This is a genomic window from Exiguobacterium sp. s152 (assembly GCF_018618335.1).
Classification (GTDB): Bacteria; Bacillota; Bacilli; order Exiguobacteriales; family Exiguobacteriaceae; genus Exiguobacterium; species Exiguobacterium chiriqhucha.
The window spans coordinates 1-111,717 of the sequence record NZ_JACSLX010000006.1; the positions used below are offsets into that span (position 1 = coordinate 1).

Annotated in this window: 131 protein-coding genes, 2 pseudogenes and 2 riboswitches (1 of these 135 only partly in view); of the genes and pseudogenes, 88 read left to right on the plus strand and 45 right to left on the minus strand. The window is 53.0% G+C overall.

Going from position 1 to position 111,717, the window contains the following annotated elements:
- The 14 genes from KNP72_RS11085 to KNP72_RS11150 form a co-directional block, all read left to right on the plus strand.
- On the plus strand, positions 1–1,023 hold a 1,023-nt coding region (locus tag KNP72_RS11085; RefSeq protein WP_214833285.1), incomplete at its 5' end, for an isomerizing glutamine--fructose-6-phosphate transaminase.
- A gap of 217 nt (positions 1,024–1,240) precedes the next feature.
- On the plus strand, positions 1,241–2,422 hold the full coding sequence (locus KNP72_RS11090; RefSeq protein WP_214833287.1) for an MFS transporter: 1,182 nt from the start codon (positions 1,241–1,243) through the stop codon (positions 2,420–2,422).
- A gap of 142 nt (positions 2,423–2,564) precedes the next feature.
- A complete protein-coding gene (locus KNP72_RS11095) occupies positions 2,565–3,125 on the plus strand; it encodes a YdhK family protein (protein WP_214833289.1) in 561 nt (186 codons plus the stop codon).
- Between the two features lie 113 nt (positions 3,126–3,238).
- Positions 3,239–3,718 carry a DUF2975 domain-containing protein gene (locus tag KNP72_RS11100; RefSeq protein WP_214833291.1) on the plus strand — a complete coding sequence of 160 codons (480 nt, stop codon included), beginning with the start codon at positions 3,239–3,241 and terminating at the stop codon, positions 3,716–3,718.
- Positions 3,719–3,728: 10 nt separating this feature from the next.
- Positions 3,729–3,935, plus strand: coding sequence for a helix-turn-helix domain-containing protein (locus KNP72_RS11105; RefSeq protein ID WP_021065857.1), 207 nt, complete (start codon positions 3,729–3,731; stop codon positions 3,933–3,935).
- Positions 3,936–4,031: 96 nt separating this feature from the next.
- Entirely contained in the window at positions 4,032–4,718 is a 687-nt protein-coding gene (locus KNP72_RS11110; RefSeq protein ID WP_214833293.1) for a DUF975 family protein, read from the plus strand.
- A gap of 68 nt (positions 4,719–4,786) precedes the next feature.
- The gene (locus tag KNP72_RS11115; protein WP_251128982.1) at positions 4,787–5,719 is read left to right on the plus strand and encodes an NAD(P)/FAD-dependent oxidoreductase; all 933 of its coding nucleotides are present in this window, start codon (positions 4,787–4,789) and stop codon (positions 5,717–5,719) included.
- A 72-nt stretch (positions 5,720–5,791) separates the two neighbouring features.
- Positions 5,792–6,265 (plus strand): YfbM family protein, encoded by a 474-nt coding sequence (locus tag KNP72_RS11120; RefSeq protein ID WP_214833297.1) that lies wholly within the window; start codon positions 5,792–5,794, stop codon positions 6,263–6,265.
- Complete coding sequence (locus tag KNP72_RS11125; protein ID WP_214718882.1) at positions 6,253–6,756, plus strand: GNAT family N-acetyltransferase; 504 nt, start codon at positions 6,253–6,255, stop codon at positions 6,754–6,756. Before KNP72_RS11120 ends, KNP72_RS11125 begins: the two co-directional genes overlap by 13 nt.
- An 85-nt stretch (positions 6,757–6,841) precedes the next feature.
- Positions 6,842–7,285 (plus strand): MarR family winged helix-turn-helix transcriptional regulator, encoded by a 444-nt coding sequence (locus KNP72_RS11130; RefSeq protein ID WP_021065862.1) that lies wholly within the window; start codon positions 6,842–6,844, stop codon positions 7,283–7,285.
- Between the two features lie 3 nt (positions 7,286–7,288).
- A complete protein-coding gene (locus KNP72_RS11135) occupies positions 7,289–9,949 on the plus strand; it encodes an MMPL family transporter (RefSeq protein WP_214833299.1) in 2,661 nt (886 codons plus the stop codon).
- Between the two features lie 192 nt (positions 9,950–10,141).
- Positions 10,142–11,554 (plus strand): methyl-accepting chemotaxis protein, encoded by a 1,413-nt coding sequence (locus KNP72_RS11140; RefSeq protein WP_214833301.1) that lies wholly within the window; start codon positions 10,142–10,144, stop codon positions 11,552–11,554.
- 102 nt (positions 11,555–11,656) lie between these two features.
- On the plus strand, positions 11,657–11,941 hold the full coding sequence (locus tag KNP72_RS11145; RefSeq protein ID WP_214796447.1) for a putative quinol monooxygenase: 285 nt from the start codon (positions 11,657–11,659) through the stop codon (positions 11,939–11,941).
- A gap of 14 nt (positions 11,942–11,955) precedes the next feature.
- Positions 11,956–12,840 (plus strand): VOC family protein, encoded by an 885-nt coding sequence (locus tag KNP72_RS11150; protein ID WP_214833303.1) that lies wholly within the window; start codon positions 11,956–11,958, stop codon positions 12,838–12,840.
- A gap of 19 nt (positions 12,841–12,859) precedes the next feature.
- Here the strand turns inward: KNP72_RS11150 and KNP72_RS11155 are convergent, their stop codons facing one another.
- Both KNP72_RS11155 and KNP72_RS11160 read right to left on the minus strand, forming a co-directional pair.
- On the minus strand, positions 12,860–14,689 hold the full coding sequence (locus KNP72_RS11155; protein WP_214833305.1) for an LTA synthase family protein: 1,830 nt from the start codon (positions 14,687–14,689) through the stop codon (positions 12,860–12,862).
- 112 nt (positions 14,690–14,801) lie between these two features.
- Positions 14,802–15,200, minus strand: a complete 399-nt coding sequence (locus tag KNP72_RS11160) for a VOC family protein (RefSeq protein WP_021065867.1) — start codon at positions 15,198–15,200, stop codon at positions 14,802–14,804.
- Positions 15,201–15,293: 93 nt separating this feature from the next.
- Between KNP72_RS11160 and KNP72_RS11165 the strand changes: the two genes are divergently transcribed.
- Positions 15,294–15,794, plus strand: a complete 501-nt coding sequence (locus KNP72_RS11165; RefSeq protein ID WP_214718896.1) for a YcxB family protein — start codon at positions 15,294–15,296, stop codon at positions 15,792–15,794.
- Positions 15,776–16,255, plus strand: coding sequence for a GNAT family N-acetyltransferase (locus KNP72_RS11170; RefSeq protein WP_214833307.1), 480 nt, complete (start codon positions 15,776–15,778; stop codon positions 16,253–16,255). Before KNP72_RS11165 ends, KNP72_RS11170 begins: the two co-directional genes overlap by 19 nt.
- Here the strand turns inward: KNP72_RS11170 and KNP72_RS11175 are convergent.
- From KNP72_RS11175 to KNP72_RS11185, 3 genes are all read right to left on the minus strand, one after another.
- On the minus strand, positions 16,250–16,516 hold the full coding sequence (locus tag KNP72_RS11175; protein ID WP_214718900.1) for a hypothetical protein: 267 nt from the start codon (positions 16,514–16,516) through the stop codon (positions 16,250–16,252). The two genes, KNP72_RS11170 and KNP72_RS11175, sit on opposite strands and share 6 nt — an antisense overlap.
- A gap of 63 nt (positions 16,517–16,579) precedes the next feature.
- Positions 16,580–17,068, minus strand: a complete 489-nt coding sequence (thiW, locus tag KNP72_RS11180) for an energy coupling factor transporter S component ThiW (RefSeq protein ID WP_214833309.1) — start codon at positions 17,066–17,068, stop codon at positions 16,580–16,582.
- A gap of 64 nt (positions 17,069–17,132) precedes the next feature.
- A riboswitch (TPP riboswitch) is annotated at positions 17,133–17,231 on the minus strand.
- A 2-nt stretch (positions 17,232–17,233) separates the two neighbouring features.
- On the minus strand, positions 17,234–17,575 hold the full coding sequence (locus tag KNP72_RS11185) for a hypothetical protein (protein ID WP_214833311.1): 342 nt from the start codon (positions 17,573–17,575) through the stop codon (positions 17,234–17,236).
- Between the two features lie 42 nt (positions 17,576–17,617).
- Here KNP72_RS11185 and KNP72_RS11190 point away from each other — a divergent pair, with 42 nt between their 5' ends.
- Positions 17,618–18,586 carry an aminoglycoside phosphotransferase family protein gene (locus KNP72_RS11190; protein WP_214833313.1) on the plus strand — a complete coding sequence of 323 codons (969 nt, stop codon included), beginning with the start codon at positions 17,618–17,620 and terminating at the stop codon, positions 18,584–18,586.
- A gap of 1 nt (position 18,587) precedes the next feature.
- Here KNP72_RS11190 and KNP72_RS11195 read toward each other — a convergent pair whose 3' ends face one another.
- Positions 18,588–19,334, minus strand: a complete 747-nt coding sequence (locus KNP72_RS11195) for a hypothetical protein (protein ID WP_214833315.1) — start codon at positions 19,332–19,334, stop codon at positions 18,588–18,590.
- 92 nt (positions 19,335–19,426) lie between these two features.
- On the minus strand, positions 19,427–20,122 hold the full coding sequence (locus KNP72_RS11200) for a hypothetical protein (RefSeq protein WP_214833316.1): 696 nt from the start codon (positions 20,120–20,122) through the stop codon (positions 19,427–19,429).
- 98 nt (positions 20,123–20,220) lie between these two features.
- Here KNP72_RS11200 and KNP72_RS11205 point away from each other — a divergent pair, with 98 nt between their 5' ends.
- From KNP72_RS11205 to KNP72_RS11255, 11 genes are all read left to right on the plus strand, one after another.
- Positions 20,221–21,141 carry an AAA family ATPase gene (locus KNP72_RS11205; RefSeq protein ID WP_214833318.1) on the plus strand — a complete coding sequence of 307 codons (921 nt, stop codon included), beginning with the start codon at positions 20,221–20,223 and terminating at the stop codon, positions 21,139–21,141.
- 57 nt (positions 21,142–21,198) lie between these two features.
- Entirely contained in the window at positions 21,199–22,197 is a 999-nt protein-coding gene (locus KNP72_RS11210) for a DUF58 domain-containing protein (RefSeq protein WP_214833320.1), read from the plus strand.
- 64 nt (positions 22,198–22,261) lie between these two features.
- Positions 22,262–22,801, plus strand: a complete 540-nt coding sequence (locus tag KNP72_RS11215) for a ribonuclease FAU-1 family protein (protein ID WP_214833322.1) — start codon at positions 22,262–22,264, stop codon at positions 22,799–22,801.
- 49 nt (positions 22,802–22,850) lie between these two features.
- Complete coding sequence (locus KNP72_RS11220; protein WP_214833324.1) at positions 22,851–23,978, plus strand: tetratricopeptide repeat protein; 1,128 nt, start codon at positions 22,851–22,853, stop codon at positions 23,976–23,978.
- A gap of 10 nt (positions 23,979–23,988) precedes the next feature.
- Complete coding sequence (locus KNP72_RS11225) at positions 23,989–24,423, plus strand: GNAT family N-acetyltransferase (protein WP_214833326.1); 435 nt, start codon at positions 23,989–23,991, stop codon at positions 24,421–24,423.
- A 133-nt stretch (positions 24,424–24,556) separates the two neighbouring features.
- Complete coding sequence (locus tag KNP72_RS11230) at positions 24,557–24,991, plus strand: MarR family winged helix-turn-helix transcriptional regulator (RefSeq protein WP_251128983.1); 435 nt, start codon at positions 24,557–24,559, stop codon at positions 24,989–24,991.
- Positions 24,992–25,027: 36 nt separating this feature from the next.
- Complete coding sequence (locus tag KNP72_RS11235; protein WP_214833330.1) at positions 25,028–26,020, plus strand: ring-cleaving dioxygenase; 993 nt, start codon at positions 25,028–25,030, stop codon at positions 26,018–26,020.
- The gene (locus KNP72_RS11240) at positions 26,017–26,646 is read left to right on the plus strand and encodes an NADPH-dependent FMN reductase (RefSeq protein ID WP_214833332.1); all 630 of its coding nucleotides are present in this window, start codon (positions 26,017–26,019) and stop codon (positions 26,644–26,646) included. Before KNP72_RS11235 ends, KNP72_RS11240 begins: the two co-directional genes overlap by 4 nt.
- 128 nt (positions 26,647–26,774) lie before the next feature.
- Positions 26,775–27,842: a saccharopine dehydrogenase family protein gene (locus KNP72_RS11245; protein ID WP_214833334.1), complete on the plus strand. Its 1,068-nt coding sequence runs from the start codon at positions 26,775–26,777 to the stop codon at positions 27,840–27,842.
- Positions 27,839–28,339 (plus strand): NUDIX hydrolase, encoded by a 501-nt coding sequence (locus KNP72_RS11250; protein WP_214833335.1) that lies wholly within the window; start codon positions 27,839–27,841, stop codon positions 28,337–28,339. Before KNP72_RS11245 ends, KNP72_RS11250 begins: the two co-directional genes overlap by 4 nt.
- Before the next feature lie 67 nt (positions 28,340–28,406).
- The gene (locus tag KNP72_RS11255) at positions 28,407–29,201 is read left to right on the plus strand and encodes a GNAT family N-acetyltransferase (protein ID WP_214718925.1); all 795 of its coding nucleotides are present in this window, start codon (positions 28,407–28,409) and stop codon (positions 29,199–29,201) included.
- Between the two features lie 32 nt (positions 29,202–29,233).
- On the opposite strand, the gene KNP72_RS11260 is transcribed toward KNP72_RS11255, so the two are convergent.
- Both KNP72_RS11260 and KNP72_RS11265 read right to left on the minus strand, forming a co-directional pair.
- Positions 29,234–30,019, minus strand: coding sequence for an SDR family oxidoreductase (locus KNP72_RS11260; protein WP_021065888.1), 786 nt, complete (start codon positions 30,017–30,019; stop codon positions 29,234–29,236).
- Positions 30,020–30,104: 85 nt separating this feature from the next.
- The gene (locus KNP72_RS11265; RefSeq protein ID WP_214718927.1) at positions 30,105–30,419 is read right to left on the minus strand and encodes a hypothetical protein; all 315 of its coding nucleotides are present in this window, start codon (positions 30,417–30,419) and stop codon (positions 30,105–30,107) included.
- 147 nt (positions 30,420–30,566) lie between these two features.
- Between KNP72_RS11265 and KNP72_RS11270 the strand changes: the two genes are divergently transcribed.
- From KNP72_RS11270 to KNP72_RS11285, 4 genes are all read left to right on the plus strand, one after another.
- Positions 30,567–30,872 carry a hypothetical protein gene (locus KNP72_RS11270; protein ID WP_214718928.1) on the plus strand — a complete coding sequence of 102 codons (306 nt, stop codon included), beginning with the start codon at positions 30,567–30,569 and terminating at the stop codon, positions 30,870–30,872.
- Between the two features lie 66 nt (positions 30,873–30,938).
- Positions 30,939–31,952, plus strand: coding sequence for a S66 family peptidase (locus KNP72_RS11275; protein ID WP_353048452.1), 1,014 nt, complete (start codon positions 30,939–30,941; stop codon positions 31,950–31,952).
- Positions 31,949–32,542 (plus strand): NUDIX hydrolase, encoded by a 594-nt coding sequence (locus KNP72_RS11280; RefSeq protein WP_214718933.1) that lies wholly within the window; start codon positions 31,949–31,951, stop codon positions 32,540–32,542. The genes KNP72_RS11275 and KNP72_RS11280 overlap by 4 nt, the downstream gene beginning before the upstream one ends.
- Before the next feature lie 91 nt (positions 32,543–32,633).
- Positions 32,634–33,221 (plus strand): GNAT family N-acetyltransferase, encoded by a 588-nt coding sequence (locus tag KNP72_RS11285; protein WP_214833339.1) that lies wholly within the window; start codon positions 32,634–32,636, stop codon positions 33,219–33,221.
- On the opposite strand, the gene KNP72_RS11290 is transcribed toward KNP72_RS11285, so the two are convergent.
- Entirely contained in the window at positions 33,202–33,666 is a 465-nt protein-coding gene (locus tag KNP72_RS11290; protein ID WP_214718939.1) for a GNAT family N-acetyltransferase, read from the minus strand. The genes KNP72_RS11285 and KNP72_RS11290 overlap by 20 nt on opposite strands.
- 71 nt (positions 33,667–33,737) lie before the next feature.
- Here KNP72_RS11290 and KNP72_RS11295 point away from each other — a divergent pair, with 71 nt between their 5' ends.
- From KNP72_RS11295 to KNP72_RS11305, 3 genes are all read left to right on the plus strand, one after another.
- Positions 33,738–34,535, plus strand: coding sequence for a GNAT family N-acetyltransferase (locus tag KNP72_RS11295; protein WP_214833342.1), 798 nt, complete (start codon positions 33,738–33,740; stop codon positions 34,533–34,535).
- Positions 34,535–34,714, plus strand: a complete 180-nt coding sequence (locus KNP72_RS11300) for a hypothetical protein (RefSeq protein WP_214833344.1) — start codon at positions 34,535–34,537, stop codon at positions 34,712–34,714. The genes KNP72_RS11295 and KNP72_RS11300 overlap by 1 nt, the downstream gene beginning before the upstream one ends.
- 182 nt (positions 34,715–34,896) lie before the next feature.
- Positions 34,897–35,889 (plus strand): M23 family metallopeptidase, encoded by a 993-nt coding sequence (locus KNP72_RS11305; protein ID WP_214718947.1) that lies wholly within the window; start codon positions 34,897–34,899, stop codon positions 35,887–35,889.
- Positions 35,890–35,906: 17 nt separating this feature from the next.
- Here KNP72_RS11305 and KNP72_RS11310 read toward each other — a convergent pair whose 3' ends face one another.
- Entirely contained in the window at positions 35,907–36,386 is a 480-nt protein-coding gene (locus KNP72_RS11310; RefSeq protein WP_214718950.1) for a helix-turn-helix transcriptional regulator, read from the minus strand.
- Between the two features lie 138 nt (positions 36,387–36,524).
- Positions 36,525–37,067 (minus strand): TraR/DksA C4-type zinc finger protein, encoded by a 543-nt coding sequence (locus KNP72_RS11315; RefSeq protein ID WP_214833346.1) that lies wholly within the window; start codon positions 37,065–37,067, stop codon positions 36,525–36,527.
- A 154-nt stretch (positions 37,068–37,221) separates the two neighbouring features.
- On the opposite strand from KNP72_RS11315, the gene KNP72_RS11320 reads away from it, so the two are divergent.
- From KNP72_RS11320 to KNP72_RS11335, 4 genes are read left to right on the plus strand one after another with little or no spacing between them, the layout of a single operon-like run.
- On the plus strand, positions 37,222–37,746 hold the full coding sequence (locus KNP72_RS11320) for a GrpB family protein (protein WP_214718955.1): 525 nt from the start codon (positions 37,222–37,224) through the stop codon (positions 37,744–37,746).
- Between the two features lie 56 nt (positions 37,747–37,802).
- The gene (locus tag KNP72_RS11325; protein ID WP_214718957.1) at positions 37,803–38,120 is read left to right on the plus strand and encodes a hypothetical protein; all 318 of its coding nucleotides are present in this window, start codon (positions 37,803–37,805) and stop codon (positions 38,118–38,120) included.
- The gene (locus KNP72_RS11330) at positions 38,120–38,584 is read left to right on the plus strand and encodes a GNAT family N-acetyltransferase (protein ID WP_214833348.1); all 465 of its coding nucleotides are present in this window, start codon (positions 38,120–38,122) and stop codon (positions 38,582–38,584) included. Before KNP72_RS11325 ends, KNP72_RS11330 begins: the two co-directional genes overlap by 1 nt.
- A 60-nt stretch (positions 38,585–38,644) precedes the next feature.
- Entirely contained in the window at positions 38,645–38,947 is a 303-nt protein-coding gene (locus KNP72_RS11335) for a hypothetical protein (protein WP_214833350.1), read from the plus strand.
- Positions 38,948–38,972: 25 nt separating this feature from the next.
- Here KNP72_RS11335 and KNP72_RS11340 read toward each other — a convergent pair whose 3' ends face one another.
- The 3 genes from KNP72_RS11340 to KNP72_RS11350 all read right to left on the minus strand — a co-directional run bounded on the left by KNP72_RS11340 (position 38,973) and on the right by KNP72_RS11350 (position 42,410).
- Positions 38,973–39,830 (minus strand): pirin family protein, encoded by an 858-nt coding sequence (locus KNP72_RS11340; RefSeq protein WP_214718965.1) that lies wholly within the window; start codon positions 39,828–39,830, stop codon positions 38,973–38,975.
- A gap of 122 nt (positions 39,831–39,952) precedes the next feature.
- Positions 39,953–41,227, minus strand: coding sequence for a hypothetical protein (locus tag KNP72_RS11345; RefSeq protein WP_353048454.1), 1,275 nt, complete (start codon positions 41,225–41,227; stop codon positions 39,953–39,955).
- A 286-nt stretch (positions 41,228–41,513) separates the two neighbouring features.
- Positions 41,514–42,410: an aldo/keto reductase gene (locus tag KNP72_RS11350; protein WP_214833352.1), complete on the minus strand. Its 897-nt coding sequence runs from the start codon at positions 42,408–42,410 to the stop codon at positions 41,514–41,516.
- 153 nt (positions 42,411–42,563) lie between these two features.
- Here KNP72_RS11350 and KNP72_RS11355 point away from each other — a divergent pair, with 153 nt between their 5' ends.
- From KNP72_RS11355 to KNP72_RS11370, 4 genes and pseudogenes are all read left to right on the plus strand, one after another.
- Positions 42,564–43,175 (plus strand): protein kinase family protein, encoded by a 612-nt coding sequence (locus tag KNP72_RS11355; RefSeq protein ID WP_214833354.1) that lies wholly within the window; start codon positions 42,564–42,566, stop codon positions 43,173–43,175.
- Positions 43,176–43,256: 81 nt separating this feature from the next.
- Positions 43,257–43,583, plus strand: a complete 327-nt coding sequence (locus KNP72_RS11360; protein WP_021065908.1) for a four-helix bundle copper-binding protein — start codon at positions 43,257–43,259, stop codon at positions 43,581–43,583.
- Positions 43,584–43,695: 112 nt separating this feature from the next.
- Positions 43,696–44,208: a GNAT family N-acetyltransferase gene (locus KNP72_RS11365; protein ID WP_029594490.1), complete on the plus strand. Its 513-nt coding sequence runs from the start codon at positions 43,696–43,698 to the stop codon at positions 44,206–44,208.
- Between the two features lie 66 nt (positions 44,209–44,274).
- Positions 44,275–44,607 (plus strand): annotated as a pseudogene (locus KNP72_RS11370) (zinc ribbon domain-containing protein YjdM); the annotation flags it as partial.
- A gap of 50 nt (positions 44,608–44,657) precedes the next feature.
- On the opposite strand, the gene KNP72_RS11375 reads toward KNP72_RS11370, so the two are convergent.
- Positions 44,658–46,115: an aldehyde dehydrogenase family protein gene (locus KNP72_RS11375; protein WP_214833357.1), complete on the minus strand. Its 1,458-nt coding sequence runs from the start codon at positions 46,113–46,115 to the stop codon at positions 44,658–44,660.
- 171 nt (positions 46,116–46,286) lie between these two features.
- On the opposite strand from KNP72_RS11375, the gene KNP72_RS11380 reads away from it, so the two are divergent.
- Genes KNP72_RS11380 through KNP72_RS11395 form a run of 4 tightly spaced genes read left to right on the plus strand, consistent with a single transcriptional unit; the run spans position 46,287 to position 48,733 of the window.
- Positions 46,287–46,640, plus strand: coding sequence for a PadR family transcriptional regulator (locus KNP72_RS11380; protein ID WP_029594492.1), 354 nt, complete (start codon positions 46,287–46,289; stop codon positions 46,638–46,640).
- Complete coding sequence (locus KNP72_RS11385) at positions 46,615–47,370, plus strand: HAAS domain-containing protein (protein WP_214833360.1); 756 nt, start codon at positions 46,615–46,617, stop codon at positions 47,368–47,370. Before KNP72_RS11380 ends, KNP72_RS11385 begins: the two co-directional genes overlap by 26 nt.
- Positions 47,370–47,726 (plus strand): hypothetical protein, encoded by a 357-nt coding sequence (locus tag KNP72_RS11390; RefSeq protein WP_214833363.1) that lies wholly within the window; start codon positions 47,370–47,372, stop codon positions 47,724–47,726. Before KNP72_RS11385 ends, KNP72_RS11390 begins: the two co-directional genes overlap by 1 nt.
- Before the next feature lie 59 nt (positions 47,727–47,785).
- Positions 47,786–48,733: an alpha/beta hydrolase gene (locus tag KNP72_RS11395; protein WP_214833366.1), complete on the plus strand. Its 948-nt coding sequence runs from the start codon at positions 47,786–47,788 to the stop codon at positions 48,731–48,733.
- Between the two features lie 10 nt (positions 48,734–48,743).
- On the opposite strand, the gene KNP72_RS11400 is transcribed toward KNP72_RS11395, so the two are convergent.
- A complete protein-coding gene (locus tag KNP72_RS11400) occupies positions 48,744–49,586 on the minus strand; it encodes a GNAT family N-acetyltransferase (protein ID WP_214833369.1) in 843 nt (280 codons plus the stop codon).
- Between the two features lie 72 nt (positions 49,587–49,658).
- On the opposite strand from KNP72_RS11400, the gene KNP72_RS11405 reads away from it, so the two are divergent.
- Positions 49,659–50,369 (plus strand): YjjG family noncanonical pyrimidine nucleotidase, encoded by a 711-nt coding sequence (locus KNP72_RS11405; protein ID WP_214833372.1) that lies wholly within the window; start codon positions 49,659–49,661, stop codon positions 50,367–50,369.
- Here the strand turns inward: KNP72_RS11405 and KNP72_RS11410 are convergent.
- Positions 50,340–50,786 (minus strand): NUDIX hydrolase, encoded by a 447-nt coding sequence (locus KNP72_RS11410; protein ID WP_214833375.1) that lies wholly within the window; start codon positions 50,784–50,786, stop codon positions 50,340–50,342. The genes KNP72_RS11405 and KNP72_RS11410 overlap by 30 nt on opposite strands.
- A gap of 53 nt (positions 50,787–50,839) precedes the next feature.
- Between KNP72_RS11410 and KNP72_RS11415 the strand changes: the two genes are divergently transcribed.
- From KNP72_RS11415 to KNP72_RS11480, 14 genes are all read left to right on the plus strand, one after another.
- Complete coding sequence (locus KNP72_RS11415) at positions 50,840–51,442, plus strand: pentapeptide repeat-containing protein (RefSeq protein WP_214833378.1); 603 nt, start codon at positions 50,840–50,842, stop codon at positions 51,440–51,442.
- Positions 51,439–52,278 (plus strand): aminoglycoside 6-adenylyltransferase, encoded by an 840-nt coding sequence (locus KNP72_RS11420; protein WP_214833381.1) that lies wholly within the window; start codon positions 51,439–51,441, stop codon positions 52,276–52,278. The genes KNP72_RS11415 and KNP72_RS11420 overlap by 4 nt, the downstream gene beginning before the upstream one ends.
- A gap of 48 nt (positions 52,279–52,326) precedes the next feature.
- A complete protein-coding gene (locus KNP72_RS11425) occupies positions 52,327–52,479 on the plus strand; it encodes a hypothetical protein (protein ID WP_021065921.1) in 153 nt (50 codons plus the stop codon).
- Positions 52,480–52,697: 218 nt separating this feature from the next.
- Positions 52,698–53,525: a glycoside hydrolase family 191 protein gene (locus tag KNP72_RS11430; RefSeq protein ID WP_214833384.1), complete on the plus strand. Its 828-nt coding sequence runs from the start codon at positions 52,698–52,700 to the stop codon at positions 53,523–53,525.
- A 172-nt stretch (positions 53,526–53,697) separates the two neighbouring features.
- A complete protein-coding gene (locus tag KNP72_RS11435; protein ID WP_214833386.1) occupies positions 53,698–54,855 on the plus strand; it encodes a GAF domain-containing protein in 1,158 nt (385 codons plus the stop codon).
- A gap of 4 nt (positions 54,856–54,859) precedes the next feature.
- Complete coding sequence (locus KNP72_RS11440) at positions 54,860–55,798, plus strand: tetratricopeptide repeat protein (RefSeq protein WP_214718986.1); 939 nt, start codon at positions 54,860–54,862, stop codon at positions 55,796–55,798.
- Positions 55,780–57,627 (plus strand): DUF2194 domain-containing protein, encoded by a 1,848-nt coding sequence (locus KNP72_RS11445; RefSeq protein WP_214718990.1) that lies wholly within the window; start codon positions 55,780–55,782, stop codon positions 57,625–57,627. Before KNP72_RS11440 ends, KNP72_RS11445 begins: the two co-directional genes overlap by 19 nt.
- A complete protein-coding gene (gene pelF / locus KNP72_RS11450) occupies positions 57,624–59,042 on the plus strand; it encodes a GT4 family glycosyltransferase PelF (protein WP_214833389.1) in 1,419 nt (472 codons plus the stop codon). Before KNP72_RS11445 ends, pelF begins: the two co-directional genes overlap by 4 nt.
- On the plus strand, positions 59,023–60,471 hold the full coding sequence (gene pelG, locus KNP72_RS11455) for an exopolysaccharide Pel transporter PelG (protein ID WP_021065927.1): 1,449 nt from the start codon (positions 59,023–59,025) through the stop codon (positions 60,469–60,471). Before pelF ends, pelG begins: the two co-directional genes overlap by 20 nt.
- A 61-nt stretch (positions 60,472–60,532) precedes the next feature.
- Positions 60,533–60,637, plus strand: a riboswitch (TPP riboswitch).
- 81 nt (positions 60,638–60,718) lie between these two features.
- The gene (gene tenA / locus KNP72_RS11460; RefSeq protein WP_214719004.1) at positions 60,719–61,393 is read left to right on the plus strand and encodes a thiaminase II; all 675 of its coding nucleotides are present in this window, start codon (positions 60,719–60,721) and stop codon (positions 61,391–61,393) included.
- Positions 61,390–62,178, plus strand: a complete 789-nt coding sequence (thiM, locus tag KNP72_RS11465) for a hydroxyethylthiazole kinase (RefSeq protein ID WP_214719006.1) — start codon at positions 61,390–61,392, stop codon at positions 62,176–62,178. The genes tenA and thiM overlap by 4 nt, the downstream gene beginning before the upstream one ends.
- Positions 62,175–63,014: a bifunctional hydroxymethylpyrimidine kinase/phosphomethylpyrimidine kinase gene (gene thiD, locus KNP72_RS11470; protein ID WP_251128984.1), complete on the plus strand. Its 840-nt coding sequence runs from the start codon at positions 62,175–62,177 to the stop codon at positions 63,012–63,014. Before thiM ends, thiD begins: the two co-directional genes overlap by 4 nt.
- Positions 62,986–63,624, plus strand: coding sequence for a thiamine phosphate synthase (thiE, locus tag KNP72_RS11475; RefSeq protein ID WP_214719014.1), 639 nt, complete (start codon positions 62,986–62,988; stop codon positions 63,622–63,624). The genes thiD and thiE overlap by 29 nt, the downstream gene beginning before the upstream one ends.
- Before the next feature lie 23 nt (positions 63,625–63,647).
- Complete coding sequence (locus KNP72_RS11480) at positions 63,648–64,283, plus strand: SDR family oxidoreductase (protein WP_214833392.1); 636 nt, start codon at positions 63,648–63,650, stop codon at positions 64,281–64,283.
- Positions 64,284–64,354: 71 nt separating this feature from the next.
- Here KNP72_RS11480 and KNP72_RS11485 read toward each other — a convergent pair.
- Positions 64,355–64,804: pseudogene (locus tag KNP72_RS11485) on the minus strand (RNA-guided endonuclease TnpB family protein); the annotation flags it as partial.
- A gap of 61 nt (positions 64,805–64,865) precedes the next feature.
- Here KNP72_RS11485 and KNP72_RS11490 point away from each other — a divergent pair.
- The 3 genes from KNP72_RS11490 (at position 64,866) to KNP72_RS11500 (ending at position 67,450) form a co-directional block, all read left to right on the plus strand.
- Positions 64,866–66,431 (plus strand): GGDEF domain-containing protein, encoded by a 1,566-nt coding sequence (locus KNP72_RS11490; RefSeq protein WP_214719024.1) that lies wholly within the window; start codon positions 64,866–64,868, stop codon positions 66,429–66,431.
- A gap of 44 nt (positions 66,432–66,475) precedes the next feature.
- Positions 66,476–66,925, plus strand: coding sequence for an OsmC family protein (locus KNP72_RS11495; protein ID WP_214719026.1), 450 nt, complete (start codon positions 66,476–66,478; stop codon positions 66,923–66,925).
- 87 nt (positions 66,926–67,012) lie between these two features.
- Positions 67,013–67,450 (plus strand): GNAT family N-acetyltransferase, encoded by a 438-nt coding sequence (locus KNP72_RS11500; protein WP_214719027.1) that lies wholly within the window; start codon positions 67,013–67,015, stop codon positions 67,448–67,450.
- Here KNP72_RS11500 and KNP72_RS11505 read toward each other — a convergent pair whose 3' ends face one another.
- Positions 67,451–67,897, minus strand: coding sequence for a DUF4385 domain-containing protein (locus KNP72_RS11505; RefSeq protein ID WP_214833396.1), 447 nt, complete (start codon positions 67,895–67,897; stop codon positions 67,451–67,453).
- Positions 67,898–67,964: 67 nt separating this feature from the next.
- Between KNP72_RS11505 and KNP72_RS11510 the strand changes: the two genes are divergently transcribed.
- The 7 genes from KNP72_RS11510 (at position 67,965) to rbsB (ending at position 74,262) form a co-directional block, all read left to right on the plus strand.
- Complete coding sequence (locus KNP72_RS11510; protein ID WP_214719029.1) at positions 67,965–68,516, plus strand: GNAT family N-acetyltransferase; 552 nt, start codon at positions 67,965–67,967, stop codon at positions 68,514–68,516.
- A gap of 101 nt (positions 68,517–68,617) precedes the next feature.
- Positions 68,618–69,601, plus strand: a complete 984-nt coding sequence (locus KNP72_RS11515; RefSeq protein ID WP_214833399.1) for a LacI family DNA-binding transcriptional regulator — start codon at positions 68,618–68,620, stop codon at positions 69,599–69,601.
- A complete protein-coding gene (rbsK, locus tag KNP72_RS11520) occupies positions 69,598–70,482 on the plus strand; it encodes a ribokinase (RefSeq protein ID WP_214719032.1) in 885 nt (294 codons plus the stop codon). The genes KNP72_RS11515 and rbsK overlap by 4 nt, the downstream gene beginning before the upstream one ends.
- Positions 70,482–70,871: a D-ribose pyranase gene (gene rbsD / locus KNP72_RS11525; protein ID WP_214719034.1), complete on the plus strand. Its 390-nt coding sequence runs from the start codon at positions 70,482–70,484 to the stop codon at positions 70,869–70,871. Before rbsK ends, rbsD begins: the two co-directional genes overlap by 1 nt.
- A gap of 11 nt (positions 70,872–70,882) precedes the next feature.
- Positions 70,883–72,361 carry a sugar ABC transporter ATP-binding protein gene (locus KNP72_RS11530; RefSeq protein WP_214719036.1) on the plus strand — a complete coding sequence of 493 codons (1,479 nt, stop codon included), beginning with the start codon at positions 70,883–70,885 and terminating at the stop codon, positions 72,359–72,361.
- A 1-nt stretch (position 72,362) separates the two neighbouring features.
- Positions 72,363–73,328: an ABC transporter permease subunit gene (locus KNP72_RS11535; protein WP_021065942.1), complete on the plus strand. Its 966-nt coding sequence runs from the start codon at positions 72,363–72,365 to the stop codon at positions 73,326–73,328.
- Between the two features lie 22 nt (positions 73,329–73,350).
- Entirely contained in the window at positions 73,351–74,262 is a 912-nt protein-coding gene (gene rbsB, locus KNP72_RS11540) for a ribose ABC transporter substrate-binding protein RbsB (protein ID WP_214719038.1), read from the plus strand.
- Between the two features lie 38 nt (positions 74,263–74,300).
- Here rbsB and KNP72_RS11545 read toward each other — a convergent pair whose 3' ends face one another.
- Positions 74,301–75,698, minus strand: coding sequence for a 6-phospho-beta-glucosidase (locus KNP72_RS11545; protein WP_214719040.1), 1,398 nt, complete (start codon positions 75,696–75,698; stop codon positions 74,301–74,303).
- Positions 75,699–75,901: 203 nt separating this feature from the next.
- Here KNP72_RS11545 and KNP72_RS11550 point away from each other — a divergent pair, with 203 nt between their 5' ends.
- On the plus strand, positions 75,902–76,786 hold the full coding sequence (locus KNP72_RS11550; protein ID WP_214719042.1) for a MurR/RpiR family transcriptional regulator: 885 nt from the start codon (positions 75,902–75,904) through the stop codon (positions 76,784–76,786).
- On the opposite strand, the gene KNP72_RS11555 is transcribed toward KNP72_RS11550, so the two are convergent.
- The 8 genes from KNP72_RS11555 to KNP72_RS11590 form a co-directional block, all read right to left on the minus strand.
- Positions 76,779–79,310 (minus strand): YfhO family protein, encoded by a 2,532-nt coding sequence (locus KNP72_RS11555; RefSeq protein ID WP_214833402.1) that lies wholly within the window; start codon positions 79,308–79,310, stop codon positions 76,779–76,781. The two genes, KNP72_RS11550 and KNP72_RS11555, sit on opposite strands and share 8 nt — an antisense overlap.
- Entirely contained in the window at positions 79,307–79,696 is a 390-nt protein-coding gene (locus KNP72_RS11560; protein WP_214719046.1) for a GtrA family protein, read from the minus strand. The genes KNP72_RS11555 and KNP72_RS11560 overlap by 4 nt, the downstream gene beginning before the upstream one ends.
- On the minus strand, positions 79,644–80,630 hold the full coding sequence (locus KNP72_RS11565; RefSeq protein ID WP_214719047.1) for a glycosyltransferase family 2 protein: 987 nt from the start codon (positions 80,628–80,630) through the stop codon (positions 79,644–79,646). Before KNP72_RS11565 ends, KNP72_RS11560 begins: the two co-directional genes overlap by 53 nt.
- A 125-nt stretch (positions 80,631–80,755) precedes the next feature.
- The gene (gene kynB / locus KNP72_RS11570; RefSeq protein ID WP_214833404.1) at positions 80,756–81,379 is read right to left on the minus strand and encodes an arylformamidase; all 624 of its coding nucleotides are present in this window, start codon (positions 81,377–81,379) and stop codon (positions 80,756–80,758) included.
- A 14-nt stretch (positions 81,380–81,393) separates the two neighbouring features.
- Entirely contained in the window at positions 81,394–82,233 is an 840-nt protein-coding gene (gene kynA / locus KNP72_RS11575; protein ID WP_214833406.1) for a tryptophan 2,3-dioxygenase, read from the minus strand.
- Between the two features lie 11 nt (positions 82,234–82,244).
- A complete protein-coding gene (gene kynU / locus KNP72_RS11580) occupies positions 82,245–83,522 on the minus strand; it encodes a kynureninase (RefSeq protein WP_214833409.1) in 1,278 nt (425 codons plus the stop codon).
- 63 nt (positions 83,523–83,585) lie between these two features.
- Positions 83,586–84,284, minus strand: a complete 699-nt coding sequence (locus KNP72_RS11585; protein WP_214833412.1) for a DUF3169 family protein — start codon at positions 84,282–84,284, stop codon at positions 83,586–83,588.
- Entirely contained in the window at positions 84,281–84,487 is a 207-nt protein-coding gene (locus KNP72_RS11590) for a helix-turn-helix transcriptional regulator (RefSeq protein ID WP_214711235.1), read from the minus strand. The genes KNP72_RS11585 and KNP72_RS11590 overlap by 4 nt, the downstream gene beginning before the upstream one ends.
- Before the next feature lie 243 nt (positions 84,488–84,730).
- Between KNP72_RS11590 and KNP72_RS11595 the strand changes: the two genes are divergently transcribed.
- On the plus strand, positions 84,731–85,585 hold the full coding sequence (locus KNP72_RS11595) for an HAD family hydrolase (RefSeq protein WP_138858645.1): 855 nt from the start codon (positions 84,731–84,733) through the stop codon (positions 85,583–85,585).
- Between the two features lie 558 nt (positions 85,586–86,143).
- On the opposite strand, the gene KNP72_RS11600 is transcribed toward KNP72_RS11595, so the two are convergent.
- The gene (locus KNP72_RS11600; protein WP_214796541.1) at positions 86,144–86,476 is read right to left on the minus strand and encodes a hypothetical protein; all 333 of its coding nucleotides are present in this window, start codon (positions 86,474–86,476) and stop codon (positions 86,144–86,146) included.
- 97 nt (positions 86,477–86,573) lie between these two features.
- Between KNP72_RS11600 and KNP72_RS11605 the strand changes: the two genes are divergently transcribed.
- Complete coding sequence (locus KNP72_RS11605) at positions 86,574–86,735, plus strand: hypothetical protein (protein WP_214833415.1); 162 nt, start codon at positions 86,574–86,576, stop codon at positions 86,733–86,735.
- Between the two features lie 15 nt (positions 86,736–86,750).
- On the opposite strand, the gene abc-f is transcribed toward KNP72_RS11605, so the two are convergent.
- Positions 86,751–88,589: a ribosomal protection-like ABC-F family protein gene (abc-f, locus tag KNP72_RS11610; RefSeq protein WP_214833418.1), complete on the minus strand. Its 1,839-nt coding sequence runs from the start codon at positions 88,587–88,589 to the stop codon at positions 86,751–86,753.
- 326 nt (positions 88,590–88,915) lie between these two features.
- Between abc-f and KNP72_RS11615 the strand changes: the two genes are divergently transcribed.
- Positions 88,916–89,833 (plus strand): DMT family transporter, encoded by a 918-nt coding sequence (locus KNP72_RS11615; RefSeq protein WP_214833421.1) that lies wholly within the window; start codon positions 88,916–88,918, stop codon positions 89,831–89,833.
- 37 nt (positions 89,834–89,870) lie between these two features.
- Here the strand turns inward: KNP72_RS11615 and KNP72_RS11620 are convergent, their stop codons facing one another.
- From KNP72_RS11620 to KNP72_RS11640, 5 genes are all read right to left on the minus strand, one after another.
- Positions 89,871–90,056 (minus strand): hypothetical protein, encoded by a 186-nt coding sequence (locus tag KNP72_RS11620; RefSeq protein WP_214711241.1) that lies wholly within the window; start codon positions 90,054–90,056, stop codon positions 89,871–89,873.
- Between the two features lie 15 nt (positions 90,057–90,071).
- On the minus strand, positions 90,072–90,983 hold the full coding sequence (locus tag KNP72_RS11625; protein ID WP_214833424.1) for a Gfo/Idh/MocA family protein: 912 nt from the start codon (positions 90,981–90,983) through the stop codon (positions 90,072–90,074).
- An 84-nt stretch (positions 90,984–91,067) separates the two neighbouring features.
- Positions 91,068–91,781 carry an anti-sigma factor gene (locus KNP72_RS11630; protein WP_214833427.1) on the minus strand — a complete coding sequence of 238 codons (714 nt, stop codon included), beginning with the start codon at positions 91,779–91,781 and terminating at the stop codon, positions 91,068–91,070.
- A complete protein-coding gene (locus KNP72_RS11635) occupies positions 91,778–92,338 on the minus strand; it encodes an RNA polymerase sigma factor (protein WP_214754396.1) in 561 nt (186 codons plus the stop codon). Before KNP72_RS11635 ends, KNP72_RS11630 begins: the two co-directional genes overlap by 4 nt.
- A gap of 113 nt (positions 92,339–92,451) precedes the next feature.
- On the minus strand, positions 92,452–92,703 hold the full coding sequence (locus KNP72_RS11640) for a hypothetical protein (protein WP_214833429.1): 252 nt from the start codon (positions 92,701–92,703) through the stop codon (positions 92,452–92,454).
- Positions 92,704–92,765: 62 nt separating this feature from the next.
- On the opposite strand from KNP72_RS11640, the gene KNP72_RS11645 reads away from it, so the two are divergent.
- Positions 92,766–93,554 (plus strand): HAD family hydrolase, encoded by a 789-nt coding sequence (locus KNP72_RS11645; protein ID WP_214833432.1) that lies wholly within the window; start codon positions 92,766–92,768, stop codon positions 93,552–93,554.
- Between the two features lie 6 nt (positions 93,555–93,560).
- Here KNP72_RS11645 and KNP72_RS11650 read toward each other — a convergent pair whose 3' ends face one another.
- Both KNP72_RS11650 and KNP72_RS11655 read right to left on the minus strand, forming a co-directional pair.
- The gene (locus tag KNP72_RS11650) at positions 93,561–93,833 is read right to left on the minus strand and encodes an RNA polymerase sigma factor (RefSeq protein WP_214754402.1); all 273 of its coding nucleotides are present in this window, start codon (positions 93,831–93,833) and stop codon (positions 93,561–93,563) included.
- Positions 93,834–93,999: 166 nt separating this feature from the next.
- A complete protein-coding gene (locus KNP72_RS11655) occupies positions 94,000–94,215 on the minus strand; it encodes a hypothetical protein (protein WP_235420224.1) in 216 nt (71 codons plus the stop codon).
- A 130-nt stretch (positions 94,216–94,345) separates the two neighbouring features.
- Between KNP72_RS11655 and KNP72_RS11660 the strand changes: the two genes are divergently transcribed.
- The 4 genes from KNP72_RS11660 (at position 94,346) to KNP72_RS11675 (ending at position 96,833) form a co-directional block, all read left to right on the plus strand.
- Complete coding sequence (locus KNP72_RS11660; protein ID WP_029594535.1) at positions 94,346–94,579, plus strand: hypothetical protein; 234 nt, start codon at positions 94,346–94,348, stop codon at positions 94,577–94,579.
- Entirely contained in the window at positions 94,576–94,776 is a 201-nt protein-coding gene (locus KNP72_RS11665) for a helix-hairpin-helix domain-containing protein (RefSeq protein WP_214719083.1), read from the plus strand. The genes KNP72_RS11660 and KNP72_RS11665 overlap by 4 nt, the downstream gene beginning before the upstream one ends.
- Before the next feature lie 155 nt (positions 94,777–94,931).
- Positions 94,932–96,392, plus strand: a complete 1,461-nt coding sequence (locus KNP72_RS11670; protein ID WP_214719085.1) for a UDP-N-acetylmuramoyl-L-alanyl-D-glutamate--2,6-diaminopimelate ligase — start codon at positions 94,932–94,934, stop codon at positions 96,390–96,392.
- A gap of 96 nt (positions 96,393–96,488) precedes the next feature.
- Positions 96,489–96,833 carry a YflT domain-containing protein gene (locus KNP72_RS11675; RefSeq protein ID WP_034779525.1) on the plus strand — a complete coding sequence of 115 codons (345 nt, stop codon included), beginning with the start codon at positions 96,489–96,491 and terminating at the stop codon, positions 96,831–96,833.
- A gap of 58 nt (positions 96,834–96,891) precedes the next feature.
- Here KNP72_RS11675 and KNP72_RS11680 read toward each other — a convergent pair whose 3' ends face one another.
- Positions 96,892–97,887: an MDR family oxidoreductase gene (locus KNP72_RS11680; protein WP_214833435.1), complete on the minus strand. Its 996-nt coding sequence runs from the start codon at positions 97,885–97,887 to the stop codon at positions 96,892–96,894.
- Between the two features lie 146 nt (positions 97,888–98,033).
- Here KNP72_RS11680 and KNP72_RS11685 point away from each other — a divergent pair, with 146 nt between their 5' ends.
- Complete coding sequence (locus KNP72_RS11685; protein ID WP_034779522.1) at positions 98,034–98,465, plus strand: hypothetical protein; 432 nt, start codon at positions 98,034–98,036, stop codon at positions 98,463–98,465.
- Positions 98,466–98,484: 19 nt separating this feature from the next.
- Here the strand turns inward: KNP72_RS11685 and KNP72_RS11690 are convergent, their stop codons facing one another.
- The 4 genes from KNP72_RS11690 to KNP72_RS11705 all read right to left on the minus strand — a co-directional run bounded on the left by KNP72_RS11690 (position 98,485) and on the right by KNP72_RS11705 (position 100,895).
- Complete coding sequence (locus KNP72_RS11690; RefSeq protein WP_034779520.1) at positions 98,485–98,691, minus strand: hypothetical protein; 207 nt, start codon at positions 98,689–98,691, stop codon at positions 98,485–98,487.
- An 88-nt stretch (positions 98,692–98,779) separates the two neighbouring features.
- On the minus strand, positions 98,780–99,484 hold the full coding sequence (locus KNP72_RS11695) for an SDR family NAD(P)-dependent oxidoreductase (protein ID WP_214711251.1): 705 nt from the start codon (positions 99,482–99,484) through the stop codon (positions 98,780–98,782).
- Positions 99,485–99,594: 110 nt separating this feature from the next.
- The gene (locus tag KNP72_RS11700) at positions 99,595–99,882 is read right to left on the minus strand and encodes a GNAT family N-acetyltransferase (protein ID WP_353048455.1); all 288 of its coding nucleotides are present in this window, start codon (positions 99,880–99,882) and stop codon (positions 99,595–99,597) included.
- Positions 99,879–100,895, minus strand: a complete 1,017-nt coding sequence (locus KNP72_RS11705; protein ID WP_214833438.1) for a serine hydrolase domain-containing protein — start codon at positions 100,893–100,895, stop codon at positions 99,879–99,881. Before KNP72_RS11705 ends, KNP72_RS11700 begins: the two co-directional genes overlap by 4 nt.
- Positions 100,896–101,046: 151 nt before the next feature.
- On the opposite strand from KNP72_RS11705, the gene KNP72_RS11710 reads away from it, so the two are divergent.
- Entirely contained in the window at positions 101,047–101,949 is a 903-nt protein-coding gene (locus KNP72_RS11710) for a sensor domain-containing diguanylate cyclase (protein WP_214719089.1), read from the plus strand.
- 39 nt (positions 101,950–101,988) lie between these two features.
- Here KNP72_RS11710 and KNP72_RS11715 read toward each other — a convergent pair whose 3' ends face one another.
- A complete protein-coding gene (locus KNP72_RS11715; RefSeq protein WP_214719093.1) occupies positions 101,989–103,770 on the minus strand; it encodes a solute:sodium symporter family transporter in 1,782 nt (593 codons plus the stop codon).
- A 145-nt stretch (positions 103,771–103,915) separates the two neighbouring features.
- Positions 103,916–105,274: a magnesium transporter gene (gene mgtE, locus KNP72_RS11720; protein WP_214833441.1), complete on the minus strand. Its 1,359-nt coding sequence runs from the start codon at positions 105,272–105,274 to the stop codon at positions 103,916–103,918.
- A gap of 342 nt (positions 105,275–105,616) precedes the next feature.
- Between mgtE and arcA the strand changes: the two genes are divergently transcribed.
- The 5 genes from arcA to KNP72_RS11745 all read left to right on the plus strand — a co-directional run.
- Positions 105,617–106,846 carry an arginine deiminase gene (gene arcA, locus KNP72_RS11725; protein ID WP_214833503.1) on the plus strand — a complete coding sequence of 410 codons (1,230 nt, stop codon included), beginning with the start codon at positions 105,617–105,619 and terminating at the stop codon, positions 106,844–106,846.
- A 16-nt stretch (positions 106,847–106,862) separates the two neighbouring features.
- Positions 106,863–107,891, plus strand: coding sequence for an ornithine carbamoyltransferase (gene argF / locus KNP72_RS11730; protein WP_214719097.1), 1,029 nt, complete (start codon positions 106,863–106,865; stop codon positions 107,889–107,891).
- A 53-nt stretch (positions 107,892–107,944) separates the two neighbouring features.
- A complete protein-coding gene (gene arcD / locus KNP72_RS11735; protein ID WP_214715650.1) occupies positions 107,945–109,420 on the plus strand; it encodes an arginine-ornithine antiporter in 1,476 nt (491 codons plus the stop codon).
- A 15-nt stretch (positions 109,421–109,435) separates the two neighbouring features.
- Positions 109,436–110,398, plus strand: a complete 963-nt coding sequence (gene arcC, locus KNP72_RS11740; RefSeq protein WP_214833444.1) for a carbamate kinase — start codon at positions 109,436–109,438, stop codon at positions 110,396–110,398.
- Positions 110,399–110,576: 178 nt separating this feature from the next.
- Positions 110,577–111,717 carry the 5' end (the start) of a glycoside hydrolase family 31 protein gene (locus tag KNP72_RS11745; protein ID WP_214719101.1) on the plus strand. It continues 1,202 nt past the right edge of the window, so 1,141 of the gene's 2,343 nt are visible here — the first part of the coding sequence; its start codon is at positions 110,577–110,579; its stop codon lies beyond the right edge, outside the window.

The following is a 111,717-nucleotide window of genomic DNA, read 5'->3' on the forward strand; positions in this document are numbered from 1 at the left end:
GCCGTCATCCGCAACATCATCCAGCACTACCAGAACGACGCCGGTGACATCGAGCTCACGGAAGGCGTGCGCTCGCTCGTCTCGGAAGCCGATCGCATCTACATCGTCGCCTGTGGTACGAGTTATCACGCAGGTCTTGTCGGCAAGCAATTGATTGAGCGCGTCGCAGGTGTGCCGACAGAAGTGCACGTCGCTTCTGAGTTCGGTTACAACATGCCACTCCTCACAGAGAAGCCGTTGTTCCTCTTTATCTCACAATCAGGTGAGACAGCGGACAGCCGTGCCGTCCTCGTCGAAGTGAAGAAGCGCGGCTACAAGGCGCTTACACTCACGAACGTTGCCGGTTCGACGCTCTCACGTGAAGCGAATGAGACGATGCTCCTCCACGCCGGCCCGGAAATTGCGGTCGCATCGACGAAAGCATACACGGCCCAAATCGCCGTGCTCGCCATCCTCGCCTACGACATCGCTCGTGCGAACGGCAAGAAGCTTCCGTTTGACCTCATGACAGAGCTCGCGCGTATCGCGACAATCATGGACTCGGTCATGGCTCAAAAAGAAATCTTTGAGCAATTGGCGGACAAGTTCTTAAAAGAGTCACGCAACGCGTTCTTCCTCGGTCGTGGTATGGATTCATACGTCGGTCTCGAAGGAGCCCTCAAGCTCAAAGAGATCTCGTATATCCAAGCAGAAGGCTACCCAGGTGGTGAGCTCAAGCACGGACCGATCGCCTTGATTGAAGATGGCACACCGGTCATCACGCTCGTCTCGCAACCGAACACGCACCTCAACATCCGTGGAAACATCAAGGAAGTTGTCGCCCGTGGCGCCGTTGCCTGCACGATCTCGATGGAAGGCATGGAACACGAGAGTGATTCATTCGTCTTGCCGCGTGTCGAGCCACTGCTCACGCCGCTCGTGACGGTATTACCGCTTCAACTCATCTCGTATTACGCGGCTCTTGCGCGTGATTGCGATGTCGACAAGCCACGTAACTTGGCGAAATCAGTCACAGTCGAATAAACGGTAGGCCAAGATCTTTCGGGATCTTGGCTTTTTTTGTTGTGATTTACGTCATGCGAACCGGCTTGTATACTGAAGGTATAACGACTAAGGAGAGAACGCCATGCGAATCCAACTAGTTAACACATTCATCCTGCCGGAGGACGTGCGTTCATAAGTTGGCCACCTCCTCCGATGATTCACTGTATTGGAACAAACTATCGGAGGAACCATACAATTGAAGATTCAACAGCTTTACTATGCGGTCACGAGTTCGCGCTCGCTCATCATACAGATGGTGTTCACGTTGAACGCCATCTATTATGTGACGACCGCCGAGTTGAATGCGTTACAACTCGTCTTGATCGGAACGATTTTAGAAGTATCAATTTTACTATTCGAGCTGCCCACCGGTCTCGTCGCCGATTTATATGGACGGAAGCAGTCGATGGTCATCGGCATCAGTTTGATTGGACTGGCCCATTTGCTAGAAGGGGGCATCCCTGAATTTTGGGCCATCGCGGTCGCGTCAGCGCTATGGGGTATCGGCTGGACGTTCATCAGCGGGGCCGAACAGGCATGGATTGCCGATGAGATGGGGAATGACGGGTTAGAACAAGTGTTTTTGCGAGGCGCTCAATATAGTTCGCTCGGCCGCTTCGTCGGAATTGGGCTTGCCGTGCTCCTCGCTGAAGTCACGTCTGTCCAAATGACAATCGTGCTCGCCGGTGGGATGTTGGTCATGCTCGCGATTATCGCATGGCGCGTCTTGCCAGAGACTCGGTTCGAACCGATCACGCGAGCCGATACGTCGAATCTTGCGCAAGCGAAACGGACGGTTCGGTACGGATACACCCATATCCGTGGCAATTCGATTCTCGTCGGCTTGGCTGCCATCACGCTCGTTTGGGGTCTTGCTAGTGAAGGATTCGACCGGTTATGGGGCGCGCATCTGATTGAGACGTTCCAGTTGTCGGAACAGGCGGCCGTGTATTGGTTCGGCTTGTTTTATGCTGTCGCGTTTCTACTCAACATGCTGGTGTTGAAAGGTGTCGAGCTATACGTCAAAGGACGCTATGCGACGACCTTGTTTTGGTTCAACGTGTTGCTTATCATCGCGATGCTTGCTTTTGCTTCGGTCGGCCAGTTTTGGGTGGCCGTGCTGCTGTATTGGACGATTGCGGCACTACGTAACGTGCACTACCCGCTCATGAGCGTCATGACGAACGAGCGGCTCCCGTCGAAAGGGCGGGCGACGATTTTATCGATGTTCGGTCAGGTCGACGCGTTCGGTCAAGTCGCCGGAGGTCCGCTGATTGGACTGCTCGCCTTGTACACGTCGATTCAAGGAGGGCTTGGGGTAGCGGCGCTCTTGCTCCTCCCGATGTTGGTTTTCTTGAGAAAAATCAAGCACCATTGAGGCACAGACCGTCCTTGATTCGTTCGGGGACGGTCTTTTTATGTGTCAAACTGCTAACAAATCATCGTATCGGTCTCAAAAACGTCTCATCTCCTCGATAGCAGGGTAACGTATACACATAAAGACGTAAGGGAGAGATTCGATGAGACAGAAAAAATGGATGACGGGTTTGAGCGCGATGTTGCTCGCGACGACTTTGGCAGCTTGTGGGGATGCCGAGGAAGAACAGACGAGCGATTCGACAGAAGAACATTCGGACCATTCGATGATGGACCATTCGGGATCAGGGGAGGTGCCGAGCGGGTTAAGTGAAGCGACAGATCCGACGTTCCCGGTCGGGTCGACCGCGATGATGACGGCCGACCACATGCCGGGCATGGATGGCACCGAGGCGACAATCGTCGGTGCATATGACACGACCGTCTATTCGGTTTCTTATACCCCGACGGATGAGGGCAATCCGGTCGAGGATCACAAGTGGGTCATTCACGAAGAACTCGATAATCCAGGCGAGGCACCGTTAGAAGAAGGCGCCGAAGCCACTCTGGCCACGGACCATATGGACGGGATGGACGGCGCCGAGGCGACGATTGATTCGGCCGAACAGACGACGGTGTATATGGTCGACTTCACGACAAACGACGGGGAAGACGTCACGAACCACAAATGGGTCACAGAAGATGAACTCGAAGCCGTAAAATAAAAATCAACCTCAGGATATCCTGAGGTTTTTATTCATTAACGGTGATTATTTATTGATAAACGATAAAAATAAGATTATGATGAAGGTATCAAACGAGGTGAGGTGTCTGAATCATGAAACGAGAGACGGTTTTTTTACGGTTGGCCGTATTCGTTCTGGCTGTCCCGATTGTGGCGGCCTGCTTGTTGTTGCTTCCGTACATTTGGCGCGAGGCGGTCGAGAGTGGGAGTTGGGTTGAGGACTCGATTCGTCCGATTGTGATTGGCATGTACGTATCGGCCATCCCGTTCTTCATTGCGCTGTTCCAAGCGTTCATGTTGCTACGGTTGATTGACCGCGACGAAGGGTTCTCGTATCGGGCTGTCCAATCACTCCGCATGATCAAGTATTGTGCGTTGACGATCACGGCCGTTTATATCGGGACGCTCCCGTTCTTCTACTGGTTCGCCGAGCGAGATGATGCGCCTGGGTTCCTTCTCATCGGGCTCGTCTTTGTGTTTGCCGCGTTCGTCGTCGCCGTATTCGCGGAACTGTTACAGAAACTATTGAAGCGTGCCATCGACATGAAGCAAGAAAATGATTTGACGGTCTGAGGTGAGATAGATGGCGATTATCGTAAATCTTGACGTAATGTTGGCGAAACGAAAGATGAGTGTGACCGAGCTGTCTGAAAAAGTGGGTATCACGATGGCAAACTTGTCGATTTTAAAGACGGGCAAAGCGAAAGCAATTCGTTTCTCGACGCTCGAAGCAATCTGTCAGGCGCTCGACTGTCAGCCGGGCGACATTTTAGAATATCGGGAAGAGTGATGGACAGGGCGAGCGCCCTGTTTTTTTGTGGAGTTTGAAACATTTTCCATCACGTTGCGTATAAGACAGGAAAGAGGAACGAAAAGGGGAAACGAGATGATTCAGACATGGAATGAACGGGCGCACAAAGCGTTAAAAGGAAAGGCAGGGCTATTACTCATCTGGTCGTTCGCCTGCTCTGTGATGTTAGAATTGGGGTTGATGGCAGACCCGACTTATTACGGTTTGACGGTGGAGTCACTGCCGCTGACCGTGCTCAGTTTAGGTGGCATCTTAGTTTATATCGCCCTTTATCCGGTTAACGTCGGATACAACTGGCTCATCTTAAAGACGGTACGAGATCAGCCGATTCGCTGGAGTGATGTGTTCGACCCGTTTCGTCACCGCTATGGAAAACATTTGCTCGCAACAATTCTCGTCATATTGTTCCAAGTACTATGGACATTGTTGCTAGTTGTACCAGGAATCATAAAGTATTTCTCGTATGCGTTCACATACTTCATCTTACGCGACGAACCAGAACTGTCTGCTACAGAGGTAATCACAAAATCGAGAACGATGATGCGCGGACGAAAGTGGGATGCGTTCAAACTCATTTTGCCATTCGTTCCGATGTATCTAGTCGGTTTGACTTTTTATATACAACTTGATTTGGTCATCCTCGGGTCATGGATTTTCCTCGTCGCACTAGCACTCATCCGCCCGTTCATCGTCAGTCGTTTCGCTGTCATGTATGAACACGCACGAATCGAGTATGATGCGCAGTGGAATCGTTCGGCCTGAAGCGCATCGGTTCCGGCGTATAAGTCCTCGGTCATGATACAATCTTCCTGACAGAAGGGGGAATGGACATGAACATCGGCATTATCGGAGCGGGATTGAGCGGGATTGTCGCAGCACGCGAGCTCGCCCGTCACGGTCATACAGTTGAATTGATTGAAAAGAGTCGGAGCGTCGGGGGACGCTTGGCGACGAGACGGATCGGAGACGGCAAAGCCGATCACGGAGCAGTCTATTTCACCGTACGAGGGGAAGAACTCAAACAAGATGTCGCCGACTGGAAGACAAAAGGGTGGGTGAAAGTCTGGTACGCCGACCCGTATCCTCGTTACGTCGCCGTCGACGGGATGAACACCTTGGCCAAACGGTTGGCTGACGGATTGACCGTCCATTTGAACGAATGGGCCGAGACGGTCACGACACGAGATGGTCAGGTCAGCGTCCAGACGGATGTGACGACGCGACAGTATGATCGTCTCCTCATCACGTCGCCGCTTCCGCAGACGCTCGACTTGCTCACAGACTTTTCAGTCGATGCGGCGTTGCGTGAATTGACTTACGCCCCGACGTTTGTCGGCTTGTTCGAGTTCAGTAGTGAGATTGCCATCGGTCCGGACGGGATTCTCGATACGGACTTGGCACCGGGTCTGTTGAAAATCATCAACAACCGCCAAAAAGGCATCTCGGCGACCGAACTCGTCAGCGTCTACATGGACGAGTCGTGGAGCGAGGAGTGGTATGAACGAGCGGACGAAGACACGCTTCGTGAGATTGAGCGTCTGTTGCAAACGGTGACGGGGACGGCCGTGATTCAATCGAGACAGTTGAAACGGTGGCGCTATGCGCAGGCGACCGACGTCTGGAACGGGGCTTACTATCGATTGCGGGACGAGCCGATTTTCTTGGCCGGTGACGTCTTCCTCGAGCCGGATGACGCCTCAGGTCGAACGCGATTTGAGAGTGCATACGTCTCAGGACTCCGCGTTGCGAAAGCGATGCGCTAAACCTTCTTCGGAAGGTTTTTTTCATGACCGTGCCGAATAGTCAGACATACGAATTGGAGAGGGGAATCAGACATGGGGATGGTTGGCGCATACATGCGGGTATCGGTCGAAGAGTTGACAGCACTGCTTCAAGAGCCGGAGCGTTTCGAGCGACTGTTAGAAGATGAGGAACGACAGACCGATATCGATAAGGCGTGGCACGGTCTTTACTTTTTATTGACCGGGGCGACCGATTTGAACGAGATCGACCGTCATTCGCTCGGGAAGGCAGTCTTCGGAGGGGATGTCATCGACGAAGAGACGGGCATCGCCTATTTGATGCCGGGAGAAGTCGAGGACTTGTCGACCCGACTTCAATACATCGAGCTGGAGGCGCTAGAAGCGCGCTATGATGTCACGACGATGAACGAGCAGGAACTGTATCCGTTTGAACGTGAGTGGGGACTCGAGGAAAAACAGTACTTATTGGACCAGTTCGATGAGTTGAAACGTGTCTTCGCCCAGGCGTCGCGAGAACGGGAGGCGCTCGTCACATGGATCGGGTAAGCGTAAAGGCGTTACGTCTTCAAGATGAGACGTTGCTGTATGCGTTCGAGTGCGCGAATCGCACACATTTCGAACGCACGGTCCCGAGCCGTGGCAACGCCTACTACGAGCCGGAATCGTTCCATCAGGCGTTGCAGCACCTGTTGAGCGAGCAGACGAATGGGGACGGATGCTATTATTTGATGTGGTGTGATGGCACAATCGTCGGGCGTCTGAACGTCCATCACACCGATGCCGACACCGGCGAGGTCGGGTACCGGGTCGGAGCGGAGCATGAGGGACGCGGGTACGCGACGGCGGCCCTGCGCCAATTGCTGACGTTCGAGTTGCCTGGATTCAAACGATTGAGAGCCGAGACGACGAGCGACAACGTGGCGTCCCAGCGCGTATTAGTGCGTGCCGGCTTTAGACGTGACGGCGAGGCGCGACAGCTGGAATGGGCAGGACAAACGCTGACGTTTTATGAATATGTATATCAATTTGACCGATGAAGGACCGACTTCGTCGGTCGTTTTAGTTGACGGTTGATAGTTTAGGGCATAAACTATCTTTATCTAGTTTAGGGGGTAAACCAAAATGAAAGAATTGATGCGGGAAGCCGTCCAGTTGTTCGAAGAGGTCATGTTCCAAGGTGCGGAGCATGTCATCGAGGCGATGGACGGTGACGTCTGGCATGACTATTCGCGGGAACAACTGCAGTTGCTCAAGCTGCTCGAACAGTTCGGTCCGATTCAAGCCGGCCAGTTGGCCCAAAAACAAGGAGTTCATAAGAGCGCCGTCTCCAACCGGTTAAAAAAGCTCGTCGACAAAGAGCTCGTCGTCAGTCGACGCGGGCATGACCAGCGCGAGCGGTTGATCGAGTTGACGGAAGCCGGACATCGCATCGTCGAAGAAGCGGATGCGGCCGTCTACCGTTACGTTGAATCGTTGCTCGACGGAAACATCGAAGAGACAGAAATCGAACAGTTCGTCCGGACGTTCCGGAAAATTAAACAGCTGCTTCGAATTGGGGAGGAATAACACGTGCATAAAATCATCCAATGGCGCTGGGGCATCTTGATCGGTCTCATCGTCTTGACGGCCGCCTTGTTTGTGGTGGCGCCGAACTTGACGAAGCAAGCCGAACAAGCCGGCAGCTTCCAATTATCCGAGGACATGGACTCGCAGCGGGCGCAGGACATCTTGAACGCCGCCGGAAAGAGCGATAAGACGATCTCGCTCGTCTATGAGTTCGAAACGCTCGGTGATGCCGAACGGGCCGATATTTCCCGGGTCATCGGCGAGATGAAACAAAACGACACGGTCGTCAAAGACGTACTCGACCCGTTTGAAAATGAAGAGACGGAAGCACAGCTCGTCTCGGAGGACGGCCGCATCGTGCTCGTCCCAATCACGGTCGAAGGGTCGATGGAAGACATCAACGCCTTCGCGGACGACGTGCGGGCAAACATTCTCCCGGAAGACGAGACGGTCTACATCACAGGTGAAGAAATCATCAACAACGATGTGAACTTGAGTGCGCAGGAAGGCTTGAAGAAGACGGAAATCATCACGGTCGTCCTCATTTTCGGACTGCTCCTGCTCGTGTTCCGTTCAATCGTGACGCCGTTCATCCCGCTCATCGCGGTCGGATTCACGTATTTATTGAGCCAATCGTTCGTCGCATTCTTCGTCGATTGGTTTGGCTTCCCGGTCTCGAACTACACGCAGATTTTCCTCGTGGCCATCTTGTTCGGGATTGGAACCGACTATTGCATCTTGCTGCTCAGCCGGTATAAAGAAGAGCTCGGCGCGGGCCACGCGATTGAAGATGCCATCGTCAACACGTACAAGACAGCAGGGCGGACAGTCCTCATCAGCGGTCTCGCCGTGTTCGTCGGCTTTGCGGCTATCGGTTTCGCCGATTTCCCAATCTTCAAATCAGCCGTCGCCGTCGCGGTCGGGATTGCCGTGCTCTTGCTCATTCTCTTCACGGTCGTGCCGTTCTTTATGGCGACGCTAAAGCATCGTTTGTTCTGGCCATCGAAGAAGGCGGGCGAACATCACGACAGCCGCCTCTGGGCCGGATTCAGCCGCATCTCGGTCAATCGACCGTTCGTTTCGATTCTCGTCGTCGCGTTGATTACCGTACCGGTGTTGTTCACGTATGACGATGCCCGGTCATTCAATACGGTCGATGAGATCGGTGACGATTATGATTCCGTACGCGGCCTCAACTTGATTTCGGAAGGATTCGGGCAAGGGGAGTCGCTGCCGGTCCAAGTCATTTTGAAACAAGATGGCGACCTCTCCGAAGCGGAGATTCCGTATATCGAGAAGTTCTCGAGTGAACTTGAAAAAATCGATGGGGTGAGCGGCGTCCGTTCGGTGACGCGTCCGACCGGTGACGTCATCGATGACTTTTACGTAGACACTCAGCTCGAACAAGTGAGTGCAGGATTGACGGAAGCCGAGACTGGCCTCGGTGACGTCCAGGATGGACTCACTCAAGTGGAAGCTGGTCTTGACGCCGTCGTCGGTCAATTGCCGGGCGGTTCAACGAACGCGGGTGCCCCGCTCGCGGAAGCAGCAGCGGGACTCGGTCAATTGAATGCTCAGCTCGGTCTGATTGGTCAAGGACTCACGGCGACACAAAATATTCCTGCGACCGTAACGCAGCTCGGACAAGTGTCGGCCGGTCTCGGTCAAATCGAGGCAGGCATTAACGAGGCAGCTACGGCATTGACGGCACAAGGTGCCCAAGCCGGGGAACTCGGAATGGGTCTCGGACAACTCGCTGCTGGTGTCGGTGAAGCGAACGCAGGGCTCGCTCAAATCGAGACAGGCATCGCAGAGACGGCGGCATTCCTATCAGACCTGAGTAGCTCGGACAGCCTGCGCGATACGGGCGTCTATCTACCGGAAGGGACGCTCACGTCAGAGGAGTTCGCTCCAGCTGTCGAACGCTACGTGTTTGACGACGGGACGGCGACACAGCTCGAGGTCATCCTCGAGATGGACCCATATTCGCCGGAAGCGATTGACACGGTCGAGACCGTGAAAGCGACGATGGACCGGGTCGTCACCGATACGCCGTTCGCGGATGCTACAATCGGATATGCGGGTATCTCGAGCATTAACAGCGACTTGAATGAGACGTCGACGAACGACTTCAATCGGACCGTCGCCATCATGCTCGTGACGCTGTTCATCGTCTTGACGGTGTTGTTCCGGTCGATGGTCATGCCGCTCTATATGATTGGCTCGCTCTTATTGACGTATTACACGTCAGCGGCCATCACGGAGCTCATCTTCGTCGAAGGACTCGGTTATGACGGCATCAGTTGGGCTGTTCCGTTCTTCGGGTTCGTCATGTTGATCGCCCTCGGCATCGACTATTCGATTTTCCTGCTCGACCGGTTCCGCGAGGAGTCGATCAACGGGATGACGGTTCGCGATGCGCTCGTCCATTCGATGACGAAGATGGGGACGGTCATCATGACCGCGGCCGTCATCCTCGCTGGGACGTTCGGGGCGATGATCCCGTCTGGCGTGCTCAGTCTCGTCCAGATTGCGACGATCGTCATCACCGGGCTGTTGTTATACGGATTGATTGTGTTGCCACTGCTCATCCCAGCGATCACCGTATCGTTCGGGGACGGGGTATGGTGGCCATTTAAACAAAAAAGTAAAGATAGAGACTAAATTTTGCGATGGACAGCACAACAATTGTTGTGCTGTTTTTATTTGTTAAGTCAATGTCAGCGAAATGGAGAAAGACGGACTTGAGATTAATAAAAATACGCCGAAATATAATATAGATCTTTATTCTATTGAAAGTAGGCAACAATTATGGTGAATCATTTTGAAAAAATGAGTTCGTTGTTTGTATCGCGCATGGTGATTATTTTATTTTTCCTCTCTTATCCGATCATGGGTGTTTTGTATTGGATGGGGGAGCTCGCGGGGCAAGGCGCAGTCAATTTTATTCTGATAGGCGGTGTCATTCAAGCCGCATCATGGCTGGGCCATCGCTTCTATGTGGAACATACTTGGTTGAAGTATGGGCTCGTCACGTTGATGTACATTGCAGCTTCAGCAATTATCTTGACGCTGCCAGGTACTGCGATTCAAAATATTGTCTTTCTGTATATCGTATTGATGTTGATGTACTTGAATCGGCATCTTGTGCTGTACGGCAGCATTCTCGCGCTTATCGTATCGGTCGGAGCTGTATTGATTGGGCGTTTTTCATTTGAAACGCCGCTCGATCTCGTCATTTGGTTCACTGTGCTCACAATGGCTTTGTCTGGCGCATACTTTGTGTCATTCTTTGGTGCGAAGTTGTTACATGAGACGTTCACGCAACAAGAAAAGTCAGAACAACACGCTAGCGAAATCGAGCTAACGATGGCGAAGACGACAGCGAGTGCGACCACACTTCATGGGGCCGTCTTCACGATGAATGATTCAGTCGACTCTGTCACAAATGCTTCGGAGCAAGTGACAGAACAAATCGGTTTGATGACGAAACGGACGTCGGAACAAGCAGGTCTGATTCAAAACGTCGCTTCGCAAATTCGTTCAACTGTACAGGCGTTTGAGCGGATGCAACAACAGCTCCAGGAGACGACGTCTCAAGTGAGTGGGGTCTTGCAGGACGCTCATGTATCGCATGAAAATATGGACTCGACAGAACGGTCGCTCGCTGAACTGAACTTAAGTATCAGTGAAGTCAATCATGCGTTTAAAGGATTGGCGGAGCGTTTCCAAGAAGTGCGGACCATCACGGGTACGATCCAGCAGATTTCGTCTCAGACAAACCTGCTGTCGCTCAACGCTTCAATTGAAGCAGCGCGAGCGGGGGAACACGGAAAAGGATTTGCAGTCGTCGCGTCCGAAATTCGGAATCTATCGGCTCAAACGGCCCAAGCCTCATCTCAAATCAATGATATTATCCAACTCGTCATGCAGGAGGTGCAAGTGACGGAACGTGCAATCGACGGTAGTACAGAACGTTTATCGACGCAGGAAGAACAAGTCCGTAAGAGCGGGACATCGATTCTCTCCATGATCCAAACGACAGGAACGGTCGCAAGCACCGTGGATGAGACGTCGACACAGCTCCAAGTCGTCGCATCAGAACTGAACAAAGTTCACCAAGTGACTTCCCAAATGTCGGCACTAATGACAGCGCTCGAAGTGAACAGTCAAGACGTTCATGTGCTGACGATGTCACAGCAAGAAGCGTTAGCTTCGTTGAAAGATCAAATTGAAGAACTGAACGAGATTGCGAACGAACTCGTCTAAACGATGGACACGCCTTTACAAATAGGCGTGTCCATTTGCGTATACATCTCTTCCAAAACGGGAACAGTTTTGCGTCAGTCCTAAAATGAGGAGGAATCGCATATGGCAATTACAATCACCGCTATTTTGAAGGCACATCCGGGGAAAGAGGACGAGTTGCGGCAAGCGCTCGATGAGGTCATTCCTCCGTCGCGACAAGAGGAGGGGTGCCTGACGTATGTGCTCCATGAGTCAATCGATGCCCCGGGCACGTTCGTGTTCTATGAAAAGTACGAAGACGAGACAGCGCTTGACCATCACATCAACTCACCGCATTACCAAGCATACCGAAAGACAGCTGAGACGCTACTCGCCGTCCGTGACGTGTATCGTCTGCGTGAAGTCTGAAAGGAGAAAGGATTATGATTACTCAACCGATTATCCCGTGTATTTGGTTCGAAGATGACGTTGAGGCAATTGCGGAGTGGTATGTGTCGAAGTTCCCGGATTCATTCGTCGACTATACGACGAAACTGAGCGATACGCCTTCGGGTGAGACGACGGTTGTGACCGTCTCGCTGGCGGGACAGTTCTTTCAACTGCTCGGGGCAGGTCCGTTAAAGGAACGCAACCCGTCCATCTCGTACATGGTCACGTTCCCGACGTCGGAAGAAGTGGAGACGCTGTGGAACGAACTTATGGATGGGGCAGAGGTACTCATGCCGCTCGACACGTATGATTTCAGCGAGCGCTACGGCTGGTTGACAGACAAGCACGGTGTCTCGTGGCAAATCATGCATAGCGGCGGGATGGACATCCAGACAGTGACCCCGTGCTTTTTGTTCGTCGGAGACGTGTTCGGTCGGGCCGAGGCGGCGATGAACGACTGGATCTCCACCTTTCCGGATTCTTATGTGCTCGAAGACCATCTGATCCGTTACGAGGCGACAGACGGCCCAGAGTTGGAAGGAAAGCTCAATTATGCCCGTTTCGTCTTGTCCGGACGTGAGTTCGTCGCCATGGACAGCGTGGAAAATCATCAATTCGCCTTCAACGAGATGCAGTCGCTGATCGCGTTTTGTGAGTCGCAAGCCGAGATTGACGACTACTGGGCCAAGCTGTCGGCCGTCCCGGAAGCGGAACAGTGCGGCTGGCTCCAAGACCGGTATGGTGTCTCCTGGCAAATCGTGCCGTGGGAGATGGAAGAGATGCTGACGACCGGAACAAAGGAACAATTGGCGCGAGTGACGCAAGCGTTCTTACCGATGAAGAAAATCGATGTCGCCGCGTTACGAAACGTCTACTGACAAAAACAAGCCGTCCCGATTATTTCGGGGCGGCTTGTTTGTCGTTTGGTGTGAAGTCGGACAGTGCGTCTTTCACGACGATTGTATCGGACAAACGGAGTTGTTCGACTGCTTGATCAATATATGGTTCGCATGTTTGAAGCGGCAAGTCATCACCGGTCTCGACCGAATAACACATGCCGCTGCCGACCGGCTCTGTCAAATCCGGGACGAAATAAAGGTCGTCGTAGCGGAACGATCCGTTCCGGAACACGGTCAAATTGGGCTCATCGTCGAGAAGCGAACTTCCAAGCATGTACGTCGGTGTCATCCCGAGCAAATCGAGGATGGTCGGGGCCAAATCGACTTGACCGCCGCTCGCCTGTACCGTCTGACCTCGTTCGAGTCCGGCCGGTTTGATGAACAACGGCACGGAGCGGTCAAGCTGGAACAAATCGACCGTGGAGTCGGCATCTGCTTTTACGGCCATCTCGCCACCGGCAACGGTCAACCCGCTGTCGTGGTCGCCGTAAAAGACGACGAGGGTGTTGTCCCACTTCTCGTCTGCTTTTAATTGTTCGACCATGAGACCGACGGCGGTATCGCTGTAGTGGACAGTATGGTAATAGTCCTCGAGGAGCGGGTCGTCGTACCCCGACAAATCCAATCGTTTTTCCTCGTCCGGAATCTCATATGGCGTATGGCTCGTCAACGCGACCATGAAGGAGTAGAACGGCTCGTCCAACGTGTCTAGAAGGTCGACCGATGTCGTCAGGAACTCCTTGTCGCCGACGGCCATGCCGATGACAGGCTCTGTTGGGTAATCGTCTTGATGGAAGAAGTGGTTGTAGCCGATTTGTTCATAGAAGTTGGCGCGGTTCCAAAACTCCTTATCAAACGCATGCATGGCGGCCGTGTCATAACCAGCGCGCCGTAATTGCTCAGGCAAGGCGTCAAACGTATTCGTCGCATACTGCGTGTATACCGAACCCGATTTGACAGGGTATAGCGAGGCGTTGACGGTAAATTCCGCATCGGACGTCCGGCCCTCGTGTGTCTGATGATAAAAATTTGGAAAGTACAGCATCTCATCGCGAAGCGCATTCAAATTCGGGGTCAGTTCTTGGCCGTTGACGGTCTGGCCGATCACGGACGTTTGGAATGACTCGAGCTGGACGACGATGACGTTCGTGTCGGCTGTAGCCTCGACCGGTTCGGTCACCAACGCTTCGATTTGGTTGTGCTCCCGTTCCGTCAGGTCGTCACCTAGGTTCAGTGCGTCGCGAAGGCCACGGAACGTATCGAGCCCGTGATAGCCCCAAAATCCGAGCTGATAATACTCGCGCATGTTCGAAATGGGACTCTTCCGATTGTCTGCTTCCGCATAATGCATGGTGGTCGGAACGGTAAAGACGATGAGTCCGACAAGAAAACCGGCTCCCGCCAAACGGCGGCCAAGGCGTTTCGATTCTGTGACCGGGTGTCGTTTCATATAGACGAGGACGGCGGAATAGATGAGCAAATCCGTGAACAAGATGAAGTCGGGTGCTTGAATCAATGTCAGAAAGCCGCCGCCGACGTCGTCCATCTGGCCGATGTCGGAGATCAAAGCGACCGACAGCAAGTTGCCGAAATAGCGGTAATACCAGACGTCCGAGATGAGGAGCGTGCTGTGCAGAAATAGCGACGCGAGTAAAATCCAACGGCGTGTCTGCGGTTTGACGAGTAGCGCCCAACTCGTCATCATCAAAATGGTCGCTAGGTTGATGAATAAAAAGCTGACATCGAACGCGCTCGCGGTCAATAAGCTGAAGAGGAACAGCTTGGCGAGGGAAAGCGATAAGTAACTCCAATAATCAAGATATTTCATGAAAGGCCTCCAAACGGTACGGACAAAGTGTGTTCTCTGTCTTGTACCTGTTCGAAGACGGCGAAAAACATGAGGGTGTGCGAATCCAATAAAAAAAGTGAGGCGCGTGGCCTCACTTGATGACAAACGTGTCCCGGAGCTCGATAATCGTGCCTTCCGGGGCTTTCAGTTTACTTAAGTGCCCATCGACGACGAAGTAGATGTTCCCGCCGTGTTTTGGTAAGAACGTCACGCCAAGTGATTCTAGCCGTCTCACTTCCGCTTCGAGGTCATCGACATAAAGCGCGAAGTGGACCGGGCCGGCCACGTGCTTCGAATAAGGTGACAACGTCTCATCGACTTTCGCCGTTTGGAGCTCGATATAAAAATCACCGAGTTTAAGCCAGCTATTGAACGCGCGCGTATGAAAGTCGGGCGACTCCTGAACGAGCTCGAAGCCGAGCGCCTCATAAAATCGTTTGGATGCCTCATAGTCGGGCGTTTGGATGCAGAGATGGTGGATTTGTTTCATGATGTCACTCCTTTCTTTTAGTTTATCCAATCAACGTTCTGAACGGAACTTTTCTTCATGTGAGACGTATAGGACACCGAGGAGGGAATGATGATGAAAATCCAATACGAATTGACAGAAGACGACTATATCCGGTTCAACTTGAGCCATATTAAACGTTCGAAAACAGGAAAGCGGATGATCCTCTTACAGCGAATCATCGGACCACTTATCTTTTTAGGCGCTGCTTTCGTGCTGGCGACGTGGCTCCAAGAGACGGACTGGTGGCTATATGGCATATACGGGATCGCTAGTATTCTATGGTTCCTGTATTATCCAAAATACTTTGAACGGCACGTCCGGAAGCAGACGCGGCGTCTCATCGACGAACGCAGCAACGAAGGCATGATTGGCCCCCACACGATGGATTTGGAGGAGACTGGTCTGCGCGATTTAAATGAGTTCGGCGAGACGCGTGTGTCATGGGCAGGAATCAAGGAAGTCGTCGAGGAGGACGATTATGTGTATCTATACAACTCCTCGGTCAGCGCCTATATTTTGCCGAAGCGCGGACTGGACATGGAAGAGGTGCGCCGATGGCTGCCGATACGCTGACGATTCAACTTGTCGATGACACGAACCGGGAGGCTGTTGTCGCCTTGACCGTCGCTTCTGACCAAGCTCGCTTTATCGAAACAAACGCCGAATCGCTTCGCGAGATGGAAACCGATGTCAAATATGCGTGGCAGTGCTATGCGCTTTGTCGCGATGAGCATCCCGTCGGCTTCATAATGATTGGGGCCGAGAACAAGGTGGAGCGTTACATCTGGCTCGATCGATTTATGATCGATGTGACAGAGCAAGGGAAAGGAATCGGGTCACGCTTTTTACAGTTGGCACTCGTGTGGATTCAAGAGCGATTCGATGTGGATGACCTCATCCTCAGTCTCCATCCGACGAACGAACCGGCGAAACGATTTTATGCGAAGGGTGGATTTGTCGACAGCGGCTTGATTGATGAGGCAAACGGGGAAGAGATTTGGGTGTATCACGTCAAACAGGGACAGCCGTCATAAGTCGGCCGTCCCTGCTTTTGTGGACGATGTATTTTGGACAGCACTGCCCGCTTTGAAAAAGAGAACGATCGCGGCCACTCCGAAAATCGAGATGAACACGTTTTGAAGCAACACATCGACGAACATCGGCTCGCTGGAAAACGTGCCCGTCGCAATCTGAGCATTCCAGCGGGTGAACGTGGCGATGCGTTCGAGCGTGTACAAGAGACCGGACATGAACAGGCAAGCGGTGGCCGCCAATAATAGCGTCAATCGATTCAAGAAATGACCTCCTAATATCTGATATCCTGATTTTACCATTTACTATCGGTGGGAGGGAAGTATTTATCGCTTCGCCGTGAGCGGTCGCAATTGCTTGACCCGAGCCAAGACGATCCAGCCGAGCACGGCCCCAGTCACACTCGAGGCAAGGAAAGCTGGGAAGAAGAACAGCGCCCCGAACTCGCTCCCCATCAATAACTTGGCATACGGGACGGCGACGAGCGAAGCGATGAGGCCAGTCCCGATGACTTCACCACATGCGGCGAAGGCTACGCGGTTCGTCCTCATATAAAAGATACCGGCGAGCAGTGCGCCAATCATACCACCAGGGAACGCGAGGAGCGATCCAGTACCGGTCATGACACGGACGAGTCCGGTCACGAACGCGACGAGCACGGCCCCGATCGGCCCGACGGTGACGGCGGCGATGACGTTCACCATATGTTGAATCGGATAGGCACGGGCGACACCGGTCGGAATCGAGATGAACAGGGAACCGATGACGGCGATGGCGATGAGCATCGCCATCCAAGTGAGTTGTTGAATACGCATAGATAGTCTCCTTTCAAAATGAAAACGCCACTTCTCCAAGTGGAAAAGTGGCGTGGAAAGACAGACGAATCCCACACCACTTCCCTACGCTGGTATGAGCCAGATCAGGTTCGAAGGGTCCGGCGCATGCCGTCTCAGCCCGAAGGCTCCCCTAGTGGTCGTTTATTAACATGAGTATAGCATACCGTCATTTGACGCGGTCGAGCTTTCGTGGCGGAACGCGACATAGATGATTCCGACGAACAGGCCGTACAACAAAAGGGAGAAGACGAGATTGATCAGCCACGGGAGTGTCCCCATGAACACGGCGACGGACGCGTTTTGAAACCAGACGAGCGAGAGCGACAGCCCGACAAAGCTGAGAACGAGCGTTGTCCAAAAGCCGACAGCTCGGCGCTTGAACAGACGCCAAACGAGCAGCCCGATGATGAGACTGACGACGGCCGTCGCCCCTAAGTACATATACAAGATGGCATCGACCGGGTATGAGTAATATACAACGTCCATATCGTTTCCTCCTAGGAGATGATGAAAGAAAGGGTGAACAGGATGAGACAGGCAATCCCATGGCGTGACCGATCGTTTCGTGAACGGTTCGAACGATGGATTGAGGCAAACGTGCCGAATGCGAGGTGGCACGTGATCAAAGATACCGATTTGACGTACTTGCTTGTTGGCGCGCTCAATGAGGAACGTTACTACGCCAAAGCGGTGACCGATATCAGCCGCGGCGAAGCCAATCTGTCGGCGTTTCTGGCCGAGCGGCATCCTCATGTCGTCCCTGACGTCATTGCCATTGATTCAGCCCGGAACTGGTTGCTCATGCGAGACATCGGCGGAGAGGCGTTACGTGAACGACCGGACGTGAGTCGATACGAAGCGGCGTTGCGTCAATACGCACAACTGCAGCGCCAGGAAATCGACCAAATCGAGACCTATTTGTCTTACGGCATCCCGGAACGGCGACCGGCCAAGTTGAAGGATGAAATCCAAACGTATTTGCCTGAGCTCTGTGCTGGGCTTGAGCCATACAAAGCCGAGGCCATACTTGCGCTTGAAGACGAATTGATTGCCATGTGTGACGAGCTCGCGACCGGGATGCCGATGAGCCTCGAGCACGGTGATTTGCACGGCGGTAATATCTTCTGGCGGGAACGGACGAACGATTTGTGTATCCTCGACTGGGGCGACGCGACCGTCACGCATCCGTTTTTCAGCGTGCGTGTATATTGGAACGCGCTGTACGACGTATTGCCGGAAGAGGACGAGGTCGCCTGGTATGAACAGATTCAAACGATGCGCGCGGTTTACTTAGAAGCGTGGAGCGGCGTCGCATCCGACGACGTGCTTTGGCGCCATCTGTTGATTGCCGAGGAGCTCGGTTGCGTCTACCGGGCCTTGTCGTGGTACCTGTACGTGACAAAATATCGGCACAATGCGGCAGCGTCGAGCGATAAGCCGGCGCAATGGCTCAACTTGTTACTCGAGTACCGGGACTTGAAACGACGCTTCCCATAAGTCATTCATGTTTCTCGAGTAGGTTTTCATAATCCGTCTCGCTCCAAAACAGCGGAGCAATCGACTCCGGCCCTTTGAAAATCTCACCGTCTCGGTCGTAGACGATGGCGTAGCCGCCTTCGACTTCAAAGACGATCAAGTCGGCCTTCACTTCCTTGACCCCGTTTCCCGCGATGATGACGTTCTCGAGCGGATCGCGCGCCAGTTGTACGCCCCATTCGTCGAGCTCGACGATGAGCGCGGATGTGTAGGCGTGGCGATTATAGAGCGCCTGAAACTCGTCTTCGGTCAAAACGACGTCCGTCGGTGGGGCACTCGCTCCGTATTTTCGTTTCTCAATCTCTTCGACGAATTGAAGGAACGACGCTTCTTGCCAAAACAGCGGCGCGACCGACTCGGGACCGTTGGCGATGTCTCCATTTTCACTCTCATAGATGGTGGCATAAGTGCCGTCGTCGAGTTTGAACGGATGGATATCGGCGTATGTATGATGGATGCCGTCGCCGGCGATGACGACGTGCTCGAACGTCTCGCGGAACGGGGTGATTCCATCGTTCTCGAGGGCCTTCAAGAGCGGCGGGACTTTTTCGTATTGGTCGAACACGTCCTTGAAGTCTTCGCGCGTCCATGTGGTGATTTCTTCGGGCGATGGCTCGTTTGTATCAGCCGGGACGAGTGGTTTCTCGACTGGATCCGTGCATCCGGTAAGCAAGAACACACTGAATCCGAGCAAGCCTAGGCGTTTCATTAATCAAACCTCCTAAGAAAGTTACATTTTTTCCCTATTATCAATGAGCGTAGCACGTTTGCCAGTCATTGAGAACCTGGGTACTTTCTCGTTCAGGGGTGTCGCTGTAAGTAGCGGTCGAGTGCCTCGTGAAATCGTTGTTGCTGCTCGACCGGGATGTCATGCTCGGATGCGGCCCCATAGCGAATCAGATGATAGAGCGAGGCGTCGATGTCCGTCAGCTCGATGCGCTCGAACCAGTCGATGAGCGTCTCATTCGTCCGAAGCTTTAGCTCAGGGGCGAGCGAGGCGTTGAACGTGATGAGCCAATCTCTCAGTTCGATATTCGTGAGCAGCGGGAACGTCTGTGCCTCGATCGAGGCGTCCGCGTTGAGGGACAGTGGCACCGGAGCATCCGGCCTAGACGAGAACGTGAATCTTTCCCACCGTCGACGACGCAGCCATCGATGCACGCCATAGACGGTCAACCCGATGGCGGCGAGGAAGGCGAACAATGTGCCGAGTCCGCCGGGGGCATCACCATTCCCGCTACCAAATTTGAATTTGAGCATGTCTTGCTTCTCTTGCCGTTCTCCAGCTTTTCCAGGCTCATCGGTCGAACCTAAATCAATACCATCTTTTGGTGGAGGATTCTCATCTTCTTCTCTGCCCATCTCGGTCACGCTAACTGGAGATGAGGTGTTAATCGTTTGAAACCAACTGAACGTCTCTTTGCTAATGAAGACAAACATCACAACGAGACAAGCTGTCACAATCAGGAATCCTATAAATCGAGATGACCACTTCATGTTCTACCTCCTTACCAGAATGTTCAGACTGTTTATTGTCTATATTACCATAAACAGGTAAACTTCAAATAAGACATATACTAACGGAGGGGAATGACATGGGAATCGAAGCAGTCATTAAACAGTTGAATGAAGTGTATTTAGGAAAAGATGAGGTCGTCCGGCTCTGCTGCACGGCCCTTCTCGCCGAGGGGCACATCTTGCTTGAGGACGTTCCGGGCACGGGGAAGACGTTGCTCGCCAAAGCGATTGCCGGCAGTTTTGACGGATCATTCTCGCGCATCCAATTCACAGCCGACTTGCTCCCGTCCGACGTCATCGGGACCGACTACTTCAATATGCAGACGCAAGGCTTTGACCATCGGCAAGGTCCGATTTTCGCGAACATCGTTCTGATTGATGAAATCAACCGGGCCGTCCCGCGCACCCAGTCCGCGCTGCTTGAAGCGATGGAAGAACGACAAGTCTCAATCGGCGGGAAGACGTATCCGATGCCGAAACCGTTCTTCGTCATCGCGACGCAGAACCCGATTGAATCGGCCGGGACGTTCCCGCTCCCAGACGCGCAGCTCGACCGATTCCTCATCTCGATTCCGGTCGGCTATCCGGAAGCCGCCGAAGAGCGAGAACTGTTGTTGCAAGTGTTGACCGAGACCCGCAAACACATCGAGGCCGTGACGTCACTCACCTCGCTGCAAGAAGCGCAGGCCGAGACGAGACAAGTCGCGATTCAAGACGATGTCCTCGACTATATGCTCGGTCTCGTCCATGCGACCCGGGCGCATTCGTCTGTCGAGGTCGGGGTCAGCCCGCGCGGCGCGATCGCATTGCTCCGCGCGTGTCAAAGTTATGCCTATTTGGCCGGCCGACTGTACGTCATCCCAGAAGACGTCAAAGCCGTGGCGCCGTACGTGCTCGCCCATCGGATCAGCTTGACGCTTGAAGGCGGAATTAAGTCGACCAAAGCGAACGTCATTGCACACATTTTAGACACCGTGCCCGTGCCGGTCGAGGGCTGACGCATGATCCTGTCCACGCACGCTTGGTTGCAGCGAAGGCTCCTCCCTATATATATCGTGAGCGGAGCCATGCTCGTGTTCTTCCCATACGTATACGGATTGGGTTACATATGCTTCATTGTAGCGAGTGCGATTTGGATGCTCGAGCGGACGCGGCAACAACTCGAGCGGCACATCGATCTCCGGTTCACGCAATACGAAGAATTGCTGTTTGTCGGAGATGAGAGCCGGATCGTGTTAGTGGTCGATGGGGTGGACGAGTTGGATCGGCTCGGCCTGCCACTTCGCATTCGTTTGAAGTCGAGCTCGGGAATCAGCTTTCCGGCGCATGAGCGCCTTCCGAACGTGCTCGACTATAAGGTCGATGTCAGTCGCGCCCGCCACGAATTGGTCGTGCGCGCTGAGTATCGCGGACCTGCCACGTTCGAAGAATCCGTCATCGCCGTCACGCTCCCGTTCCGACTCGGGACGTATTTATATGAACGACCGGTCGATATAGAGTGGACCGTCCTTCCATCGCTCCTGTTGCATCCACCGGTCGGGACGAAACGGTTAGCGCTCGGGGACCGGCCGCTCTTGGCGTCACCGCTTCGAAATCCGTTGCAACTAATCGGGTCGAAACCGTATGAAGGGGAACCGGTGAAGGAGATCGATTGGTACGCGACCGCCAAACTCGGACGACTGCAGTCAAAAGTATTTCAACAGACGACGCTCGATACGTTCACGTTCGCCTTGGATTTGAATGGTCCGTCCGGTTATACGCTCCATCACGACTTCGAATCGCTCATCAGCCAAACCGCCTTCGTCACATCGCGCCTGTTAAAAGAGGACTGCAAAATCGAGTTGTTCTTGAATCGATTCAATGAGGATGGGACGATGCTCCATGTCCCGCTTCAGGAAGGTGAGCGCGGCATACGATTCATCTTGCTGCAGTTGGCGACCATCCACCCAGGCAACCGGTTCATCTCGACCGATGCTTTTACCCGGATGGTCGAGCGAAAAAGATTGAAGCAAAGCCACCTCGTCTCGTTCAATCAACACAATCTGTACGATTGAACAGGGAAATGTCGGATTTTGGCGAACTCTTTACGTATGAATTGGGTCAAAAGGAGAGAGACATATGCCAAAACGGAAATTTGCCAATCGTCGAGACTGGGAACGGATTTTGCAACATCGCTACGCGCAAATGGAGGTACATGATGACCGTTTCTCCGGGACCGTCGCCTTGTTTCAAATCGATGCGGTCCGCGCACCTCAATATAAGATGCACAAGGGAGAAGAGTTCATCGTCGCCGATGCCGGTTACAGCTGGCTCCAATATTTCCCGGACGACGAGCCGTTCGGTGTGACCGTCATGTTTAATGATGAAGGGCACATCGTTCAATGGTACATCGATATTGTCGAAGCGATCGGATATGAGGACGGAATCCCGTATATGGACGACTTGTTGCTCGACATCCTCATCTTCCCGAACGGGGACGTCGTCCGCAAAGACGAGGACGAGTTCGAGGAAGCGACGGAGGCCGGAGAACTGACGCCGGAGCTCGTCGAGCAGGGCTGGCGTGACTTCCATGCGACGCTCGACCGGATTGAACGTCGGGACTTCGTCTATTTCGACTTGGCGAACGGACATTACACCGAGTTGAAGCAAAAACTTTGAACGACCTGTTCCCTTTGGTACAGTGAAAGAAAAAACAGGGGGACGCATTATGAAAATCATCAATACTGAGACGTGGTCGCGCAAGAAGCACTACGAATTCTTCAAGGCGTTCGACGCTCCGCATTTCAACGTGACGGCGAGCGTCGATGTGACGAAGTTACATACACACGCCAAACGGACCGGCCAGTCGTTCTTCAAACTGTTCTTGTACGGTGCCGTCAAGACGGCGAATGCCGTGGCTGAGCTTCGCTATCGGATCCGCGGCGACGAGGTCATCGAGCACGACGTCGTACATCCATCGTTCACCATCATGATGGACGATGACGTCTTCAACTTTTGCACGGCGACGTATAAAGACGCGTTCCCGGACTTCATGGAAGAAGTGACGGCCCGGATGAGCGGGGCGAAACGGGAAGTCGTCGTCGGCGACGATGAGCCGGACAGCCTGCTTTATATCACGAGCGTGCCTTGGGTCACGTTCACGAGCATCAGTCATCCGACGAACGACCAGCAACACGATACCGTGCCGCGCATCGCCTGGGGGAAATTCACCGCAACCGGCGACCGGATGACGATGCCGCTCTCGGTCCAAGCCCACCATGCCCTCGTCGATGGCGTCCATGTCGGCCGCTATTACGAGTTGTTGCAAGCGTGGCTCGATGACTTGAGTGACTTGGAAGTTCAAACCCCAGAAGAGAAGGGGCTCGACGAAGCGATTCGTCTCCGCGAGAACGGAGAGCTCGAACGGGCGAAGCAGCTGTTCCTTATGTTGCTTCGGCAAGACGAGAAGAATCCGCGCCTCCATGCCCATTGCGCCTCGTGTTATGACTCGCTCGGCGAAGAGCGTCAAGCCGTCCCGCATTATGAACGGGCGATTCGGCTCGGGCTCGCCGGCGAAGAGCTCCGGGAGACGTATATTGGACTCGGCAGCACGTACCGGGCGCTCGGCCGCTACGAGGACGCTGAGGTGTTGTTCGCCAAGGCGATTGAACAGTTCCCGGACATCGGGGCGCTCAAAGTGTTTCAGGCGATGACCCATTATAATCTCGGGCGCCACACTGAAGCTACCGGTACGTTGCTCGAACTGCTCGCAAGCCCGGAGCCGGATGACAGCATTAAACGGTATCGTCGCGCCATCGCGTTTTATGCGCGTAACTTGGACGAGACATACGATTAAGGAGAACCGGATGATCACACTTCAACCGATTACAGAACAAAACTGGTATACGTGCTGTCAGCTCACTCTGAGTGACGAGCAACAAGCGTATATGGAACCGAATGCGATTTCGCTGCTGCAAGCGATGTATGAACCGACGCTGCGGGCGTATGCGATTTACGAGGACGAGACGATGATCGGGTTTCTTATGTACAATACGGTACTCGAAGAGTTGGACGCGCGCTGGGTGTATCGCATCATGGTCGATCACACGCACCAAGGGAAAGGCATTGGCCGTCAGGCGACCGAACTCATGCTCGATGAAATGGGGCAGTTCGGCACCGAACCAATCGTTGTCGGCTATCATCCGGACAATACGGGTGCGCATCGATTATACGAAAGCTTGGGCTTCGTCGATGAAGGCGATCGCTTCGGGCGGGAGATGGCGGTCATTCGCCGCGCGTGAAAAGACGAAGCAACTCGTCTTTTTTTTTTGAAACAAAATGATTGACCCATCAAATTTGCCATGTTATATTTATCTCGAATTAAAGATAATTAAATTTAAAGTATTGTTTTCTCTCAGCAGAGGAGGGGAACACATGGAAGAACGGCAAACGTTAAAAGCGATCACGGTATTGCTTCGGGCCTCGCAATCGATTCAAGACGTGGTCAAGCATGAAGTCGCCGAGTACGGGCTGAATCCGACCGAGTTCTCGGTCCTTGAATTGCTGTACCATAAAGGTGATCAACCGATTCAGACGATCGGCAAAAAAGTATTGCTGACGAGTGGGAGCATGACGTACATCGTCGACCGGCTCGAAACGAAAGGCTACTTGATTCGCAAAGCCTGTCCGAGCGACCGGCGCGTCACGTATGCGGCGTTGACGGAAGACGGTCAGACACTCATGGCGCGCATCTTTCCAGCCCATGAACAACGGATGGACGAGCTGTTCGACGGACTCGATTTAACAGACACGATTACTCAATTGAAGACGGTCGGCAAACGCGCCGAAGCGTCAAAAAAATTTAATTAATTATCTCGAAATCAAGATTTTGAAGGAGCGATTCGAATGAACCATGTAAAAGGAATTCACCACGTGACGGCGATTACGAGCAGCGCCGAGAAGAACTATGACTTCTTTACGAACGTCCTCGGAATGCGTCTCGTCAAAAAGACGGTCAACCAAGACGATATTCAGACGTACCACTTATTTTTCGCCGATGACAAAGGCAGCGCCGGAACGGATATGACGTTCTTCGATTTCCCTGGCATCCCAAAAGGCGTGCATGGGACGAACGAAATCGCCAAGACGTCGTTCCGCGTCCCTAACGACGAGGCGCTCACGTATTGGGAACGTCGCTTCGACCGCCTCGGCGTGAAGCATGAAGGGATTCAAGAGCAGTTCGGCAAGAAGACGCTCGCGTTCGTCGACTTTGACGAACAGGCGTATCAACTCATCTCGGATGAGTTCAATGTCGGTGTCGCGTCAGGCGAGCCGTGGCAAAACGGCCCGGTCCCGCTCGAATACGCTATCACGGGTCTCGGTCCAATCTTTATCCGCATCGCGGACTTTACGTATTTCAAACAAGTGATGGAGCAAGTCATGTTGTTCGAAGAAATCGGACAAGAAGGCGACGCGCATCTCTTTGAAGGAGGTGAGGGTGGAAACGGAGCGCAAGTCGTCGTCATCCATGACGAGACGTCACCAGTCGCGCGCCAAGGGTTCGGAACCGTGCACCACGTCGCTTTCCGTGTCGATGACCGCAGTGTCCTCGATGAATGGACGGCACGATTGCAACAGTTCGGGTTACCGACGTCAGGCTATGTCGACCGCTTCTTCTTTGAATCGTCTTACGCACGCGTCGCGCCGCAAATCCTGTTCGAATGGGCAACGGACGGACCAGGGTTCATGGGCGATGAGCCGTATGAGACGGTCGGTGAGAAATTGTCACTCCCGCCGTTCTTAGAACCGAAGCGGGAACAGATTGAAGCGATGGTTCGACCGATTGATACGGTCAGAAGTACAAAAACGTTTGAGAAAGAATATGAGGGAATGAAATGAGCTTTTTGAATCGTTTGTTCGGTAAACAAGAAGAACCAACCAACTCACAAGGAGGAACTAACATGTTGAAAATTGGAATCGTACTCGGATCTACTCGTGAAGGACGCGTCAGCCCGCAAGTCGGAGAATGGGTGAAAGAAATCGCGAACAAACGCGGTGACGCTAACTATGAAATCATCGATATCGCAGACTACAGCCTCCCGCTTCTCGGCGAGCCAGGCGGCGACGCATCAGGTGCGGCAGCATGGTCTGAGAAAATCGCGGAAATGGACGGCTTCGTCTTCATCGTCCAAGAGTACAACCACTCAATCACTGGCGCGCTCAAAAACGCCCTCGACTACTTACGCAACGAATGGCATAACAAAGCAGCAGGAATCGTCTCGTACGGTTCGGTCGGCGGCGCACGTGCGACAGAACACTTGCGTGGTGTCTTGAGCGAACTCTTGGTCGCTCACGTCCGTGTCCACCCAGCGCTCTCGCTCTTCACAGACTTCGAGAACGGGACACATTTCGCACCGAAAGACGTTCAAGTCCAATCGGTCAACGACATGCTCGATCAGCTCGTCCCATGGACAGAAGCGATGCAGACGGTCCGTACGAAAGCTGCAGAAGCTGCAAACAACTAATCGACAAACGATCGCCTAAACAAGGGCGATCGTTTTTTTGGCGTTTCTTTTCAATGAAGGGGACGTCGTGTATCGTGGGTAAAAGAAGGGAAGAGGAAAAAATACATATGATTGAAGGAGGAATCGTGATGAAATGGATGATTTATGGGGCGAACGGATATACAGGCGAACTGATTGCCCGTCAAGCGGTGAAACAAGGGATGACACCGGTGCTCGCGGGTCGGCGTGCGGACGCGATCGCCAAGCTCGGTGAGGAGCTCGGGTGCGAGACGCGCGTCTTCAACTTGTCGCTTGATAAGGCGACACGCCAATTGGAAGACATCGACCTCGTGTTACACTGTGCCGGACCGTTCGCCGATACGAGTCGGCCGATGGTCGAGGCGTGTCTCGCCACGAAGACACATTACTTGGATATTACCGGGGAAATGGAGGTGTTCGAATACATCCACTCGAAGAAACGGGCCAAGCTCGCGCAAGAAGCGGGCGTGTTGCTCTGTTCGGGTGTCGGCTTCGACGTCATTCCGACCGACTGTGTGGCCCGGAAGCTGAAAGAGCTGATGCCGGACGCGATGAATCTCGCACTCGGTTTCTCGGCCGCCGCCGGTATCTCACGCGGGACGCTGAAAACAGCAATCCGTGGGCTAGGGTCGAGCAGTGCCGAACGAAAAGATGGCGAATTGACACCGTTCCCGCTGGGCGAGAAACGTCGTCACATCGATTTCGGACGCGGCAAGAAAACGGCCATCGCCATTCCATGGGGAGACGTCTCGACCGCCTATTATACGACGGGCATTCCGAACATCACGACGTGGGTCCCGGTCCCTACGGCTTACGCTTACGGGGCGCGTCTTTTGTCTTGGTTCGGTCCGATTCTCGGCAGCGACGCGGTGCAAGGGAAACTGCTCCGTTATGTTGATGAACATGTGAGCGGACCGGAAAAGTCAGAACGGGAACGCTCCTCGACGTATGTCTGGGGCGAGGCGACGAACGCCTCAGGACGTAAAGTGATCGTCCGCATCAAGACGGCGAGCACATATGCCTTTACCGTGTACGGGGCGCTTGAGGTCGTGTCACGACTTGTCAGTTCAGGCCGCGTCATCCCTGGCAGCTTCACACCGGCGATGCTGTTCGGATCACACTTCATCGAAGAGATTGAAGGGTCATCCTCGTTTGTCGTTGACGAGGTCCGGCTTTGAGTGAGCAATGGGATTTAGTCGACGGAGAGCGGCGTCCGCTCGGCAAGACGCACGTGCGCGGCGAACAATTGGCAGTGGACACGTATCATACCGTCATCGAGGTGTTCACGTTTGATGTGAACGGAAACGTGTTGCTCTCGCAACGCCACCCTGATAAGACGTACCCGCTCCTTTGGGAAGGGACGGGAGGCTCCATTCTGGCTGGTGAGACGAGTCGACAAGGCGTTGTTCGGGAGCTGGGGGAAGAAATCGGTCTCTCAGTCGAACCTGACCAGTTGGAGTGGGTGGCGACGTTACGCCGCGAGACATATTTTCTAGACCTGTATCGCTATCAAACCGATACTCCGCTGCAACTTGATGACTTGGTGCTTCAGGAAGACGAAGTCGTAGCGGTTCGTCTCGTCGATTGGTCAGAATTGATGGCCCTGGATGATCTCGTCCCATCTGTCCGGGAACGGTTACTTCGATTTGAGTCAGACTTGCGTCTCGCCTTGTAACGGAATCACAATCTGTTCGTAATCGAAGTATGGTAAACTCAGGGGAGATTAGTGGGGAGGGAACGAGATGAGACGCTTAGAACTAGCCAGGCGGATCGAACGCATCAAAGCGGAAGGAACGTCTGCCTATATTCGGCATCGGAAACAGTCCCCTCCCTATGAAGGTTCGGAATTGATTGTCGAAAACAAAGGCCACGTCTTTCGGATGGGCAATACGAGTTTTGCGGTCGGCTTCGGTTTGAATCGACCGACCAGTTTTTACGATTTGCACCAGATGGAGAAATGGGTACGCGGCAAGAACGTGTCCCGCCTACATATCGAGGTTTGTCCGCTCGCGGACATGTCACTCATTCGGTTGCTCCAAGAGCGAAACTATACGCTCGACCACTTCCTGGACGTGTGGTTGCTCGACGTGAACACGTTCGTATTCCCAGATATGGAGCATACGGTCGAACGCGTGCACGCCGATAACGTGAACGAATGGGCCCGGGCCATCGCGGCCGGCTTCGCCGAAACCGGGACGGTCATGCAAGAGACGATTGATACCGCGAAAGGCTTCTACGCGTTACCCGAAAACCAGGCGTATCTCGTCCGCGAAGGTGAGACGGCCGTCGCCGGCGGGATTCTTGCCATCCAGGACGGGATGGGCGAACTGTTTTTGACGAGCACGATTCCGGCTTATCGAGGCAGAGGCTATCAGACGCAGCTCATCTTGGAACGGATTGCGGCCGCAAAAGCAGCCGGTTGCCAGTACGTGACCGTGACGACGAAAGTCGATACGGCCTCGGGACGGAACATGGAGCGCTTAGGATTCATTCCGTTTTACCAGAAAGCCGTCATGAAAAGCCCAATTCTCAAATAAACAGGTCGCCCCGCGGGGCGACCTTTTGTCTGTTAAAGTAATGATTCGGCGCCGTCGACGTACACCTCAGAGCCGGTGACGTGACTCGACATGTTGCTCGCGAAGAACAATACGACGTCCGCGACTTGTTTGGCCGTGCCGGATTTCCCGGCCAACGGTTGATTTCCTTCCGGATACTCGATCGGGATGACGATTTCTTCGAGCAAGGCGTCATCGCGATTCGTCGAGTCATCGATGTTCGTGTCGATGGCCCCCGGGCAAATCGAGTTGACGCGAATGCCGAATTGGGCGAGCTCGGCCGCTGCCATTTTGGCGAATCCGGTCTGGCCGGCTTTCGTCGTCGCATAGCCGCTGAACCCAAAGTTTTTGAAGTAACGGTTTCCGTTGATGGACGACGTGATGATGACACTGCCGCCTCGTTCTTTTAAATGAGGGATGGCATGTTTCACCGTCAAGAATGTACCCGTCAAGTTCGTCTCGACGACACCGTTCCAATCTTCGAGCGACAAGTGCTCGATTGGTGTGATGGTACCGTTCCGTCCTGCGTTCGCAAAGACGATATCGACACGGCCGAAGCGTTCAACCGTCTGCTCGTACGCTCGTTTCATCTCGTCTTCGTTCCCCACATCGGCACTGATGCCGATGGCACGCTCTTCTCCAATCAGAGTCGCAAGTTGTTCCGCGTCTTCTAAGTTCAAATCGACGATAGCGACTTTCGCCCCGGCTTGGACGAACCGGATGACGGTGGCACGTCCGATTCCAGATGCCGCGCCTGTGATGAATGCGACCTTCCCCGATAACAATGTATTTGAAATCATTCAATTCGCTCCTTTCAGCTTCCTGTTCTCATATTCCACCGTTCTATGAAACCTAAGCCCGTTTTCTGAAAAAAGGTGAAACGACTCAATCGGGTTGAACGTGAATCGATACCGCGATTTTCAACTTGGCGTCGCGATCGAGTTCGACCGTGACGACTTGTCCGACCCGGAGTTGTTGCACATCGTTCGCTTCTCCTGTCACTTTCGTTCGTTCGTTGATTAATATCGTCTGCAACGTTAACTCGTCGTCTGACAAGTCATGTGGTCCAATCATCAGCTGTGGGATGTCAATCTGTTCGATTCGTCCTTCGATTTGATGGTCGTCCCGTGTGCTGATCCAATAAACAGCAACTAAAAAAAGACCGATAAATGCCAGAGCAAAGATGAGTCGGGTTCTCATGGTGTTCCTCCTCTGTGCGATTCCGGTACGATGGTTTCCAATAGTTATTTACCCGGTTTGCAGGAATTCTATAGGGTCTTTTTGACAGGATTTTGAATTGTTCGTGCGGAATAAGACAAGACAATTTGAAGAGTGGAGGCGCTGAGGATGGTTCTAATCGGAATGATTGGATTAATCGTTTTAGGATTGGTGGCATTCGGCTGGTGGACAATCGGGTTTCCACGGCGACGGATGTGGGGTGGCGCGTTATTGCTCGGCATTGCCTTTGTCTTTTCGCCACTGTTGCTCGTCGTGAGCGGGGAACGCTTCGGATTTGATGGCATCGTCGCGGGACTGGTCGGGTTGTCCTGTGTCATCGGAGGCGGTTTCTTCTTTCTCACACTTGGTTGGACTGGACGGCCGCAGAAAATCCGTAAAGTACGGACCCTTTCGGAAGACCCTGATCTGTTTTGAACCGGGTTGTCATCCGACTTCTGAAACCCGTACAGTGAAGGCATCGCACTTGATGGAGGGATGACTGTGTTAACGAGGAAGCACCCCCCGGCGTTACGATCGGGAGACACGATTGGAATCATCACGCCGTCGTTCCCGGCACCGGCACGGTTCCCGGAACGATACACGCGCGGAATCGAACAACTGAAACGGATGGGATTCATCGTTCAGGAAGGCTCATGCACGCATCGTTCGGAAGGGTATCGCTCGGCCTCGATTCAAGAGCGGGCCGAAGAGGTCAACGCGCTATTGCGTGACCCGGACGTCAAAGCGATCATCAGCACGATTGGCGGGACGAATTCGAACTCGCTCTTGCCGTATATCGACTATGAGGCGTTGCGACGTCAGCCGAAAATCATTATGGGCTATAGCGATGTGACAGCACTTCTCCTCGCTTGTTATACGCAGACGGGAGTGACGACGTTTTACGGTCCGGCCATCGTGCCGTCGTTCGGGGAATACGAGACGATGTTTGCCGACGGAGAACGGTATGTGCGAGAGGTGCTCGGTTTAGAACGGACGGCACCGTATACGCTCGATGTGCCCCGAGAGTGGACCGAGGAGATGATCGATTGGTCGACCCAGGACCGGGAGAAGACGTTCCGTCCAAATGACGGATGGCTAACCCTTCGAGACGGACAGGCCCGCGGCAAGCTGATTGGTGGGAACATGAACACGATGACCGGCTTTTTGAAGTCTGATTATTTCCCTGATGTGACCGGTGCGATTCTCTTTTTAGAAGACTCGTTCAAGACGATGGCGGACGAGGAACGTTCGCTCAGCATGCTCAAGCTCGCCGGGGTGTTCGACGTCATCAGCGGTCTCGTCATCGGAAAGCATGAACATTTCGATGCGGCCGGCGCGCCGTTCTCATTTGAGGACTTGTTGCTCGAAGTGCTCGGAGACGTCGACTTCCCGATTTTGACGAACGTCGATATCGGACATACGTTCCCGGCCCATGTGTTTCCGATTGGGATCGAGGTCGAACTTGACGCGACGGCGGGAACCATCACATTTTTAGAGAACGGGGTGACGTCATGATCGAGTTCATTACAATCGTCGACCACCGCCGGAAGAAAATCGGATTGAAATCACGAGCAGACGTCCATCGGGACGGGGATTGGCATGAGACGTTCCACTGCTGGATGATGGATCACGACCGCCTCCTGTTACAGCTTCGCAGCGATACGAAGGCGGACTTTCCCGCGTTGTTCGATATCACGGCCGCCGGGCACTTGACCGCCGGAGAGACCGTTCGTGACGGGGTGCGCGAGATTCAAGAAGAGTTAGGACTCGAATTGACGTTCGATCAACTGACCCCGCTCGGCGTCTTCGAAGACGTCATCGAGACGGATACGTTTTTAGACCGCGAGTTCGCCCATACGTATGTCTATGCGTATGATGGCGAAGCGTTCACGTTGGACGAAGCGGAAGTGGCCGATGTCGTCTCGGTCGAAATTACGGCGCTGCACGAACTGATTGGCGGGACGCAATCCGAGGTGGAGACGACCTCGGCCATCTCAGGAAATACCCGGGTCGTGACGAAACGCGATCTCGTACCACACCCGACCAACTACTGGGAGCAAGTGCTGGCAGGTGTAAAAGCCGCTCAAGAGGAACGCCATGATTGAAGTCCTATGGCAACTGCTTCACGTCGTGCTTGTGGTCGGGCTGGGCGGCTTGCTCATTTGGTGTTTTCGTAAGTAAAGAGGGGGAAGAAAGATGAAAACAGGACCAGACACAATCCCACTCGGCTTGGAGACGGCGCGTCTGTATTTACGGGCACCGCTCGCCGATATAGATGCACGTGTCGTCAACGAATCGATTCGGGGCTCGCATGAAGAGTTGAAGCGATGGCTCCCGTTCGCGCAAGACGTACCGACGTTGTCTGAGACGGAAGTGAATTTACAACGGGCGCAAAACTTGTACGGGACAGGCGAAAGTTTTCGGTATCTCATCTTTTTACGGGAGACGGGGACGTTCGTGGGGACGGTCAGCCTGTTCGGGATTGATTGGGACGTCCCGAAAGCAGAAATCGGGTATTGGCTCGATTCGAGACATACCGGTCGTGGCTATATGACGGAAGCGGTCGAGGCGGTCGTCCGTTTCAGTTTCGCCCAGTTCGATTTCAAACGGATCGAGATTCGCTGCGAGTCGACGAACGAAGGCAGTCGCTTGATTCCCGAACGGCTCGGCTTTCAGCTAGAAGGCATGCTCCGGAACGAAGATTTGTCCGCTGACGGGATGCGGCTGACGGACACGGCCGTGTATGGCCTGTTGCCAGGCGAGCTTAGACCGCTAGCGACATGATGCGCTGCGGACCGATGGGGCCGTCGATTCGGCGCTTCGTGTCGATGAAGCCGACCGTTTGATAAAGGGAAAAGGCGGCCTCGTTCTTCAGATTGACCGATAGCACGACCTCGTGTTTATGAGGAAAATGCGCTCGTACATAGTTCGGCAGTTGGCGGAGTGCCGCTTTGGCATGACCGTTCCCTTGCGCCGAATGGGTGATTGAGAACATCGAGAGCAACAATGCGTCGTCTGCCTCCGTATACGAGGCGACCCGTTCCGTATCGTGGAGCAAAAAGAAACCGACGGGCTCCTCGGCCACGATGACGATAGGGTGAATCCCGTCTAAGAGGGGGGAATCGAGGTCGATTGGGAGTGTCGTATATTTTTCTTGATCGAGCGGTAACGTGAATGTGTTCAAGACGGACCAATGGGCCTCTCGAAGTGGTTCGAGTCTCGTCGTCATGATGAATCCTCCTCCATGATTAGCTGTCTCCATCAGTATACCGAATTATAAGTGAAGGGAACGAACACGTGATGCATCCAGTGATTACTTATGTCCAACATCCACCGCTCCAAGATTTGTATCGAGCCTTCATGGACGGTTTTTCCGATTACATGATTCGCTTTGACATGGATGAGGCCCAGTTCGAGGCCGTCTTCCTCGTCCGCGATCAAAACCAGCCGACGCGTTCCGTCGTCGCCTATGCGGACGGTCGGCCCGTTGCTGTCATGTTGAGCGGCGTGGCACACCTCGATACAGGATGGGTCACTCGTTGTGGCGGCTTGGCCGTCGCCCCTGATTACCGACATCTCGGCATCGCGCACGAATTGATGCGACAGTTCGATGAACAGGCGACGGGAACGCGTCTGCTCGAGGTCATCCAAGGGAACAATCCCGCGCTCGCCCTCTATGACCGACTCGGGTACCGTGTCGTCCGAGAGATTATGTACTTTCAATCCGTATTGACTGAGACGAGTGCGACACGGGAACGGTCGTCGATTCTCGAACTGTTCGATACGTATTATCCGGCAGCGGCGCACAAGCCGACTTGGCAAGTTGATGTCCGCACGACACAACAACAGACTGAACTCGTTCGAGTGGTAGAAGGTGAGAAAACCGGGGCACTGCTCTTCCGGGACAATCTGTTGCTAGATGTGTTCGGTCGCGAAGAGGACGCCGAGTGGTTATTGCGTGCGGCCGCAGCCGAAGGACCGATTCGACTGACGTTGACGTCGGATCGCCCGACGTTGCTCTCGGCAGCCCGACAGCTCGGGTTCGTCCAGGACGAGATTGCTCAATTCGAGATGATCAAGCCCGGGACGGAGACGTAATGCGAGTCCTGTTGCCTGTCCTCATGATTGGTCTGATTGTCGGGAATTTGTTCACGATTCTTGGCCTGACAACGAATCTGCCATCGGACCTGAATCGACTCTTTTTGTTCGGCGGACCGGCGCTGACCATCCTGGCCGCTGTCAGTATAGTCGTGATCGTCCTACAACGAAGACGATGACGACGGATGAACCTTATGAAATTTGAGTGAAGTTTATGTATGGAGAGTTCACGATTTTGATATGTTCGACATACAAATGAAATGCTTCATATATTGAACTTTTCAGACATGGATGCTATATTCGCACTTGTAGCTTTTTAATCAAGCTAGCGAATCATCCAATCTGGAGGTTTTATCGATATATGTGGAAACAACTACTCGTTACCGTCGGTACAGGCGTCCTGATTCTGTCAGGGACTTCAGCCGTATCCGCGGATCAAATTACCCCGCAAGACCTCGTCAAGACGACGAAATCGCTTCAACAGACCGAACAACGGATTCAAACTTCGAAACAATCGGTTGCCAAAGCCAAACGTCACGTCGAAACGATCGATCAGAGCGCGAAAGCAATCAATCAAAAGATTGAACAGACCAAATCAAAACTCGCGTCATATGAGACAGCATTGAATCCTGAGACAGCTGACAAGTCTCTATTCAAACAAGTGTTGTCGACTGTGCTACCGAGCGCTAAGGCAGAGGCGGCGGAGTCTGAAGAGACGAAGCGTGATTTGCAAGCCAAACAAGCCGAGACAACGCAATCGTTAAAGGCGCTTGAGAGCAAACAGGCGGACGTGGAAGCAGAACGACAACAAGCCCGCTCGGCTCATGTGGCTGCCTATAAACAGTTGAAAGGACAAGCGGCCCAATTGAAAGACTTGAAGCAACAAACGGCCGCGCTTGCGCCTGACAAGTTTATGATGCCAGCGACTGGACGTCTGTCACAAGGCTACGGACCGGCGAGTGGCCAGTTCGGATATACGTTCCATAACGGAATCGATATCGCGGCGAACGTGGGCACACCGATTTACGCAGCGGCGGCTGGAACGGTCACGGACGTCAAATCGGGCGGCCCTTATGGGAAGCACGTCTTCATCGAGCATGAAATCGATGGTCAAAAGTGGACGACGGTTTACGCCCATATGCATAAAATCGAAGTGAAGACAGGCCAGACGTTGCTCCAAGGCGAAGGCATTGGCCAAATCGGCAATACGGGCAACTCGTCAGGTCCGCACCTCCATTTCGAAGTGCATCAAGGAGAATACGCTTATTCATCAAGTTCGGCCGGCAACACGGTCAACCCGATGGATGTCGCCGAAGTGCTCGGTGGCGTGTCGCCCATCAAAGCGACGTATTGACGCAACGATTCGTTGCGTCATTTTTTTGTGTCTCCCTGCTCGTCCTGGGTCGAGCGCAGTTCGATCAATTTCCGGAACGCCTCATCGCGGTCGAACGTGCTGAACCAGCGGAAGTCGTCGTGGTCGAGAATCCGGTAATGTTGACTGACCATATTCTGTTGAATCCGGTATTTCCCTTGATGCTCGATCGTCGTCCACCAGACGTGTCCGCCCAACGTTTTCGTTGCCAGGCTCGGGTCAGTATGGGCGACAAGACGAATGAATTCGATGGGTTGATCCCCAATCAACGAATAGAGATACGGGCTTTGATTGAAGAGGGCGCAGATGGCGACCGTCGTCGTCCAGTTCGCGTTCAGACGTCGCTTCTCGATTTGAATCAATGTTTTTTTCGAGATGCCGACGAGCGTACATAGTTCTTCTTGGGATAATCCTTGCTCGGTACGAATCAATTTGAGTTTGCTTGAAATCAGTTCGGAAAACGTCTCTTTTGTATGCATACCTGCTCCTAAAGTGTATTTTTACACAGTGTATCATGCGGTATAGAAAGATGGAAGATATCGGATGAAGAAGCAGGCTCCCGTGGCAAGCAAAAAGCGAAAGGAGAGGGACTCCTTTCGCTCGGTCACTGACTGATGTTATTCACGTGTCGGGTCATGATTGCCCTCGCTATCAGCAATCGTTTCCGAACTCCCGAAATCTTCGACTTGGCTGAACGCATCCGTGCTTTGCCCCGGTTCGTCCGTCCCGTCGAGTTGCTTCCGGGCAGCCGTCTCAGATGGATTGAGCACGTCCTCTTCGACAGGACGTTCGCGGTCGGTCAAGTGCTCGTTCTCTTCTTGCTCGCGCGCGTGCTGGATGCAGAGCGTCGCCTCAGGGATGATTTCAAGACGGTCCAACTCGATGTCTTCGCCGCACACCTCACATTTGCCATACGTCCCATTCTCGATGGCGAGCAACGCCTTATCGACGTCAGTTAAAAATTCTTCATCGAGTTCGGTGAGCGCTTGATCGCGTTCGCGTAAGAAGAGTTCTTCTCCTGAGTCTGCCGGATGGTTATCGTAGTGTGACAGTTCTCCTTCGTCATACACTTCTTCCCGGTTTTCCATATATCCTTCGGTCTTCGCTTTCTCTTTTAATAGACGTTCCTTGAACGTATCAATCTGCTGTTGTGTCAACATGCGGTCCACTCTCCAGTTCTGATTTCATTAATATTAGCATTTCCCATTTTGCGTCGGGACAAACCTTTCGATTGGCGAAGGCGAATTCTAAACGCTTCGGAAAACGGGTATGATGAAAGAGACGGAACGATGATTGTGAAGGAGGGAATGGACCATGAGAAAAGTAGAGGTCGTCCCGTATGATCCGATATGGGAGACGAAATTCAAGGAAGAGGCGGCCAAGCTCGAGCGCTTGTTTGAAGGGGAAGTCGTCGCCATTCATCACATCGGGAGCACGTCGGTGCCGGGACTCGATGCGAAACCGATTATCGACATCATGCCGGTCGTGCAGGACATCGAGCGGATTGACGATTGGATCAGCCATATGGAGGCGCTAGGGTACCGGAGTTTCGGCGAGCATGGGATTCCGAGACGGCGCTTCTTCGCTAAAGGAGAAGACGTGCGGACGATTCATGTCCATATGTTCGAGGAAGGGGATGAAGGCGTGACCCGCCATCTCGCGTTCCGCGATTATTTGATGACGTTCCCGGACGTACGGGACGAGTATGCGTCGCTTAAACAACAATTGGCGAGCCAGCATCCGGAAGATATCGAGAGCTATATCCAAGGAAAACAAGACTGGGTATCCGCGACCGAGCAGGAGGCGACGTTGTGGTATATGTCTCGCCAACAAATTTGAAACGTTTTACCGTTTCATCTCGTACAGAAAACTAATCAGTTGAGGGGGGTCATGAGATGAAACGATTTCTCGGGAAATGTATTGAGTATGCGTTTGTCGCACTCGTGTTTGTCGGCTTGTTTTTAGGATTGCGCTACGGGGTCTCGCAGTACGTGGGGAGCGCTGATGAACTCCGTTACTACGGATTAGTTTTCCTCGGCACCGCCTTTCTCGTCTTCCCGGCGTCGCTGTTTGGAGGCTATTTCTTGGCCCGACCGATTCAGCACCGTTTGAACGGGAAAGATTCCACTTATGCAGGCCATACGCTTCGCGGAAATGAAAAACCGCACGGGGTCACGGAAGATCGAAATCATCCGTTTGGCGGAGGTAGCTGATGGTCCGCCTGCAGCGGACCGAGAATGCGGCGTTAATCGCGGCATTGAATCAGCCTATCCATGAACATCATCTTCAGTTGGCGCCGGCTTTCTTTGCGGCGTACAATCACGCCTCGATGGAAGCGGCGTTTTTGGAGATGATGGCGCGAGACGATTATCACTTTTTCACGGCAGAGGTCGGCGGGGACATCATCGGCTACGTCTGTTTTCAGGAGCGGGTAAGTGAGGCGAACGCATTTCGGCAAGCCGTGCGGACACTCTACGTGCATCAAATCAGCGTGAACCCTGAGGCGAAACGACAAGGGTATGGACGCTGGGTCATGGAAGAGGTAGAACGCTACGCCATTGCGCACGGATTTCCATCGATCGAACTGGATTATTGGTCAGTGAACGAAGCGGCGGCAGCGTTTTATAGCCAAATTGGCTTTCAACCGAAGCGACAGTTCGTCGTCAAGCATCTCTAAAGTAAAAGAATAGTCTTGGCGTAACATAATGGCGCCACATATGTAATAGAGGAGGATTTGATGGAGACAATCATTTTGATTATCGGGATCGTTGGGACGATTTCGCTCATGCTGTTCATGTCGAATCAATGGATGGGGTATGGCAAAGGTAATATCGTCATGACGCTTGATGAGCACTACACAAATTTGAACGAATATGTGCCGGCGATTTTGACAAAGCTGTATGAAGACGGGAAGTCGGCCCATTATCTTGGCGATCGGAAGTTCGAGGTGGACGGGAAACCGTACGTCCTCGTCGAACGCACCGTCCCAATCGGTCGCGTCCCGACCCAGCAGACCGTGCTCATGCCAGACAAAAAATAAGCCACGCCTTCAGGCGCGGCTTATTTTATTTGACGGCCGGGGGACCGAAGCCACCGGCATGATAATCGCGGAACGCTTGCCGAATCTCCTCTTCCGTATTCATCACGAACGGACCGTGGGCGATATAGTCTTCACGAATCGGCTTGCCTGAATAGATGAGCAGTTTCGCACGTGACGTCGCGTTGAGGCGGACTACGCTCTCACCGTCGCTCGTCTCATCGTACGTGAGCGTCGCCGCGTGCGTCTTCGAAAGCGGTGTCGCTGACGTTCCGAGTTCGAGGGAACCCGCGAGTACGTAGACGAAAGCGTTATGATTCGTCGGGATGATGTGCTCATAGGCGGCTCCACTCTGTAAGCTCACTTCGCTCATCGTGATGGGGACGAGACTGTCCATCGGTCCGGTCACTCCGGCGATGTCACCCGAATAGACACGCACGTGTCCTCCGTCAATCGGCACGAGCGGTGCCGCTTCGACATATACGTTTTGGTAAGATGTCGTCGTCGTTTTAAGTGCTTTCGGCAAGTTGAGCCATAGTTGAAGCGTATGAATCAAGTCGTCATCGACAGCCTCCTCCGCATGACGTGCCGCCCAGCCCGCATTCATATATTGAACGTCACCCGCATCTAAAATCGAATGTCCGCCATGGTTGTCGATATGTTCCAGTCGTCCATCAATCACGTAGGTGATGGTCTGGAAGCCGCGGTGAGGATGGTCAGAGAACGTTCCCCGTTTGAACCAGTCCTCGGCCATCAAGATGAACGGGTCGAACTCGTCTTTTCGTTCCGGAGGCAAGACCCAACCCTGCTGCACGTGCGGATATCCGTTTTGTTTATAGGCGACTGGCCAATGGCTGGCGACGTCGCGCTCGAATCGTTTCGTCATCACACTCTCTCCTTTGCACCGTTTGCTGTCATTGTCGCATAGCGAGGCAAGGAGGCTTTCCGATTTTGCCTATACAACGTGCAAAGCCAGACCAGTGAGCCGGTCTGGCTTGAAAAGTGTCGTCAGTTGTTTGCTTGTCCGATGGAAAGGTCGCGCCACCGTTCGGCATCGGCGCGGAGCAATTTGAAATGTGAGCCTGTCTTCGTATTTGTCAAAATCACATCGTCTTCCGTGTAACTGACATCGAATGTTTGGGCACAAATGCCCTCGAACACCGTCAAATAAGGGGTCGGCGCCGGGGTTCCGGCCGTCGCAACGGCTTTTGAGCGATCGATGGCTTGAAACACGAACTGGACGGTCTCGGCGTTGGCATGATGCAAGAACGGTGCATCTTTTGATTCTGTGCCGATTAGAGCCAGTTCATGGGCGACGACGTGACGTCGATGCGCGAATTGTTGCCGCATTTTTGTTTTCAAACGATCGCCGTGCAACAACGTCTCTTCTTTATAGGTGATAGAAACGACTTGTTTATAAGGCTTGCCATCACGGATGAAGGAGAAGCTGAACAATGGATAGCGCTCGTTCGGCACGAGCTTGTTCGGAAGCGTGCTCGCCTGCCGCGTCCCAAGCATTCGATCGTAGGTGGCATCCTGTGGTCGCAGGACGTCCTCATATAACGTCTGATCGGATGACAGATGGAGCCCGTACTGTTGCGTGTCTTGAGACACTTCGGTCCCTAAGCCAAGGGACAGGAACGGTTGACGTGACGATTCGTTGATGGGCAACGTGATGGTCTCACGCGATTCGGGTGATTCGAACGTGAATTCGAACGAACCGTTGAACGGCATCGTCACGTGGACGAGCGTTTGTTCGAAACCGTGACGTTTTGGATAAGGTTCATTGCCGACCGGTTTTTTCATCTCTTCGGTGAAATGGACTTGCTCGTGCGGTTGCGCAACGCGAAGGTTGGACATCGCAGAAGATGAGACGGCTTGTTCGCGGTACGGAGTGAGACTATCCGGCAACGCATCGATTTGTTTCATATAGGTGATGGTGTCAGCTTGGCATTGGACGTAGGTTTGATTTTCCACTTCAAAAAATGTGGCGGTCGGAAAGACTTCGGTCGAGGCCGTCGTCGTAAGCGGTTGGCTCAATTTGACCGTGCTAATCAAGAGACGCTCTCCGTCAGGCACGCGGGTGATGGCGTCCTCCGGATAACAGGCATCAAGGACGTTCGTCCGGTCGGACTCGGTCATCTCGATTTGTTGACCAGAAGGCAGAGAGGCGCGACCTTGATAGTACTCTGGAGCCGTATGTAAACGAAATGCATGTTCTTCTTCGCATCCGAACAGGACGAACAACATGGCGAGCGTACAAAGAATCAGGTACTTTTTCACAGGGTGCACTCCTTTAATGATTAACTTTCATCATTTTAGCACCATTTTTTTGTGACTTTAGTCTTAGGAAAATTAATGCGATTTTTTTTTAAAAAATCAAAAAACCCGCTCAACTTGAACTGAACGGGCTTGTTTTACACTTATGGATATGAAATGGAATTTCTCCATTTGACACGTGTCGATTTTTGACGAATGAACATTGTAATGACGACGTTCTTAAAAATGACGAAAATCGTCAGAAATAATTAAATGGTATTAAAAGGCTTTTATTTGTTTATTTTTAACTTCAATCCACGTCACGGCCACGGGCCGCCTTCAAAATTTCGAACCATTCTGTTCGCGTTAGGTCAATCTGAAGCGCATCGACGGCGGTCCGAACTCGTTCAATTTTCCCAGATCCGACGATCGGCATGATCTTGGCCGGGTGCTTCAAGAGCCACGCGTAGACGACGGCGTCGATGCCGCCAGCTTGATGCCGATCGCTGATTTCCTCCAATTTTTCACGAAGCGGTGCGTAAGCGGCCTCGGTGAACAGTTGTCCGCCGGCGAGAGGGCTCCACGCCATGAGCGGCATCCGTTTCTCGTGGCATAGGTCGACAGTACCATCTTCAAAATGCTTCAGTTGCATCGGTGAGAGCTCAAGCTGGTTCGTCACGAGTTGGAACGGTAAACGTGACTGTAACAACTGTTGGGTTGCCGGCACGTGGTTCGAGACGCCGAACGTACGCACTTTTCCGCTTCGTTGCAACGTGATGAACGCCTCGGCTACTTCGTCGGGGTCCATGAGCGGGTCGGGACGGTGGATCAAAAGCGTATCAATCTGGTCGATGGCGAGCTCCTGTAGCGAGCGCTCGGCTTGACGGATGATATGTTCTTTCGTCGTATCGTAATGGTTGATGGATTGGCCAGGGTTGAAAGAGCCTGTCAGCTTGATGCCAGTCTTCGTCACAATCTCGATTTGATCGCGGAGTGATGGCTTGAGACGAAGCGCTTCGCCGAACAATCCTTCACACGTATAGCCGCCGTATATATCAGCGTGATCGAACGTCGTGATGCCGAGTTCGATACATTGTTCGATGAAAGCGAGGCGTTCCTGCGGGCTCATGTCCCATTCGGCCAAACGCCACATGCCGTGAATGATTCGTGAGAATGATAAGTCTTCTGTCAGTTCGATGCGTTGCACGGTAAGTTCCTCCTCATTGTTTGTCGCTTTCATTATAAGGATAAAACAGGAGGGCGTCACTTTTGTGGCGTATTGGAAGGACATGAACCGAGTCAAACTAAAGCGATTTCAGTTATGATGAGACAGAGATGATTAGAAAAAGAGGAGTGACTTATGAATCATTACGAACAATATGCGAACGTCACGTTTGAGCAACAAGGTCAGGAAACATACGTGACCGCCGCTCATGCCGATCTCGAACTGCACGGGATTGGGCGCAGTGCCGCCGTGTTTCGCATAAAAGACACGCGACTCGTCATCAAAGTGTTCTTTCCGGATTATACGCATATCGCAGCTGAAGAGGCTGTGATTTATCGAACGCTCGAAGGGTTACCTCAATTCCCACGCTTGTATGAAGCAGGTGTGAATTATATCGTCATCGACTACATCGAGGGCAAGACGCTATTCGAATGTTTGACGGAAGGAATTTGGATTGATGCGTCGTACATTCAGCAAATCGATGCAGCGCTCATCGCGGCACGAAACCTCGGGCTGACGCCATCGGACGTTCATCTGCGCAATTTGATTTTGACGCCGGAAGGCCGTATTTATTTAATCGACTTGGCCCGCTTCCGCCAAGGACAGCACGTCGATCACCAATGGGAAGATTTGAAGCGGATGTATCGGTTTTATCGGCTCCGTTTCATGCCGAAGCGCTATTCAGAGCGTTTGTTGAACGGAGTCGCCTATTTATACCGTACGTTTGTGAACGACCCGAGACACTAGTCGACGGTCGTTTTTCTTTTGAAGATTAGGGAACAAAGAGGATGTGACTGTCACTTCGTTTTGGAAAAGGAGGCTGATTGTATGCATCGGATTTATGCAAATGAATTGGAGACGTTACGTGACTGTGTGGAGACGTGTAATTACTGTCTCGAGTCGTGCTTGGAAGAACATGACGTCAAGATGATGGTTGACTGCATCCGGCTCGACCGGGAGTGCGCCGCCATCTGTTCGTTTCTCGCCGAGGCGATGACGCGAGATTCGGCGTTCGTGCCCGAACTCGCCCGGGCTTGTGCGGTCGTCTGTAAGGCGTGTGCCCAAGAGTGCGAGAAACATAAGCATGCCCATTGCCAAGAATGTGCGCGCGTCTGTGTCGAGTGCGCCTCGATGTGCGATCGTTTGGCAGCATAATGTGAAAAAGTCAGTCAAAACGGCTGACTTTTTTTATGTGGGAGCGAATCGCCAGATGTATTTTGAAATCGAGATAAGTATAATGAAGAAAACGTATGAAAGTGGTGTTCTCATGATTCGCAATTGTCGTCGAGATGATCTTCAAGCCGTCTTACATATTTATAATGATGCCATCGTCAACAGTACCGCCGTCTATCACTACGAACCGGTGACGCTTCAAAATCGAATCGCTTGGTACGAGGAGAAAAAAGCGGCCGGACTTCCAATCATCGTATGGGAGGAAGGGGATGTCGTGATGGGCTTTGCCACGTTTGGACCGTTTCGTCCTTGGCCGGCCTATCATTATACGGTCGAACACTCGGTGTACGTCCATCCTGGATACCGCAGCAAAGGCATCGGCAACAAGCTGCTCCGAGAAATCATCCGCATCGGTGAAGAGCGGGATGTGAAGACGATGATCGGCGGCATCGATGCCGCCAATATCGCGAGCGTCAAAGCGCATGAAAAGTTAGGGTTCGTCCATTCCGGTACGATTAAAAAAGCCGGTTACAAGTTCGGGAAGTGGCTCGACTTATCGTTTTATCAACTCGATTTGAAAGGTCCCGAGGCTCCGCAAGAAGGCTGACCGCTAGCTGTCGACGTTCCGAAAATACGGTATACTGGGGACAGTGAATCGAATGGAGGAATCAGCATGACAGAACTACCGAATTGTCCGAAGTGTCAATCGTCTTACGTGTATGAGGATGGGAGCTTGCTCGTCTGTCCAGAATGTGCGTACGAATGGTCACCGAGCGAGGTGGCTGAAGCAGAAGCGGACGCACAAATCAAAGACGCGAACGGAAACGTGCTCCAAGACGGGGACACGGTCACAGTCATCAAAGATTTAAAGGTGAAAGGGACGTCGCTCGTCGTCAAACAAGGCACGAAAGTGAAAGGCATCCGTCTCGTCGACGGGGACCATGACATCGACTGCAAGATTGACGGCTTCGGTGCGATGAAGCTCAAATCGGAGTTCGTAAAAAAATCTAAAAAAAGCGTGTTGATCCGTTCGCGGATCAACACGCTTTTTGCTGTTTATGAAAAGAATGGTTTGTATTCCCGGCGTTCGTGCATGACGGATACCCATTGGAGCGTCGTGAACTCCTCGAGCACCCATTCGCCGTTGAAACGGCCAAGACCAGAATCTTTCTCACCACCGAACGGCAAGTGCGGCTCATCATTCACCGACTGGTCGTTGACGTGAATCATCCCCGTCTCGACTTGGCGGGCGAACTCGGTCGCACGATAGATTGAACCGTGGACGGCACCGCTCAGTCCGTACGGGAGCTCGTTCGAGAGTTTCAGCGCCTCGGCGTCATCTTTGAACGACAGAATGACGGCGACCGGTCCGAAAATCTCATTTTTCGCGAGTGGCATGTCATTTGTGACACCGCTCACGACGGTCGGCTCGAGCACGTTCCCGTCAGCGTTACCGCCGACTTGGAGCGTCGCACCGGCGTCGACCGTCTGCTTGATTTGATCGAGGATACGGTCGACTTGATCGTGATCGATGAGCGGCCCGACTTGTGTATCCGATTCGTTCGGATTGCCGAACTTCAAGGCGCGAACCCGCTCCACAAATTTTTCAAGGAACGCATCGTGAATCGACTCGGCGACGAGAATTCGGTTCGTCGACATACAAATTTGCCCTTGATGATAGAACTTCGAGTAGACGGCCGATTCGACGGCACGATCGATGTCGGCGTCGTCTAACACGACGAAGACGTTATTCCCGCCGAGTTCGAGCGCTGTTTTCTTCAACAGGCGTCCGGCCTTTTCGGCGATGGCTTTGCCGACCTCGGTCGAACCAGTGAACGAAATAAGTTTTGGCACCGGGTGCTCGACGATCGCGTCCCCAATCTCCGAACCGCGACCGACGACGACGTTCAAGACGCCTTTCGGAAGGCCCGCTTCTTCAAATAACGAAGCGAACAGGAGACCGCCTGTGACCGGTGTCGCCGTCGCCGGTTTGACGACGACGGTATTGCCCGTCGCGAGCGCGGAGACGATGGAGCGGACCGCGAGGTGGAACGGGAAGTTCCATGGACTGATGACGCCGATGACGCCAAGCGGTTTCCGATACACCCGGTTCTCTTTGTTCGGGACGATTGACGGCTTGATGAGGCCGTCCATGCGGAACGGGAACGTCGCCGCTTCCTTGATGATCGCCATCGATGCTAAAAATTCACCTTCTGCTTTAATGCGCGTGCTTCCCGACTCTTTGACGAGCCACTCGATGATGTCTTCTTTATGTTGTAACGTCACTTCGGCGAACTTCTCAATCAAGGCGCGTCGGTTTTGCGGGAGCATCGTCGCCCATTCGGCTTGTGCTCCTTTGGCGACATCGTACGCTTTATCGAGATCAGATTCGTCGGCCGACCGGATGGAGAATAACGTTTCGTCCGTGAACGGATTGGTGTTATCAATCGATTTGTCGCTCGATCCCTCGACCCACTGGCCATCAATGTACATCTTCGTAAAATCAGTATGCATGTTCAAAACACTCCTTTATGTTTTTGCTTCACCTTAAGAAGTATTCACCTGATTTGAAAAATTAAACCTATCGATGCGCAACTAGCTTGTTTTACAAAGTAGTTGCAATTGGTAGTACCTTCCATTACTATTATGTATAACAAGTTAGTTTAATGAAAGTGAGGTCACGCCATGGCGATGAGTCAAATGTTGAAAGGCTTGCTCGAAGGGTGCCTGTTGGCCATCATCGATAAAGGAGAGACGTACGGCTATGAGATGTCGGAGAAGTTGCAGGCGTACGGATTCACGATGGTGAGCGAGGGCAGTATTTATCCGGTGTTGTTGCGGATGAAGAAAGACGGCTGGGTCGAGACGATTCAAAAAACACTGCCGTCCGGAGGACCGAAGCGAAAGTATTACATCTTGACGGAGGCGGGGCAGCAAGAATTGCTGGCCTTCAAACAACGTTGGGCGGAAGTGTCAAGCGGCGTCGACCGCGTACTCGGAGAGGGGAATGAAGATGGGACTTTCAAAAAAGAGTCGTGATTTTTTGGATGATTTAGCGGTATATCTCATGTCGAGCGGGAAATCGGAAGGGGAAGTGCAAGACGTTGTCGCCGAGCTGAAAGACCACCTCGAGGAGGCGGAACGCGCAGGCAAAAGCGTGGACGATGTCGTCGGCAAGAGCCCGAAAGCCTACATGCAGCATCTTGGGCGTGAGATGGCGTTCGATGGAAAAGGGTTTTTCAAAATCATCGCGATGATCATTCCGAACGTGTTCGCCTACATCATCATCGCCAACTTCATTCAAGGCGAGATGACATTCTCGACGGTCCAGTTGATTGGGTTCCCGCTCATCGCCGTCCTGTTCTTGCTGGCCGCCTCACAAGCGTTTCGCCACATGTCGGTCCGTTCGAAAGAAAGCAAATTTAAAAATGGGGCGACGTACATCATGCTCGCCGCGATGCCGATGACATTGTTCCTCGGACTGATGGTACTCGACATTTTCGTCGAGACCCCGACGATCGTGTTCGGTCCAACCGGTCAACTCGTTTTGCTCGGACTGGCCGTCGTCACGTTGCTCACCGTCTCTGTGTGGACGAAGACATGGATCAATCTGATTATTCCGATTCTCTTATTTGGGCCGCAATACGCGTTCGCCCAGACGAGTTTGCCGCTCGAGCAACAACTTATTTTCTCGATGCTGATTCTGTTCGTCGGGATGGGGGTCTTCTTGTTCGTCTGGTGGAAAAAGAATCAACAGGGGCAAGCGTGATGCTCGGACGAATCATCTTCATCATTCTTTTATGTCTGCCGTGGGGCTTTTTCGTGACAGCGGCAGACTTTCTATGGGGGAATGCGCTCGGGTATCTCGTGATTCCGGCCGTGATGTGGTGGGGCGTGTGGCAATTTGGCCGGCGTAGCTGGCTACGTTGGATCATTTTTGCGCTCATCATCTCGTACTTGATTTCCATGACCATGATCGGGTACATCGATGGGGCATGGGATTATTTCTTCAAGCCGTTCGGCCAATCGATTGTCATGAACATTTGGATGGTCGTGTTCGCAAGTGGTGTCGTTGTGGCATGTGTGAACCGTTGGGCTTTCGAAAAAGCACGTGAATCTGCTTAAGGTCGGACGCGGCTGGGAATAGGCAACTGAACGCCTAAAAGAGAAAGAAGGGATTCCCATTGCCAGTCAATCCGACGATTCAATTTTATTTGAACCAGTTTCAAAATCAGCTCTCGACCACATATGACCAATTGGATCCGCTCGAATTAAGACGACAAGAAGACGCAATGATGACCCAGTTTCAACATAGAGAGCATGTATATCACGTCGAGGAGCGCTCGATTCCACTTCCGAATCGTTCACTGCCAATCCGCATCTATCGGTCGAGTCGGACGCTTGCCCCGGTTCTCGTCTATTATCATGGGGGTGGCTATGTCACGGGAAGTCTCGACACGCATGATGCGATTTGCCGGACAATCGCGAACGAAGCCGATTGTACCGTCATCTCGATCGGTTACCGACTCGCGCCAGAACATAAATTCCCGACGGCAGTCTACGACAGTTATGAGGCGCTCGTGTGGATCGCGGATCACGCCTCGGAGCTTGAAATTGATGCCGAGCGCATCGCCGTCGGCGGTGACAGCGCCGGGGGGACGCTCGCCACGGTCAGCGCTTTGATGGCCATCGAGCAAGGCCGTCCCCTCGCCATGCATCAGCTGTTATTTTATCCGGTGACGGGGACCGAGGAGAATCTGCCGTTATCGTTAATCGAGTATGCGACCGGCTATTTGCTCGATGAAGCGTTGATTCGTTGGTTCCAACACCAATACTTTCATGACGAGGCAGAATTGACCCATCCATACGCCTCGCCGATCGTTTCGCCACATTTGGCGAAACTTCCGCCGACGACGCTGTTGACGGCCGAATATGACCCGCTCCGTGACCTCGGACGAGCGTACGCCAACAAATTAATCAGTCTCGGTGTCCCGGTGACGTATCAAAATTACGGGGGCTTGATTCACGGATTCGTCAACTATTACACGTACGTCCCGGAAGCGAGACGAGCCGTCAAAGAAGCAGCGCAGTCGCTCGGACACGCATTCCATACACAAAAAACTCGCCCGTGAGGCGAGTTTTTTATGCTTTCGATAAACTTGGGAAGCGACAGCCTTCCGGGAAGAGTCGCCCTTCGCTCATACGAATCATCCATTGACCGTCCCGGGACGGGCGTTGCTCTACACCGTCTAGCTCAGGCGTGAATTCGAAGACGATTTCGGTGATGCCTTCGAAAGAGAGTCGTGCCACAACGTCATGCAGATCGACAGGCCGAGATGACAGCACCGCGAATAACTTCAGACGCGTGCCTTCAATCAAATAAATGACATGCACATCGTCGAAGCGATAAACGTCTTTGTTCATACCTTGATAATAGTGGAACATCCAAATGTGCATGTCGTCTGTCGTATACAGACGCGGTGAAAACGGGAGTGACTCCAGTTTGAAACGACGCCACTGTTCGGCATCGACGTCAACATGTTCGAGTAGGGAAGCCGATCCCGAGACTGAAACGAATAGCTCCGGTTCGGGTTGGACGGAGAACCCCTGTTGCTCGTAAAACGGTGCAACCCCTTCGTTACAAGCCAAAAAATAAGGTAACCCATCCGTGTCATGTTGCTTGAACACATGCTTGAAGATGCGGGTGGCGAGTCCTTGTCCTTGTCGATCCTCGTCGGTCATGACCGTCCCGATCTGATACGTCTCGCGAGCGGTTCCGTCAGCCACGATCGTCATCCGGCTCATCCCGACGTTCGAGATGACATTCCGATAAAACGTCAATGAGTAACAACGATAGCGGTCGGTCCATTCGCCGGCCATGTACCATTCACCAAAATCGATGCCGAACATCTCATCGGCCAAATAGAAAAATGACGCGAATTCTTCCCCTGAATACTCGAGATTGCTGATAGGTCGTTTAGCCATATGACTCACTCCTTGTTTTGAACTTCTCGGTCCGTTCCTGTACATTAGAGGCAGAGAGGGGTAATACAGATTATGAAACGGTATGAAGCGATTTTATTCGATGTCGACGATACGTTGCTCGACTTTAAACAGAGCGAGCACGTCGCCTTGGAGCAGTTGCTCGCGGCACACAACGTTCGGATGACAGATGAATTGAAACAACAGTACGTGACGATCAATAACGGATTATGGCGCGCGTTCGAGCGCGGCGAGGTCGGACGGGAAGACGTCTTAATGGGCCGACACACGCAACTGTTCGATACGCTCGGCATCACGATCGATGCACATGAAGTCGAACAGCGCTATCGCGACCATTTGCACAACGGGGTACACATCATCGATGGGGCACTCGAGCTCGTCCAAACGCTCAGTGAACAGTATCCGCTCTATATCGTCACGAACGGTGTGACGGAGACGCAGTTCAAGCGGCTCGAAGCGTCGGGACTGCTTCCTTATTTCAAGGACGTGTTCGTCTCGGATGCGACCGGATCGCAAAAGCCGATGACACCGTTCTTCGATTACGTGTTCGACCGCGTGCCGAACGTGGCACCGGAACGTGGACTCATCGTCGGTGACTCGCTGACGGCAGATATCGCCGGCGGACGCATGTATGGGCTCGACACGTGCTGGTACAACCCGCACGAGATTGCGGCGTCGGTCGAGACGACGTATGAAATTCAAGACTTGCACGAATTGAAGTCGATTCTATCAAGCTCAGCGATCGATAAAGTGGGGCGGCAGTGATTGCGGTAACGCATAGAGCGTCTCTGGGAAGAGTTGCAAATCACGGAGCGCGTCGAGCGGCTGCCAACGATAGATGAGGTGATCCCCTTCCGGTCCATGGAAGTCTCCTTGACGGAGCGGGAGGTCACCCGATACATAAAAGTACATGCCGATCTCATGGACGGTGCGCTCCAAATACGTGAAGAAATTTTCGGAGACGAAAGCGAACGTCGTTCCCGTCAGTGTCGCTTCGAGTTCTTCTTGCAGCTCACGCGTCAAGGCGAGCTCGGCTTCTTCGCCGATGCCGACCCGGCCGCCCGGCAACGCCCAAAAGTCATCGTTCACGTTCCGATGAACGAGCAAATGACCGTCCTGGACCCAGATGCCGGCGACGCGATAATTGAACGTGCCGTGCTCGGTCGGAAATACGATATCCATGTTCATCACTCCATTCCTTAAGCTACATCAAGTATACGCCAAGGAGGCAGGTCATGTTTCAATCAAATGAGAGTTATAAAGGCGAGGACTTCCGCGACGAGACGCTCCGTGACGTTCAACTCACGCAGACGACGTTCGAAAACTGTCGCTTCACCTATATCGATGCGACCGAGTTCGAGACCGAACAGTGCCGTTTCATCAACTGTGACTTCACTGATTCGAAGTGGAACGCCTCACGCCACAGCGGCAGCTCGTTCTTGAACTGTCAGTTCAATGGGGCGAATCTGTTTTTGAGCGAGTTCGATCAGTGCAAGATGACGGGTTCGTCATTTGAGTCATGCATGTTTGAAGGGGTCGTCGTACGTGAGGGGGATTGGTCGTTCGTCAATCTGCGTCACGCTCCGCTCCGGAAGATGGATTGGTCCGGTGTCCGGTTGACCGAGGCCGATTTATACGGTGCGGATTTGAAAGAATCACGCTGGACGAACGCCGTCTTGTCCCGCGCCGTCTTGCAGCATGCCGATTGCACCGGTGCCGATTTTGTAGGGGCCGAGATGGACGGGGTCGATTTCTCGGACGTCATCCTGAAACAAGCGACGATTGACGTGATACAGGCCGTCCAAATCGCCCGCTCGCTCGGGGCGAACGTCATATGACCAATGAGCAAGTGCTCGAGCACTTGACGGCCATGGCCGCGGAGCGGGAAGACGTCCGCGTCCTCGTCTTGAACGGGTCGCTCGTCAATCCGCACGTAAAACTAGACCGTTTTCAAGACGTCGATGTCACTTGTTTCGTCGAAGACGTGACCACGTTCATCGAGGACCGTTCTTGGATGTTGCCGCTCGGGGACGTCTTGATTATGCAGACGCCGGACGAGGTGCCGGGAGGCGACAAATATGAGCGTTTTGCGTTTCTCGTCCAGTTTGCAGCCGGTCATCGCGTCGATTTGACCGTTCGCCCGCTGCGTGACGTGCAGGAAGCGATTCACGCTGACTCACTCAGTCTCGTCCTCGTCGATAAAGATGGAATTGCCGGTCAACCGATTCCATCTGATGACACGTACCGTATCAAACGACCGAGCCGATTCGACTATGAGCAGTGCTGGAACGAGTTTTGGTGGGTATCGCTTTACGTCGTCAAAGGAATCAAGCGGGGGCAGTTATTATACGCGTACGACCATGTCACAATCATGAGGGCGATGCTCCGTCAGATGCTGTCGTGGGAAGTCGGTTTTACGATGGACTTCACCGTGAACGCGGGGAAGGCCGGTGACGGTCTGACCCCGTACGTGGATGCGGCAAGGTGGGACAGCTATCTTCATACATTTCCGGCAATCGAGACGACTTCCCTCGAGGCGGCCCATAAAGTGTTGGTCGAGCAGTTTGAATGCACGAGCAGACGGGTCGCCGAGCGGGCGGGGTATCCTTTTCGTGCAGAGGAAGCGCATCGAATTCGTGACGCTTTTTCGACGCTTTGGGGTTCACACGGTTAAGTTTAGGTCGAGTCGGGAAAAGCCCCTCTATAGAAGGGGGAATGACGCTTGAATCCGTATACGACGTTCATCGCGCTCCTAGTAGGGAGTTTACTACTATTTGTCGGCATCCGGACGAAGAAATGGCCGATTGTTGTCGTGGCCTTATTTCCGCTTGGACTCGTGGCCTTCAACTTATATTTGCTCATTACTGGACGTTAGAAGACTGTTTTCATCAGTCTTCTTTTTTTATAGCGATTTTTGTATTGAACGGAATCGAACGCGATACGTTTAGATTGGACCAGAACCGGGCAACTCTGAATACAATGACCTAAATCCAATTTTTCCCTTCTAAAAACGATGAGTGTATCTACTCGTCGTTCAACGTCAAACGGACCGATTCACACCAAGACAGATTTGCTCATCAAGGAGGTGTCCTCGTGCGACGATTATGGCTTACCGGCTTATTGCTCATCTTCTGTTTAGGAGGATGTACGACAAGGGGGCCGTTTAATTTTGATGAGATTCACTCTTACAAGATTTTCTACAATATGCCGACCGAGGCGATTATCGAGGATATGGCCCGCTACGACCTCGTCATCATCGAACCGATTTGGTATACACCGGAACAGATTGAGACAATCCGATCGAACGGGACGAAAGTGTTCGGGTATATCAATGTAATGGAGGCAGATTCGTGGAATCGAGCGCTGATCGGCCAAATGGACAAGGATGACTACTTTTATCGGGACGGGGAACGGATTTACTTTCCGAAATGGGACTCGTATTTGACCGATATCAGTTCGGCCGACTTCCGTAAAATTTTAATCCGCGAGATTCAAAAACAAGTCATCAACAAACATTTGGATGGTATTTTCCTTGATACGGTCGGGGACATCGATGACGTCCATTTGGATTATCCAGAAGACTTAGCAGAACAGTTGGCTGGGCTCGAGAAATTCTTACAGGCGATTGAGCGTACGTATCCCGGCGTCCCGGTCGTTCAAAATTGGGGCATCGAGACGCTCGAACGGACGAGTGCCCCATATGTGGAAGGCTTCATGTGGGAAGGCTTCAACTACACCAAAATCACGTCTGATTCGTGGTCGATGGAGATGCTCGACCGGATGAACGTGATTCAAGATGAGTATGGAATTGCCGTCCTCACCGTGTCCGATCAAGAAGAGGCGACGAGTCGTGATTTGGCCGAAGCGAACGGCTTTATACATTATCATGAACCAACGTATTACAATACGTGGGATTTTTAGGTGTTGATTAGGGTATGAAGAAATAAAAGATGCCGTGATCCGTTACTTAAGTTCGACTGGCTAGCTGCTAAACTGGTACAGATGAACCAATCGCGAGGAGGGGATTATCATTTTATACGCTCAAGACCGTCCGTGGCTAAAGTGGGTTGAAATTCTTGTCGTGTTCGCGCTGTTGATTGGAATCGATCTATTCTTTAATCTGGGCACTATTCAAAATGAGTTGAACATGTTTTATGCGGCCGCCATCTTATTCGCCTTACGATACGGCACCATTTTCGGCTTAATCAGTTTTGGCATCTTGCTCCTCTATAAGGTGTTATATACCGGCTTAATGGGAGGGGACATCTTCCTCTTGTTCTACGATACAAACTCACTTCTTACACTGTTTTACTACTTCGCCATCACCGTCATCGTCGGGTTGTTCAGCACCTCATTTCGAGAGCGTTATGAAATCAGTCAGTTCCGCAATGAGGAACTGAAAGATGAGAACACGTATTTGAAAGAAACCGTCGATTTACTCAACACTTCGCAAACGACACTTCGTCAAAAACTACTTCAATCCGAATACAGCTTGAACCAATTGTATGAACTTGCCGTATCGCTCGACTTGCCGCACCCGGAACTGATTCGAAGCGAAACGATTCGCCTGTTGAAAAAGACGTTTTTAGCTAGCGATGTCGCCATTTACCACGTCGATCGCTCACAAAAATCGATGCGTCTCTTGATTCGGCAAACCGAAAAGAAAGAGTTCCCGCAAACAATTTTCCTCGACGAGGCGTCAAGCATGTTCAAACGGTTCTTCCAAGTCCAAGAGACGACACTCCGTCAACTCGATGATGAAGACACAGACCCGATGGTGCTCGCGCCGATCGTCGTGGACGGACAGACACGTGAAGTTGTCGTCATCAAACGCTTGCCGCTCCGCAAATTGACGACCGATGACTTGCACGTCTTGAATATCTTGTTCTCGTGGATCGGGACGCGCGTCCAAAACGCCGAAAATCTGATTCGCAAAGAGCAGCACGAGAAAATGCATAAAGGCACCTCGTTCTATAAAAAAGAGGCGTTCACGGAACTTGTCGCCATTCAAGAACAAAAGAAACTTCACCACGGACAGCCGTATATCGTGCTCGATTATGCGCTCGGCTATGAACCGGTCTCGCTCGAGAGTATCGAGGCCATCGTCCACTCGTATTTACGGGAAATCGACGTCGTCGGCTACGATCCCGAAGACAACAAACTGTTGCTCTTACTTCCTGGGACGAGCGAAGAACACCGTCAACAGATTTATGATCGGATCGAAGGGATTTTGATCCAGAAGGGAGTGTGACGGTATGGAGCTGACGGTTCGTCTCGGATTGATTGGGATTTATGTCGTTCACGCTATGCTAGCCTTCGTCTTGTTAATCACATTGAAACGAAAGATGAAAGCACCGGACTATGGGGTCGCGGTGGCGGCACTCAGTTTCGGACTGTTCCTGCCGTTTGTGGCTGAACTTGCCGTCTATGCGGTGTATCGTTTGGCCGAGCGCTTTGGCCGGAGCGGTCTGATTGAAGACTATGACGACTATATCGATTTCAAAGTCGTCAACTATGAACAGATTCGTCATGAAGCGAACAGCAGCACGCACTTGTTGCCGCTCAACGATGCCATCAATTCCAAAGATCCGGCCATCCGGAAACATTCGATTTTGACGCACGTCAATCAGTCGATCGACCAGCAAGGGAAGTATTTGCAGATGGGTCTCGAGAGTACGGACAGCGAGACCGTCCATTATGCGGCGGCGACGATGAATATCTTAATCGACCAGTATGAACAAGAACTGAAATTGGCGAAACGCGAATATGATTTGGGGAATCCCGACACGATTCAACGGCTCGCGACAATCTATAAACGGATGATTCATAGCGAGCTCATCACCGAGGTCATGTTGAAGGACAAGCAGACCGCATGGCTCGAAGAATTGTTAAAAGCGAAGACGCTCTATCCCCCGACGCCATGGATTTATGAAGACTTGAACGAGATTTATCTCACGTTACAGCATCCAAAAGAGCAATTGAACATCCTGAAGGAGTACGTCCACCATTTCCCGGAACGAATCGAGGCCCATCTTATGCTCATCAACTTCTATTATGAGCGGGAGCGTTGGAACGAAGTGAAGGCGGTCATGTTTATGATGCAGACCCAGTTCACGCTCGACGATGTGCCGTATGAGTACCGACTGTTGTTTGAAGAATGGAGTGACACGACATCATGGAAAAACGAACTGTAATCTCATTCTCGCTCTTCATCGTCTTATTTCTAGTCATCGTCGGTGCGATTCAATACTTACGGATTCATTCGCTGCACACACTACTGCCGAACGTTGCCGAGCAGCAGATGAATATCGATCAATTGAAGAGTGATGCGTCAGCGAAAGCAGGCGAACATCAACTTCAAATTTATCTCGTCCGGGATGAAGGGGATTTGGCGGTCGAGACGGCGGACAATCTGCGTCACGGCTTACAGTACGCGAAGCTCGACGTACGCGATGTCAGCCCTGGTGCCGTCGGATCGATTGCGCCTTCTCCGTATACGATTATCATTTTTACCGGAGAAGATTCATCGAGATGGCCGTTCGTCGCGATGAAGCGTTACGTCGAACAGGGCGGCAACCTTGTCTTCGCGAACCGGTTCAAAGACCCCGCGTGGAACGCGTTGACCGGGATTGAAGAAATTGGTGAGTATGTGCCGGACGTATATGGCTTGAATTTCGAGGAGACGATTTTCCCGGGCTATGTCGACTTGAATCCGCCGGACGACCTGTTCGTTCATAGCGTCGTCGACTTTGCGGTCGCAGATGACGCCAACGTCATGTTGTCAGCCGAAGGTTTCCCAATCCTTTGGGAATACCGTGTTGGTGAAGGGAACGTCCTGTATTGGAATACGACAATCACGAACCAAAAGATGATTCGCGGCTTGTTCGTGCAGACACTTGGCACGATGCCCCCGGCGTTCGTCACGGCACAAGCGGCTATCAAACTCATGTATATCGATGATTTCCCGGCGCCGGTCATGGACGGGAAGATGAAAGATGTCTCCGCCACACCACTCGATAAATCGGTCAAAGACTTCTTCGCCGAGAATTGGTGGGAAGACATGGTCGATTTAGCGAAAGACGACGATGTGATTTATACAGGTGCGATGATTGGAACGTATGAGGAAGAAATGGAACTGGTTGACGAACAGTTGATTAAGCGCGGTGAGTTTCCGATGCTGTATTTTGGACGTAAACTGATTGCCCACGGCGGAGAAATCGGGTTACATGGTTATAATCACCAATCGCTCGTCACGGCCGATGAACCGATTGATCCGACATATGGCTATATCCCGTGGAAAGATAAAGAAGAGATGAAGCGGTCGTTATTGCAGGCTGAATCGGTGTTCGCGAACTATTTCCCGGCCGAGACGCTTAAGTCATACGTCCCGCCATCGAATGCGCTCAACCGGACTGGTGTCGATGCAATCGCAGAGGCGTTACCTAACCTTCGCACGATTGCCTCCCTTTACACCGGGGAACCCGAGAATGGAGACTTCGTGCAAGAGTTCGAGTTTGATGCGACACACCCGAACCTCTATCATTTCCCGCGCGTGACGAGCGATTACGGGGAAGAGCGCGGCTCGATTTTCCAGATGGTCGATGCAATCGCCAACTTCGGCGTGTTTTCACACTTCATTCACCCGGATGATGTCATCGATCCAGACCGGGCCTTCGGGCGGGACTGGGATACGATGTTCACAAGCCTGCGTAAAATCGTCCATGACGTGAGAGACCAATATCCGCATCTCGAGGCGTATACGCAACATTATGCGACCGAGAAGATGATCACCTACCAACAAGCTGATTTGAACGTCACGTTCGATGAGTCGACGGTCTATTTGGCCGGGGAAGGACTCATCAATCCGTCTCATTTCACGATTCGCCTGAAACCGGGCCAATCACTCGAGACAGGGAAATTTGACTTCGGGACGGTCGAACAGTGGGAGGCCGACCGACCTCTCTATCTCGTCAAACTGTCAGCGGCGAATGCTGAAATCGCCATCAAGGGGGAAGCGCAATGAAAATCGGACTTGTCTTAGAGGGCAGTTATCCGTATGTGAGCGGAGGCGTCTCAAGCTGGACGCAGACGTTGATCGAGGAGATGCCCGAGGTGTCGTTTGAAATCATTTCAATTCAACCGACCGAGAAACGACCGGAAGATATGAAATACGAGTTTCCCCCGAACGTCTCCGGCATCACCCATCTGTATTTGAACGACGTGGGGGAGCGAGCGAAGGGACGATTGAAGTGGGGTGCCGACGACGAACAGAACGTGTCGGACTGGCTCATGTTGAGAAGCCCGAACCGACAAGCGCTGCGACTACTCGGGAAAGAAGTGCCTTCGAGCGAGACGTTTTTCGCGAGCGAGTTCTTTTGGCGCAACGTCAAGGCCGCCTACGCCGAAGAGATGAACGGCGGCTCGTTCATCGACTATTTCTGGATGTGGCAAAGCATGTACACCCCGATTTTGCGGGTGCTCCATCAGCCGCTCCCGAAAGTCGATCTCGTCCATTCCGTATCGACGGGTTATGCCGGGGTAGTCGCTTCCTACATGAAAGAGACGCAAGGGATCCCGTTCATCTTGACCGAGCATGGCATCTATTCCCGTGAACGCGAGGAAGAGATTTTACAGTCGTATTGGATTCCGGCGCCGTATAAACCGAGATGGGTCCGTTTCTTCCACCATTTGTCCCGGGAGGCGTATAACGCGGCCGATGAGATTATCACCTTGTTCGAGCGGAATCGCGAATATCAGGAATGGATCGGCGCCCCGAGCGAGAAGACGAAAATTATCGCCAACGGGATTGCCGATCGACAAATCCAGGCGACGGTCGATCGTCCGGAGCACGACCTGTTTCAAATCGGTGCCATCGTCCGCCTCGTCCCAATCAAAGACTTGAAGACGATGATTTATGCCGCCAAGATTTTGCAGGAGCGGCATCGTCTGTTCAAACTGACGATCATGGGTCCACTCAATGAGGATGAAGAATATGCGGAAGAGTGCCGTCTGCTCATCGAACAGAGCGGATTGAGCGATTATGTCGAACTGGCCGGGAAAGTGGACGTCCAAACGTATTTGCCGACCTTTGATTTACTGCTCCTGACGAGCATCTCGGAAGGGCAGCCGCTCGCGATTCTCGAAGGCATGGCCGCCGGGATTCCGTGGGTCGCCACCGATGTCGGCGCCTGTTCCGAGCTTTTATACGGACGAGCGGATGACCCGTTCGGTCCGGCCGGTTTCATCGTGCCGCCGGTTCATCCGGAAGCGGTCGCCGACAAAGTCGAATGGATGATGGATTACCCGCAGGAACGAATGCGGTTCGGCAAGAACGGACGGGAGCGGGTCCGCCAATATTATCGTCTCCAACAAGTCGTGGACCGCTATAAGGCTATCTATGAAGCGAGGAGGGAACAGTATGGCGGGCATCGGGTTTAAGTTGCAGAAGTTGTTCCAAGAAGACTACTATTCGTCCCGGCTGAAGGCGTACACGTTCTCCGGTCTCGTCACGTCCGGACCGTGGTTGATCGTCATCTTGGTCGTCGGTACGATTCAATGGTTGGCATTCCAAATGCCGACGTTGTCGCTCGCCGAACGGACGCTCTTCATGATCTCGGTCTCGTACGCGTTCATCTTCTCGCAAATCTTGTTCAGTTTTCAACAGCTCGTCGTCACACGATACGTGGCGGACTTGTTTTATGAGAAAAAGGCGCATGAGATTTTTCCGGTGTTCACCGGGATGCTCAAAGTGACGATTCTCGCCGCAGGCTTGCTGTATAGTATCTTTTGGCTATTGTCGCCGCTCGATTTTCTGTACAAACTGACGTTGTTCGTTTTATTTATGACGATTAACGTCATCTGGGTCATGTTCTTGTTCTTGAGTGCCGCCAAGTATTATCAAGCGGTGGCCTATAGCTTCTTGCTCGGTGGACTCATCTCGGTCGGGAGCGTCTATGCGATCAGCCGTCTCATGGTCGACCCGTCGAGTCTCGAGCTGTTGCTCGGTTTCACGGTCGGGATGATTGTGACGTTGTTCGGGTTATTCTTCGCGATGCTCCGGACGTTCCCGCTCCGTTACGCGGTGAAAGAGTTCTCGTACTTCAAGTACTTCGACCGCTATCCGGACTTGTTCGCCATCGGCGTGTTGTACGTGCTCGGGATTTGGGTCACGAATTTCATCATCTGGTTCGGTGAAGGACGTGTCATCATCGCGGACTCGTTCCTGTTCAACCCGTATTATGATACGGCCATCTTTTGGTCGTACTTGACGATTATCCCGACGCAACTGTTGTTCGTCGTCGCCGTCGAGACCCGATTTTATGAGCGCTACCGTACGTTTTATGGATTGATCAACTACGGCGGGGCACTCCATCAAATCGAGAAGGCGAAACAGACGATGACGTCCGTATTGAAAAATGAGTTGATTCGACTCGCGCGGAGCCAAGGCGTCGTGACGCTGTTCGCCATCCTGATGGCGGGCGCGTTCGTCAGTTGGATCGGCGTCCCGGATGAGATTGGTCAAATCTTTCGGATGACGACGCTCGCGGCGTTCGCGAATGCGATGATTCTCATCTTGACGCTGTTATTGCTCTATTTCGAGGACCGGCGCGGGGCGTTGTTCGTCAACATCTCGTTCTTCACGTTGAACGCGTTGTTCACGTTACTGCTCTTGCCGCGAGGCATCGATTGGTACGGTGTCGGCTTTGCCGTCAGTACGACGATCACGTTCTTCTTGGCCGGCCTGCGTTTGATTTATTACATGGGCAAAGTCGATTATTACGTGTTCGCCGCGTCGAACCGGCGCAAGCTCGGCACCGAGCGGTTCTCGCAAATGGGAACGTTGTTGAACCGGCGCTTTTCGCGATAAAGGGTTTTCAGTACAGGGAAAGACTGATATGATGTGGTCGTAGACGACCGAATTTCATAATGTTTACCACTAGGGGAGTCGCGTGACGCGGCTGAGATGGACGAGGTCCAGACCCTTTGAACCTGATCTAGTTCACGCTAGCGTAGGGAAGTGGGCGAACCGATTGTTCTCGTACACTTTGTGTAAATCCGACGCCGCTTCCGTTATGGGAGGCGGCGTCTTTTTTAATCACAAAGGAGGAGAACACATGACATTCACCGCACATCTACGACAAGAGGCAGATGCTTTGTTTCAAGCCAGTTTTGATCACCCGTTCGTCCGGGAACTCGGAACGGGTGAACTCGACGAGGCGAAATTTCGGCATTACGTCATGCAAGACTCGTATTATTTGAATCAGTTTTCGAAAGTACAGGCGAAAGGCGCGACGCTCGCCCCGAATATGGAAGTGGCGAGCCGTTTTTTGACGCACGCCCTTCACACGATTGAAGCGGAGCATGCGCTGCATCGTGAGTTTTTCACGTTGCTCGACGTGACGGAGGCGGAGTGGGCGACGTTCGAACCGGCCCCGACGGCTTACGCCTATGCGATGCATATGCAACAGGCTGGGCCGACGCTCGGCGACGTGCTCGCGTCAATCTTGCCTTGCTACTGGGTCTATTATGAGATCGGGGAGCGATTGAAAGACGCGACACCCGATCATCCGATTTATACGACGTGGATTGCGACGTACGGGTCGGAATGGTTCCGCGACCTCGTCGAGGAACAGATTGAACGGCTCGACGTGCTCGCCGGACAGGCGACCGCGGAAGAGCGATTCCGGTATCAGCAGCTGTTCTTGAAGAGTTGTTATTATGAACACGCGTTTTGGGAGATGGCGTGGACGCTCGAGTCGTGGGATTTACCGGCGGGGGTAACACGATGAAGCGCGACTTATGGGACAAAGTCAGAGCCGAACGGCCACTCATCCACAACATCACGAATATCGTCGTCGCCAACTTTTCAGCGAACGGGCTGCTCGCCATCGGGGCGGCCCCGGTCATGGCATCTGCGGTCGAAGAAGTGGCCGAGATGGCATCCGTGAGCGATGCGCTCGTGCTTAATATCGGCACGCTCGATGCAATGACGGAACGTACGATGATTCGAGCCGGGCAGGCGGCGAATCAAGCGGGTCGTCCAGTCGTCTTCGATCCGGTCGGGGTCGGGGCGACCTCATTCCGGCGCGACGTCGCCAAAGCGATTCTGCAACATGTCCGCGTGACGGTCATTCGTGGGAATGCCGGAGAAATCGCGACATTGATTGGTCTCGACGCGGCGGCGCGCGGTGTGGACGCCGGTGAAACGCGAGACGATTTGAATCAAATCGCGCGTGAGGCGGCACGACGCTATACCTGTGTCGTTGCCGTGACCGGAGAAACGGATGTCGTCAGCGACGGGGACGTGACGATTGAAATTAAAGGCGGTACTGGCGCGATGGCCCGGACGACAGGGACCGGTTGTTTACTCAGTGCGGTCGTCGGTGCGTTCCTTGCGGTCGAACGGGATGCGGTTACGGCCACGGCGACGGCGCTCGCCGGCTATGCCCGGTGCGGCGAACTCGCTACCGCTTTGGCTGACGGACCGGGTGACTTCCCCGTTCACTTCTTGAATGAGCTTGGCAAGATGACGGCGGTCGAGTTGCCGAGTGACCGTATCGAGGTGGTGTCATGATACGGCCCCAAGTATTGACGATTGCCGGTTCAGATTCGGGCGGTGGCGCTGGCATTCAAGCTGATTTGAAGACGTTCCAAGAGCTCGGTGTGTTCGGGACGAGTGTTTTGACGGCCGTCACGGCCCAAAACACACGTGGGGTGCATGGGGTCGAGGCGGTGTCACCGGAACTCGTGACGCAACAACTCGATGCAATCGGTTCAGACTTTACGATTGCGGCGTGCAAGACCGGGATGTTGTTCGATGCGGCGCGCATCGAGGTGGTCGCTGATGGGGTGCGGCGTCACACATTCAATCGGCTCGTCGTTGACCCGGTCATGATTGCGAAAGGCGGGGCCTCGCTACTTCAGGATTCGGCGGTCCAGGCGCTCAAGACATCCCTCTTGCCGCTCGCGACCGTCGTCACGCCGAACGTGCCGGAAGCGGAAGTGTTGACGGGCATGACGATTCGGACGTTTGAAGACCGGATTAAAGCAGCAGAGCAGATGTTAGCGTATGGTGTCCGTGCTGTCATCTTAAAAGGCGGACATCTCGATGGCGCAACTGCGGACGATTTGGTCATGACGGCGTCAGAGACGTTCCTCTTGTCGGCCCCGCGCATCCAGACGAGTGACACACATGGAACCGGTTGTACGTTTTCGGCAGCACTCACGGCGGAACTGGCCAAAGGGCATTCCATCCTCGAGGCGACGGTTACAGCCAAGCGGTTCATCCAATGCGCGATCACGCATGGACTCGATATCGGTGCCGGACATGGACCGACGAATCACTGGGCGTATGCGACACATGGAGAGGCAGGTGTGACGCTTGAATCCATCACAACGAACCATCGCTGAGCAGTTGCGGCTTTATTTTATTTGCGGAACCGCAAACGCGGAAGACATGCTCCAGACGGTGGAAACGGCACTTCAATGTGGCGTGACATGTTTTCAATTTCGCGAAAAAGGTAAACATGCACTGTATGGGGATAAAAAAGAAGCGATGGCGAGAGCGTTGCAAACACTCTGCCGCTCATACGATGTTCCGTTCATCATCAATGATGACGTCGACCTAGCAGAGCGCATCGATGCCGACGGCGTGCATATCGGACAGGATGATGCCGAAGCCGCACGCGTTCGTGAGCGAATCGGCCCGGACAAATGGCTTGGTGTCTCGGTGCACACGCTCGAAGAAGTAGCGGCGGCCATCGAGCATGCGGATTATGTGGGCATCGGTCCGGTCCACCCGACGAATTCGAAAGAAGACGCCAGGGCAGTGAACGGGACGGTGCTCATCCGCCAAGTTCGAGCCTTGTATCGAGAGCTGCCAATCGTGGGGATTGGCGGCATTTTACCGGAACACGTTTCGATGATTCGGAACGACGGGGCGGACGGCGTCGCCGTCATCTCGGCTATCGCTTCTGCACCGGATGTGGCCATGGCCACACGGCGTTTCGCTTGTCTCTGAATTCAATTTGAGGAGGAAGACAGATGAACGTATTTGTAATAGGCGCGAATGGACAGATTGGAAAACAGCTCGTCGAACGATTGCACGAGGAAGGGAAGCATCAAGTCACGGCGATGGTGCGGAAACAAGAGCAACTCGACGACTTTACATCGAAAGGCTATCAAGCCGTTTTAGGCGACCTCGAAGGTGACGTGTCGTCACTTGAACAGGCGATGTCTGGGATGGACGTGGTCGTCTTTGCGGCTGGTTCAGGCGGTAGTACCGGAGCCGACAAGACGCTGTTAATCGACCTTGACGGCGCGGCGAAAAGTGTCGAGGCGGCTCAGGCGAACGGGAATGTAAAACAGTTCGTCATGGTCAGCGCCTTGAAGGCGGAAGATCGTTCGGCATGGCCGGAAGAGATGAAACCATACTATGTCGCGAAACACCATGCAGACCGTCTGCTTGAAGCGAGCGGGCTCACGTACACGATCGTTCGCCCGGGTGCGCTGACAGATGATGCCGGAACGGGCAAAGTGAAGATGAGCGACGTCAAGACGGGGGAAATCCCACGCGCAGACGTTGCGGCCTTCTTGGCACACGTCATCGGACATGACGCGGCCCACAATCAAACGATTGATCTCGTCACAGGCGATACGGCAATCGAAGACACATTTTGAACTACCCCCACCTACGCTTCACTTGGAGGTGGAGGATTCCTGGGTGATCCAGTCGAACGACCGGAACCTGATCAGGCTATCCCCGTCGTCCCGACGGTTGTGGAGGCCAGGATGCGCTCGGCCTCTCGTTTGAGGTTCAGTCCTGCATTCACATCGCGGTCGTGGTGCGTCCCGCAACCCGGGCATGTCCACTTACGCAGACCGAGATGCTTCACGTCTCTGTGTCGGTGGCCGCAACTCGAACAGAGCTGGCTCGAGGCGAACGTCTTGCCGACCTTGACGACGGTTTTGCCGTACCAGTCCGCCTTGTATGCGAGCATGCGGAAGAACTCCGACCAACTGACATCGGAGATCGCTTTGCTGAGCTTGCGGTCCTGCTGCATGTGTTTCACCTGCAGGGTCTCGATGCCGATGACGTCGTGGTTTTTGACGATCCTATTTTTGATAAACGAGATGAAGACAGCGAGTGGACTTTGGTTCCGCTCGCTTTTTGTATGGATGTGTCCGTACACTCGAGAAAGGATTCGTTTCGACCGATAGAGAAAGTAAGAGATGGATTTGTTTGAAGAAAGGGGTCTATCCGTGACCACATTATTTCTCTATATGGCCGTGTATTTATTGCCGGCATTCTTATTGAGCCACCTGGCCCTAGATGTCTTGCTCCGCAATCCGCGCCAAGTCGAACATCGACTGCTCAGCCTATTCGTATTCGGCTACGCGATGCTGTTCTTGGCCGAGTTCGGTCGGCACCTGTCGCCGATTGACGCGAGCCCGGCCTTCGTCACGTACTGGTTCGGCAATGCCGGCATTTTGATTTTCGTCTGTTCCGTCCACTTTATCGTCAAAGTGACGGGAGTCGGGGCGAAACTGCCGAAATGGATATATCCGTATGTCATCTATTTGCCGCTCATCCCGGTCGCGTTGACGTTCATCCGTCAAGAGAACATCTTGAACAGTCAGCGCTTCGATCAAGTCGGTCCTTGGATATATCCGGAGTTCAACGTGTCCTATTTGACGACGATGACGGTCGGGAACGTGTTTCATTTCTTGATTATCGTGTTGCTGATGTATGCCTTGAAGCGTGCAGATCGCCACGAACATCAACTGGTGCTCCGGATGCTCATTTGGACGGCGGTCGTCGTCCTCGTCTGGGACATCGTCTTCGGTTATTTCCAGTTTCGTGGAATCATGCCACCGTATGCCTATATGTACGGAGGCTTGGTCTGGACGGTCGCGCTCGTCGTGGCGATGAACCGGCTCGACTTCCTCGCGTCTTACGCGAAACGATACGGCACGCTCTATAACTTGAATCCGTCTGCCATCCTGCTCGTCGACGACACCGGTCGCATCGAGAGTGCGAACCCGGCCGCGCGGACACTGTTCCATACCGTTCGTGTCGTCAATGAACGCTTCGTCGACTTGTTGCCGGAAAAGAAGCGAGACGAGTGGTGCGAGCACTACACCAAGCACTTCAAAGCCCAAAAGAAGTTCCTCGAGTTCGAGACGAAGATTCAGACGAAATCGGGACAAGAACGGTACGTCGTCATCGACGGCGATTTCGTCTATATCGACCAAAAGATTCACGGGATGATTTTGATTCGTGATGTCCATACGTTCAAAGAGGCCGAGCAGTCGATTCGCTTCTTCGCCTATCACGACCCGCTCACGAAGCTCGCGAACCGCCGCGCGTTTTATGAACAAGCCGATCAGGCGTTGCTGCAAGCGGATACGCTCGCGCTCGTCATTCTCGACCTCGACGGCTTCAAAGGCATCAATGATACGTACGGCCACCAGGTTGGCGATGATTTTCTCGTCCACCTCGGCGTCTTGCTCGAGCTGGCGACACCGGAGACGGGTCTCGCCTCGCGTGTCGGCGGCGATGAGTTTTATATGTATGTGACAGACGTCGAGGCGGATGACATCGTCGCGTTCGTCGAACGATTACAATCGCTGCTGGAAGAGCGACCGTTCCGTCTCGGCCGTGAGAAAATCCCGATTCGAGCGAGCATCGGCGTGAGCGTCTCTCCAACCCAAGGCAACGATTTGGACACGCTGATCCATAAGGCGGACCAAGCGATGTATCAAATCAAGCAACAAGGAAAAAACGATTATGCCATCTACGATGAGGTGTTACACGGTCCGAAATAACGGGAACGAGTAGTAGAATGACATCATTTGGAGGAGGAGAAGCGATGACTGAAAAACCATTGGTGACGATGCGCGCCGAAGGAGAAGCGACAAGTGTGAAGACGACGGTGCACGTACGTGATTTAGAACCGTTCATCGTCGATGAGCCGGAACGACTAGGGGGGACGGATGCCGGGCCGAACCCGCTTGAATATTTACTCGGAGCGCTATCGTCGTGCACGACAATCATGATCGCTTACGTCGCACAAGATCAAGATTTCAATTACGATGGGGTGACGTTCGTGACCGAAGGAACGCTCGACCCGCGCGGCTTCCAAGGCGTTGAAGGAGTGCGGACGTATTTTGAGAAAGTACACGTCAATATCATCCTCGACACGACCGAATCGGATGAACGGATTGCGGCGTTACAAAAAGGCGTCGAGGCTCGTTGCCCGATTCACAATTTAATGCATGCGGCCGACGTCGACATCACGGCGACGTGGACACGGAAGTGAGGACGGGGCGACCCATCCTTTTTTTATACAGACAGGAATGTTTGCCGGCGAGCACGAACAAGAGGAGACGTGAGAAAGGAGGTTGTCATGGACATTCGCCCGATGACACGACAAGACGCCCGCGCGATTCAAGCGTGGACGTACGAGTCGCCGTATGATTTTTATAACCAAGAAGCTTCAGCGGAAGGGATGGATGAACTGATGGCGTATCAAGCCGTCCATGATGGTACGCTAATTGGTTATTACTGTCTCGGCCGATACGCACAAGTACCGAACGATACATATGTTTACGATGACACATACGTCGACCTCGGGCTCGGCATGCACCCAGAGCGAACAGGTCGGGGACATGGCCGTCCGTTCGTCCGGTTGGTGATGCAAGAAGCAGCACGCGAAGGCAAACCGCTCCGATTGACGGTGGCCGCATTCAACAAGCGGGCCATCCATCTCTATGAGCAGCTAGGGTTTCAACAGGTCACGTCGTTTGAAAAAGGAGCGACCCGTTTTCTCGTCATGACCCGATAATCATCCGTACTGTTTCTGATGGGCTTTCTTTCGTTTCAAATAGTCCTCATCAGCCCGAAGCTGGTCCCATCGTTCCTTGAAGATGCGAGCCGATTCCGCCTTCTCTTCATCGATTTGTCGGTCGTGGATGTCGCCGTCGTCCTTATATTTTCGTCCGCCTTTATAGTTGGCGTAACGTCTCGCCCGGGTATAGCCCATCTGGATGAATTTGCGGGCCATATCCATCCCGACGAAGTCATCGGCGGCCCGATACGCCTCGAACAGCTCCATAATCTCATCGGCGGACTGCTTGGCGATCTCCGGCGTCTTGAAACGCCAATGGGGGAGAATCTCACTTTTATACGGTTCGACGAGCAGGACCCCTTGTTCGCCTCGTCCGACCCGATACAGCTCCGGTTGTTTGCGGAAATCAATCGTTTCAAAATCTAAATCATAATCAAACGGCATCGTCATCCCTCCTCATGGATTCATTCCCGTAACGAATCCGAGGGAAACGACAGAAAGGAAGAACATGATGATTCAACTTGATACAGACCGGCTCCGGCTGCGGGCGTTTCAACTCGAGGACGCTGAACAGATGTTTCGATACGCGCAAGACGAGCGGGTCGGACCAAAAGCCGGATGGGCGCCGCACCAATCGGTCGAGGAGACGCGTGACGTCATCCGGCTGTTCCAACAAGACGAAGACGTCTGGGCCATCACGTTAAAAGAGACAGGTGAGGTCATCGGCAGCCTCGGGTTGCACGACCGCCGGCCGGACCCTGAGATTCAGCATGACCGCCAACGCGAGATTGGGTATGTCCTCAGCCCGGAGCACTGGGGGAAAGGGTACATCCCGGAGGCCGTTCATGAAGTGATGCGCCACGGATTTGATGATCTCGAGCTCGAACGCATCTGGTGCGGACATTTCGACTTCAACGACCAGTCGCGCCGTGTCGTCGAAAAGACGGGCTTCACGTACGTCTTCACGACATCCCAACAGTTGACGCGCTTGGATGGGCGCACGGTGCAGAGCCTCATTTACGTTGTGACGAAAGACGAGTATGAGGAACGCCGGGCTCAATGATGAGCTTGGCGTTTTTTGGTGCGGAAAAATTAACACTTGATATGTAACCGGTTACACATTATGATGTGTTTGTAAGCGTTACCAAAAAAGGGGGGGTCGAGATGGCAACAATCAAACAAGTGGCCAAACGGGCGAACGTTTCTGTCGCGACCGTGTCCCGTGTCATGAACAATAACGGCTATGTGAGCGCCGAGGCGAGGGAGGCCGTCGAGCGGGCCATCGCCGAGCTCGACTACGCCCCGAACCGGGTCGCGCGTTCGTTATTCACCAAAACATCCGGGCTGATCGGATTGATTATGCCAGATATCACGAACCCGTTCTTCCCGCAGTTGGCCCGCGCGATCGAAGACGTGGCCAATCAGCACGGCTATCAAGTCGTCTTGTGCAACACGGACGAGCAACTGGCGAAAGAACAGTCGTACTTGGTCGCGCTTCAGACGATGCATGTTGACGGCCTAATCATCACGACGAACCACTCGGACAATCCGAACTATGAAAAGTTAGAGGTGCCGATGGTCGCGCTCGACCGAATCGTCAAGTCCGGCATTGATGCCGTCATTTCAGACGGATATGAAGGCGGTCGGCTGGCGGCAGAGACGCTGTTGAATTGTGGCGCGACAAGGCTCGCTCACATTGGCGGACCGGAACAGCTGCAGACGGTGAAGCGACGGACGGATGGGTTCCTTGACGTCGCGGGAGATCGTCTCGTCGGCATGACGCATTCGAGTTTCACGTTCAAAGAAGCGCTCACGGCGGCGCAAACGCTGTTTGATGAGCATTGGCCGTTCGATGGATTGTTCGCCGCCAATGACGTCATCGCGGCCGCGGTGTTGCAGGAAGCGGTGCGTCGGAATGTGCGTGTGCCAGAAGACTTACAAGTCATCGGTTACGACGGCATAGAGCTCGGGGAGATGACGTCGCCGCCGCTCACGACAATCTCGCAACCCATCTATGAGATGGGACGCCGAGCGACCGAGCGACTCCTCGACTTGATTGAGAAGAAAGATACCGTTACGAAAGAAATCTTGTTGCCCGTCACGTTGACGGAGCGACAGACGACGATCCGAAAGGGGCATGACACATGAAGCGAATTGTGGTCATCGGTAGTGTATCGATGGATTTAGTGGTCACAACAGACAAACGTCCGCAGGCAGGAGAGACCGTCATCGGGCAGGCGTTTCAGACGGTGCCCGGAGGAAAGGGTGCCAACCAAGCGGTCGCCGCCGCTCGACTCGGAGGACGAGTCGAGATGGTCGGATGTGTCGGTTCCGATGAATTCGGACAGCGTATCCGCCAAAACTTTGAACAGAATAAAGTGGGGACCCAACACCTGCGGACGATTGACGGCGAAGTGACCGGGACGGCGCATATCGTGCTCGCCGAAGGTGACAACTCGATTGTCGTCGTCCAATCGGCGAATAAACAAGTCGTCTTCACGGAAGCCGAGCTCGAACAGTTGATTGATGACGAGACACTCGTCTTGCTCCAACTCGAGATTCCAATTGCAACGGTCGAACAAGTGAGTGCGTACTGTCGCGCCCGTCAAATCCCGGTGTTGTTAAATCCGGCTCCGTCGCAACCGCTCACGGATGAACTGCTCGAGCATGTAACCTACGTGACGCCAAACGAGCACGAGTGCCGTGACTTGTTCGGAGACATCCCGCTCGATGAGGTGCTGCGCCGCTATCCGAACAAACTGATTGTGACCGAAGGGGTCAACGGTGTCCGCTTCTTTGATGGCGAGATGATTCAGCACGTTCCAGCCATCCGAGCCGATGTCGTCGATACGACGGGAGCGGGGGACACGTTCAACGGGGCCCTCGCGGCCGCCTTGATGGAAGGAAGCGAGTTACGTGAAGCGGTACGCTTCGCCGTCGTCGCTTCAGGATTGAGTGTGGAAGGGTTCGGAGCCCAAGGCGGCATGCCGAACCGGAACGACGTCATGAGACGATTGGAGCGAGTGTGATGAAGAAACATGGGATTTTGAATAGCCATTTGACCAAAATCTTTGCGGACTTGGGTCATACGGACACGGTTGTCATCGCGGACTGTGGACTACCGATTCCAAATGGCGTGGCGCGAGTCGATTTGGCGCTTCGTCTCGGTGAACCGTCGTTCCTCGATGTATTAGATGCGGTCGAGTCGGATATGGTCATCGAACAGATCACCGTAGCCGATGAGGTGTTCACGGCGAACGAGCCAATCGCCAAAGCGTTGACCGATCGATTTGACACGGTGAAAACTTGTTCGCATGAAGCGTTCAAACGCGAGGTCGAACAAGCGAAAGTCGTCATCCGGACAGGAGAAGCGACTCCGTATGCGAACGTCATTTTACATGCCGGCGTCATCTTTTAAGGAGGGGTTCGATGCACATCCAGTTGAAGCGCATCCATAAATCGTTCGGTCCGGTCAGTGTATTGAAAGGCGTCGACTTCGAATTGTTACCCGGCGAAATTCATGCGTTGATGGGCGAAAACGGGGCCGGCAAATCGACGCTCATGAAAGTGATGACCGGGCTGCATCCGCTTGATGAAGGAGAAGTCGTCATCGATGGGGCCGTCCGGCAGTTCAAACATCCGAAAGAAGCCGAACGGGCGGGCATCGCGTTTATTCACCAAGAGTTGAACATACTGCCGGAGCTGACGGTGATGGAAAACTTGTTCCTTGGACGGGAATTGACCGGTCCGTTCGGTGTCATCAAGCAGCAAGAGATGAAGCGTCGGGCGCGGGAGTATTTGGCCGAGTTGAACGTGTTCATGGAAGTCGATCAGCTCGCCAAACAATTATCTGTCGGACAACAGCAGATGATCGAGATCGCCAAAGCGCTCATGACGGATGCGAAAGTCATCGTCATGGACGAACCGACCGCCGCACTCACCGACCGCGAGATTCGAGCGCTGTTCTCGGTATCGCGGGCGTTGCGTGACCAAGGCGTGTCGATTATCTATATCTCGCACCGGATGGAAGAGATTTTTGAACTGTGCGACCGCATCACTGTCCTCCGCGACGGCGTGTCGATTGGGACACACCGTATCGCTGAGACATCGTTCGAAGAAATCGTCAAAGAGATGGTCGGGCGCGAGATTGGGGAACGCTATCCGGATCGGAACGCCACGATTGGCGACGTCGTACTTGAAGTCGATGGATTGATAGGTAACCGGTTCCACAATGTCTCGTTTGATGTTCGAGCCGGTGAAATCGTCGGTTTCTCGGGACTCATGGGAGCTGGACGCACCGAAGTGATGCGTGCCTTATTCGGAGCCGACCGGGCCAAAGCAGGCGTCGTCAAACTGAACGGAACCGAAATCCGAATCAAGCAACCGGCCGACGCGATCCGACACGGCATCGCCTTCTTGACGGAAGACCGAAAAGGCGAAGGGTTGTTGCTCGACTTCACGTTACGTGAGAACTTATCGCTGCCGACGCTCGATAAACGAGCGAAGGGAACCATCATCTCACGGCAAGCGGAAGAACAGTTCGCGGACGGTTATTTGAAAAAGCTGCGCGTCAAACATCATTCGATGGAGCAGAAAGTGAAGTCACTCTCGGGTGGGAACCAACAAAAAATCGTCCTCGGCAAATGGCTCGGCGCCGAGCCGGACGTCTTGATTCTCGACGAACCGACGCGTGGTGTCGATGTCGGGGCGAAAAAAGAGATTTACACGATCATGAGTGAGCTTGCCGAGTCGGGCGTCGCCATTATCATGGTGTCGTCGGATTTACCCGAGGTACTCGGGATGAGCGATCGGATTGTCGTCATGCGAGAAGGTGTCGTCACCGGAACGTTGGCCAAAGACGAGGCGACGCAAGAAAAAGTCATGACATATGCGACAGGAGGACAATGATATGGAATTGAAAGCTGCGACTGCATTAGGTCGGCCGCAAAAGCTTGGTTGGGGACAAAAGCTCGGACCGTTATTCGGATTGCTCGCCATCATCGTTGTGGTGACGGCGCTCGAACCAGGTTTTCTCTCGTTGAACAACATCTTTAACGTCCTTCGCCAAGTGTCTATCAACGCCTTGATTGCGTTCGGGATGACGTTCGTCATTTTGACAGGCGGCATCGACTTATCGGTCGGTTCGATTCTCGCCTTGTCTTCGGCGTTCGTCGCCGGCATGATGGTCGATGGGCAACACGCGGTCATGGCGATCGCGCTCGGATTGATTGCCGGTGCTGTGCTCGGTGCGTTCAACGGCGCCGTCATCACATACGGGAAAGTCGCACCGTTCATCGCGACGCTCGCGACGATGACGATTTATCGGGGTTTGACGCTCGTCTATACGGACGGCCGTCCGATTACCGGGTTAGGCGACTCGACGTGGTTCGAACTCCTCGGACGCGGTTACTTCTGGATTATCCCGGTGCCAGCTGTGACGATGTTGATCGCTTTCGGTGTGTTGTACTTCATTTTGAAAAAGACGACGTTCGGTCGTCATACGTACGCGATTGGCGGTAACGAGGAAGCTGCCAAACTGATGGGCATCGGGGTCAACAAAGTCAAAGTCTTGATTTACTCGTTGTCGGGTACGTTGGCGGCACTCGCCGGCATCATTTTGACATCGCGTCTCAACTCGGCCCAACCGACGGCTGGGACGTCTTATGAACTTGACGCCATCGCAGCGGTCGTTCTCGGGGGAACGAGTCTTGCGGGTGGACGAGGCTGGATTGTCGGGACGCTGATTGGGGCGCTCATTATCGGCACGTTGAACAACGGTTTGAACCTTCTTGGCGTCTCATCGTTTTTCCAACTCGTCGTCAAAGGGGCCGTCATTTTATTCGCAGTATTGCTCGATCGAAAACAAAACGCGTAATCATCGAAAGGGGAAACGGAAGATGAAAAAATGGACAGCTTGGCTACTCGTATTGACAATGGTCGTCATGGCAGCTTGTTCGACGGAACAACCGGGGACAAGTTCGGAGCAAGAGACGAAAGACGGGGACTTCAAAATAGGGCTCTCGATTTCGACACTAAACAACCCGTTCTTCGTCGCGTTGAAAGACGGTGCGGAAGAGCAAGCAACTGAACTCGATGCGACACTCACGGTCGCCGATGCGCAAAACGATGCGGCCAAACAAGTGAGCGACGTCGAAGACATGATTCAAAAAGGGATGGACTTGATTCTTATCAACCCGACCGATTCGGAAGCAGTCGGTGCAGCCGTTCAAAGTGCGAACGATGCGGGCATCCCGGTCATCACGGTCGACCGTAACGCCGAGTCAGGCGACGTGGTCGCGCACGTGGCGTCAAATAACGTCGCTGGTGGGAAGCTCGCAGGTGACTATATGGTTGAACTCGTCGGCGAAGGCGGGAAAGTCGTCGAACTCGAAGGGATTCCAGGAGCGTCAGCGACACGTGACCGTGGTCAAGGATTCAACGAAGCAATCGATGGAAAACTTGACGTCGTTGCCAAACAGTCGGCTAACTTTGACCGGGCCCAAGGGTTGACGGTCATGGAGAACATCTTGCAAGACAATAAAGACATCGTCGCCGTATTCGCTCATAATGATGAGATGGCACTCGGTGCCGTTCAAGCGTTGAACAGTGCCGGCTTGAACGATGTCAAAGTCATCGGCTTTGATGCGACGGATGATGCCGTCAAGGCGGTCGAGGACGGAACGATGGCTGCGACGGTCGCACAGAAACCGACAGAGATTGGAAAACTCGGTGTCGAGGCTGCTGTGAACCACTTAAAAGGGGAGACAGTGGAAGAGAACATCCCGGTCGACCTCGAATTGATTAAATAATATGAACAGCCGACGCATTCGAGGTGCGTCGGCTGTTTTTATGCTTGATGAATAGGTTGGAGTGCTTGAACGACTTCGTCTTTGATCGTGACGCCGCTCGCTTCGAGTTCAGCGATTTTATCGGCGAACTGTGGCAAGTACGCTTTATGGGCGATGAGCAGTTCATCGAGCACCCGTTTCGCGGTCTCGCCGCTCGGGATGAGCGGATTGATGATGAACGCTTGAAGGGCGAGTCCGTAGTCACCGGTCACGGCCGCTTCTTCGACGCACCGCTCCATGTTCTTCATCACTTGGAGCCATCCTTTTTCAGCGGGGGCGAGTGCGCCGAACGCGATTGGTTTCGCACCGGTCGCCCCGATATAGGCCGATACTTCGACGACGTCGTCCGGGGCGAGGTCCGGGACGGCCCCGTTGTTCTTCGTCGAGACGACGATATGTGTGTTCTTATTGGCGTAAATCGAGGCGATCGTCTCACACGCCGCGTCCGAGTAGTGGGCACCGCCGCGTTTAGACAGTTGCTCCGGTTTATGGTCGAGGTTCGGGTCTTTGTACAGCTCGAACAGCTCGGCTTCGGTTTGCTTCACTTGCTCGGCACGTGTGCCGACGGCCGGGTCCCGATATTCCTCGAGCATGTGGGCGAGCATCTCTTCGGCACGGTAATAGTATCGGTGATAGCCGCAAGGAATCATGTTCATCTGTTGCAGTTGTTCTTTGAAGAACGGCATGTCATGAATATTGGCGGGGATGCCCGAATCGCCGTCATACATCTTGTCGATGATGTCGCGCGTGACGTCTTGACCATGCACGTCATGAACCCGGTGCCAATGGAAGTGGTTCAATCCGGCGAACGAGTAAATCAACTCTTCCGGTTTCTTACCAATCAGTTCCGGTTCTGCCATCATCGCATTGACCGGCACGTTGCACAGGCCGATGACTTTGTCCCATTTGCCGTAACGGATGACCGCATCGGTCACCATTCCGCTCGGGTTCGTGAAGTTGACGAGCCAGGCGTCCGGACAGAGCTGTTTCATGTCTTCGACGATATCAAGGATGACCGGAATGGTACGGAACGCCTTCAAGATACCGCCGGCCCCGTTCGTCTCTTGGCCGACCATGCCGTACGAGAGCGGAATCCGTTCATCTTTGATGCGGGCGTCGAGCAAACCGACACGGAACTGGGTCGTAACAAAGTCGGCGTCTTGTAACGCTTCTCGACGGTCGAGCGTCAGATGCACTTTAACGTCATACGGAGAAGCGTCCCACATTCGCTGCGCCATTTGTCCGACGATGTCGAGTTTGTCTTGACCGGCCTCGATGTCGACGAGCCAAATTTCGCGAATCGGTAACTCTTCATACCGCTTAATGAACCCTTCCATCAATTCTGGTGTATAGCTGCTACCGCCCCCAATGGTGACGAGTTTAATTCCGGTTGTCATACGAATCTCCTCCTTGTTTGTTCACAAAAAAATCAATCGTGTGTAAACGAAATGTGATACTCGAACTGTATCCGTTTGTCCATTTCAGTATAGAATAGAGAAAAATGAACACAATAGATTTCAAAAGAACTCAGAAAGCGTTTACAAAATAAAACAAAATCAAGTCGTTTTTTGTGAACGTCATTCACGTGAGGAGCTGGCTTATGCTGTTAACTGAAAAAATGAAGCAGGATGGATTCTCGCCGTCGGAACGAGACGTGATCGACTATTTATTTGCCGAGCGGGAGCGGATTCACGATCAGACGATGAAGCAAATCGCTGCGGCGACGTATACGCACCCGTCCATCCTTAGCCGAATCGCTGCGAAATTGGAGTTCACAGGTTGGGTCGAGTTGAAGGAGCAGTTTTTGGAGGAAATCGAGTATTTGAACCGTCATTTCTCAGACATCGATGCGAACGAGCCGTTTGCGGCCGGCGACCAGTTGATGGTCGTAGCGAACAAGTTAGCGGCGCTCAAACAGATGACGATTGAGGATACGTTGTCGTTGCTCGATCATGAGGCGTACGAGCAGGCCGTAACGATGTTGTGTGAGGCACGGCACATCAAAGTCTTTTCTGTTATCCATAATTTGTTGCTCTGTCACGACTTCAAGTCAAAGATGAACCGAATTGGCAAACAAGTCAGCCTCTGTGAATTCGATGCCGAGTTCGAAGCGGCCAACTCGGATGAAACGACGTGCGCGCTCCTCATCTCGTATACGGGGGAGAGCGATTACACGCTCGGGCTCATCCCTTACTTAAAGAAACAACGTGTGCCGGTGCTCTCCTTGACGAGTCTCGGAGAGAACGCGATCTCGAGCCAGGCCGACTGCACGCTCCGTTTGACGACTCGTGAGCGCCTCTACTCGAAAATTGGGAGCTTCACGACGAACGATTCGATTCATTGTCTGCTCGACCTGTTGTACGCGGGTGTGTTCTCGAAAGACTATGAGGCGAACATGGCTTACAAAGTGCAAATTTCGAAACGGTTCGACCATCGAAAAATTTCAAGTGAGGTCATGCAAGAAGAAGAGCATCCGTTCACGTGAACGGATGCTCTTTGCGGCGTACATATACGCGATAGCTGATGAACAACACGAGACCAAGCAACGTCATCACCGTTGTGATATTAAAGAATGGCGGTCGATATGTCAATTCGACCTCGTTTCGCCCTTGATCGAGCTGAATCGCACTGAACGCATAGTTGGCCTGTAAGACGTCACGGGTTTCTCCGTTGACGGAAGCGCGCCATCCGCGTTCAAACGGCACAGGGAGAACAGCATACGTTCCTGGCTCGGCTTCCTCGACGGTGAAGTCAAAGTCGGGACCATCCCAAGTGACCGGGATGTCAGGACGCGTCTTCGTCTCCTCGACTACCGAGTCGAGCGTCGCATAATCTTCCCACTCGACGGTCACATTTTCGAGTGCATACGTGCCTTCGGGAAGACGTAACGGGACGCGCTCGGACATCGGCGTGCGTAGCGTCATCGATGTGAGGTCGGTCCGGTAAATCGACTCCTCTGGTTTACGTGTCGTCCGGTATCCACCCAGTTTGATGAAGAACCCGTCGCCCTCCAGCTTTCGAATGTCGAAGGAGACATACAAGTCTCCCCTCGCCGTCGACGGGACGTCCGGAATCAAGTCGATGCCGCCTTCATCAGAGGTGACACGAAGTGTATCGCCATCTAATGCAGCCTCGACTTCTTCGGTCATAACGTCGATGGTCCGAGCCGGAGTCGGTGTGTCGCGTCCAGCTTCTAAGATGACACCTGAGAGCATCGTCTGCTCGCGCGTCAACATCGAGACATCGTCAAGATCAGCTTGGCGATAGGTAGACGTCGTCGTGCGAACGAACGGGAGGCGCGTCCCGCTTTCATAGACGGCGTAACGTTCCGTCTCGGCGAGCAAGTTGAACCCGTAAGGCGCTTCGCTCGCCACGTTTTGGTTACGCATCCAGTAAGGGCTTGATAGTAAGTGATGCAGGTTGGCGCGATTGCCGAGCGTTCCGTACCGACTCACACTTTCCCGTCCCGTATCGATTTCGAGGTCGTTCCAATAGAGCGTCAACAGGTTCCCGTTCAATATGCTCGAGTACAGGCTGGTCCCGAGGAACGATTGGACGATGGGTGTGTTGTTGCGCAAAGGAACCATCCAATCGAGACGTTCGAGCGGGGCGGCCTCTTCTTGTACGAGTGCAATCAGTTCCCGTTGTTCGGCGCTGTCATAGTTGGAACTGTTCACGAATGACTCGTTCGTCTTAACGATGGCTTGATCGTGAAGCACGAGTTTCGTGTAGCCGTTAAAGACGACGAGACATGAGACGATGAGCAGGTACGGCGTAATCATTGGTTTCCACCAAAGCGACGCCACGGTGGCGAGCATCAATCCAAAGATGACAAGACTGACTGACCACGACGCGACCTCCCCGAACAAACCGAGTAGGAGATAAAGCGAGACCGTACTCGTTGCGGCGATATAGAACGATTTTTTTTCAAATCGCCAATGTGACAATCCGACCGCGACCGCACCACCAATCGTAAAGCTCGCGAGATATTCCCAGCGATATTGCGGAGCCGAGAAACCGTTGAAGAAACTTCCGACGTGTGGGCTGAAGTGAAGTACCGTGAATAAAAGACTCATCGCCGCAAAAAGACGAAACGCCGTCTGGCGATAAAGTGGACGATAGAGGGCGAACAGGATGAAGACGGCCGGAATGATGAACAGGCGGCTATCATACAAAATATTATCGAAGCGCACCAGGTCAATCTCGTGCTCGAGAGACGGTCGCTCGTTTTGCAGAAATCCATACGTCGCCGGAATGAATGCGAACGCGCTGAGGAGCAACGCGAGCACACCTGATCCACTATACAGTAGCCACTGTTGTCGGCGTCTGAGACGATCTTCCGGGAAGCGGATGAACTGGCGGAACACGACGTAGACAAAGACGAACACCAAGTTGATGTAGGCGAAGTAGAAGTTATTGACGAGCATAAGCGCACTGATGACGATGAAGAAGTCGGCGCGCCCAAGCCGGATGATGCGCTCGAGACCGATGACGAGGAGCGGGACCCAGAGAAAGGCGTCTGCGAAAAATTCCCAAAACGTCACATGGCGAATATACATGACGGATACTCCGTATAGGACAGCGCCCACGAAGGCGTGTGGCAGTTTGACGTGGAACAGCCGATACGCGTGTGTCGCTAACAATAGGACGACGGCGAGACGGATGATGCTGACGACGAGAGTGAGCTGTAACCATAGTTCGAGATTTGGCGTGACGAGTCCGAGTGCGTCGAACAGGGAGACAACGGAGACCGTGAGCCAAAACACGACCGAAGTCGCATAGTAGTAGGCGAGCTGCGTGATGATTCCACCGCCAAAGCCGAAGTCTTCCGCATAGACGAGGTTTCCTTTATGGAACGTCTCGTACAGGAAATGTTTGAACGGGACCATCTGCGATAATCCGTCATTCGTGCCAGCGATGTAACCGCCTTGTGACTGATAATAGATGAAAAAGGAATGGGCGACGATGGACACGAGTAAAGCGGCGGCGATGAGCAATTTTTTCTTCATATGGCGGAGTGCCCCTGCTTCAAAATCTTACTCGTGACGATGAACGTCGCCGGTACGGCGATGAAAATGGCGAACAGGGGGGCGATGGCAGTCGACACCCGGAGCTGTTCGACGAGCACATAAATACAGACGGTCGTGACCGTGAAGTTGACGACTTGTGTCAGCGGGAACTGTAGAAATTTGCGTAGCGTCGGTTTGACGTTGAACGTGAAATAGCTGTTTAAAAAGAAAGAGGCGACCATGCTGAGCGCGAACGCCACCACATGAGAGACCCCATAGCTGATGTTCCATACGTAATGAAACAGCATATAAACGACGTAGTAATTGAGGGTGTTAATTCCCCCGATGACGATGAATCTTATAAACTCTGCCTTCCGATTGTTCATTCACACTCTTCCTTTGCATATTAGTCTCTTGAATCAAATAAGCGGGACGTTGTTTTGTCTCGAAGTAGATACGTCCGACATATTCACCGATAATCCCGAGACTGACGAGTTGAATCCCTCCGAGCAAAAGGATGGCCGAAATGAGCGTGAAATAGCCTGGCGTTTCGACGCCGTCTTGAATAATCCCGAACAGCGTGAATAAAATGTACAACATCGACAGGACGAGAATCGAGACCCCGGTAAAGAAGCAGAAGCGGAGCGGTTTGGAGTTGAACGAAATCAAGCCGTCGACGCCGTAATTGAACAATTGACGAAACGACCATTTCGTCTCTCCATTTTGGCGAAGGACGTTTTGATAGGTGATGATTTTTTGTTCCATCCCAATCCAAGAGAACAATCCTTTTGAGAAGCGCTGATTCTCGTTCATCCGAAGAATCGCATCGACGGCATCACGACTGAGCAATCGAAAATCGCCGACCCCGTCTTCGAGTTCGATATCGACAATTTTATTAATTAACGAGTAGTACGTTTGGGATGCCAATTTTCGGATGCCGCTCTCGCCGGTCCGGTCCCGTTTAGCGATGACTTGGTCGTAACCTTCCTCAAAGCCCGTAATCAGTTTCGGGATGAGTGTCGTCGGATGTTGTAAATCGGTATCCATTAAAATCATCGCGTCTCCGTTCACGTGTTGCAGACCTGCTAAAATGGCCGCCTCTTTCCCGAAGTTCCGAGAGAACGAGATATACCGGATTTCAGGACGACGAACTGCTAGCGATTTGATCGTCTCGAGAGTGCGATCGGTACTTGCATCGTCAATAAACAAGATTTCATAATGATAGTCGCTATCAAGAAATTGTTCATGGATGGCTTGGAAGATGAGCGGGATGTTTGTCTCTTCATTATAAGCTGGGAGAACAAAGGAAATGAGTTGCATAGATTGACTCCTTTCGGGCGTGACACATACGTCTCTTGTTCCCGAACGAGCCGGAACTCATGCCTGATTTACAGAATGACTGTAAAAACAAAACATCTACCCGGGAAGAGTAGATGTTTCTTCGTTCAGTCCAATGAACGCAACAGTGCGCGCACCGGACTGCCATCTCCTTTGACGATGGGGAGCGGCACGGCGTTCAATTCATAATCACCAGGGGCGATATGGTCGAGGACGAGTCCTTCAAGAATATGGACCCCGTTGCGGGCAAGCGCATGATGCGCCGCCATCTCTTTACTGTCGATTGCATCGACCGATGGCAAATCGAGACCGATCAAATAAATCCCAAGGTCACCGAGGCGGTCGGCGAGTGAAGGCGTCAGTTCCGGGATGCGGTCCGGGAACGTACGCTTGTCCGGCCAGCCGTCCGTCTTAAGGATCAGCCGTTCGACGCCGGTCAAGTCAAAGCCGTCCAAATCGGACGCCTCGATCTGTTCGCGGCCAGGAAGATGGATGACCCGGGCCGGTCCGATATAAAGTCCCGGGTCGAGGTCGATGACGCGCTGTCCGGCGTCGTCGAAATGGAATGGAGCGTCGATGTGCGTGCCGGAATGGAGGCTCATCGTCATTTTGCCGACGTTGACCGATCCGCTGTCGGCCATCGGCCAGGCGATCTCATAACGGAAGGCGGTGTCGCCCGGCCATGTCGTCGTGCTGTCTTCAAGCGGTTGCGAAACATCAATCCATGTCATCGTGTTCGTCCTCCTCACAGTTTTGTTCGGACGGTCCAAAGTTCAGGGAAGAAACGGTGGTCGAGGACGCGTCGCAAATAGTTGACGCCGGACGAGCCGCCGGTCCCCATCTTTTGACCGATAATCCGCTCGACCGTGCTCATATGGTTGAAGCGCCACATCTGTTGCTGGCTGCCGATATCGAGCAGTTTCTCGCCGAGCTCATACAAGTCCCAATATTTGGTGACGTCTCGGTACACTTCGACCCAAGCCGCTTCGACGCTTTCGTTCCATTCCCAATCTTTCGTGACGTCGCGGTTGAGCACGGCGTCATCGATGGCGAGACCGCGGCGGTGCATCTCGCGGACCGTCATATCATAGATGCTCGGTGCCTGCAGGGACGACTCGAGGAGCGGGTATAGCTTCTCGTCATGGGCATACACACTGAGCGTGCGCGCGTTCTTAAAGCCGAGCGCGAACTCGATTTGGCGGTTCTGGTACGATTGGAAACCAGACGACGAACCGAGCTTGTCCCGGAACTCCAAGTACTCGGCCGGGGTCAACGTCGCGAGGACGCTCCACGACTGGATGAGCTGTTGTTGAATCTTCGAGACGCGGGCGAGCATCTTGAACGAGCGCTCGAGCTCTCCGGTCTCGATGGCGGTCGTCGCCGCCGTCAGTTCATGCAAAATCAGCTTCATCCACAGCTCGCTCGTCTGGTGGATGATGATGAACAGCATCTCGTCATGATGGTCCGATAAGCGGTGCTGACTCGAAAGAATTGGGTCGAGTTGCAAATAGTCTCCGTATGACATGTCTTTCGAAAAGTCTGTCTGAATCGATTGCTCGACGTTATGTTCAATCCGTTCACTCATATTGATTCTCCTTAGGCCACGACTTCGCGGACGTTCTCGAACGCCTCGTATTCTTTGTTTTCCATAATCGTCCGTAACGTCATCACGACGTCATACACATCGGTGAACGTGTTATACAGCGCGACCGGTGCCAAACGGATGATGTTCGGGGCCCGGAAGTCCGGGATGACGCGATGCTGTTTGAGCGCTTTACAGATGCGGGCCGCCTCCGGATGCTCGAGGCTTAAGTGGGCGCCGCGCTGCGTCTCGTTGCGCGGGCTGCCGATCACGAAACCGTATGGGGCGAGCACTTCGTCAATCAGTGCGGTCATATACGTCGTCAAAGCGAGCGATTTCTCGCGGATGGCGTCCATCCCGACCTCGTTGAACATCTCGAGGGCTCCGAGTTGCGGGGCGAGGCTCAAGACGTGCGGTGTCCCGATTTGGAATGCTCCGGCGTCATCGGCCGGTGTCATCGTGTGATCCATATCGAACTGTTTGTCTTTGCGCGATCCGAACCAACCGGCCAGCCCAGGCGTCGTCCCGAAGTGACGCTCGTGAACGAATAGACCGCCTACACTGCCCGGTCCGCCGTTCAAATGTTTATAGTTGCACCAGTAGGCAAAATCGACGCCCCAGTCATGGAACGCGTGCGGGATGGCGCCGACCGAATGACAGGCGTCAAAACCGATCAAGATATCCCGTTCATGCGCCGCCTTGGCGAGGCGCGCCATATCAAGAATCTGTCCGCTGCGATAGAGGACGGTCGGTAAGACGATTAAGGCGATATCGTCCGTCATCGCCGCGATGATGTCGTCTTCTTTCAAGTAGCGTCCGTCCGGGCTCGAGACTTGGACCAAATGTTCGCTCGGGTCGAGTCCACGGAGCTCGAGTTGACTCTTCAAAGCGTAAATATCAGATGGGAACGTTAGTGTGTCAGCCAGAATCTTCGTCCGTTTCCCTGTTGGCTCAAAGAACGAGGCGACGAGTTGGTGCAAGTTGACCGTCGTCGAACCCGTCACCATCACTTCCTCGGCTCTCGCGCCGACGAGCGGGGCGTTGAGCGCGGCCAGTTGTTCCGACAAGTTGAACCATGGGTGACGTCCCGACATCCACCCATCAATGCCGAGTTCCTTCCAGTCGCTCAGCGATTCGAGTAACGTCCGTTCGGCCCGTTTCGATAGGAGCCCAAGCGAGTTCCCATCCATATAAATCCCGTCTTGCGGCAAATAAAATTCTCCCCGGTATGGTGCGAGCGAGTCGCTGGCGTCGTGTGTTTCCGCGTACGCCCGTGTGAAATCTTGTAACATTCTCATCCCCCTAAAATTCGTCATGCAATTCTGACAAAAGCGTAGCAAACCTAGAGAGGAGCGTCAATTTTTGGTACGAATGATTCGAATGTATTGAATGTTCGTGAACACCATGATGAACGATAAGACAAAAATCGAGAAGAGCTGGGAATCACCGGTCATGAGTGAGTAGGCGAGCAACACGATGATGGCGAACATCATCAGCGCGCTCGAGGTGATGTTCGTTCGATATAGACCTTGTAACATGACATGTTTTTCTCCGTCATCGGAAAGTTCAAGTAGTCGCTGGGCGTAATCGGGATTCGATAACTTTGGTAGCGTACGATCAGGATACATGACGGATAGTAGCGCGTTAAACGCATAAGAGAGGACGAATGAACCTAATAACGTAAAGAAGTTAAAGAGTAAGAACCATATCGATTGATCAGTCAGTAGGGCGAGGCTCATCGAGACGAGACTGAAGATGATTATCAACGTCGAAACGAGTGTCCCATCACTATAGGCCCGATACATGCTACCTTCCGCCTCATCTTCTTCCTCACCGGCCAATGGTGTGTGGAGTAGGTGGCGAATGAGTTGATAGCGACTGAGTGCCCAGGCAAACAATCCGATCAAGAGTAACGTCAGCAGAATCATCATCGGAAGCTCGTAAGCCGTTAAATCGATTTGAATCAATTCATTGTTCAAATATGCGTACATGCCGAGATAGCCGAACACCCCGCCAACGAACATTTGGAGTCCAAATTTTAGCCATGACTTCATCGTAGTTCCTCCTCATCAAACTGAAATATATCTTCAATTGACTCATCAAAGACGCGCGCGATTTTGACGGCAATTAACAAGGACGGCATGAACTCTTCCCGTTCAATCAAACTGACCGTCTGTCGTGAAATGCCGGCGCGTTTCGCCAACTCGGTTTGATTGATTCCGAAGCGAGCGCGCAATTCTTTTAATCGTGTTTTCATTGAATCACCTCATTACGGATAGTGTAATCGATGATATTCATTTTGACAACTATATTAGTCAATATGAAAATTATAATTGTCAAAATTGTTATCAGAATGACTCATTTCACGAAGGGGTTACGGTGATGGAACTACCATCTGCCTGTATGGATGACTGAATCGCGTATTAGGGTGTACAATCTGAATATTGAGGGGTGTGAAATCAGGGGAAAAAAATAGATTTTGAAATAGGAGGAAATGAGGATGAAGTTGATTGCCATCGATTTAGACGGGACGTTATTGTCTCGAACTGGTGTCATCACAGAAACGAACCAAGACGCAATCCGGCGTCGCCAAGCCGAGGGGGATTTGGTCGCCATCTCTTCGGGCCGATCGATTCACGATATCGAAGAGTTGCTGCGACGGAGCAGATTGACTTGTCCAATCTTGTCCGGGAACGGGGCGATCGCTTTCTATGAGAACGAACGCATTTATTACCACGCGCTCCCGAAAGACGTCGTACAGGAGTTGTGGGATGTGGCCCATGAGCACGGAGCGTATGTCGAATTTTATACGAATGCCGGGGTGAAAGTACTCCGTTCGGGTACCGATTTACTGAAGGGCGAGTTGGATGAGGTGTTGCCACACGACCAATCGTTCTCACGGGAATGGGGCGAGCGGGAGATTGAAATTCAAAACGAACAGTTCGGGCTGACATATGTTGATGCGATCGAGGACATCGACTTTGAGGCCGACGAAGTGTACAAAGTTTTTGTCTATTCGTTCGATCGGCGCAAACTGCACGAGCTCCGGAAACTGTATGAGCCCCGGACCGACATTTTGATCACGACGGCAGGCTGGACGAAAATTGAGATCGGTCATCCGAATGCGAGCAAAGGGATGGCCTTGACGCAGTTGGCAGAGCATCACGGCATTCCACAAGCGGATATTGTGGCCATTGGGGACAATTTGAACGACATCTCGATGTTCGAAGTGGCGGAAACGAGGATTGCGATGGGGAACGCCGTCGATCCGTTGAAAGACATCAGCACCCATATCACGAAGGATGTTGAGGACGATGGCGTCGCCTATGCGCTCGACCATTATATCGACGACTAAATTTTGGAGAAATGGTGAACAGGGATTCGATGTCACGTAAAACGGTTAATGTATTAGTGTAGTCCTCATTCAACGTGTTGAGCTGAAAGGGGGCAACGGATGAAACGAAGATTCAATCGTTGTTTGACTGAGGCCGGCTCGGTGAAACGAGAGACAAGTTGGTTGAAAGACCGGCGGACTAGGTGATCTCCTGATTCAAACTGTCGTCCACCTGACCTCGCGCGAGAGGTGAGGGGCAGACAAAAAGGATATGTGGGAGGCAAAACGTCTAGGAAGCTCGGTGGTTCAAAACAGGTGGGCATGATGAGGTTCATGATGGATTTCAACCTTATTACGTCGAAACGCAGTCATGGCCGTTTTGGAGGCAATGTCTCTGTGCAGGGCCAGATTGATGTTCAGACGAACGAACGCTCCGAAATCGCGTTCTGAACCGCGTCCATTTTCTAGCACGTATCGATTGATTGCATGGGACGGTCGGCCGGTAACTTTCTCGGTCGGGTGAAAGTCCGCTCTACTAGAAACGCTCACCGTTAAGCGCCACAGACGTGGCGCTTTTTCTTATGGGGCGAACGTGGCGACCCGGTCCGGTTGTTTGCCATCTGCTCGTTCGAACTTCACACGATGGCCGTCTGCGGCCTGTTCGACCTGAAACGTGTAAGCGGCGTCAGGTTCGTCTTCGAACGTCAAATCATAGACGTAGCCGCTTAAGGAAAGGGTACCGTCAATCGAATAGGTTTCCGCCGAAATGTTATAATGAGTCGCAAGATACTGCTCCAAAGCCCGCTCGCGTTCTTTAATTTCGGTCGAGTAGCGGACGTAGAGGAAAGTAGCGGCCGTGATGGTGACGACGAGGGTGAATCGGAGAATCGTCTCCCAGTTTCGTTTTGGCATGAGCGCGTCTCCTTTCCATATCTGTAAATAAGAATTTCAAAATATTTTACGAAAAATTCTGACAAATTACAAGAAAAAATTGTAGAGGAGTGACGACATGCCGAAAATATATTGGCTCGGGACGTTCGGGAGCGGATTGATTCTCATGATGATAGGGGAAACGGGTGCTGTCCCACGTATCGTGCCCTATTTTTTAATGGCGCTTGGCGTGACGGGCTTTCTCGTCCAAGCTTGGTTCGAACAAAAACGACGCCGCTAAGGGCGTCGTTTTTGATTAAATCGATTCGAGCAACTGATTCAACAATGTGTCGATGTCTGCTTGGAGCGCATCGGCTTGTTGCTGCAACGTCATTAATTCTTCTAAATCGTTCGTCTCATTCATCTGGTGCAGGAGTGCTTGATGTGATGCTTCGAGCTCGGTCAGGCGAGCTTCATCAACCGAGGTGTCGCGAGTCGTTTCTTGCTTCGGTTTTACGAGTTTCGGTTTAGGAACGGCGACCTCTGTGTTCATTTCATGTTGCCGTTTCTCGAGCGCATACGACACGTTTCCCGGGAAATGTGTCGCTGTCCCATCAAGCCAATACGTGATTGGGAACAGCTTGTTCAAGAAGTAGCGGTCGTGTGAGACGGCGACGAGCGTGCCGGTAAAGCGGTCGAGTGCGTCTTCGAGTGCCTCACGCGCTTCGATGTCGAGATGGTTCGTCGGTTCGTCTAACACGAGCACGTTGATATCCTCGTGCATGAGGATCGCGAGCATGAGCCGCATCTTCTCACCGCCGCTCAAATCTTTGACCGGTTTGAAGACGCTCGCGCCATAGAAGAGGAACTGGGCCAGCAATTGACGGGCCTTCCCTTCATCGACAGCGATGCGGTCACGGAACGCCTCGATGAGCCGATGGGAGTCATCAAAGTCGATGTGTTGGGACAAGTAGCCGATTTGGGCCCGTTCCGCTCGTCGCACCTCGCCTGTCGCCGGTTCGAGGTGACCGAGCAATACTTTCAATAGGGTCGACTTTCCGCTCCCATTTGGGCCGACGATGGCGATGCGTTCGCCATGACCGGCGTAGAACGAGACGTGTTCGAAGACGGTCCGGTCGTAAGTGACCTTCACGTCGGTCGCCTCGAACACATCGCGTCCGGTCCGCCCCTGAGCCGTGAACTGAATGTCCGGTTGAACGGCCTCGAGTCGTGGTTTTTTGATCGTCTCGATGCGGGCGAGCGCTTTCTCCATCGATTTGGCGCGCCGATAAAACTTCTCGTTCGGTGGATTGCCTTCGTTCGCCCACTGTCTTAGCTGTCGAATCGTTTCCTTCATCTTCTTGATTTTCTTTTGTTGCTCCGTAAAGGCATGGAATTGATCGAGCAACTTCTTTTCTTTTTGGGCGACGAACGCGCTGTAGTTGCCATCAAAACTAGCCAACTCCCCGTCCTCACATTCGACGATGCGTGTGGCGACGGCGTCGAGAAACACGCGGTCGTGCGAGACAAGGAGAAGCGTGGACGGGCTGTCACGCAGGAATGACTCGAGCCAAGTCATCGCTTCTAAATCGAGATGGTTCGTCGGCTCGTCGAGGATGAGCAGTTCCGGCTCTTGGAGCAATGCCAAGGCGAGTCCGACTTTGGTCCGTTCGCCGCCGCTGAGTGTATCGAACGGTCGGTCGACAAAACTTGTGAGGCGTAATCCATCAATCATCGCACTCACTTTCGAATCGATGGCATAGCCGCCGCCGTTCTCATAGCGCATCTGCAGGGCGCCGTACGTCTCGAGGAGTGAGTCGATGTCGTCACTTGAGATCATCTGTTCCTCGAGTCGTCGCATCTCGTCACCGAGTCTCGTCAACTCGGCGAACGCGGTATAGAGTACGTCTCGCCCTGATTTACCAGGATGGGCAGGAATCTGGGCCAAATAGCCAATCGTCAGCCGTTGTTTTCGATAGATTGTCCCTTCGTCGGGCGAATCGGCGCCGACGATAAGGTGTAGGAGTGTCGTCTTGCCGCTCCCGTTCCGTCCGACGAGCCCGATTCGCTCGCCTACGTTTACCTGAAGATTGGCATCGATCAAGACGGCGTGGCCGCCGAATTGTTTTTGAATATGTTGTAATTCGATTAGCATAGATGGTTCCTCCTAAAGTAGAGGCCTATCAAAAAAACCGAGCGCAAAGAAGCGCTCGGCAAGAAAGAGAGGCGCTTTGTCGTATTTCAGCAATGTCTAAAAAAGGACAGACGGGTCCTGTAATTACGCGACATCGTGAAAAATCGCACGCAAAATGTACAAATGTTCTGTTGACCAATGCGTACGTCCGACAAAGTTCACCTTTCTCCCTCCTTTCAATCATCATTAGACCTATTGTAAGCGATTTCTATCAGTTCGACAACTAGAGAGACAGGAATTTCATGAAACCGTGTCGTATTGTTTAGGCATCAGAAAGGAGAGACGCTATGCGCAAGGAATGGCTCGGTGCTATCAGTTTAACGCTCGCCGCCAGCATTTGGGGCGGGATGTACGTCGTCAGTAAGTATGCGCTCGGCTATATCGAACCGTTCACGCTCGTCTGGATGCGTTACGCCGTCGCCTTTGTCGTCCTGTTTATAATGTGGTGGGCGTTCGGACGCGAGCAGATTGCCAGGGGCGCCTGGAAGTGGATCGCGCTCGTCGGAGTCGTCGGCTATGTCGCCTCGATTTCATTTCAATTCATCGGAACGAAACTCTCAGATGCCCATACCGGCTCGCTTGTGACGGCGGCGACGCCGGCGTTCATGGTGATCTTCGCCCGGTTGATTTTGAAAGAGCGGCTCACACCTGTCAAAATCGGGTCACTTCTGTTGGCGACGCTCGGGGTCATCATTGTCGTCGGCTGGCACGTCGAAGGTACGTATTTCATCGGTAGCCTCGTCTTGGTCGGTGCCGCCATCACGTGGGCGCTCATGTCCATCTATGTGAAAATCGCTTCCGAGACGATGTCGTCGTTAACGATCACGACGTTCGCCATCGGCATCGCCTTCGTATTGATGACGCCACTCATGGGAATGGAAGTGGCCGCATCCGGTTTACCGGATATGACCACGGTGTTGTGGCTCAGCGTGTTATACGTTGGCATCATTTCGACGGCCGGGGCGTTCTTCTTTTGGAACAAAGGGCTCGAGCTCATGGATGCGAGCGTCGGGTCATTATTCTTCTTTTTCCAACCGCTCGTCGGGGGTTACCTCGGCTGGCTCGTCCTCGACGAACGACTCGACCGTAACTTCTTTATCGGCGCCGCCTGTATCGTCACGGCCGTCACGTGGTCGACACTCGCCGAGCGACGGCAAAAGCGGACCCGCGAGACACGTCAAACTGAGAAGCGCCATATTTTATAACCAAAGACGACCGGCCCGCTCTGGGCCGATCGTCTTTTTAAAAACCGTGATGATCGAGTTTGTCTTCGTCGCGCTTCATCGCGAGTTCGAGCCGCTGAATCGCGAGTTTCTCTTGCTCGATTTTGAGTCGAAGCTCTTCTAAACGCGCCTTCCGTGTCTTGTTGAACGTGTCTGCGGCGATGGACACGACGACGATGACCATAATGTAGAAAAAGAAATCCATTTGATACGCCTCCCTTTAGTGTGAGCCGAACAGCTCCGTCACCAGCTGTTGTGTGAGGAGCGCCTCACGACCGTCCGTCATGATGGCCGTATCCTCGGTCACTGCCGAGATAAAGTGGTCGATCGCCCCTTGGAACCCGCGTTGGGTCAGGAGCGTGTCCCATGACCCGAACGTCTTCGTCGAATGGGCGCCGTGCTCGAACCGTTGAAGCGTCACCATCTCATCGACCGTCACGCGAAGTCCGTCCCGGATGGCGCTGAGTCCTTCATGATTCGTCCCGGCTTTACGGTGCATCGACGTCGTGTGCAGTCCGTGCTCGTCTTGCCAGACGTGACGTGCGAAATGGAGACCGTTCGCCTCGGTCGTCGCGATTTGGCCCGTCACTAAGCGTAACTCGCTTCCGGCGAAGTACCGGAGCGTGTCGACGACATGCAAATAGTCATCGAGCAGTGTGAACTGATAGTCGTGGCCACGCAATCCGTCGCCACGATGCTTGACGAAGTCGATCGTGTGGAATGGGGCTGCTGCTTTCACATGCTGATACATCGGGGCGAACCGGCGATTGAAGCCGACCATGAGCTTACGGTTCTTCTGCTCGGCCAGCTCGACGAGACGTTCCGCTTGTTCGATTGTCGCAGCGAGTGGTTTATCGACATACACATCGACGCCATTTGCGAGCAGATAAGAGACGACGTCGAAATGTGTCTCGGTCGAACTGTGGACGAACGCCGCGTCGACGGACGCCGCGAGCTCGGGAAGTCCAGTGAATGATTCCATCCGGTGAGCCTGACAGATTGCCTCACGTTTGGCGACGGTCGGGGAAAAGGCACCGACGAGTTCGAACGACGTGCTGTTCGTCAAAATCGGTAAGTACGCTTTCTGAGCGATGCCGCCGAGACCGACGACACCAATTTTAGGCTGACGCATATGTACCACTCCTTTTCTATCATCATAACGAAAAAAGAACCGAATGACACGTACGCGTGGTGCGTCAGGTCATTCGGTCCTTACTTATAGGCTGGCACTGAGTACGATGTCGCCCTCGGGTGCCGTGTTGCCGCGTTCGGGTTCTTTCGTGACAGCAACGGTATCCCAGTCTATCTCTGATTCGGTCGAATCGAGCGTATAGATGACGGTCCCGTTGCCTTTGTCGTCCGTGACGAACGCCCCGGTCGGAATCGGAGAGCCGTCTTTTAACAACCAAACTTGATACACTTCGTTCGCTTCGAGCGCATCGAGTCCGTTCGTCTGGACGATGAGCTGGCGCTGGCCGTCCTGTTCGGCGAGGTACGCCACGCCTTCCGATTCGCCTTCGAGCGGGACGGTCTCGGTCAAGGCGATTCCGCTCGGATCATCTTGGTTCAATAGCAGATAGCCGTTCCCGATCAAGGAGAGCATGAGTGCGGCCGCGAGAGCGAGCGCTCCCCATGGCGTCTTCTGTTTCTTCTTCGTGGCTGTGAACGGTGTGATCGGGGTCGGTTCGTCTTGCTTCGACTCCGTCTCCGTCTTGTCTTCCGCGAACACGTTGTCGAGGATGCGTGCCTTCATCCCGCTTGGCGGTTCGGCCGGTTCAGAGAGGAACGCGACGCCGCCGACGAGGGCCTCGAGTTGTTCGAGCTCTTCTTGACACGTTTGACATGTCGCGAGATGCGCTTCAAACCGGATGCGTTCGTCTTCTGTCAAATGCTGGTTGAAATAATCAATCAATTGGTCACAAGCGTTCATCGTTCCACCTCCTTATCATTCAAATCTTGGGATAGATGCCTTCGTAACTGTTTCAATGCTAATCGAATCCTTCCTTTTACAGTACCGAGCGGGATGCCGCACGTATCGGCAATCTTTTGTTGGCTGAGCCCTTGGAAATACATGAGCCGGACGACTTGTTGTTGCTCGGCCGGCAGTTCGGCCATCGCCGTCTCGATTTGGGTCCGCTCTTCTTGCCATTCGACCTCGGTCTCGACGGACGGGGCCGGGGACGGGATGGCTTCCGCGTAGGACTCATCCAATTGCAGGTCGGGTTTTCGTTTGCGAATCAAGTCGATCGTGACGTGACGGCTCATCGTGAACAGCCACGATTTGAATTTTCCTTTTGTCTCATCATACACGCCGCCACCGCGCCATAGTTTAATGAATACTTCTTGCATCGCTTCTTCGGCGAGATCGCGGTCTTTCGTCAATTGCATGACGAACGCATAGAGGATTCGTTCATAGCGGTCATAAAGTGTCTCGAGCGCTTGTTTGTCTTTTTGCCTGACGCGCTCGTACAATTCAATATCAGTCATGGCTTGCTCCTTTACACATAAGGGAATCCCTTGTATTGATCTAACGGATGAAACCGTGAAATGGATGCCTATTTGACATGACTATTTTGTGAACAGTCAAGATTTTCCCGCATCTAACGGGAACAACTGGACGCTATCCCTCCGATACGGCGGAACAGGCGTAGATTCAAGGCGCTGAGCAGGCGGTATGTCACGTAACTGAACAGCGTTGCCGTAATGAGCGTGACAAGAAGTGCCAAATTGCTCGGAATCCATTGTTGCCAGACCGAATAGGACCGGATTCCAAACAAAAAGGTAAAGACGAGCCCGAACCCGATCACGATTCCGCTATACTGACAGTAGTAACGGCTTAATCGATTTTGCATGCTGCCACGTCCTTTCTCCTTTACTATACGAGATGGGGTATGGCGACACAAGGAGGAGCAACATGAAACGATTCAAAGAGGAAGGGGACACCCTCATCTGTTTCGACTTTGATGAGACGTATTTCCCGCACGCTTGCTCTGTTGACCAGTTGGAGCGCTTGCGGCAACTCGAAGACTTTCTCGATGTGCAGTCGCATCGGTTCTCGACGATGTGGGTGACGGGGAGTTCGCTCGAGACGATTCGAGATAAAATGGCACGGGCAGACATGCGTTACTTCCCGCACCGGATTGCGGCGAGTCTCGGGACGGAGCTGTATCAAGTGACGGCGTCCGGACAATTGGAGCTCGATTCCGGTTATTCGTCCCGATTCCCCGATGATTTTTCAGACCGCGTCACCCAAGTCGTCGACAGGATAGGGCGAACGCTCACGATTGAGCCACAGACGAATCTTGGCACAAGCGATTGGATGCACAATTATTACTACTTCGGCGAGCGCTCGGACGAGATCGAGCACATCCGTTGTATTGCCCATGACTTCGGGATAGCAGTCAACGTCAGTCGGTGCAATCCGCTCGCCGGGGATCCGGCAGACGCCTACGATATTGATTTCATCCCACAAGGGGCAGGGAAAATTGCTGTGGTCGATTACGTGTGCGACCGATATACATTTCAGACCGAGCACGCCTACGCGTTCGGGGACAGTGGGAACGATTTAGGAATGTTGCGATATGTCGGCAACGGTTATGTACTCGGCAACGGGACGGAAGAAGCCAAACGAGAACATGGTCGTGTCACCGAGGGCATGTATGCGGATGGGATTCTAGAAGTGTTACATCGGGTGGTGCGGTAGACAGGTTTAAGCGCTCGTGACTAAACGTAGCGCTGCGGTCTCCACACGTTCGAACAAATACGTTTTCAGCCGATGGGTCGTCAAATCGAGCGGCAGACGATGCTTCCAAAGCTCGGTGAACACCTCGGAGAGGACGGCTTCGGCCAAGTCGGCTCGCGTCGTCAAGCGGAGGGCAAGCGAATATAAGATGCGCTCATAGCGGTCGTAAAGCAGTTCGAGCGCAGACGTGTCGCGGTTTACGATGCGTGCGTATAAATCGTGATCGGATATGAATGACATGGTGGACTCCTTCAGAATGAGACTGTCTCGTGGTTGGGTTGCGGGCAAATGACGTAACCTTTTTATTTCACTTATGGGGTGAACGTAAACGGTTACTTTCCGATTCGAGCACATTCAAAAAAACACCCGAAGGTCCGCGTCTAGCGGCCAAGCGGGTGTTTTTGGGTTAAAACGACGTATAACAGTGAGGGCATGTCTGGGTGTTCCCACCGGACCGTTTGAACGTTTTCTTACAGTTCGGACACGTGACGGTCTCGGTGTCTTGGCCGAACAGGCTGCCGCGGTTGAATAAAACATTTCGTAAATTTGGCAAGGCTTTGGCGGCATAAATCATGGAGATGAATAGGACGATGGCCAAAACGGCCAACATGACATATGTCATAACGGGCGTACTCCTTTCGCAAAAGATTCATTTCTTCTAGCATACGGCAAATCGCTCAAACGCACACCTCTAGACTGGAATTGAGAACAAATGTTCGATATAATAAAGGTAACAAAAGGAGGGAGATCAGATGAGGCAAGAAGTCATGCGTTGGATGCGGAACGGACAAGTCGTAGAAATGGTGTATATCGATCGGAACGGGGTCATTTCAAAGCGACGCGTCAAACTGATGAAGCTGCAAGGCGATCGACTTGTCGCGTGGGATATACGCAAGAAGGCCCGTCGGACATTTTGTATGGAACGTGTCCTCGCCTGTCTCCCGACGATCGAACGAGATTCAGGACGAGAGGAGGGAATTGGATGACACCACTTCCGAAATGTTCGGCGCCGGCCGAACGGGCGCTCAAGGCCGCCTATATCGATACGCTCGAACAGTTGGCCACGTATACGAAGCAAGAGATTGCGGCCTTACATGGGGTCGGGCCAAGTGTGCTGCGGATCTTGGAAACCGCGCTTCATGAGCAAGGACTTCGGTTCACCGACAACGAAATACATTCCTAGTCCCGTCCTGGACTAGGAATTTTTTGGTTGGGCGATTGCATTGCACGTAAAAAGGGAAGTAATATATTTGTCATCTCCATTACAGCCTAATATCTAGTACCATGACGATAAGGTTTGCGAACCTAGCGACACCCATGAGAAAGGAAGTACACAGCATGAGGACGAAACGTTTATCCGCCATTCTAGAAAATGAGATGGATGACATCGAACGCGATCCATGGGTGACCGGAATTGAGACAGATTCCAGAAAGGTCAGTCCAGGGAATTTATTTATCTGTATCCGCGGTTATACGGTGGACGGACATGAATTCGCTGAGGATGCCGTCTCCAAAGGAGCGGTTGCTGTCATCTCGGAATACCCGCTTGATCTTGAGGTGCCGAACCTTGTCGTCGCGGACACGAAGCGGACAGCCGGTGTGGTGGCCAGTGCCTTTTATGACCACCCCTCACATCGGATGCGTATTTACGGTGTCACCGGTACGAATGGCAAAACGACGACCGCGACATTGACATATGATCTATTTCGTCTGTCCGGACGACCGGTCGGGATTGTCAGTACGATTGGAGCACGTTATAAAGATCAAACATTAAAAACACCAAATACGACGCCGGAAGCCGTCGTCTTACATCGTATTTTGGCCGAGATGGCGGATGCCGGCGTGACCGACTGTGTCGTCGAAGTCTCCTCGCATGCAATGATGGAAGGACGTGTCGAAGGCGTCCGATTTCACGCGGCGGCGTTCACGAACTTGACGCATGACCACTTGGATTACCATCGCTCAATGGACGAGTACGCCCGGGCCAAAGCCCGATTATTCGAACAAGTCGAAACGACAGACGGGGACGCCATTATTTTGAACGCCGAAGACCCGGCCAGTAAAACGATGGCCGCCTTTGCCCCGACCCGTCGACGTATCATGTATAGCACGCATGCGGACGTACCGGCCGATATCCAAGTCATTTGGCATGACCAAACGGTAGTCGTCAAAATGAACGCACTGACGATTGAGGCGCCGGTCCGCTTCATGGGCGCATTCAATGCCGCCAACTTGGCCGCAGCCATCGGTCTCGTCTCGACGTCGGAACTGATGTTGCGTGCAATCATCGCCAACGTGCCGGGACTCACGCTTCCGAAAGGTCGGCTCGAACGACTCGATACGGAAGACGCCGAGATTTATCTCGATTATGCCCATACGCCTGATGGTCTCGAGAAGTGTCTATCGACGCTTCAGCAAGGGGAACGTGAACTCGTTGTCGTCTTGAGTGCGGCCGGAGACCGAGATCCGACGAAGCGGGCAGAGATGGGTCGAATCGCGAGCCGCTATTCAGACGATTTAATCGTGACAGTACATGACGTGCGGACGGAAGACCCGAGGCACATCATCGATGGATTGCTCGAAGGTGTTGATTCGAACACGCATTACGTGACGTTCGAGGAACGGCGAGATGCCTTGCGCCATGCAGCGCAACAAGCGCTCGTCGGGAAACGGATCGTCGTCGTCGGAAAAGGTCATGACCATGTCGAACGAGTCGGACAAGAGTCGATTCCGTTCAACGAATCGGACATTTTGCTCGATGAATTAAAAAAATTAAAAGGCCAAGAACCGGCCGTTTAACGAAACGATGACAGCTGTCATCGTTTTTTAATGTGTCATTTTAGGAAAAGAAGGTAATTACTCTTACTGTAACGCTATCGAAGGAGGGAACTACACATGTCAGTTTTGTACAAAGAGTTCACAAATGATGAAGAAGTCGTGACCGCCATTCAATCGATGAAAGCGAAAGGGATTGAGGACAAGCACATTTATGTCATCACCCATGACGATGACCGGACCGACCGTGTGGCCGATAATGCCGACGCGAATACGGTGACGGCATCAGACGTCGGCCTGGGGACGGCCGCGAAAAATGTGTTCCGTAAAAAAGGGGACGAGCTTCGAGCCCAATTCGAACAGCTCGGCTTCTCATCGACCGAAGCGGATCAACTCGAGAAAAAATTAGACCAAGGCAAGGTGATCGTCGTCGTCAAAGACGCACCAGCCGGATTCACGTTATAATTCCACCACCATGGAGAATACAGAGACAGGGCTGAATCGATGGATTCAGCCCTGTTTGTTAGTCATGGATCCGAACGACGGTCCGACCGCTCAGTTCGCCGCGCATCATCGCCTCAGCGTGGCGAGGGATGTCATGCAACGGAATCTCATGAATCATATGGTTGAGCACGTTAGAATCAAGCAGCTCATCCAGTCGTTCCCACGCCTTCAGACGACGTACGATGGGTTGCATGACCGAGTCGATGCCGATTAATTTGACTCCGCGCAAAATAAACGGATAAACAGTTGTTGGAAGGTCGGAACCGCCGACAAGTCCGCAAGCTGCAACGGCACCTTCATAACGCGTTTGACTCAAAATATTCGCAAGAGTGGCCCCGCCAATCGAATCGATTGCCGCGTCAAACCGCTGTCGAGCTAACGGACGAACCGCTCCCTCAAGCTCGTGTCGATCGATGACGGTGTCAACGCCAAGTGCTTGCAAATAAGGGGAGTCTGTCTTTCCTGTGGATGCGATGACGTGATAGCCAAGTTTATGAAGTAAGATAATTGAAAAACTGCCTACGCCTCCAGTTGCACCTGTTACTAGCACTTCTTCCCCTGGTCGAACGCCAGCGGACTCAAGCGCATCGATTGAAAGCATGGCTGTCAATCCAGGTGTCCCGATTGTGATGGCATCACGCATGTCCATACCTTTAGGCAGTTTTACAAGCCAGTTTCCGGGAACTTGTGCAAATTGACTGAATCCGCCGAAATGTCGTTCGCCGATCCCGAAACCGGTGGCGATGACTTCATCGCCGGCTTTGAAGTCGAGATGATCGGACTCGACGACCTTGCCGACAAATTCACATCCAGGGATGAACGGGTATTGATTAATGATTTTTCCGGGTTCGGTAAGACCGAGGGCGTCCTTATAATTGAGTGCGGAATAATGGACCTCGACGAGGACGTTACCGTCTTCTTCTTTTGGAAGCGCATCGAGTTTGACGTCCATCACCTTGGCGTGAAGATGGTCATCCGTCTTGTCGAGGACGAGTGCTTGAAATGATTCGTTCATGGTCAATTGGCCCCTTTCGCTGATCCGTATTCTATTCCTTTGTTATGATTCCCTACCTGCCAAAATATATACACGAATGTTTCGTTCTAACAGGGAGTGGAATGGTACAATGAAAGAGATTCAACTAGAGTGAGGAGGAATGAAGCATGCGGCACGACGACTATGAGTTTGATGAAGAAGTAGAAGAAGGCGAATTGTTCAACGTATACGACATTCTGCCACCGGATGGTACCATTCTTGAGATGGCAACGGCCGAAGAGATGGTACGTGCGGCGGAACTCGAGGCGACACATAATGCGCTCGAGCGAATCCAAGACTCAAACTTTCAGTTGTCAGGGGTAACCTTTAAAGAGTTGCTGGCAGAGTTCGAACGATACGAGCAAGAATCGATGGAATTCTGGACAGGTGTTTATAGCCGATTGCGCATTCCATGGGCATGGACGATTCGAATCGATGTGGCCAACGGTCCGATTCACGTCGTCAATGACCGCGACATCTTTATCGATGAAGCGGACTTCGAAGAGTACGATTTCGAGGAATATGCTGATGATGATTACGAAGAAGAAGACAATCAATGAATCCAAAAACGTCTTTCCCTCATTCAGGGAAAGACGTTTTTTTGCTGTCGAGGAGAGCAACACGGATGCGCGTTACTTCTGTCGCTCCGAACCAAAGTCCGACGCTACATAAGATGGCGACACCGCTCACCATCGCTCCGACAATCGCCGTGTCCCCAATCATCGTGAACGACAATCCGAGACTGAACAAGCCGAAAAATAATAATCCTCCTGCAATCGTCTTCATGACTTAGCCACCCTTTCTCATTTCATCTGTCTCTAGTGTAGGCGGTTGAACCTAAAAAGGGTGGCTGAATTTTATACCAGGTGAAAAATCAGTCTAGGTCATACACCGAATACGTCTTGCCATTCTCGAACGGCTCGTCTAGCAAGTGTTTCGCCAAGATGCGGGCGACCGTTTCAGGGGTGCGCAATCGTCCTTCCGTCACATAGGAGCGGAACTGTTCAACGTCACGGAACGCGTCTTCTGACGAGGCCCGAATGCTTTCCTGCATCGCGGTGTCCATGACGCCTGGATTGAACAAGGCGACCTTGTCGTCCGTATCGGTCAATTCAAGGGCGACCGTCTCGGTGAAATGATCGAGCCCGGCTTTCGTTGCACAATAGGCACTCCAGCCCGAGATGGGGCGCTTGGCGGCCCCAGAGGTCACATGGATGAGCGAGACGGGCAGGTCGTATGCGAGCACCGCGTTTGTCAAGAGCATCGGGGCGAGCAGGTTGGCTTGGACGTGGGCGATGAGCTGCGCAGCGTCCAATTGACCGGCCCGATGAATCGGTTCAATCAACGCCGCATTTTGGACGACGAGCAAAGACGTTGCCGTCTCGATGAGCGGCTTCATCTGTCCAATTGCGGCCAGTGTGCTTGTCGGATCAGCTAAGTCGACCTTGACGTGACGGAACGAGGCATCGGTCGCCTGCGTCCGTGAAAAATTGACGACCTCGTAATCCCGCTTCAATAATTCCTCAGCGATGGCACGGCCGAGACCGCGCGACGCACCGGTCACGATGGCTAGTTTCATGACAGTTCCTCCTATTCGTGAATCGTCTTTCGATACCCGTAAAACGGGCGGAAATTCAATTTCTCGTAGTACGTGTGGGATGAAGCGCTCGCGAGCATCTCGAGGCGCGTTTAGGGGTAGAGCGCATGCACGTGTGACAGCAGTCGCTCGCCAATCCCGAGGCGACGGTGCGAGGCCGCGATGAGCAGTTCGCACACGTACAGGCTCACGGTCGTGTCGGTCAATCCACGCAAGTAGGCGATCACCTGTCCTTCTGACTCGACGACATAGGCGACGTTCGATTGCCGCCACGCCTGTTTCGTCAACTCGTGTTGTCGGACGAGTTGACTCCAACCTTCCGTTTCATTCAACGCTTGAATCTGTTCGAAGTCACGTTCTTCGTATGGGCGGATGTTCAAGAAGACACACCTGCTTTCTGTTCGATGACTTTCATGAGGTCGAACGCCCCGTCTGACTCGTTCGAACAGACGACCGAGACGATGTCTGTGGCCGGATAGTAAGCAGAATGAAAACTGACGCCGGGGTCATAGCCCATGACATGATATTTGAAGACGTGTCGATTCGCGTCCAATTGAATCCACAGACCGTAGCCATAATGTACGCCTTTGTCGTTTACCTTCACATGAGGAGTCAGCAGTCGTGATGTCATCTCCTCCCCAAGCAGGCGATGACCGAGCAGGGCGTTCCAAAGTTTGGCCATATCTTGTGCCGTCACGAACGCGCCGCCGTCCGCGCCGCCTTTGACGGGAATCGAATAGTGGTTCGTCCGCCAAGAGCCGTCCGCGTGGTCGATATACCCGAGCGCCGTGTGCGCTGGTAAGGCATCGAGGGAGAAGTACCCCGAATCGGTCATGTCGGCCGGCTTGAACACGAATCGTTCGATATAGTCCGAGAATATCAACCCGCTCGCTTGTTCGACGATGAGGCCGAGCACGATATAACCGGCATTATTGTATTGGGACACGCCTCGTTCTTGTCGCATCGGCTCGTGTTGGAACATCGGGAGAAAGTCACGTAGCTGCCGGATGTGATACATCGGTCGTTGCCGCCACAATTCCTCAAAATCGACCATGACAGACTCGTCGAAATAATCTGGGATGCCGGACGTGTGAGTGAGCAACTGTTCGACTGTCACGGCCGGGTCAAATAGGGGGAAGTCGATGTCCAAACTCTCGCGGAGTGTCGACGTAAACCCCAATTTTCCTTGTTCGACGAGCTGGCAGATGGCAATCGCTGTGAATAGCTTACAGCCCGAAGCGATGCCGAAGCGGGTCGACGTTTGATTTTTGATTTGTTCGGCCCGATTCGCGTAGCCTTGCTGAAGTTCGAACAAGATGTCGTCTTGTCGCATGACGAGCGCCGACCCAGAAAAAGTAGATGAGACTTTATAGCGTGACCAGTCAGGACTCATGGTTGACCTCCACCTTCTAATTTTTAAGTTTACATTTATCAACAAATAAACTTTATGTTTAAACGTTAACCTAAATAATGGAAAAGGTACAGGCGGCATTTCGCTAATGTGATACGATAGAATAGTACGTTTAGACGGGGAGCGGGAAAACATGGAACAATTTTGGTTAGGTTTATTAGTTGGATTGATTTTGGTACTTGTTGCGCAGAAGACACTTCAATCACGTAAAGAGGTGGACGGAGCCTTTGCACATTTCGGTAACCACGTTAAAGATGTCATCTATATATTTGAAGTCAAACCGACGTTTCGTTTTCGTTACATAAGTCCTTCCCTTGATTTGTATCTAGGTGAGGGCGTTGTAGCGGAAAACTACGAAAATCCAGATGATTGTTTTCGTCGTATTCACCCAGATGATTATCAACTTCTCATGAATAAAGTCTCAGGAAAGATGAGTTACGATGAGGCTATCTCGCAACGTTGGCGCACTAATGACGGTCGTTACTTACGTTTTGAAGAATACACGACCCCAATCTATAAAAATGGTGAGATTGTAGCTGTACAAGGAATCATTCGGAATGTAGAAGCGGCTGTAATGAAACGTGAGGAGTTAGAATATGTGAGCCGTCATGATGAACTCACTGGGGTTTTGAACCGACGTGCCTTTAACGAAACAATTGATCGTCTCTCTTTTAAAAAAGTAGGATTGATAGTCATCGATTTAAATGATTTGAAGAAAATTAATGACCATCAAGGTCATTCGGCTGGTGATCAGTTACTTCAGAAAACGGGACTCCTCTTGCAAGGGTTAAGCGAAAACGTTTATCGGATTGGAGGGGACGAATTTGTTGTATTAACTGATCAACTACAACAAGATGAATTGTTAGATTTGACGGTCTCCATTAGGAGCATGTTTGAATCGAATTACATTTCAGCCGCTGTCGGTGCAGCTTGGGAGGAGCAGTTAAACGATTTCAAGAAATTATATGATCAAGCGGACCAAAACATGTATAAACAGAAGAATAGAAGTAAGACAAACAGACGCGTTCCTTGCTAAAAGATATCAGCAAGGAACGCGTCTGTTTGTCTAAATACATTATTCACCAATCGCTTCTTCACGTTCGGTGTCTGTCGTACCGAGATTCGTCAAGTAAGCCTCATATTTCGGAAGCCAGTAGCGATACGACGCCCAAACGAGGACGCCCGTCACAGCGAACAAAGCGACAGTCGCCGGCCAGAACCAGCTCGAGACGATCCCGTCTGCGTAGGCGAGACCGATCGGCGAGAAGACGAAGTAGACGAAAATCATCGACGCGACAAGGATGATGGAAGTCGAAATTGCATGACGCCATGGCTTGACGCGGCCAAGATCGATGCGAATCGGATTGATGTGTTGCATCGGTCGAACTTTTGCGAACACGAGCATGATGGTCGTTTCGAGGACGAACAAGATCCCGTAAATGTGAATGAAGTTGATGCCAAGGTCGAAGCCGAACCACTGCTCCGTTCCCCAGACGAGGAAGTAATACGTGACGACGTGGAAGCCGATGACGAGTTTCGCGGCAATCGGCGGTACGCGCTTCACGAGCATCCCGATTAAGACGATGACGAGAATCGGGATGTTGAAGAAACCGGTGAAGCGGCGAATCAAGTCCCACAGTCCGTCCGGTGCGTACATCAAGTTCGGAGCGACGAAGAACGAGACGAGCGCGACGAACGTCCCGAACCATTTGCTGACACGAATCAAATCTTTGTCAGACGCGTCCGGTTTGAACTTCGGCTTATAAATATCGAGCACGAATAAGGTGGCGATACTATTGAGCAACGAGTTGAACGAGCTGAATACGGCACCGAGCAAGACGGCGAGGAAGAAGCCCATGAGCCACATCGGCAACAAGTCGGCAATCAAGCTCGGATAAGCGAGGTCGGCCTTATCGACGTTCGTGCCATACAAATGGAACGCGATAATCCCTGGAAGCAGCATGAAAATCGGGACGAGCAACTTCAAATAGCCGGTGAAAAGCACCCCTTTTTGACCCTCGGCCAAGTTCTTCGCCCCGAGTGCCCGTTGGATGACGTATTGATTGAGTGCCCAATAAAACAAGTTCGCAAAAATCATCCCCGTGAAGATGGACAAGAACGGAACGGAATCGTTCTCTGAACCGATCGCGTTCAGTTTCTCTGGATTCTCGGTTGCAATCGTCTTCATCCCATCGACGAGGTTGCCGTCACCGAGCGCGATGAAGCCGAGCGTCGGGACGAGGAAACCGATGATGATTAATCCGATCCCGTTCAACGTGTCGGAGACGGCGACGGCGCGGAGACCACCGAAAATGGCGTAAACGGCTCCGATAATCCCGATGAACCAAATGACGAGCCAGAGCGACTGCTCGAAGCTGATTCCGAGTAATTCCGGTACGTCAAACAGTTGCAGGACGGCCAATCCGCCGGAATAGAGCATCGATGGGATCGTGACGCACATATATCCGAACAAGAACAACAGGACCGTCAAGCGGCGGACGTCCTCGTCATACCGTTGGCTCAAAAATTCAGGGATTGTCGAAATACCGATTCCGAGAAAACGCGGCAGTAAAAAGAGCGCCATGATGATGGCGGCGATTCCGGCTGTGACTTCCCACGCCATGGCCGACATGTTGCCGGCGAACGATTGCCCGTTTAAGCCGATTAACTGCTCGGCTGACAGGTTCGTCAATAAGAGTGATCCGGCGATAAAGATGCCGGTGAGCCCCCGTCCGGCCAAGAAATAGTCGTCGGCACTCTCGACTTTCCCTTTCGTCATGCGATAAGACACGTAAGCGACGAGTCCCATGAATAAGGCCCCTGTGATTAATATGTAAACAACTTGTTGAATGGTCAACGACATTCCCTCCCTCAACTTCTTCTTATTTATAAGTACTTTTTCATAACTACCCTTCACGAAGTAGGATTATTTCCCGTTTTCTCTTTTGTAAAAGAACTGTAACAAACCTCACAACAAAAAAAGACACCTGAGAGGTCAGGTGTCAAAAAAAGCGAAGCAACGAAGTCGCGACCGTGAAATAAATGATTAAGCCAAGATTGTCGACGACCGTCGTGATGAACGGACCCGACGCGACGGCCGGATCGAGTTTCAATCGATTGATCAAGAGCGGCACGAGCGTCCCGACGATGGTCGCCACGCTGAGCGACGCAAAAATCGACAGACCGACGATTATGCCGATTAAGGCACTGTCATAGAGGACGGTGATGACGCCGAAGATGACGACCATACAGGCGAACCCGAGCAATAGCCCCGTCCCGAACTCACGACGAATCATTTTCAACACGTTCTTTCGATTAATCGTCCCGAGCGCGATTGAGCGGACGGCGACGACGAGCGATTGGGTGGCGGCATTACCGGCCGAACCCATGACGAGCGGCATGAAGACGGCGAGCAAGACGATCGTTTCGAGCGTGTCCTCGAAACCGCCGATCGTCGACGCAGTAATCATCCCGAGAAACATGAGGCTGATAATCCATGGCGCCCGCTTCATCGCCGCCTCGACCGGTCCCATGTTGATGTCGGACGAACCTTTCGTCGCTGACAGCTCTTCGAAATCCTCGGTCGTCTCGCGTTCGATGACGTCCATGACATCGTCGACCGTGATGATCCCGAGCAGATGGTCCTCGCTGTCGATGACAGGCAGGGCCAATAAGTCATACTTCTGAACGGTCCGGGCCAAGTCTTCCTGGTCGGCGAGGACGTGGGCCGACACGACGCGCCGGCCCATGATGTCCGCGATTTGCACGTCGAGCGGGGAGACGATCAAGTCGCGTAGCGAGACGACGCCGACGAGCCGGCGATCGGTGTCGATGACGTACAGGTAATAGATTGTCTCGGCTTCCGGTCCAAGTTCGCGCAAGTCTTCGAGCGTCGCACCGACGGTCTTGTCCGCCTTCAACACGATAAACTCGGTCGTCATGATGGCACCGGCCGTATCGTCCGGATAGCGCATCAAGTCTTTGACCTCGGTCGCCTCGGTCTCGTCCATCAACTCGAACAGTTCGTTCATGAAGTCGTCAGGGAGCTCGGTCATCAAGTCGGCGGCGTTATCCGAGAACATGTCGTTCAACACACGCACGGCGAACGGACGGGGCATCTCTTGGATGAACTGTTCCTGCTCATCCAGTTCGAGTTTTTCAAACAGGTCAGTAAACTCTTCCGGGGACAGCGCCTCATAGACGAACTCACGGCCCGGACGTTCAAGTTCGATGAACAGGTCGGCCTGTTCACCGGGGTGGAGGGTGAGGAACACGTCGCGGAAATCGACCGGGTCCCCTTTTTGAATAAGCGCTGTCACTTGGGCTTCATGACGGGCGCGTTCTGTACGTTCGATTGCCATCGACTCACTTCCTTTTCACATCATTTGTCTATATTATGGCACGACTGGCGAAAGGCTCAAACAAAATCAAAAAAACGCTATGAATTTTTTTCACAATCTATACAGCGTGTATACGTCACTTTCCTTCGATTCGAGGGACCACACCGTTTCTCGAGTGATTGTTCATTCAAATCATGTCATGCTCTATGCACTATTCTGTGGAATCCACCACAGTCCGAACGTCGGACTTGCCCATCGTGGAAATGGGTAAGTTGATAATGTAAGGGTAGCAACACACCCGAATCACAAGGAGGAAGCGAGATGATATCGATGACGGATCAACAAACCGCACGGGACACGACGCTGAAACATCCGATCCACGTGTATTCAGAAATTGGTGAACTCAGGACCGTCCTGTTAAAACGTCCAGGACGCGAACTCGAAAATTTGACCCCGGAATATTTGGAACGACTCCTGTTTGACGACATTCCCCATCTTCCAGTCATTCAAAAAGAACACGATTACTTTGCGAGCGTGCTCCAAAACCGAGGCGTCGAAGTGCTCTACCTCGAAAATTTAATGGCTGAGACGTTGTCGTTGCCGGGTGTCCGTGAACGTTTCATCGCCGATATCTTGTCAGAGTCCAAATCAAATATCAACGGTTCGTACGAGACGCTGAAAGAATATTTGCTCGCCTACGACAATGAAAAGTTGATTGAAACCGTCATGGCCGGGATTCGGAAATCCGAGATTAAGCCCGAAAAACGGCGCCACTTACACGAGATGATTGAGGATACGTATCCGTTCTATCTCGATCCGATGCCGAACTTATACTTCACCCGTGACCCGGCGGCAGCAATCGGCAACGGGCTATCCATCAACCGGATGAAAGAGCCGGCTCGTCGTCGTGAATCGTTGTTCACGCAATATATTATGCGTTATCACCCGCGATTCGCGAAACACGACATCCCGATTTGGTCGGACCGCGACTATCGTTTCGCGATGGAGGGTGGGGACGAACTCGTGTTGTCGAAGGAAGTCGTCGCCATCGGGATTTCCGAACGGACGACGGCCCAAGGGATTGAACGGGTCGCCCTCAACTTGTTGAAAAACGGCGGTACATTCAAGAAAGTCATCGCCATCGAGATTCCGAAATCGCGCGCGTTCATGCATCTCGACACGGTCTTCACGATGGTCGACCATGACAAGTTCACGATTCATCCGTTCATCCAAGGTCCAGGAGGCAAGATGAATATCTTTGAACTGACGTTGAACGCCGAAGGCGAACTTCACATCACGCAGCAAACGGATCTGTTGAACGTGTTGAAAGCCGCACTCGGTCTCGATGAGATCGTCTTAATCCCATGTGGGGGCGGGGACCCGATTGCCGCTGCCCGCGAGCAATGGAACGATGGGTCGAACACGCTCGCCATCGCCCCAGGCGTCGTCGTCACCTACGACCGCAACTACGTCTCGAACGAGTTGCTCCGTTCCGAGGGCGTCGAAGTCATCGAAATCATGTCGAGTGAACTGTCGCGTGGTCGTGGGGGTCCACGCTGTATGAGCTGTCCGATTATCCGCGAAGACATTTAACGAGGAGGAAACGAGCATGTCCACAACGTACAACTTTGATTTGAAAGGCCGTCATTTTCTATCATTGAACGATTTTTCAGGAGACGAGTTGAACTATTTGATCGATTTATCGGCCGCCTTCAAGCGTCAAAAGCAACAAGGCGTCCCGCATCGCATCTGTGAAGGGAAGAACGTCGCGCTGTTGTTTGAAAAACCATCGACACGGACGCGCTGTGCGTTCACCGTGGCGGCCATCGATCTCGGCATGCATCCGGAATACCTCGGGAAATCGGATATCCAGTTCGGCAAAAAAGAATCGGTGCGCGACACGGCCATCGTGCTCGGACGGATGTTCGACGGCATCCAGTTCCGTGGGTTCGCCCATGAGACGGTCGAAGGTTTGGCCAAAGATGCCAGGGTCCCAGTATGGAACGGATTGACGGACTTATATCATCCGACTCAAATCTTGGCCGATTTCTTGACCGTCAAAGAACAGAAAGGCGAGTTGTCTGGCATTCGCTTCGTCTATGTCGGCGATGGACGCAACAATATGGGCAACACGCTCTTGATTGGTGGGGCCAAAGTCGGGATGGACATGCGCATCTGCGCGCCGAAATCGCTCTGGCCGTCAGATGAAGTCGTCGATTTTGCCCGCTCGGTCGCTGCCGAGACGGGAGCGAAAATTATGTTGACCGAGAGTATTGATGAAGCGGTCGCCGACGCCGACGTGATTTACACCGATGTGTGGGTGTCGATGGGCGAAGAGGCGGAATTCGCCGAGCGGATCAAGTTGCTCCATCCTTACCAAGTGAACATGGATATGCTCACGAAGACGAATAATTCAGACGTCATGTTCCTTCACTGTCTGCCAGCCTTCCACGACTTGGAGACAGAGGTTGGCCGAGCCATCCATGCCGAATACGGTCTGACCGAGATGGAAGTCACGGACGAGGTGTTCCGGAGTCGTCATTCCTTCGTCTTTGATCAGGCGGAGAATCGGATGCACACGATTAAAGCTGTGATGGCGGCGACGCTCACCGACACGAACGAATGGCTTGAACGCTGACGGACGGGAGGGGTTTCCCCTCCGGTTCGTACTAAACGAAAGGGATGAGTTCAATGTCTACGAAAATAGCGCATGACTCAAGTGGAACGGCAGGCGTACAACCGGAGAAAAAGGATCGACGATTAGGGCTCGGGGCGTTGACGGCACTCGTCGTCGGTTCGATGATCGGCGGGGGAGCCTTCAACTTGGCGGCCGATTTGGCCCAAGGTGCGAACGCGGGGGCGATTTTGATTGGGTGGGTCATCACCGGAATCGGGATTATCGCACTCGGTCTCAGTTTTCAAAATTTGACGATGCGTCGTCCAGACCTCGACGGCGGGGTGTACAGTTACGCCCGGGCCGGCTTCGGTCAGTTCATGGGGTTCAACTCGGCGTGGGGCTACTGGCTCTCCGCATGGCTTGGTAACGTCGCCTATGCGACGCTCCTGTTCAGCTCGGTCGGTTATTTCTTCCCAATCTTCGAAGGCGGTCAAAACATCGCCTCCATCATCGGCGCCTCGATTATGCTGTGGCTCGTTCATTCGCTCATTTTACGAGGCATTCATGAAGCATCCATGATCAACATCATCACGACGATTGCGAAACTCGTACCGATTTTTGCTTTTATCACCATCACCTTATTCTTCTTCAATCTCGATAATTTCACGTTCGATTTCTGGGGGCAGGGTGGTTTCTCATGGGGTAGTGTGAGAGACCAGGTCGTCTCGACGATGCTCGTCACACTATGGGTGTTCATCGGTGTCGAAGGGGCGGTCGTCTTATCCGGACGGGCCCGCAAGCGCTCGGACGTCGGAAAAGCGACAGTCATCGGGTTGCTCGGGACACTCGTCATCTATCTGCTCATCTCGGTCATGTCGCTCGGTCTCATGAATCCAGAGAACGTGGCGAACGCTTCACAACCGGCGATGGCGTACTTGCTCGAGTCGGCGGTCGGACCGTGGGGCGCGATGCTCATCAACGGCGGTCTCGTCATCTCTGTCCTCGGGGCGTGGCTCGGTTGGACGTTACTTGCCGCCGAGATTCCATTCGTGGCCGGGAAAGACGGCGTGTTCCCGAAATGGTTCACGAAAGAGAATAAAAACAGCGCGCCGGCCAACGCGCTCTGGCTCACGAACGGATTGATTCAATTGTTCCTCTTCACGTTCCTGTTCTCGGATGCGGCGTATAATTTCGCCTTCTCGCTCGCTTCGAGCGCCATTTTGATTCCGTACGTCTTCTCGGCCTTCTATCAAGTCAAAGTCGCGAAGAACGGCATCGGCTACAACGCCGGTGAACGCCGGACCCGCGATCTCATCATCGGAGCCGTCGCCTCGATTTACGGGATTTGGCTCATCTATGCGGCTGGAATCGACTATCTGCTCTTGACGACCTTACTGTACGCACCAGGTACGTTGCTCTATATCAAGGCACAGCGTGAGAACGGCATCAAGACGTTGACGAAGACGGAATGGATTGTGGCCGGTGTCTTGACCGCGCTCGCCATCTTGGCCGTCGTGCGTATCGTCTCGGGAAATATCTCAGTCTTTTGATCGGGGGAAACCAATATGCGGAATAAACGAGTAGTCATCGCACTAGGTGGAAATGCGATTCAACAAGGAAAAGATGCGACGGCCGAGGCTCAAATTCGAGCCGTCGAGGCGACGGCGGAATCACTGGCCGCGCTTGTCGCCGAAGGGATTGAGGTCATCATCACCCATGGCAACGGGCCGCAAGTCGGAAATTTGATGTTGCAACAGGCCGCATCAGACAGTCCGGCGACACCGGCCTTGCCACTCGATGTTTGTGGGGCGATGACACAAGGGATGATTGGCTATTGGTTCGAGAATGCCCTCACGAAAGCTCTGAGATCGCGCGGTTTGGAACGTTCGGTCGCGCCAATCGTCACGCGGTCGGTCGTCGACCCGAACGATAGTGCCTTCAGTCACCCGACGAAGCCGATTGGTCCCTTCTATGACGAGGCGGAAGCGCAGCAGATGGAACGGACGACCGGTTATGTGTTCAAAGAAGACGCCGGTCGCGGTTATCGCCGCGTCGTCCCGAGTCCGTTTCCAGTGGCGATTCTCGAGCACGCGGTCATCCGTGACCTTGTCGCCCATGAGCACATCGTCGTCGCCTCTGGCGGTGGCGGAATTCCCGTCATCGATACAGCAGATGGTTATGTCGGTGTCGAGGCGGTCATCGATAAAGATTTTGCCGCTGCGAAACTCGCCAATCTCGTCGACGCCGACATGCTCCTCATTTTGACGGCCGTCGAGCACGTATTCGTCGATTTCGGGACCCCGTTGGCTCGGGCGCTCGAAGAGACGACGAAAGAACAGCTCGAGACGTATATCGCCGAGGGCCAGTTCGCACCGGGCAGTATGTTGCCGAAAGTTCGGGCGGCCCTTCAGTTCGCCGAGTCAGGCCACGACCGGGTCGCCGTCATCACGTCGCTCGAACAAGCCCTTGCGGCGGTCCGAGGCGAAATCGGGACGCGCGTCCGACTCGCCGCGACGCTCCAACAATAAGCTTAACGCCACAGACATCAACGTCTGTGGCTTTTTTCTGAATTGGCAACACATCGTTTTTTATCCGTCGACATGGGGAAGGGATGTTGTATGTCGATTTAGACATTGCTATCATTTTGAGTGTAAACGTTTGCACAATTTAGAAAGGGAGTGACGAAGAGCGGAAACGCTCGAGCTTATGCGTCTATTTGAAGAGGAGAACGTCTATACGCAACAAATGAAACCGCAGGCAGATGATCGAGCAATCGTCCAAGGGAGCTGCTATCGCTTCACGGTACTGACGAGCCAACTGATTCGGATGGAATACGCGGAAGATGGGGTGTTCGAGGACCGGCCGACCCAAGTCGTCTTTAACCGGGCGTTCGCAGTCCCGGAGTTTCGCGTGATTGAAGATGAGGCGGAACTGCAAATCATTACGGAACACGTCCACCTCTATTACACGAAAGGACCGTTCGCACCGAACACGCTCTACATCGATGTGAAAGGGAACTTCAGCACATACTATAGCCGTTACACGTTCAACGGACCAGAACGGACGTTGAAAGGAACGGCCCGGACGCTCGACCATGTCGACGGGGCTACCGAGCTCGAGGAAGGCATCGCCTCGAAGCAAGGCTACGCCGTCATCGATGATTCGAACTCATTTGTCATGACGGAAGACCGTTTCGTCGAACCGCGACGCCAAGGCATTCATGACTTGTATTACTTCGGCTATGGACATGAATATAAGCGGGCGCTGCGTGATTTCTATCAACTGACGGGGCCAACGCCGCTGTTGCCGCGAAAAGCACTCGGCAACTGGTGGAGCCGCTATTGGCGTTATGATGAGACGGAATATAAAGAGCTCATGCGCCGTTTCAAGACAGAAGACATCCCGTTCTCGGTCAGTGTCATCGACATGGATTGGCATGTCACCGATATCCCTGAGGAATATGGGAGCGGATGGACGGGCTATTCGTGGAATAAGAACCTCTTTCCGGACCCGAAAGGCTTCTTGACGTGGCTGAAGGACGAAGCGTTGCTCGTCACGTTAAACTTGCATCCAGCCGACGGCGTACGGGCGTTCGAAGATCAATACGCGGCGATGGCGGAAGCGATGGGACTCGATCCATCTCACGGCGACCGCATCCCGTTCGACTTCTCCGATAAACGTTTCATTCAAGCTTATTTCGAGCAGATGCATCATCCGCATGAAGTCGATGGCGTCGATTTTTGGTGGATTGACTGGCAACAAGGCTCGACCTCTAAAATGGAGGGGCTCGATCCGCTCTGGATGTTGAATCACTATCACGCGGCCGACATCGCCCGGGATGGCAATC

Coding starts and splice junctions, on each gene's coding strand:
- KNP72_RS11260 (WP_021065888.1), bottom strand. CDS start 30,019: ATGATTTCAAATACATTGTTATCGGGGAAGGTCGCATTCATCACAGGC.
- KNP72_RS11545 (WP_214719040.1), bottom strand. CDS start 75,698: ATGACAACCGGAATTAAACTCGTCACCATTGGGGGCGGTAGCAGCTAT.
- KNP72_RS11410 (WP_214833375.1), bottom strand. CDS start 50,786: ATGGATATCGTATTTCCGACCGAGCACGGCACGTTCAATTATCGCGTC.
- KNP72_RS11695 (WP_214711251.1), bottom strand. CDS start 99,484: ATGAAACTAGCCATCGTGACCGGTGCGTCGCGCGGTCTCGGCCGTGCC.
- KNP72_RS11565 (WP_214719047.1), bottom strand. CDS start 80,630: ATGCAACTCATTTCCTTTGTTCTCCCAGCTTATAATGAAGAGACAAAC.
- KNP72_RS11390 (WP_214833363.1), top strand. CDS start 47,370: ATGCTCGGACGAATCATCTTCATCATTCTTTTATGTCTGCCGTGGGGC.
- KNP72_RS11420 (WP_214833381.1), top strand. CDS start 51,439: ATGACCAATGAGCAAGTGCTCGAGCACTTGACGGCCATGGCCGCGGAG.
- KNP72_RS11480 (WP_214833392.1), top strand. CDS start 63,648: ATGAACGTATTTGTAATAGGCGCGAATGGACAGATTGGAAAACAGCTC.
- KNP72_RS11190 (WP_214833313.1), top strand. CDS start 17,618: ATGAGACAGGCAATCCCATGGCGTGACCGATCGTTTCGTGAACGGTTC.
- rbsK (WP_214719032.1), top strand. CDS start 69,598: ATGAAGCGAATTGTGGTCATCGGTAGTGTATCGATGGATTTAGTGGTC.
- KNP72_RS11105 (WP_021065857.1), top strand. CDS start 3,729: ATGGCGATTATCGTAAATCTTGACGTAATGTTGGCGAAACGAAAGATG.
- KNP72_RS11330 (WP_214833348.1), top strand. CDS start 38,120: ATGGTCCGCCTGCAGCGGACCGAGAATGCGGCGTTAATCGCGGCATTG.
- KNP72_RS11510 (WP_214719029.1), top strand. CDS start 67,965: ATGATTCAACTTGATACAGACCGGCTCCGGCTGCGGGCGTTTCAACTC.
- KNP72_RS11145 (WP_214796447.1), top strand. CDS start 11,657: ATGGCAATTACAATCACCGCTATTTTGAAGGCACATCCGGGGAAAGAG.
- KNP72_RS11355 (WP_214833354.1), top strand. CDS start 42,564: ATGAATCATTACGAACAATATGCGAACGTCACGTTTGAGCAACAAGGT.
- KNP72_RS11630 (WP_214833427.1), bottom strand. CDS start 91,781: ATGAACGCTTGTGACCAATTGATTGATTATTTCAACCAGCATTTGACA.
- argF (WP_214719097.1), top strand. CDS start 106,863: ATGTCCACAACGTACAACTTTGATTTGAAAGGCCGTCATTTTCTATCA.
- KNP72_RS11665 (WP_214719083.1), top strand. CDS start 94,576: ATGACACCACTTCCGAAATGTTCGGCGCCGGCCGAACGGGCGCTCAAG.
- KNP72_RS11385 (WP_214833360.1), top strand. CDS start 46,615: ATGGGACTTTCAAAAAAGAGTCGTGATTTTTTGGATGATTTAGCGGTA.
- KNP72_RS11245 (WP_214833334.1), top strand. CDS start 26,775: ATGAAATGGATGATTTATGGGGCGAACGGATATACAGGCGAACTGATT.
- mgtE (WP_214833441.1), bottom strand. CDS start 105,274: ATGGCAATCGAACGTACAGAACGCGCCCGTCATGAAGCCCAAGTGACA.
- KNP72_RS11445 (WP_214718990.1), top strand. CDS start 55,780: ATGGAAAAACGAACTGTAATCTCATTCTCGCTCTTCATCGTCTTATTT.
- KNP72_RS11500 (WP_214719027.1), top strand. CDS start 67,013: ATGGACATTCGCCCGATGACACGACAAGACGCCCGCGCGATTCAAGCG.
- KNP72_RS11310 (WP_214718950.1), bottom strand. CDS start 36,386: ATGCATACAAAAGAGACGTTTTCCGAACTGATTTCAAGCAAACTCAAA.
- arcD (WP_214715650.1), top strand. CDS start 107,945: ATGTCTACGAAAATAGCGCATGACTCAAGTGGAACGGCAGGCGTACAA.
- KNP72_RS11240 (WP_214833332.1), top strand. CDS start 26,017: ATGAGCTTTTTGAATCGTTTGTTCGGTAAACAAGAAGAACCAACCAAC.
- KNP72_RS11585 (WP_214833412.1), bottom strand. CDS start 84,284: ATGAAGTCATGGCTAAAATTTGGACTCCAAATGTTCGTTGGCGGGGTG.
- KNP72_RS11220 (WP_214833324.1), top strand. CDS start 22,851: ATGAAAATCATCAATACTGAGACGTGGTCGCGCAAGAAGCACTACGAA.
- KNP72_RS11415 (WP_214833378.1), top strand. CDS start 50,840: ATGTTTCAATCAAATGAGAGTTATAAAGGCGAGGACTTCCGCGACGAG.
- KNP72_RS11335 (WP_214833350.1), top strand. CDS start 38,645: ATGGAGACAATCATTTTGATTATCGGGATCGTTGGGACGATTTCGCTC.
- KNP72_RS11640 (WP_214833429.1), bottom strand. CDS start 92,703: ATGCAAAATCGATTAAGCCGTTACTACTGTCAGTATAGCGGAATCGTG.
- KNP72_RS11530 (WP_214719036.1), top strand. CDS start 70,883: ATGCACATCCAGTTGAAGCGCATCCATAAATCGTTCGGTCCGGTCAGT.
- KNP72_RS11110 (WP_214833293.1), top strand. CDS start 4,032: ATGATTCAGACATGGAATGAACGGGCGCACAAAGCGTTAAAAGGAAAG.
- KNP72_RS11440 (WP_214718986.1), top strand. CDS start 54,860: ATGGAGCTGACGGTTCGTCTCGGATTGATTGGGATTTATGTCGTTCAC.
- KNP72_RS11535 (WP_021065942.1), top strand. CDS start 72,363: ATGGAATTGAAAGCTGCGACTGCATTAGGTCGGCCGCAAAAGCTTGGT.
- KNP72_RS11200 (WP_214833316.1), bottom strand. CDS start 20,122: ATGAAGTGGTCATCTCGATTTATAGGATTCCTGATTGTGACAGCTTGT.
- KNP72_RS11300 (WP_214833344.1), top strand. CDS start 34,535: ATGCGAGTCCTGTTGCCTGTCCTCATGATTGGTCTGATTGTCGGGAAT.
- kynA (WP_214833406.1), bottom strand. CDS start 82,233: ATGAGTGAACGGATTGAACATAACGTCGAGCAATCGATTCAGACAGAC.
- KNP72_RS11690 (WP_034779520.1), bottom strand. CDS start 98,691: ATGAAGACGATTGCAGGAGGATTATTATTTTTCGGCTTGTTCAGTCTC.
- KNP72_RS11660 (WP_029594535.1), top strand. CDS start 94,346: ATGAGGCAAGAAGTCATGCGTTGGATGCGGAACGGACAAGTCGTAGAA.
- KNP72_RS11100 (WP_214833291.1), top strand. CDS start 3,239: ATGAAACGAGAGACGGTTTTTTTACGGTTGGCCGTATTCGTTCTGGCT.
- KNP72_RS11650 (WP_214754402.1), bottom strand. CDS start 93,833: ATGTCATTCATATCCGATCACGATTTATACGCACGCATCGTAAACCGC.
- KNP72_RS11605 (WP_214833415.1), top strand. CDS start 86,574: ATGCCGAAAATATATTGGCTCGGGACGTTCGGGAGCGGATTGATTCTC.
- KNP72_RS11550 (WP_214719042.1), top strand. CDS start 75,902: ATGCTGTTAACTGAAAAAATGAAGCAGGATGGATTCTCGCCGTCGGAA.
- KNP72_RS11655 (WP_235420224.1), bottom strand. CDS start 94,215: ATGACATATGTCATGTTGGCCGTTTTGGCCATCGTCCTATTCATCTCC.
- KNP72_RS11115 (WP_251128982.1), top strand. CDS start 4,787: ATGAACATCGGCATTATCGGAGCGGGATTGAGCGGGATTGTCGCAGCA.
- arcC (WP_214833444.1), top strand. CDS start 109,436: ATGCGGAATAAACGAGTAGTCATCGCACTAGGTGGAAATGCGATTCAA.
- KNP72_RS11305 (WP_214718947.1), top strand. CDS start 34,897: ATGTGGAAACAACTACTCGTTACCGTCGGTACAGGCGTCCTGATTCTG.
- KNP72_RS11360 (WP_021065908.1), top strand. CDS start 43,257: ATGCATCGGATTTATGCAAATGAATTGGAGACGTTACGTGACTGTGTG.
- thiM (WP_214719006.1), top strand. CDS start 61,390: ATGAAGCGCGACTTATGGGACAAAGTCAGAGCCGAACGGCCACTCATC.
- KNP72_RS11230 (WP_251128983.1), top strand. CDS start 24,557: ATGGAAGAACGGCAAACGTTAAAAGCGATCACGGTATTGCTTCGGGCC.
- KNP72_RS11205 (WP_214833318.1), top strand. CDS start 20,221: ATGGGAATCGAAGCAGTCATTAAACAGTTGAATGAAGTGTATTTAGGA.
- KNP72_RS11595 (WP_138858645.1), top strand. CDS start 84,731: ATGAAGTTGATTGCCATCGATTTAGACGGGACGTTATTGTCTCGAACT.
- KNP72_RS11270 (WP_214718928.1), top strand. CDS start 30,567: ATGGTTCTAATCGGAATGATTGGATTAATCGTTTTAGGATTGGTGGCA.
- kynU (WP_214833409.1), bottom strand. CDS start 83,522: ATGTTACAAGATTTCACACGGGCGTACGCGGAAACACACGACGCCAGC.
- KNP72_RS11095 (WP_214833289.1), top strand. CDS start 2,565: ATGAGACAGAAAAAATGGATGACGGGTTTGAGCGCGATGTTGCTCGCG.
- KNP72_RS11155 (WP_214833305.1), bottom strand. CDS start 14,689: ATGAAATATCTTGATTATTGGAGTTACTTATCGCTTTCCCTCGCCAAG.
- thiW (WP_214833309.1), bottom strand. CDS start 17,068: ATGCGTATTCAACAACTCACTTGGATGGCGATGCTCATCGCCATCGCC.
- KNP72_RS11380 (WP_029594492.1), top strand. CDS start 46,287: ATGGCGATGAGTCAAATGTTGAAAGGCTTGCTCGAAGGGTGCCTGTTG.
- KNP72_RS11285 (WP_214833339.1), top strand. CDS start 32,634: ATGAAAACAGGACCAGACACAATCCCACTCGGCTTGGAGACGGCGCGT.
- KNP72_RS11405 (WP_214833372.1), top strand. CDS start 49,659: ATGAAACGGTATGAAGCGATTTTATTCGATGTCGACGATACGTTGCTC.
- KNP72_RS11125 (WP_214718882.1), top strand. CDS start 6,253: ATGGATCGGGTAAGCGTAAAGGCGTTACGTCTTCAAGATGAGACGTTG.
- KNP72_RS11255 (WP_214718925.1), top strand. CDS start 28,407: ATGAGACGCTTAGAACTAGCCAGGCGGATCGAACGCATCAAAGCGGAA.
- KNP72_RS11675 (WP_034779525.1), top strand. CDS start 96,489: ATGTCAGTTTTGTACAAAGAGTTCACAAATGATGAAGAAGTCGTGACC.
- KNP72_RS11680 (WP_214833435.1), bottom strand. CDS start 97,887: ATGAACGAATCATTTCAAGCACTCGTCCTCGACAAGACGGATGACCAT.
- KNP72_RS11265 (WP_214718927.1), bottom strand. CDS start 30,419: ATGAGAACCCGACTCATCTTTGCTCTGGCATTTATCGGTCTTTTTTTA.
- rbsB (WP_214719038.1), top strand. CDS start 73,351: ATGAAAAAATGGACAGCTTGGCTACTCGTATTGACAATGGTCGTCATG.
- KNP72_RS11130 (WP_021065862.1), top strand. CDS start 6,842: ATGAAAGAATTGATGCGGGAAGCCGTCCAGTTGTTCGAAGAGGTCATG.
- KNP72_RS11140 (WP_214833301.1), top strand. CDS start 10,142: ATGGTGATTATTTTATTTTTCCTCTCTTATCCGATCATGGGTGTTTTG.
- KNP72_RS11515 (WP_214833399.1), top strand. CDS start 68,618: ATGGCAACAATCAAACAAGTGGCCAAACGGGCGAACGTTTCTGTCGCG.
- KNP72_RS11555 (WP_214833402.1), bottom strand. CDS start 79,310: ATGAAGAAAAAATTGCTCATCGCCGCCGCTTTACTCGTGTCCATCGTC.
- KNP72_RS11505 (WP_214833396.1), bottom strand. CDS start 67,897: ATGCCGTTTGATTATGATTTAGATTTTGAAACGATTGATTTCCGCAAA.
- KNP72_RS11195 (WP_214833315.1), bottom strand. CDS start 19,334: ATGAAACGCCTAGGCTTGCTCGGATTCAGTGTGTTCTTGCTTACCGGA.
- thiD (WP_251128984.1), top strand. CDS start 62,175: ATGATACGGCCCCAAGTATTGACGATTGCCGGTTCAGATTCGGGCGGT.
- KNP72_RS11625 (WP_214833424.1), bottom strand. CDS start 90,983: ATGCGTCAGCCTAAAATTGGTGTCGTCGGTCTCGGCGGCATCGCTCAG.
- pelG (WP_021065927.1), top strand. CDS start 59,023: ATGGCGGGCATCGGGTTTAAGTTGCAGAAGTTGTTCCAAGAAGACTAC.
- KNP72_RS11600 (WP_214796541.1), bottom strand. CDS start 86,476: ATGCCAAAACGAAACTGGGAGACGATTCTCCGATTCACCCTCGTCGTC.
- KNP72_RS11635 (WP_214754396.1), bottom strand. CDS start 92,338: ATGACTGATATTGAATTGTACGAGCGCGTCAGGCAAAAAGACAAACAA.
- KNP72_RS11170 (WP_214833307.1), top strand. CDS start 15,776: ATGGCTGCCGATACGCTGACGATTCAACTTGTCGATGACACGAACCGG.
- KNP72_RS11365 (WP_029594490.1), top strand. CDS start 43,696: ATGATTCGCAATTGTCGTCGAGATGATCTTCAAGCCGTCTTACATATT.
- KNP72_RS11645 (WP_214833432.1), top strand. CDS start 92,766: ATGAAACGATTCAAAGAGGAAGGGGACACCCTCATCTGTTTCGACTTT.
- KNP72_RS11375 (WP_214833357.1), bottom strand. CDS start 46,115: ATGCATACTGATTTTACGAAGATGTACATTGATGGCCAGTGGGTCGAG.
- KNP72_RS11320 (WP_214718955.1), top strand. CDS start 37,222: ATGAGAAAAGTAGAGGTCGTCCCGTATGATCCGATATGGGAGACGAAA.
- rbsD (WP_214719034.1), top strand. CDS start 70,482: ATGAAGAAACATGGGATTTTGAATAGCCATTTGACCAAAATCTTTGCG.
- KNP72_RS11160 (WP_021065867.1), bottom strand. CDS start 15,200: ATGAAACAAATCCACCATCTCTGCATCCAAACGCCCGACTATGAGGCA.
- KNP72_RS11150 (WP_214833303.1), top strand. CDS start 11,956: ATGATTACTCAACCGATTATCCCGTGTATTTGGTTCGAAGATGACGTT.
- KNP72_RS11235 (WP_214833330.1), top strand. CDS start 25,028: ATGAACCATGTAAAAGGAATTCACCACGTGACGGCGATTACGAGCAGC.
- KNP72_RS11340 (WP_214718965.1), bottom strand. CDS start 39,830: ATGACGAAACGATTCGAGCGCGACGTCGCCAGCCATTGGCCAGTCGCC.
- KNP72_RS11280 (WP_214718933.1), top strand. CDS start 31,949: ATGATCGAGTTCATTACAATCGTCGACCACCGCCGGAAGAAAATCGGA.
- KNP72_RS11495 (WP_214719026.1), top strand. CDS start 66,476: ATGACTGAAAAACCATTGGTGACGATGCGCGCCGAAGGAGAAGCGACA.
- KNP72_RS11670 (WP_214719085.1), top strand. CDS start 94,932: ATGAGGACGAAACGTTTATCCGCCATTCTAGAAAATGAGATGGATGAC.
- KNP72_RS11705 (WP_214833438.1), bottom strand. CDS start 100,895: ATGAGTCCTGACTGGTCACGCTATAAAGTCTCATCTACTTTTTCTGGG.
- KNP72_RS11185 (WP_214833311.1), bottom strand. CDS start 17,575: ATGGACGTTGTATATTACTCATACCCGGTCGATGCCATCTTGTATATG.
- KNP72_RS11710 (WP_214719089.1), top strand. CDS start 101,047: ATGGAACAATTTTGGTTAGGTTTATTAGTTGGATTGATTTTGGTACTT.
- abc-f (WP_214833418.1), bottom strand. CDS start 88,589: ATGCTAATCGAATTACAACATATTCAAAAACAATTCGGCGGCCACGCC.
- KNP72_RS11120 (WP_214833297.1), top strand. CDS start 5,792: ATGGGGATGGTTGGCGCATACATGCGGGTATCGGTCGAAGAGTTGACA.
- tenA (WP_214719004.1), top strand. CDS start 60,719: ATGACATTCACCGCACATCTACGACAAGAGGCAGATGCTTTGTTTCAA.
- KNP72_RS11225 (WP_214833326.1), top strand. CDS start 23,989: ATGATCACACTTCAACCGATTACAGAACAAAACTGGTATACGTGCTGT.
- KNP72_RS11400 (WP_214833369.1), bottom strand. CDS start 49,586: ATGGCTAAACGACCTATCAGCAATCTCGAGTATTCAGGGGAAGAATTC.
- pelF (WP_214833389.1), top strand. CDS start 57,624: ATGAAAATCGGACTTGTCTTAGAGGGCAGTTATCCGTATGTGAGCGGA.
- kynB (WP_214833404.1), bottom strand. CDS start 81,379: ATGACATGGATTGATGTTTCGCAACCGCTTGAAGACAGCACGACGACA.
- KNP72_RS11590 (WP_214711235.1), bottom strand. CDS start 84,487: ATGAAAACACGATTAAAAGAATTGCGCGCTCGCTTCGGAATCAATCAA.
- KNP72_RS11215 (WP_214833322.1), top strand. CDS start 22,262: ATGCCAAAACGGAAATTTGCCAATCGTCGAGACTGGGAACGGATTTTG.
- KNP72_RS11165 (WP_214718896.1), top strand. CDS start 15,294: ATGAAAATCCAATACGAATTGACAGAAGACGACTATATCCGGTTCAAC.
- KNP72_RS11325 (WP_214718957.1), top strand. CDS start 37,803: ATGAAACGATTTCTCGGGAAATGTATTGAGTATGCGTTTGTCGCACTC.
- KNP72_RS11615 (WP_214833421.1), top strand. CDS start 88,916: ATGCGCAAGGAATGGCTCGGTGCTATCAGTTTAACGCTCGCCGCCAGC.
- KNP72_RS11620 (WP_214711241.1), bottom strand. CDS start 90,056: ATGGATTTCTTTTTCTACATTATGGTCATCGTCGTCGTGTCCATCGCC.
- KNP72_RS11315 (WP_214833346.1), bottom strand. CDS start 37,067: ATGTTGACACAACAGCAGATTGATACGTTCAAGGAACGTCTATTAAAA.
- KNP72_RS11290 (WP_214718939.1), bottom strand. CDS start 33,666: ATGACGACGAGACTCGAACCACTTCGAGAGGCCCATTGGTCCGTCTTG.
- KNP72_RS11685 (WP_034779522.1), top strand. CDS start 98,034: ATGCGGCACGACGACTATGAGTTTGATGAAGAAGTAGAAGAAGGCGAA.
- KNP72_RS11560 (WP_214719046.1), bottom strand. CDS start 79,696: ATGAACAATCGGAAGGCAGAGTTTATAAGATTCATCGTCATCGGGGGA.
- KNP72_RS11295 (WP_214833342.1), top strand. CDS start 33,738: ATGCATCCAGTGATTACTTATGTCCAACATCCACCGCTCCAAGATTTG.